The sequence below is a fragment of the Kitasatospora sp. NPDC004723 genome (assembly GCF_040609255.1).
GTDB lineage: Bacteria > Actinomycetota > Actinomycetes > Streptomycetales > Streptomycetaceae > Kitasatospora.
Map to the genome: position 1 here is coordinate 227,028 of NZ_JBEXJT010000005.1, position 112,614 is coordinate 339,641.

The 112,614-nt window shown below is 73.7% G+C and carries 96 protein-coding genes, 1 other RNA gene, 1 pseudogene and 1 riboswitch; of the genes and pseudogenes, 45 read left to right on the top strand and 53 right to left on the bottom strand.

Annotated elements, in window-relative coordinates:
* Positions 1 to 19: 19 nt before the first annotated feature.
* On the bottom strand, positions 20 to 490 hold the full coding sequence (locus ABZW10_RS08985; RefSeq protein ID WP_355361901.1) for a pyridoxamine 5'-phosphate oxidase family protein: 471 nt from the start codon (positions 488 to 490) through the stop codon (positions 20 to 22).
* Between the two features lie 68 nt (positions 491 to 558).
* Here ABZW10_RS08985 and ABZW10_RS08990 point away from each other — a divergent pair, with 68 nt between their 5' ends.
* The 3 genes from ABZW10_RS08990 (at position 559) to ABZW10_RS09000 (ending at position 3,267) form a co-directional block, all read left to right on the top strand.
* Entirely contained in the window at positions 559 to 1,119 is a 561-nt protein-coding gene (locus ABZW10_RS08990; protein WP_355361903.1) for a DUF1697 domain-containing protein, read from the top strand.
* An 83-nt stretch (positions 1,120 to 1,202) separates the two neighbouring features.
* Positions 1,203 to 2,735 (top strand): hypothetical protein, encoded by a 1,533-nt coding sequence (locus tag ABZW10_RS08995; RefSeq protein WP_355361905.1) that lies wholly within the window; start codon positions 1,203 to 1,205, stop codon positions 2,733 to 2,735.
* Complete coding sequence (locus ABZW10_RS09000; RefSeq protein WP_355361907.1) at positions 2,722 to 3,267, top strand: DUF1707 and FHA domain-containing protein; 546 nt, start codon at positions 2,722 to 2,724, stop codon at positions 3,265 to 3,267. The genes ABZW10_RS08995 and ABZW10_RS09000 overlap by 14 nt, the downstream gene beginning before the upstream one ends.
* Before the next feature lie 7 nt (positions 3,268 to 3,274).
* On the opposite strand, the gene ABZW10_RS09005 is transcribed toward ABZW10_RS09000, so the two are convergent.
* Positions 3,275 to 4,237: a DUF1152 domain-containing protein gene (locus tag ABZW10_RS09005; RefSeq protein ID WP_355361909.1), complete on the bottom strand. Its 963-nt coding sequence runs from the start codon at positions 4,235 to 4,237 to the stop codon at positions 3,275 to 3,277.
* An 81-nt stretch (positions 4,238 to 4,318) separates the two neighbouring features.
* On the opposite strand from ABZW10_RS09005, the gene ABZW10_RS09010 reads away from it, so the two are divergent.
* Complete coding sequence (locus ABZW10_RS09010) at positions 4,319 to 4,921, top strand: hypothetical protein (protein WP_355361911.1); 603 nt, start codon at positions 4,319 to 4,321, stop codon at positions 4,919 to 4,921.
* A 72-nt stretch (positions 4,922 to 4,993) separates the two neighbouring features.
* On the opposite strand, the gene ABZW10_RS09015 is transcribed toward ABZW10_RS09010, so the two are convergent.
* Both ABZW10_RS09015 and ABZW10_RS09020 read right to left on the bottom strand, forming a co-directional pair.
* A complete protein-coding gene (locus tag ABZW10_RS09015; protein WP_355361913.1) occupies positions 4,994 to 5,407 on the bottom strand; it encodes a hypothetical protein in 414 nt (137 codons plus the stop codon).
* 116 nt (positions 5,408 to 5,523) lie between these two features.
* A complete protein-coding gene (locus ABZW10_RS09020) occupies positions 5,524 to 6,180 on the bottom strand; it encodes a TetR/AcrR family transcriptional regulator C-terminal domain-containing protein (protein ID WP_355361915.1) in 657 nt (218 codons plus the stop codon).
* A 121-nt stretch (positions 6,181 to 6,301) separates the two neighbouring features.
* Between ABZW10_RS09020 and ABZW10_RS09025 the strand changes: the two genes are divergently transcribed.
* Entirely contained in the window at positions 6,302 to 7,873 is a 1,572-nt protein-coding gene (locus ABZW10_RS09025) for an FAD-dependent monooxygenase (protein ID WP_355361917.1), read from the top strand.
* Positions 7,874 to 7,947: 74 nt separating this feature from the next.
* Here the strand turns inward: ABZW10_RS09025 and ABZW10_RS09030 are convergent, their stop codons facing one another.
* Positions 7,948 to 8,712 carry a hemerythrin domain-containing protein gene (locus tag ABZW10_RS09030; RefSeq protein ID WP_355361919.1) on the bottom strand — a complete coding sequence of 255 codons (765 nt, stop codon included), beginning with the start codon at positions 8,710 to 8,712 and terminating at the stop codon, positions 7,948 to 7,950.
* Between the two features lie 261 nt (positions 8,713 to 8,973).
* Positions 8,974 to 10,068, bottom strand: coding sequence for an alpha/beta hydrolase-fold protein (locus tag ABZW10_RS09035; protein ID WP_355361921.1), 1,095 nt, complete (start codon positions 10,066 to 10,068; stop codon positions 8,974 to 8,976).
* 450 nt (positions 10,069 to 10,518) lie between these two features.
* On the opposite strand from ABZW10_RS09035, the gene ABZW10_RS09040 reads away from it, so the two are divergent.
* Positions 10,519 to 11,265: an SDR family oxidoreductase gene (locus ABZW10_RS09040; protein ID WP_355361923.1), complete on the top strand. Its 747-nt coding sequence runs from the start codon at positions 10,519 to 10,521 to the stop codon at positions 11,263 to 11,265.
* A gap of 61 nt (positions 11,266 to 11,326) precedes the next feature.
* Here ABZW10_RS09040 and ABZW10_RS09045 read toward each other — a convergent pair whose 3' ends face one another.
* On the bottom strand, positions 11,327 to 13,051 hold the full coding sequence (locus tag ABZW10_RS09045) for a carbohydrate-binding module family 20 domain-containing protein (RefSeq protein WP_355361925.1): 1,725 nt from the start codon (positions 13,049 to 13,051) through the stop codon (positions 11,327 to 11,329).
* A gap of 208 nt (positions 13,052 to 13,259) precedes the next feature.
* Positions 13,260 to 15,596: a M4 family metallopeptidase gene (locus tag ABZW10_RS09050; RefSeq protein WP_355361927.1), complete on the bottom strand. Its 2,337-nt coding sequence runs from the start codon at positions 15,594 to 15,596 to the stop codon at positions 13,260 to 13,262.
* Positions 15,597 to 16,409: 813 nt separating this feature from the next.
* Between ABZW10_RS09050 and ABZW10_RS09055 the strand changes: the two genes are divergently transcribed.
* Positions 16,410 to 17,321 (top strand): phosphatase PAP2 family protein, encoded by a 912-nt coding sequence (locus tag ABZW10_RS09055; protein ID WP_355361929.1) that lies wholly within the window; start codon positions 16,410 to 16,412, stop codon positions 17,319 to 17,321.
* A 98-nt stretch (positions 17,322 to 17,419) separates the two neighbouring features.
* Here the strand turns inward: ABZW10_RS09055 and ABZW10_RS09060 are convergent, their stop codons facing one another.
* Positions 17,420 to 20,452: a bifunctional [glutamine synthetase] adenylyltransferase/[glutamine synthetase]-adenylyl-L-tyrosine phosphorylase gene (locus ABZW10_RS09060; RefSeq protein ID WP_355361931.1), complete on the bottom strand. Its 3,033-nt coding sequence runs from the start codon at positions 20,450 to 20,452 to the stop codon at positions 17,420 to 17,422.
* A gap of 163 nt (positions 20,453 to 20,615) precedes the next feature.
* On the opposite strand from ABZW10_RS09060, the gene ABZW10_RS09065 reads away from it, so the two are divergent.
* On the top strand, positions 20,616 to 21,365 hold the full coding sequence (locus tag ABZW10_RS09065) for a class E sortase (RefSeq protein WP_355361933.1): 750 nt from the start codon (positions 20,616 to 20,618) through the stop codon (positions 21,363 to 21,365).
* Between the two features lie 122 nt (positions 21,366 to 21,487).
* On the opposite strand, the gene ABZW10_RS09070 is transcribed toward ABZW10_RS09065, so the two are convergent.
* A complete protein-coding gene (locus ABZW10_RS09070) occupies positions 21,488 to 22,684 on the bottom strand; it encodes a hypothetical protein (RefSeq protein WP_355361935.1) in 1,197 nt (398 codons plus the stop codon).
* Between the two features lie 162 nt (positions 22,685 to 22,846).
* A complete protein-coding gene (locus tag ABZW10_RS09075; RefSeq protein ID WP_355361937.1) occupies positions 22,847 to 24,208 on the bottom strand; it encodes a glutamine synthetase family protein in 1,362 nt (453 codons plus the stop codon).
* A gap of 225 nt (positions 24,209 to 24,433) precedes the next feature.
* Here ABZW10_RS09075 and ABZW10_RS09080 point away from each other — a divergent pair, with 225 nt between their 5' ends.
* Entirely contained in the window at positions 24,434 to 26,188 is a 1,755-nt protein-coding gene (locus ABZW10_RS09080; RefSeq protein ID WP_355361939.1) for an NAD+ synthase, read from the top strand.
* Positions 26,189 to 26,203: 15 nt separating this feature from the next.
* On the opposite strand, the gene ABZW10_RS09085 is transcribed toward ABZW10_RS09080, so the two are convergent.
* From ABZW10_RS09085 to ABZW10_RS09095, 3 genes are all read right to left on the bottom strand, one after another.
* Positions 26,204 to 27,334, bottom strand: a complete 1,131-nt coding sequence (locus tag ABZW10_RS09085) for an endonuclease/exonuclease/phosphatase family protein (protein WP_355361941.1) — start codon at positions 27,332 to 27,334, stop codon at positions 26,204 to 26,206.
* A 172-nt stretch (positions 27,335 to 27,506) separates the two neighbouring features.
* Positions 27,507 to 28,145 (bottom strand): TetR/AcrR family transcriptional regulator, encoded by a 639-nt coding sequence (locus ABZW10_RS09090; protein WP_355361943.1) that lies wholly within the window; start codon positions 28,143 to 28,145, stop codon positions 27,507 to 27,509.
* Between the two features lie 121 nt (positions 28,146 to 28,266).
* Positions 28,267 to 29,892, bottom strand: coding sequence for an MFS transporter (locus tag ABZW10_RS09095; RefSeq protein ID WP_355361945.1), 1,626 nt, complete (start codon positions 29,890 to 29,892; stop codon positions 28,267 to 28,269).
* A 273-nt stretch (positions 29,893 to 30,165) separates the two neighbouring features.
* Between ABZW10_RS09095 and panB the strand changes: the two genes are divergently transcribed.
* The 3 genes from panB (at position 30,166) to ABZW10_RS09110 (ending at position 33,044) form a co-directional block, all read left to right on the top strand.
* Positions 30,166 to 31,038, top strand: a complete 873-nt coding sequence (gene panB, locus ABZW10_RS09100; RefSeq protein WP_355361947.1) for a 3-methyl-2-oxobutanoate hydroxymethyltransferase — start codon at positions 30,166 to 30,168, stop codon at positions 31,036 to 31,038.
* A 168-nt stretch (positions 31,039 to 31,206) separates the two neighbouring features.
* A complete protein-coding gene (locus ABZW10_RS09105) occupies positions 31,207 to 32,235 on the top strand; it encodes an ATP-binding cassette domain-containing protein (protein WP_355361948.1) in 1,029 nt (342 codons plus the stop codon).
* Positions 32,232 to 33,044, top strand: a complete 813-nt coding sequence (locus ABZW10_RS09110) for an ABC transporter permease (protein ID WP_355361950.1) — start codon at positions 32,232 to 32,234, stop codon at positions 33,042 to 33,044. Before ABZW10_RS09105 ends, ABZW10_RS09110 begins: the two co-directional genes overlap by 4 nt.
* 78 nt (positions 33,045 to 33,122) lie before the next feature.
* On the opposite strand, the gene ABZW10_RS09115 is transcribed toward ABZW10_RS09110, so the two are convergent.
* Entirely contained in the window at positions 33,123 to 36,515 is a 3,393-nt protein-coding gene (locus tag ABZW10_RS09115; RefSeq protein ID WP_355361952.1) for a BTAD domain-containing putative transcriptional regulator, read from the bottom strand.
* A gap of 205 nt (positions 36,516 to 36,720) precedes the next feature.
* On the opposite strand from ABZW10_RS09115, the gene ABZW10_RS09120 reads away from it, so the two are divergent.
* A complete protein-coding gene (locus tag ABZW10_RS09120; RefSeq protein ID WP_355361954.1) occupies positions 36,721 to 37,536 on the top strand; it encodes a site-2 protease family protein in 816 nt (271 codons plus the stop codon).
* A 45-nt stretch (positions 37,537 to 37,581) separates the two neighbouring features.
* On the opposite strand, the gene ABZW10_RS09125 is transcribed toward ABZW10_RS09120, so the two are convergent.
* Both ABZW10_RS09125 and npdG read right to left on the bottom strand, forming a co-directional pair.
* Positions 37,582 to 37,767, bottom strand: coding sequence for a hypothetical protein (locus ABZW10_RS09125; RefSeq protein WP_355361956.1), 186 nt, complete (start codon positions 37,765 to 37,767; stop codon positions 37,582 to 37,584).
* 133 nt (positions 37,768 to 37,900) lie between these two features.
* On the bottom strand, positions 37,901 to 38,593 hold the full coding sequence (gene npdG / locus ABZW10_RS09130; RefSeq protein ID WP_355361958.1) for an NADPH-dependent F420 reductase: 693 nt from the start codon (positions 38,591 to 38,593) through the stop codon (positions 37,901 to 37,903).
* A 47-nt stretch (positions 38,594 to 38,640) separates the two neighbouring features.
* Between npdG and ABZW10_RS09135 the strand changes: the two genes are divergently transcribed.
* Together ABZW10_RS09135 and ABZW10_RS09140 are read left to right on the top strand one after the other, a co-directional pair.
* Positions 38,641 to 39,312 (top strand): hypothetical protein, encoded by a 672-nt coding sequence (locus ABZW10_RS09135; protein ID WP_355361960.1) that lies wholly within the window; start codon positions 38,641 to 38,643, stop codon positions 39,310 to 39,312.
* Positions 39,313 to 39,395: 83 nt separating this feature from the next.
* Complete coding sequence (locus ABZW10_RS09140; RefSeq protein WP_355361962.1) at positions 39,396 to 40,757, top strand: MFS transporter; 1,362 nt, start codon at positions 39,396 to 39,398, stop codon at positions 40,755 to 40,757.
* A gap of 36 nt (positions 40,758 to 40,793) precedes the next feature.
* On the opposite strand, the gene ABZW10_RS09145 is transcribed toward ABZW10_RS09140, so the two are convergent.
* Entirely contained in the window at positions 40,794 to 41,027 is a 234-nt protein-coding gene (locus ABZW10_RS09145) for a hypothetical protein (RefSeq protein WP_355361964.1), read from the bottom strand.
* A 186-nt stretch (positions 41,028 to 41,213) separates the two neighbouring features.
* On the opposite strand from ABZW10_RS09145, the gene map reads away from it, so the two are divergent.
* Positions 41,214 to 42,059, top strand: a complete 846-nt coding sequence (gene map / locus ABZW10_RS09150; protein WP_355361966.1) for a type I methionyl aminopeptidase — start codon at positions 41,214 to 41,216, stop codon at positions 42,057 to 42,059.
* A gap of 25 nt (positions 42,060 to 42,084) precedes the next feature.
* Here the strand turns inward: map and ABZW10_RS09155 are convergent, their stop codons facing one another.
* Positions 42,085 to 42,786: a bifunctional DNA primase/polymerase gene (locus tag ABZW10_RS09155; RefSeq protein WP_355361968.1), complete on the bottom strand. Its 702-nt coding sequence runs from the start codon at positions 42,784 to 42,786 to the stop codon at positions 42,085 to 42,087.
* Positions 42,787 to 43,190: 404 nt separating this feature from the next.
* Here ABZW10_RS09155 and ABZW10_RS09160 point away from each other — a divergent pair, with 404 nt between their 5' ends.
* Positions 43,191 to 43,421: a hypothetical protein gene (locus ABZW10_RS09160; protein ID WP_355361970.1), complete on the top strand. Its 231-nt coding sequence runs from the start codon at positions 43,191 to 43,193 to the stop codon at positions 43,419 to 43,421.
* 29 nt (positions 43,422 to 43,450) lie between these two features.
* On the top strand, positions 43,451 to 43,648 hold the full coding sequence (locus ABZW10_RS09165; protein ID WP_355361972.1) for a hypothetical protein: 198 nt from the start codon (positions 43,451 to 43,453) through the stop codon (positions 43,646 to 43,648).
* A gap of 56 nt (positions 43,649 to 43,704) precedes the next feature.
* Here ABZW10_RS09165 and ABZW10_RS09170 read toward each other — a convergent pair whose 3' ends face one another.
* A complete protein-coding gene (locus ABZW10_RS09170; protein WP_355361974.1) occupies positions 43,705 to 44,295 on the bottom strand; it encodes a PadR family transcriptional regulator in 591 nt (196 codons plus the stop codon).
* Between the two features lie 245 nt (positions 44,296 to 44,540).
* Here ABZW10_RS09170 and ABZW10_RS09175 point away from each other — a divergent pair, with 245 nt between their 5' ends.
* Together ABZW10_RS09175 and ABZW10_RS09180 are read left to right on the top strand one after the other, a co-directional pair.
* The gene (locus tag ABZW10_RS09175; RefSeq protein WP_355361976.1) at positions 44,541 to 44,927 is read left to right on the top strand and encodes an ACT domain-containing protein; all 387 of its coding nucleotides are present in this window, start codon (positions 44,541 to 44,543) and stop codon (positions 44,925 to 44,927) included.
* A 97-nt stretch (positions 44,928 to 45,024) separates the two neighbouring features.
* Positions 45,025 to 45,282: a Prokaryotic metallothionein gene (locus tag ABZW10_RS09180; RefSeq protein WP_355361978.1), complete on the top strand. Its 258-nt coding sequence runs from the start codon at positions 45,025 to 45,027 to the stop codon at positions 45,280 to 45,282.
* A 74-nt stretch (positions 45,283 to 45,356) separates the two neighbouring features.
* Here ABZW10_RS09180 and rnpB read toward each other — a convergent pair.
* Positions 45,357 to 45,755, bottom strand: an RNA gene (gene rnpB / locus ABZW10_RS09185) — RNase P RNA component class A.
* Between the two features lie 13 nt (positions 45,756 to 45,768).
* The gene (locus ABZW10_RS09190; RefSeq protein WP_355362119.1) at positions 45,769 to 47,250 is read right to left on the bottom strand and encodes an MFS transporter; all 1,482 of its coding nucleotides are present in this window, start codon (positions 47,248 to 47,250) and stop codon (positions 45,769 to 45,771) included.
* A 273-nt stretch (positions 47,251 to 47,523) separates the two neighbouring features.
* Here ABZW10_RS09190 and yaaA point away from each other — a divergent pair, with 273 nt between their 5' ends.
* Positions 47,524 to 48,309, top strand: coding sequence for a peroxide stress protein YaaA (yaaA, locus tag ABZW10_RS09195; protein ID WP_355361980.1), 786 nt, complete (start codon positions 47,524 to 47,526; stop codon positions 48,307 to 48,309).
* A gap of 70 nt (positions 48,310 to 48,379) precedes the next feature.
* Here the strand turns inward: yaaA and ABZW10_RS09200 are convergent, their stop codons facing one another.
* From ABZW10_RS09200 to ABZW10_RS09210, 3 genes are read right to left on the bottom strand one after another with little or no spacing between them, the layout of a single operon-like run.
* Positions 48,380 to 49,582: a bifunctional RNase H/acid phosphatase gene (locus tag ABZW10_RS09200; protein ID WP_355361982.1), complete on the bottom strand. Its 1,203-nt coding sequence runs from the start codon at positions 49,580 to 49,582 to the stop codon at positions 48,380 to 48,382.
* Positions 49,583 to 49,586: 4 nt separating this feature from the next.
* The gene (locus tag ABZW10_RS09205; RefSeq protein ID WP_355361984.1) at positions 49,587 to 50,330 is read right to left on the bottom strand and encodes a C4-type zinc ribbon domain-containing protein; all 744 of its coding nucleotides are present in this window, start codon (positions 50,328 to 50,330) and stop codon (positions 49,587 to 49,589) included.
* Between the two features lie 23 nt (positions 50,331 to 50,353).
* A complete protein-coding gene (locus tag ABZW10_RS09210; RefSeq protein ID WP_355361986.1) occupies positions 50,354 to 51,190 on the bottom strand; it encodes a Nif3-like dinuclear metal center hexameric protein in 837 nt (278 codons plus the stop codon).
* Positions 51,191 to 52,091: 901 nt separating this feature from the next.
* On the opposite strand from ABZW10_RS09210, the gene ABZW10_RS09215 reads away from it, so the two are divergent.
* A complete protein-coding gene (locus ABZW10_RS09215) occupies positions 52,092 to 54,107 on the top strand; it encodes an alpha/beta fold hydrolase (RefSeq protein WP_355361988.1) in 2,016 nt (671 codons plus the stop codon).
* A gap of 300 nt (positions 54,108 to 54,407) precedes the next feature.
* Positions 54,408 to 54,581 carry a hypothetical protein gene (locus tag ABZW10_RS09220; protein ID WP_355361990.1) on the top strand — a complete coding sequence of 58 codons (174 nt, stop codon included), beginning with the start codon at positions 54,408 to 54,410 and terminating at the stop codon, positions 54,579 to 54,581.
* A gap of 68 nt (positions 54,582 to 54,649) precedes the next feature.
* Here the strand turns inward: ABZW10_RS09220 and ABZW10_RS09225 are convergent, their stop codons facing one another.
* Positions 54,650 to 55,750 carry an alcohol dehydrogenase catalytic domain-containing protein gene (locus tag ABZW10_RS09225; protein WP_355361992.1) on the bottom strand — a complete coding sequence of 367 codons (1,101 nt, stop codon included), beginning with the start codon at positions 55,748 to 55,750 and terminating at the stop codon, positions 54,650 to 54,652.
* 159 nt (positions 55,751 to 55,909) lie between these two features.
* Between ABZW10_RS09225 and ABZW10_RS09230 the strand changes: the two genes are divergently transcribed.
* The 5 genes from ABZW10_RS09230 to ABZW10_RS09250 all read left to right on the top strand — a co-directional run bounded on the left by ABZW10_RS09230 (position 55,910) and on the right by ABZW10_RS09250 (position 62,016).
* Complete coding sequence (locus ABZW10_RS09230) at positions 55,910 to 57,283, top strand: M48 family metalloprotease (protein WP_355361994.1); 1,374 nt, start codon at positions 55,910 to 55,912, stop codon at positions 57,281 to 57,283.
* 227 nt (positions 57,284 to 57,510) lie between these two features.
* Positions 57,511 to 58,170, top strand: coding sequence for a class I SAM-dependent methyltransferase (locus tag ABZW10_RS09235; protein ID WP_355361996.1), 660 nt, complete (start codon positions 57,511 to 57,513; stop codon positions 58,168 to 58,170).
* A 238-nt stretch (positions 58,171 to 58,408) separates the two neighbouring features.
* A complete protein-coding gene (locus tag ABZW10_RS09240) occupies positions 58,409 to 59,698 on the top strand; it encodes a hypothetical protein (RefSeq protein ID WP_355361998.1) in 1,290 nt (429 codons plus the stop codon).
* 7 nt (positions 59,699 to 59,705) lie between these two features.
* The gene (locus tag ABZW10_RS09245) at positions 59,706 to 60,833 is read left to right on the top strand and encodes an N-acetylmuramoyl-L-alanine amidase (RefSeq protein WP_355362000.1); all 1,128 of its coding nucleotides are present in this window, start codon (positions 59,706 to 59,708) and stop codon (positions 60,831 to 60,833) included.
* 223 nt (positions 60,834 to 61,056) lie between these two features.
* A complete protein-coding gene (locus tag ABZW10_RS09250; RefSeq protein ID WP_355362002.1) occupies positions 61,057 to 62,016 on the top strand; it encodes a hypothetical protein in 960 nt (319 codons plus the stop codon).
* A gap of 120 nt (positions 62,017 to 62,136) precedes the next feature.
* Here ABZW10_RS09250 and ABZW10_RS09255 read toward each other — a convergent pair whose 3' ends face one another.
* The 3 genes from ABZW10_RS09255 to ABZW10_RS09265 form a co-directional block, all read right to left on the bottom strand.
* On the bottom strand, positions 62,137 to 63,219 hold the full coding sequence (locus tag ABZW10_RS09255; protein ID WP_355362003.1) for a prenyltransferase: 1,083 nt from the start codon (positions 63,217 to 63,219) through the stop codon (positions 62,137 to 62,139).
* The gene (locus ABZW10_RS09260; protein WP_355362005.1) at positions 63,216 to 63,989 is read right to left on the bottom strand and encodes a methyltransferase domain-containing protein; all 774 of its coding nucleotides are present in this window, start codon (positions 63,987 to 63,989) and stop codon (positions 63,216 to 63,218) included. The genes ABZW10_RS09255 and ABZW10_RS09260 overlap by 4 nt, the downstream gene beginning before the upstream one ends.
* A 155-nt stretch (positions 63,990 to 64,144) precedes the next feature.
* Positions 64,145 to 65,455 (bottom strand): glycosyltransferase family 4 protein, encoded by a 1,311-nt coding sequence (locus tag ABZW10_RS09265; protein WP_355362007.1) that lies wholly within the window; start codon positions 65,453 to 65,455, stop codon positions 64,145 to 64,147.
* 175 nt (positions 65,456 to 65,630) lie between these two features.
* On the opposite strand from ABZW10_RS09265, the gene ABZW10_RS09270 reads away from it, so the two are divergent.
* The 7 genes from ABZW10_RS09270 to ABZW10_RS09300 all read left to right on the top strand — a co-directional run bounded on the left by ABZW10_RS09270 (position 65,631) and on the right by ABZW10_RS09300 (position 74,987).
* A complete protein-coding gene (locus tag ABZW10_RS09270) occupies positions 65,631 to 66,266 on the top strand; it encodes a TetR family transcriptional regulator (RefSeq protein WP_355362009.1) in 636 nt (211 codons plus the stop codon).
* Between the two features lie 130 nt (positions 66,267 to 66,396).
* Positions 66,397 to 66,462: riboswitch (cobalamin riboswitch) on the top strand.
* A gap of 116 nt (positions 66,463 to 66,578) precedes the next feature.
* Complete coding sequence (locus ABZW10_RS09275) at positions 66,579 to 67,856, top strand: prenyltransferase/squalene oxidase repeat-containing protein (protein WP_355362011.1); 1,278 nt, start codon at positions 66,579 to 66,581, stop codon at positions 67,854 to 67,856.
* A gap of 101 nt (positions 67,857 to 67,957) precedes the next feature.
* On the top strand, positions 67,958 to 68,611 hold the full coding sequence (locus tag ABZW10_RS09280) for an SCO2322 family protein (RefSeq protein ID WP_355362013.1): 654 nt from the start codon (positions 67,958 to 67,960) through the stop codon (positions 68,609 to 68,611).
* Between the two features lie 113 nt (positions 68,612 to 68,724).
* Positions 68,725 to 69,903 carry a CbiQ family ECF transporter T component gene (locus ABZW10_RS09285; protein ID WP_355362015.1) on the top strand — a complete coding sequence of 393 codons (1,179 nt, stop codon included), beginning with the start codon at positions 68,725 to 68,727 and terminating at the stop codon, positions 69,901 to 69,903.
* Positions 69,900 to 71,513: an ATP-binding cassette domain-containing protein gene (locus ABZW10_RS09290; RefSeq protein ID WP_355362017.1), complete on the top strand. Its 1,614-nt coding sequence runs from the start codon at positions 69,900 to 69,902 to the stop codon at positions 71,511 to 71,513. Before ABZW10_RS09285 ends, ABZW10_RS09290 begins: the two co-directional genes overlap by 4 nt.
* Positions 71,510 to 72,415 carry an ECF transporter S component gene (locus ABZW10_RS09295; protein WP_355362019.1) on the top strand — a complete coding sequence of 302 codons (906 nt, stop codon included), beginning with the start codon at positions 71,510 to 71,512 and terminating at the stop codon, positions 72,413 to 72,415. Before ABZW10_RS09290 ends, ABZW10_RS09295 begins: the two co-directional genes overlap by 4 nt.
* A 121-nt stretch (positions 72,416 to 72,536) precedes the next feature.
* Positions 72,537 to 74,987 (top strand): LPXTG cell wall anchor domain-containing protein, encoded by a 2,451-nt coding sequence (locus tag ABZW10_RS09300; protein WP_355362021.1) that lies wholly within the window; start codon positions 72,537 to 72,539, stop codon positions 74,985 to 74,987.
* An 85-nt stretch (positions 74,988 to 75,072) separates the two neighbouring features.
* Here the strand turns inward: ABZW10_RS09300 and ABZW10_RS09305 are convergent, their stop codons facing one another.
* The 3 genes from ABZW10_RS09305 to ABZW10_RS09315 are packed head-to-tail and all read right to left on the bottom strand — an operon-like array spanning position 75,073 to position 77,674.
* Positions 75,073 to 75,399, bottom strand: a complete 327-nt coding sequence (locus tag ABZW10_RS09305) for an antibiotic biosynthesis monooxygenase (protein ID WP_355362023.1) — start codon at positions 75,397 to 75,399, stop codon at positions 75,073 to 75,075.
* Positions 75,400 to 75,444: 45 nt separating this feature from the next.
* A complete protein-coding gene (locus tag ABZW10_RS09310) occupies positions 75,445 to 75,576 on the bottom strand; it encodes a hypothetical protein (protein WP_355362025.1) in 132 nt (43 codons plus the stop codon).
* 25 nt (positions 75,577 to 75,601) lie between these two features.
* Positions 75,602 to 77,674, bottom strand: coding sequence for an MDR family MFS transporter (locus ABZW10_RS09315; RefSeq protein WP_355362027.1), 2,073 nt, complete (start codon positions 77,672 to 77,674; stop codon positions 75,602 to 75,604).
* 341 nt (positions 77,675 to 78,015) lie between these two features.
* On the opposite strand from ABZW10_RS09315, the gene ABZW10_RS09320 reads away from it, so the two are divergent.
* Entirely contained in the window at positions 78,016 to 79,197 is a 1,182-nt protein-coding gene (locus ABZW10_RS09320) for a peptidoglycan-binding protein (RefSeq protein WP_355362029.1), read from the top strand.
* Positions 79,198 to 79,230: 33 nt separating this feature from the next.
* On the opposite strand, the gene ABZW10_RS09325 is transcribed toward ABZW10_RS09320, so the two are convergent.
* The 4 genes from ABZW10_RS09325 to ABZW10_RS09340 all read right to left on the bottom strand — a co-directional run bounded on the left by ABZW10_RS09325 (position 79,231) and on the right by ABZW10_RS09340 (position 84,002).
* Positions 79,231 to 79,818, bottom strand: coding sequence for a TMEM165/GDT1 family protein (locus ABZW10_RS09325; protein ID WP_355362031.1), 588 nt, complete (start codon positions 79,816 to 79,818; stop codon positions 79,231 to 79,233).
* A gap of 243 nt (positions 79,819 to 80,061) precedes the next feature.
* The gene (locus ABZW10_RS09330) at positions 80,062 to 80,865 is read right to left on the bottom strand and encodes an ABC transporter permease (RefSeq protein WP_355362033.1); all 804 of its coding nucleotides are present in this window, start codon (positions 80,863 to 80,865) and stop codon (positions 80,062 to 80,064) included.
* A 3-nt stretch (positions 80,866 to 80,868) separates the two neighbouring features.
* Positions 80,869 to 82,476: a phospholipid carrier-dependent glycosyltransferase gene (locus ABZW10_RS09335; protein ID WP_355362035.1), complete on the bottom strand. Its 1,608-nt coding sequence runs from the start codon at positions 82,474 to 82,476 to the stop codon at positions 80,869 to 80,871.
* Positions 82,477 to 82,661: 185 nt separating this feature from the next.
* Positions 82,662 to 84,002 (bottom strand): MFS transporter, encoded by a 1,341-nt coding sequence (locus ABZW10_RS09340; protein ID WP_355362037.1) that lies wholly within the window; start codon positions 84,000 to 84,002, stop codon positions 82,662 to 82,664.
* A gap of 170 nt (positions 84,003 to 84,172) precedes the next feature.
* Between ABZW10_RS09340 and ABZW10_RS09345 the strand changes: the two genes are divergently transcribed.
* Positions 84,173 to 84,733: a MarR family transcriptional regulator gene (locus ABZW10_RS09345; protein WP_355362039.1), complete on the top strand. Its 561-nt coding sequence runs from the start codon at positions 84,173 to 84,175 to the stop codon at positions 84,731 to 84,733.
* Positions 84,734 to 84,840: 107 nt separating this feature from the next.
* Here the strand turns inward: ABZW10_RS09345 and ABZW10_RS09350 are convergent, their stop codons facing one another.
* From ABZW10_RS09350 to ABZW10_RS09360, 3 genes are all read right to left on the bottom strand, one after another.
* A complete protein-coding gene (locus tag ABZW10_RS09350; protein ID WP_355362041.1) occupies positions 84,841 to 86,640 on the bottom strand; it encodes a glycosyl hydrolase family 18 protein in 1,800 nt (599 codons plus the stop codon).
* A 340-nt stretch (positions 86,641 to 86,980) separates the two neighbouring features.
* On the bottom strand, positions 86,981 to 87,607 hold the full coding sequence (locus ABZW10_RS09355) for an FxLYD domain-containing protein (RefSeq protein ID WP_355362043.1): 627 nt from the start codon (positions 87,605 to 87,607) through the stop codon (positions 86,981 to 86,983).
* A 156-nt stretch (positions 87,608 to 87,763) separates the two neighbouring features.
* Positions 87,764 to 88,324: a DoxX family protein gene (locus tag ABZW10_RS09360; protein ID WP_355362045.1), complete on the bottom strand. Its 561-nt coding sequence runs from the start codon at positions 88,322 to 88,324 to the stop codon at positions 87,764 to 87,766.
* A gap of 179 nt (positions 88,325 to 88,503) precedes the next feature.
* Between ABZW10_RS09360 and ABZW10_RS09365 the strand changes: the two genes are divergently transcribed.
* Entirely contained in the window at positions 88,504 to 89,139 is a 636-nt protein-coding gene (locus ABZW10_RS09365) for a MarC family protein (RefSeq protein WP_355362047.1), read from the top strand.
* Between the two features lie 118 nt (positions 89,140 to 89,257).
* Here ABZW10_RS09365 and ABZW10_RS09370 read toward each other — a convergent pair whose 3' ends face one another.
* Both ABZW10_RS09370 and ABZW10_RS09375 read right to left on the bottom strand, forming a co-directional pair.
* Positions 89,258 to 89,800, bottom strand: a complete 543-nt coding sequence (locus tag ABZW10_RS09370; RefSeq protein WP_355362049.1) for an NADPH-dependent FMN reductase — start codon at positions 89,798 to 89,800, stop codon at positions 89,258 to 89,260.
* Positions 89,801 to 89,822: 22 nt separating this feature from the next.
* Positions 89,823 to 90,257 carry an Lrp/AsnC family transcriptional regulator gene (locus ABZW10_RS09375; RefSeq protein ID WP_355362051.1) on the bottom strand — a complete coding sequence of 145 codons (435 nt, stop codon included), beginning with the start codon at positions 90,255 to 90,257 and terminating at the stop codon, positions 89,823 to 89,825.
* Between the two features lie 236 nt (positions 90,258 to 90,493).
* Here ABZW10_RS09375 and ABZW10_RS09380 point away from each other — a divergent pair, with 236 nt between their 5' ends.
* Positions 90,494 to 91,324 (top strand): tryptophan 2,3-dioxygenase family protein, encoded by an 831-nt coding sequence (locus ABZW10_RS09380; protein WP_355362053.1) that lies wholly within the window; start codon positions 90,494 to 90,496, stop codon positions 91,322 to 91,324.
* A 65-nt stretch (positions 91,325 to 91,389) separates the two neighbouring features.
* Positions 91,390 to 92,616: a kynureninase gene (kynU, locus tag ABZW10_RS09385; protein WP_355362055.1), complete on the top strand. Its 1,227-nt coding sequence runs from the start codon at positions 91,390 to 91,392 to the stop codon at positions 92,614 to 92,616.
* Between the two features lie 62 nt (positions 92,617 to 92,678).
* Here the strand turns inward: kynU and ABZW10_RS09390 are convergent, their stop codons facing one another.
* The gene (locus ABZW10_RS09390) at positions 92,679 to 94,148 is read right to left on the bottom strand and encodes a choice-of-anchor A family protein (RefSeq protein ID WP_355362057.1); all 1,470 of its coding nucleotides are present in this window, start codon (positions 94,146 to 94,148) and stop codon (positions 92,679 to 92,681) included.
* 336 nt (positions 94,149 to 94,484) lie between these two features.
* Between ABZW10_RS09390 and ABZW10_RS09395 the strand changes: the two genes are divergently transcribed.
* From ABZW10_RS09395 to ABZW10_RS09405, 3 genes are all read left to right on the top strand, one after another.
* On the top strand, positions 94,485 to 95,171 hold the full coding sequence (locus ABZW10_RS09395) for a 4'-phosphopantetheinyl transferase superfamily protein (protein ID WP_355362059.1): 687 nt from the start codon (positions 94,485 to 94,487) through the stop codon (positions 95,169 to 95,171).
* 141 nt (positions 95,172 to 95,312) lie between these two features.
* Entirely contained in the window at positions 95,313 to 95,795 is a 483-nt protein-coding gene (locus ABZW10_RS09400; RefSeq protein WP_355362061.1) for a hypothetical protein, read from the top strand.
* A 39-nt stretch (positions 95,796 to 95,834) separates the two neighbouring features.
* Complete coding sequence (locus ABZW10_RS09405; protein WP_355362063.1) at positions 95,835 to 96,674, top strand: helix-turn-helix domain-containing protein; 840 nt, start codon at positions 95,835 to 95,837, stop codon at positions 96,672 to 96,674.
* 64 nt (positions 96,675 to 96,738) lie between these two features.
* On the opposite strand, the gene ABZW10_RS09410 is transcribed toward ABZW10_RS09405, so the two are convergent.
* The 6 genes from ABZW10_RS09410 to ABZW10_RS09435 all read right to left on the bottom strand — a co-directional run bounded on the left by ABZW10_RS09410 (position 96,739) and on the right by ABZW10_RS09435 (position 103,051).
* Entirely contained in the window at positions 96,739 to 97,158 is a 420-nt protein-coding gene (locus ABZW10_RS09410) for a hypothetical protein (protein ID WP_355362065.1), read from the bottom strand.
* A 102-nt stretch (positions 97,159 to 97,260) separates the two neighbouring features.
* Complete coding sequence (locus tag ABZW10_RS09415) at positions 97,261 to 98,151, bottom strand: amidohydrolase family protein (protein ID WP_355362067.1); 891 nt, start codon at positions 98,149 to 98,151, stop codon at positions 97,261 to 97,263.
* Entirely contained in the window at positions 98,148 to 99,785 is a 1,638-nt protein-coding gene (locus ABZW10_RS09420; RefSeq protein WP_355362069.1) for an acyl-CoA dehydrogenase family protein, read from the bottom strand. Before ABZW10_RS09420 ends, ABZW10_RS09415 begins: the two co-directional genes overlap by 4 nt.
* Entirely contained in the window at positions 99,769 to 100,398 is a 630-nt protein-coding gene (locus ABZW10_RS09425) for a helix-turn-helix domain-containing protein (RefSeq protein ID WP_355362071.1), read from the bottom strand. The genes ABZW10_RS09420 and ABZW10_RS09425 overlap by 17 nt, the downstream gene beginning before the upstream one ends.
* Before the next feature lie 152 nt (positions 100,399 to 100,550).
* Complete coding sequence (locus tag ABZW10_RS09430; RefSeq protein WP_355362073.1) at positions 100,551 to 102,008, bottom strand: S28 family serine protease; 1,458 nt, start codon at positions 102,006 to 102,008, stop codon at positions 100,551 to 100,553.
* A gap of 173 nt (positions 102,009 to 102,181) precedes the next feature.
* Positions 102,182 to 103,051, bottom strand: coding sequence for a serine protease (locus ABZW10_RS09435; protein ID WP_355362075.1), 870 nt, complete (start codon positions 103,049 to 103,051; stop codon positions 102,182 to 102,184).
* A gap of 156 nt (positions 103,052 to 103,207) precedes the next feature.
* Here ABZW10_RS09435 and ABZW10_RS09440 point away from each other — a divergent pair, with 156 nt between their 5' ends.
* On the top strand, positions 103,208 to 104,080 hold the full coding sequence (locus ABZW10_RS09440; protein WP_355362121.1) for a metallophosphoesterase: 873 nt from the start codon (positions 103,208 to 103,210) through the stop codon (positions 104,078 to 104,080).
* Positions 104,081 to 104,093: 13 nt separating this feature from the next.
* Here the strand turns inward: ABZW10_RS09440 and ABZW10_RS09445 are convergent, their stop codons facing one another.
* Positions 104,094 to 106,628, bottom strand: coding sequence for an ATP-dependent Clp protease ATP-binding subunit (locus ABZW10_RS09445; RefSeq protein ID WP_355362077.1), 2,535 nt, complete (start codon positions 106,626 to 106,628; stop codon positions 104,094 to 104,096).
* 1,012 nt (positions 106,629 to 107,640) lie between these two features.
* On the opposite strand from ABZW10_RS09445, the gene ABZW10_RS09450 reads away from it, so the two are divergent.
* Positions 107,641 to 108,960 (top strand): hypothetical protein, encoded by a 1,320-nt coding sequence (locus tag ABZW10_RS09450; RefSeq protein ID WP_355362079.1) that lies wholly within the window; start codon positions 107,641 to 107,643, stop codon positions 108,958 to 108,960.
* A gap of 420 nt (positions 108,961 to 109,380) precedes the next feature.
* Here the strand turns inward: ABZW10_RS09450 and ABZW10_RS09455 are convergent.
* The 4 genes and pseudogenes from ABZW10_RS09455 to ABZW10_RS09470 all read right to left on the bottom strand — a co-directional run bounded on the left by ABZW10_RS09455 (position 109,381) and on the right by ABZW10_RS09470 (position 112,204).
* Positions 109,381 to 109,813: pseudogene (locus ABZW10_RS09455) on the bottom strand (NUDIX domain-containing protein).
* Positions 109,814 to 109,833: 20 nt separating this feature from the next.
* Positions 109,834 to 110,319, bottom strand: a complete 486-nt coding sequence (locus tag ABZW10_RS09460; protein WP_355362081.1) for an NUDIX hydrolase — start codon at positions 110,317 to 110,319, stop codon at positions 109,834 to 109,836.
* A 270-nt stretch (positions 110,320 to 110,589) separates the two neighbouring features.
* Positions 110,590 to 111,357: a protein phosphatase 2C domain-containing protein gene (locus ABZW10_RS09465; RefSeq protein WP_355362083.1), complete on the bottom strand. Its 768-nt coding sequence runs from the start codon at positions 111,355 to 111,357 to the stop codon at positions 110,590 to 110,592.
* 4 nt (positions 111,358 to 111,361) lie between these two features.
* Complete coding sequence (locus ABZW10_RS09470; protein ID WP_355362085.1) at positions 111,362 to 112,204, bottom strand: sigma factor-like helix-turn-helix DNA-binding protein; 843 nt, start codon at positions 112,202 to 112,204, stop codon at positions 111,362 to 111,364.
* Positions 112,205 to 112,614 lie beyond the last annotated feature (410 nt).

Consider the following 112,614-nt stretch of genomic DNA (forward strand, 5'->3'; position numbering starts at 1 on the left):
CCGGGCGGCGGGACGGCCGTCAGCGGCGTTCGAACCGCCGCACCGGCTCGCCCGGGCGCCAGGAGCTGATCCGCACCGCATCGTCCTCGACGGTGGTGTGCACGACCTGCTCCAGCTCCAGCCGGAAGGCGTGGTACGGGCCGGGCGGCGGCTCGGGCAGCTCGGCCTCGTAGGCGGCGATGTCCGTCGCGTCGGTGAGTTCGACGGCCCGGCCGGACAGCTTGGAATCGCCCTCAGCCAGCGTCGGGTCGCTCGGGTTGCTGTGCAGCGCGAAGCGGGCGTCGCGGCGCAGGTCCAGCGCCTTGACCGCGCCGAGCATCGACCCGAGCATGACGTCGGCCCCGATGAAGTCCACCTCGGTGCCGCTCACCCGGGGCGAGCCGTCCTCGCGGAGCGTCGCCAGGACGTGGTGCTTGTTGGCCTCGAAGCGGGCCCGTACGGCGGGGGCCAGGTCCGGTGCCTCGTGCTCGAAATCCTGCCAGGTAGCCATGGCGCCAGTGTGGCACCGGGCACCGACAACCGCCGTCCGGTGTCGGTGCCCGGTGCCACACTGGCCGGGTGACCACTACCACCACCTACATCGCCTTCCTGCGGGCCGTGAACGTCGGCGGCCGGACCGTCAGGATGGAACGGCTGCGTGCGCTGTTCGGCGAGCTCGGCCTGGAGCGGGTCGGCTCCTACATCCAGAGCGGCAACGTCTTCTTCACCGCCGACGCCACCGACGCGGCGGACCGGGCCGCGCTGACTGGGCGGATCGAGCGCCACCTGGAGGAGCAGCTGGGCTACCCGGTGCCGGTGCTGCTGCGCACGGTGGACGAGGTCCAGGCGGTACTGGACGCGGAGCCGTTCGCGGACGTCGAGGTGACGCCGGACGTGCGGCTCACGGTGAACTTCCTCTCCGAGCCGCTGCCGGCCGATTTCCCGATCCCGTACACCTCGCCGAAGGGTGACTACGAGGTGATCGGCGCCGACCCCGACACCGCGTACGTCGTGGTGCACCTGAAGGACGGCAAGTGGGTCACCAGCGGTGCGCTCTTCGGGAAGTCCTACCGGGGCTCGGCGACCTCGCGGTTCCTGCACACCACGGTCAAGATCCTCGCCGCCGCGCGGAAGGCCTGAACCTCTCGGAAGGCCCGAGCCACGCGGAAGGCCCGAGCCACGCGGAAGGCCCGTCCCCCGCCCACGACCACTCGGAGGCCCCGTTGGCCCGTTCCGCGCTGGACGCCTACGTCGCGCTGCTCGACCGTTCGTTCGTCCGGATCGCGGAGGCGGCGGCCGACGGCCGGACCTTCGACCGCGCGACGGTCGCGCGCTGCGCGGACGTCTGGGACAACAACACCTTCCCGCTGTCCACGACCGTGATCCGCCGGACCTCGCTGCGCCGGGAGCGGGCCGCGCGGGCCGGGCTGCGGTGGATGGCCGGGCTGGGCGAGGCGCGGTACGCGTGGATGGTGGAGCAGTCGGCGGCGGCCGGGCACCCGGTCGAGGGCCTGGTACCCCCGCCGCCCCCGGACGGCCACAGCCCCTACCGGGGGTACGACGGGACGCTCTTCCCGGTGACCGGGCCGCTGACGGAGACGGCCGTGGACGGATACGACCTCTCCCGCGCCCGCCTGCTGGGGCTGGAGGCGGAACTGTCCGGCACGCGGCTGCGCGCGGCTCTGGAGGTGGAGGTGCCGCGCGTCTGCGGACTGCCCGAGGGGGACGGGGCAACCGGACATCCTGCGCCGCGGCTGTACCTGCGGCTGGACGACGTGTCGACCGCGGAGTTCGACGCCGGACCGGCCGTGACGGGTCCGCTGGAGTGGCGGGCGGACGCGGGCGGGGTGGACCTGCGGGTGGCCGGGGTCGGGCTGCTGCGGGCGGCCCGGGCCGCGCTGACCGTCGAGGACCACTACTGGCACCTGACCGCGGCCGGGCGGGCGGCGGATGCCGCGACACCGGTGGAGCGGCGGCCCGGGCGGCCGGGGCTGCTCGGGCGGCTGGGGCTGCTCGGGCGGCTGGGGCGGAACCGGCGCGGTCGGCCGCCCGGCCCGCCGTTCACCGTCCGCGAGGGCGGGGCGCACCGACTGGCGGCGGCGCTCGTGCACTGTGCGATGCTGGAGATCCGGATGGCCCGTTTCCCGGGATCGGCCTCCCGCCGCACGATCCTGGAGCTCTGCCGGATCTTCGAGGGCGCCGGGACGGACCTGCTCGCGGCGGCCCGGCAGGGCGAGGAGGGCGGGCGCGCCCTGATCGAACGGTGGGTGGCGCGCGGCGGCGACGCGTGGGCGGGCTGGTTCGCGGAGCAGCTCGCCCTGGGGCGCCGGGACGGCCGGACCGGGGAGTGGGCAGAGCGTCTGGCCGACCGGCTGCGGGCGGCGCCGAAGCCCGTCGCCGGGCCGCGGCCTCGGCCCGAACGGGCGGCGGTGCGACTGCTGCTGGTCCGCTTCGCCGGTCACGGCTACGACCCGGCCGAGCCCGCGTCGGCGGTCGTCCACCTCGCGGTGCCGCCCGAGGAGGCCGGGCCGTGGGAGCTGGTCGTGGCGAAGACCGAGCGGCTGGAGCACTTCCGGCTCGGCACGGCGGGGTTCGGCACGACGGGCTTCGGCACGACGGGGTTCGGTACGGCGGCGGCGGTGCGGAAGGACCGCGGGCGGCTGACGGTGGGCGCCGGCCTCGCGCTGGAGTGGCGGTCCGGGGAATCTGGACAGGTGGGCGGGGGCGCCCGAGAATCGGTCCATGACGTCGCGTGAGAACCGGACCCGAGTGGTCCGGCCGTCGGAGGCCGAGCGGGAACGGGCCCTCGGGGTCCTGCGGGAGGGCGCGGGGAACGGCCGGCTGTCGCACGACACCTTTCTCGGGCGGCTGGACCTCGTCCTCCACGCGGGCAGCCGCGCCGAGTTGAACGCGGTGATGGCCGACCTGCCGGCCGGCAACCCGGTGGGGCGCTTCGTGCTGCGGGCGGTCGGCCGGGTCTCCGCGTTCGGGGTCCGGGTGGGCGAGGCCTGGCGGGCCGAGCGGCTGCCCGGGCTGAGCCTCCCGGAGGCCGGTTCCGGGCAGTTGACGATAGGCCGGATCCCCGGGTCGGGGCTGCGGCTGAACGACGCGTCCGTCTCCCGGCACCACGCCGAGCTGCGCCGGGAGGGCGACGGCTGGGTGCTGTACGACCTCGGCTCGACCAACGGCACGCACGTCAACGGGTTCCGGATCGTCGGCGGGGTGCGGGTGCGGCCGGGCGACCAGGTGCGGTTCGGCAACCTGGAGTTCCGGCTCGCCGCCGCCTGACCGACCGTCAGTGCGGGAACTGGCGGGGCGGCCGCTGGGACGGCAGCGAGTCCTGGAACTCACCGATGGCGCTGCTGATCTGCCGCATCAGGACGGTGTGTTCGATCCGGTCGAGGTAGCGGTGCTCGGCGGCCAGGGCCTCCACCGTGACGCCGAAGTAGAGCGTCATCAGCGGATTGACGAAGAGGGTGCTGCCGCTGGTCCGGGAGGTGAACCGGACGTCGCCGAACTCGCCGCGCAGCGCGGCCGCCACCGAGCCCTGGACGATGCTCGGGTGCAGCGGGAACGCCTCCCGGGCGTGCTCGACGGCGTCCAGGTAGAGGGCTCCCTCCCGGCTGTCGCGCGGTACGGAGAAGGCGCCGAGGTAACCGCCGGCCCGGTCGATGGCGGCGAGGTTCTCCAGCACCAGGGCGTGGTTGACCCCGTGGTAGGCGTCGATGCCGAAGCCGAGGCAGGCGACCAGGCGCTCCGGGACCTCGGTGAGGCCGGCGACGGCGGCGAGGCTGGCCATGTCCTCCTCGGGCGTGCCGAGGCCCGCCTCGTCGCCGCGCATCAGGATGTCGGTCCCGCCGTCGACCAGCAGGACGGCGTCGATGCCGAGCCGGCCGGTGAGGGCCCGGTAGGCGGCGCGCAGCGGCCGGACGCCCGTTTTGGGGAACGCCCAGACGGCGTCGGGCATGCCGTGCAGCCGGAGCCAGCGGGCCAGCGTCCGCTCCGGGAAGTAGCCCTCGGTGGCGGGGGTGTCGGGGCCGATGAGGGCCAGGTCGGGTTCCTGCCAGAGGTCGGCGGGCAGGGCGTCGAGCGCGCTGAAGGAGAGGTTGGCGAGGTGCACCTCCTTGCCGGCCGCGCGCAGGGCGAGGGCGAGCGGCAGGCCCGCGTAGACGTCGAAGCCGCCGCCCGCACCGGCGATCAGGATGCGCTCGGCGGCGAGCAGGCGGGTGATCAGCGGGGGCTGGAGGAGGGAGGTCACCACGGGACGCTAGCACCGTGGGCGCGGCCGTGGCCGTGGGCGGCGGGGCGAATTGTCAGTGGTGGGTGCTTGGATGCGGGCATGGACCAGGACACCGTGGAGAGCACCCTTGCCGCCGAGGTACTGCGGGACGCCGAGGAGCAGGCCCGTGAGCTGATCCGGTGCGGCTTCCAGGAACCGGACGAGATAGCCGAGTCCCTGGTCGAGTACCTCGACGACCAGGGGCTGACGGTGGAGGAGGCGGAGCGCATCGTCGCTCCGCTGTGGCAGGAGCGTCTGCGGGAGCAGGCCGGCTGGCCGGAGACGACCGACGTCGACCGGCTGGAGGCCGCCTTCGACGCCCTGGAGGAGCTGGGCATCGTCGCCGCGATGGACTTCACCTGTTGCGCGAACTGCGGTTACGCCGAGATCGGGGGCGAGGCCGAGGAGGGCTCGCGCGGCTTCGTGTTCTTCCACCAGCAGGACACCGAACGGGCCGCCGGGGGTGGTTCGCTGATGCTGCGGTACGGCGGGTTCCAGGTGGACGGCGAGCCGACCGAGGCGGCTGTGCGGCGGACGGCCGAGGTCGGGCGCGAGGTCGCCGCCGCGCTGGCGGCGGCCGGGCTGCCGGTGGAGTGGGACGGCTCGCCGGAGACGGCGATCGCGGTCACGCCGATCAGCTGGCTCAACCGCCTGCCGGAGTAGCCACCGCACGGCCTCCGCCGCACGCCTTCCACGGCGCACCTTCCCGCGCCGGACCGGCCGGCGCGGGAAGGGTCAGCGGACGACGTGGAGTTCGGCGGTGTGCTCACGCGCGTTCGCGTGGCGCAGGCTGACCGTCGCGGAGCCGAAGACGGTATCGGTGCCCTCGGTGAGGGTCTTGGTCTCGTCGCCGAGCTTGACCTCGGCCGTGGTGTCGGTGATCCGGCCGACGGTCAGATTGAGCGTCTTGGCGCCGCCGAACACCTCGGCGCTGTACGTGGAGTCGGCGTTCTCGGTGCGGACGGCGACGTCGCAGCTGTTGTCGTCGAGGCAGAGCGCGACGCCGCCCTTGCAGGCGGTGAGTCCGGCGCCGAGGAGGACGACGGCGCCGAGCGCGAGGGCGGCCGAGCGGACGGCCGGCACCCGGCGGCGGCCGGGGCGGCGGGTCGGACGGTGGTCCTGGTGCGGAGAGGTGGGCGCGCTGGTCATGGCACCGACGGTAGGCGTGTGCCGGCCGCCGGACATCGCCCGGCGGCGGTACTCCGCCCCTGGCCCGCCCCGGACGCCCGAGGCCGTCGCCACCACCGAACCCGAGGGGGAAACCCCTAGGGGTTGGCCGGAGTTGACGACACGACCAGCGATGCCTCGATCCCGGCGAGGACGATCGCCAGGCCGCGCTCGAAGCGCCGCTCGAAGTCGCCGAAGAGCTCCCGGCTCGCGGCGGCGGCGAGGGCGTGCTCGGGATCGATGCCCGCCGCCCGCCGGTCCGGGTCGTAACCGGGTGCCCGCTCCCCCGGCATCGGATGGACGGCCTGCTCCTCGATCACGAAGCCGACGGTGAACGCGTACGCGGTGGTGAAGGCCAGCACGGCGTCCGCGAGTTCGAAGCCCGCCCGGCCCAGCACGGCGAGCAGGGCCTGCTGCCCTCCGGCGTGCCCGGAGTCGGTGAGCCGGGTGCCGCTGAAGACCTTGGCCCCGTCCCGGTAGCCGAGCAGCGCGGCGCGCAGGCCGCGGCAGGTACCGGCGACGGCGTCCTGCCAGGTGTCCGGGACGGCGGGCGGCCCGGCGGACATCCGGCGGAGCATCTCGGTGGCCATCTCGTCGAGCAGCGCCTGCTTGTTGGCGAAGTGCCAGTACAGCGCGGGCGCCTTGACGTCCAGCTCGGTCGCGATCCGACGCAGGGTGAGCCCGTCCAGCCCGGTCTCGTCGAGCAGGCGCAGGGCGGTGTCGACCACCTGGGCGCGGTCCAGCTTCGGCGGCATGTCGCACTTCCCTCCAGGTGGCGCCGTCGTCCCGACGCAGACGTCCGGCATTGACAATTTAACACCGTTAAGCCGATGCTTCTGGACATCCGTCGCTTAACAACGTTAAGGAGAGTGTGCGATGGCGCACGCCCAGAACCGGAGCCGGACCGAGGTCCTGATCGTCGGCGCCGGGCCGACCGGACTGACCCTCGCCTGCGACCTGGCCCGGCGCGGGGTGTCCGCGCTGCTGGTCGAGCAGGCCCCGGCGCTCTTCCCCGGCTCACGCGGCAAGGGCCTCCAGCCCCGCACCCAGGAGGTCTTCGAGGACCTCGGCCTGCTCGCCGCCGTCCACGCCGCCGGCGGCCCGTACCCGCGCATGGTGAGCTGGGAGGACGGCGAACGGCAGGACGAGTGGGACCTCGTCGGGCGCGCCGAGCCGGACCCGACCGTGCCGTTCCCGGACGTCTGGATGCTCCCGCAGTGGCGCACCCAGGAGCTGCTGTACGAGCGGCTGCGCGAACTGGGCGGCGAGGTCGCCTTCGGCACCGCGCTGGACGGCCTCGACCAGCGCCCCGACCGGGTCGAGGCCCGGCTGACCGGCCCCGACGGCACGGGCCGCACGGTCACCGCCCGCTACCTGGTCGCCGCCGACGGCGGCCGGTCGACCGTCCGCCGGGCGGTCGGCATCCCGATGACGGGCGAGCAGGTCGACCCGCGGCCCGCCCTGGTCGCCGATGTCGAGATCGACGGTCTGGACCGCGAGAACTGGCACTGCTGGCCGAAGGCGCCCGGCGGCGCGCTGCTGCTCTGCCCGCTGCCGGGCACCACCGCCTTCCAGCTGTTCGCCCAGTTCGGCCGAGCGGACGGCAGCCCGGCGGACGTCGACCCGCCGAACAGCAGCCCCGCGAACAGCAGCCCGGCGAACAGCGACCCAACGGAGCCCGACATCTCGGCGGACGGCGTACGGCGGACCATCGCCGCCCGCACCCACCTGCCGGAGTCCGCGGTCGGCGCCGTGCACTGGGCGTCCGGCTTCCGGCCGCGCGCGGCGCTCGCCGAGCGGTTCCGCGAGGGCCGGGTCTTCCTCGCCGGCGACGCGGCGCACATCCACTCCCCGGCCGGCGGCCAGGGCCTCAACACCAGCGTCCAGGACGCGTACAACCTGGGCTGGAAGCTCGGCCAGGTGCTGCGGCACGGCGCCGACGAGGCGCTGCTCGACAGCTACGAGCAGGAGCGCCTGCCGATCGCCGCCGACGTGCTGGAGATCTCCACCCGGCTGCACCGCGCGGGCGGGGTCCGGGCCGGCGGGTTGCGGCGCGGCCCGCGCACCGAGCAACTCGGGCTCGGCTACGAGGACGGCCCGCTGACCGTCGAGGCGCGCCCCGGCCTGCCCGAGGAGGCGCTGCGGGCCGGCGAGCGGGCACCCGACGCCCCGCTGGACGGCGCCCGGCTGGACGGCGCACCGGTGAACGCCCTGGCCGGGCGCCGGTTGTTCGAGCTGCTGCGCGGCCCCCAGGTCACCGTGCTCGCGATCGGCCACGCCCTGCCGCGACTGCCCACCGGGGTGCGCGGACACCGCGTCGACGGCGGCGTCGCGCAGCGGGCGTACGGGCGGGGCCTGTTCGTCGTCCGGCCGGACGGCTACCTGGGCCTGGCCACCCACGACCCGGCCGATCTTCCGGGCTACCTGGCCCGGTTCGGCCTGCGCTGACCCCTACACTCCAGGCATACGCCATCGACATATGCCACGCGCGTAGATCAGCGGCCCGCGAAAACCTCCCGCGCTCAGTCGTTCGCCGCGTCCCACGCCCCGGGCGCCCCCCACAGCGGCGCCGTGCACCGCTGGTAGGTGGACTGCCAGTGCGGCCAGTTCCGGGCCACCAGGTCGTCGCAGTCGGAGAGCAGCCGCTCGACCATCGCCGGCTCGACGCCGTCCAGCAGCCAGGCGAGCGCGTCCGGGCTGCCCGGGCCCTGCGCCGAGTGCAGCACGTCCAGCAGCTCGGGCAGGCTGCCGACCCGCGAGTTCTCCGCGAAGACCCGCTCCATCTGCGGCAGCAGCTGGCGCTCCTCGGTCCGCAGGTGGGTCTCCAGCCGGGCCTCCAGGTCCTCGATGGCGTACGCCACCGGCCAGACCGAGCCGGTGTCCCGGCTGGCAATCCGGACCAGGGTGGTGACCCGGGTGAACGAGTGGTCGAGGTTGTGGTGGTCCGCCTCCAGCCAGTTCAGCAGCAGCCGCAGCTCGGGCGCGAACCGGCGCACGATCGGCCAGATCCGGGTGTCCTGCTGCTCGTGGTGACAGGTCAGCATGGCGGTGACGAAGGTCCAGTGCCGCAGCAGCGCGGCACCCTTCTCGTCCTCGCCGGGCTGCAGCAGCCGAAGCGCGTTGGGCAGCCTGGCGAGGTCCCGGCGGAGCGCGGCGTGCACCAGGCGCAGTCCGGCGAAGCGGACGGCCTGCGGTTCCTCGTCGACGACGTGCTCGTGTGCTGGGCCGCCCTTGGCGGGCACTGCCGGCGAGACCGGGGACGCTACGGACAGCAGGTGGCTGGGCATGGCACTCTTTTCACGCTCGGACAGGGGCCTGGCTCGGCCTGGCACAACTGGCGGGACGACGCTCCCACCACAGTGGTGAGAGGACATCAGAGGCGAATCAATGTCCGATTGACGTGCAGCTCAGCGGCCGTTCGGCCGGTTCCGGCAGACGCGCCGGCGAACGCGGCGCAACATTCCGCCGCGCGATCGACGAAGGGGCCGGTCGGGCTCGGCGATCCGCCCGGCCCGACCGGCCCCGTTCCCGTCACAGCCGCGCAGGGCTCAGTCGCTCTGCGGCCCCTCGAGGTTCTTGCTGAGCCACTGCAGGGTGTCCGGGATCATCTTCTTGAAGTCGCTGGTCAGGTGCTTGCCGCCGGGCTGCTCGTAGTACTCGACGGTGAGCGGCGGCGCGGCCTTGGCGACCCAGGCCTTGACCAGCTTGTTCTCGTACGCGTTGGCGCCGCCGGCGGTGGCCAGCATCCGCACGTCGGCCTTGCCCTGGGTGACCAGCAGGTCGGGGCTGTTGGCCTGGCGGTCGTTCTCGTAGCCCTTCCAGAGCGGGGAGTCGGGGGTGAAGTAGCCGTCGATCGGGACGGCGGCCTTGAACTTGTCCGGGTGCTGCAGGGCCAGCTTGGCGCTGCAGAACGCGCCGGTGGAGGCGCCCATCAGGCCCCAGCCGTCGCGGCCCTTCACGGTGCGGAAGTTGGCGCGGACGAAGTCGGGGACGTCCTCGGCCATCCAGGTGCCCATCTTGGGCTGGCCGGGGATGTCGGCGCACTCCAGGGCCTTGGCCTCGTTGGAGTCCAGGTTCTGCACCGGCATGATCATGATGAACGGGTGCGCCTTGCCCTGCTTGGCGAGGTCGGCGTCGACCTCCTGGATCGGCAGCTGGTTGTCGGTCCAGGTGTTGTAGCCGGCGCTCTGGCCGCCCGCGTACAGGGTGAGCACCGGGAAGCCGGTCTTCGCGTACTTGGGGTCGTTGTACTCGGGCGGGAGCCAGACCCAGACCTTTCCGGTGACCCCGGACTTGGCGCCGGTCAGCGTGGTCATCGTGATCTGGCCGGCCGCGGTGTCCCTGGCTTTGCTGAACGCGGCCTGCGGGCCGGTGGGCATCAGCACCTTGCCGGACGACGCGGGGGTCGCGGGCGGCGCGGTCGTGGTCGGAGCGGCCGCCGACGAGCTCGACCCCGCCGTCGGGGACCCGGGCGCGGAGGAGGAACCGGTGGCCGCCGCCGAGGAGCTGCCGCCCTTCGCCGCGTCCCCCGCCTTCCCGGCGCTCCCGCCGTCCGAGCTGCCGCAGGCCGCCAGCGCGGCGGCCAGGGTGAACACGGTGGCGCCGGTCAGCACGGCGCGGAAACGGAAGGACTGCGGCTGCACGGTGAGAACTCTCCGACCGGTGTCGCGCCCGCTCCCACGGAGCCGGGCGGTGGCCCCCGGGTGGGGCCGGACAGGACCGGGGCCGCGACGCTGTGCGGGACCCCCGGGAGGCCGCCCTCACGGGAGCGCGCCGTCCTGCGATCTTATGACGTGGGCCGCCATGCCCCGGTTGCGCGTTGGCCAGCACCGATCCAATGTTTGTTCCCGATCCGGTAAAGCCCCCCGCCACCCCTCCCAACCGGCGGGGCCCCCACCCCCGCCGACCGGCGGGCCCCAACCGCCACCCGCCCACCGGAACCCGTCAGTCGTCGCCTACGAGGAGGGGAGCCGGTCCGGTGCTCCTTTCGAAGATGCGGACGAGGTATCCCACCGCCGGGCGCTCTACGATCTGCTGAGGGCTCAAGCCCTGTCGCCCGTCCGAGCCCACAGCAACCCGACCGGGAGCCCGCCATGCTGGAACGCGTCGCCGTCGTCACCGGAGCCGGGAGCGGGATCGGGCGGGCCGTCGCGGTGGAACTCGCCGTCGGGGGGTGGCGGGTGGTGCTGGCCGGGCGGCGGGAGGAGGCGTTGCGGGAGAGCGGTCGGTCGAGTGGCGGGGAGAACGCGCTCGTGGTGCCGACCGACGTCACCGACCCGCAGGCGGTGGACGCGCTGTTCGGGGCGGCGGTCGAGCGGTTCGGGCGGGTGGATCTGCTGTTCAACAACGCCGGGGCGTTCGGCCCGGCCGGCACCGTGGACGAGTTGGACGTCGACGCGTGGCGGGCCGTGGTCGACGTCAACCTCACCGGTGCCTTCCTCTGTGCCCGCGCCGCGTTCCGGCAGATGCGGGCGCAGCAGCCGCAGGGCGGCCGGATCATCAACAACGGGTCGATCTCCGCCCACGCCCCGCGACCGCGCTCGGCCGCGTACACGGCGACCAAGCACGCCGTCACCGGGCTGACCAAGTCCCTCTCCCTGGACGGCCGTCCGTACCGGATCGCCTGCGGGCAGATCGACATCGGCAACGCCGCCACCGAGATGACGGCCGCGATGAGCAGCGGCGTGCCGCAGGCGGACGGGCGGGTCGCGGTGGAGCCGACGATGGACGTCGCCGACGTGGCGCGCACGGTGCGGCACATGGCGGAGCTTCCGCTGGAGGCCAATGTGCAGTTCGCGACGGTGATGGCGAGCGCCATGCCGTACATCGGGCGCGGCTGACCCCCGGCAGAAACCGGGGCCCTCGTCCCGGCGGAGACGAGGGTCCCGGCCCGACGGGCAGCTACGGGCGCCAGGTGTCGTTCAGCGTCACCCTGCCCGAGGCCGGCACGGCGGCCGTCCGGTTGGCACCGGACTCCCAGGTGACGGCGCCCGAGGCGTCCTTGCGGATGTACTTGTAGGAGAAGGCGGTACCAGCGGGCATCGCCACATCGAGCTTCCAGACCGGGTACCCGGCCGAGGAGAGCGGCAGCGCCCGGGTGGTGTCCCAGGAACCCAGCGCGGCGTTGTCGCCGACCACGTAGATGTTCTGCCCGTAGACCGTGGTCGCGTTGACGCCGAAGGACGCGCCGCCGGTCACCGCCGTGCCGCTGCCGGGCGCGCCGATGTGGAGCGCGACGGCGTCGCCCGCGCCGACCGTCGCGGTGAAGCGGCCGTCCGTACCGACCGTGTAGGACGGGCCGGTGCAGCCGCCGGACGCCGGGTCGCCGTGCTGGACGTCGCAGTAGGAGCCGGCGGGCAGCGAGGTCTGGTAGGTCTGGGTGACCGGGCCGCTCTCCCGGTTGATCGCCACGAAGCCCTTGTTCCCGCGGCCGAAGGCGATCGCGTTGGCGCCGTTGGTCCACCAGTTGGTGAGCGCGGTCCCGGCCACCGCGTTGCGGAAGCCGACCATGTTGGCCACCTGCCGCCAGGCGTGGGTGCAGTTCCAGCCGTCCTGGTAGCAGGCGTTGACGGTGCCGCCGTTCGGCGGGCCGTCGTCGTGGCCGGTGAAGGCGTAGCCGGAGTACACGTTCGGCGAGCCGTACGGGTGGGCCAGCAGGAAGACGTTGGCCAGGGTGTAGGTCGAGCCGTCCCGGTAGGTGAGCGTGGAGCCGTTGCGCTCGGTGTCCCAGTTGTCGACGAAGGTGCGGGCCTTGGCGGTGGGCAGCAGGCCGCTCCCCCAGCCGGACAGATCGGCGAGCCTGCCGCCCTGGAAGGCGCTCTTCAGCCAGGTGCCGGAGCGGAACTCGTCGACGTCGCCGGTGCCGGTGTACTCGGAGGGCTGGATCGGCTCGCCGGCGCCGTAGATGACCTCCTGCACCCAGTAGGCCTGGGGGTTGGCCGTCGTGGCCTTGATGGCGGCGAGGTCGGTGGCGGCGATGTGCTTGGCGGCGTCGATCCGGTAGCCGTCGACGCCGAGCGAGGCCAGGTCGTCGAGGTAGCGGGCGATGCTCTGCCGGACGTAGGTGCTGCCGGTGTCCAGGTCGGCGAGGTCGACCAGTTCGCAGTTCTGCACGTTCGAGCGGTCGCCGTAGTTGTTGCCGATCGCCGTCCGGCAGGTGTGGAAGTCCTGGTCCTGGTAGTAGCCGGGGTAGGTGTACTTGCTGTGGACGGTGCCGCCGGTGCCGGTGCCGGAGCCCGCGGACATGTGGTTGATCACCGAGTCGGCGAGCACCTTGACGCCGGCCGCGTGGCAGGTGTCGATCATGCGCTGGAAGGACGTCCGGTCGCCGAGGCGCCCGGCGATCCGGTAGCTGACGGGCTGGTAGGAGGTCCACCACTGGCTGCCCTGGATGTGCTCCTGGGGCGGCGAGACCTCGACGAAGCCGTAGCCCTTGGGGCCGAGGGTGTCGGTGCAGGCCTTGGCGACCGAGTCGAAGCGCCACTCGAAGAGCGTCGCCGTGACGTCCTTGCCGCTGCCGGGCGGGGCGGCCTGGGCGGCGGGGGCCGCGCCGAAGGCGGTGGTGAGGGAGAGCGCGAGAGCCGCCGAGGCGGTGAGCGCCCCGACTGCGCGGGCGGTGGTGACCACGTTGTCTCCTGTGGGGGGTGGCCGGGTGGGGGAAGTCCGGGGACCACGCGCGAAAGCTTGCTGAAATGTTTCAGAAACTTGCAGCGCTGAACCTAGGGGCCCGGCCGGAGGCCGTCAATACCCCGCGCACGACACAGGGCCCGGCGGTCGCACCCGCCGGGCCCTGCCCCTGTCTCACCTGGTTTCCGCCGGCTTCACCGGCGCGGGGTCAGCTCGTGGTGATCGAGGTGTCGTCGATCACGAAGCTGGTCTGCAGCGAGACGTCCTCGGTGCCGGTGAACTTGAGGGTCACCGTCTGGCCCGCGTAGGCCGACAGGTCGAAGGTCCGCAGCTGGTAGCCGGCGGCCGCGTCGACGTTCGAGTAGGTCTTCAGCGTGGTGCCGTTCACCTGGACGGCCAGCTTGTCGTACGCCGTCGTACCGGACTCACCGGTGTCGATGTGCAGGTAGAAGCTCAGCGTCGCCGAGCAGCCCGCCGGGATGGTCACCGTCTGGGACAGCGTGTCGGTGTGCGTCGAGCCGTAGCCGTTCAGCCACGCCTTCCACGAACCGCCGTGCGGCGCCTGCGAGGACGAGTTGTCGACCACGCCGCTGGAGGCGGTCCACGGCGCGGCCGTGCCCGTCTCGAAGCCCGCGTTGCCGAGCAGCTGCGCCGGGGTGCAGCTGCTGTTGGGGTCGGTGACCGCCCAGGTGAAGCTGGTGGTCCCGGTCTTGCCCGCCGAGTCCTTGGCCGTCACGGTGACGCTGGAGTTGCCGACGGTGGTCGGGGTGCCGCTGATCACGCCGGTGGAGGCGTTGATCGACAGGCCGGCCGGCAGACCGGTGGCCGAGTAGGTCAGCGCGCCGGTGCCGCCGTTCGCCTTGACGGACAGGCTGACCGCGGTGCCGGCCTTGGTGCTCTGGTTGCCCGGGTTGGTGACGGTGACGCCGCCCGGGTCCGGCGGCAGGGTGCCGACGTTGACGGCGGCCCACGCGGTGCCGACCGCGATCACCTCGGGGCTGCCCGCCCCGTAGAGGTCCTTGGCGGCGTTCTCGGTCGCGGTGCGGGCCGCGGCGAAGTTGGTGGTGGAGGTCATGTACGTGGTCAGCGCCTTGTACCAGACCTGCAGCGCCTTGTCCCGGCCGATGCCGGAGAGGCTGATGCTGTTGACGGTCGGGCTGTTGTAGCTGACGCCGTTGATCACCTTGGCGCCGCTGCCCTCGGCCAGCAGGTAGAAGAAGTGGTTGGCGACGCCGGACGAGTAGTGCACGTCCAGGTTGCCGACGCCCGAGTACCAGGAGTCGGCCGAGGAGCCGTCCTTGGAGGGCTTGTCCATGTAGCGCAGCGGCGTGCCGTTGCCGTTGATGTTGATGAGCTCGCCGACCAGGTAGTCCGGGTTGTCGGCGGGCAGGTTCGCGTAGAACTCGACCGCGTTGCCGAAGATGTCCGAGGTGGCCTCGTTGAGGCCGCCGGACTCGCCGGAGTAGTTGAGGTTGGCGGTCGCCGAGGTGACGCCGTGGCTCATCTCGTGGCCGGCCACGTCCAGCTCGGTCAGCGGGTGGGTGTCGCCCGAACCGTCGCCGTAGGTCATGCAGAAGCAGCTGTCGTCCCAGAACGCGTTGACGTAGCCGGTCGAGTAGTGGACCCGGCTGAAGGCGCCGACGCCGTCGTTGCGGATGCCGTTGCGGCCGAAGGTGTTCTTGTAGAAGTCCCAGGTGGCGGCGGCGCCGTACTGGGCGTCGACGGCGGCGGACTCGCTGTTGCTGGCCTGGCCGTTGCCCCAGGTGTCGCTGGTCTTGCTGTACAGCGTGCCGTTGCCGGACGTGCCGTGGTTCATGTTGGTGGTGTACTGGCCGCCGCGGGTGCCGTCCTTGAGCTGGTAGCTGGACCCGCTCTGGGTGGTGGTCAGCGGCACGTTGCCGACGAAGACGCCGGTGCCGGTGCCGGTCTTGATGCCGTCGGCCTTGTTCAGGACCGCGCCGGTGGTCGCGTCGGTGACGACGTGCAGCCGGCTCGGGGTGCCGTCCGACTCCCGGCCGGAGACGACGGTCTCCCAGGCGAGCTTCGGGGTGCCATCGGCGGCCCAGACGACCAGGCGCGGGGCGGTGTCGAGCGCGGAGCCGGCCTCGGCGGCCAGCGCGGTCTCCTGCGCCTTGGGCGCGGCGAGCTTCGGCGTGGTGTCGACGCCGCTCAGCACGGCCTCGCTGGCCTTGGTCACGCCCGTGGTGGCACCGGTGGCGTCCTGGTGGACGATCAGGTCGCCGCCGAGCACCGGCAGACCGGCGTAGGTGCGCTCGTAGCGCAGGTGGCGGGCGCCGTTGGTGTCCTGGACGACGTCCTTGGTGACCAGCTTCTCGTTGCCGGTCAGGCCCAGCGTCTGGGCGATGCCGACGGTCTGCTGGTTCGCGGAGGCGATCAGCTCCGCCCGGCTCGCCTGCTGCGCGGCGACGGCCGCCGGCGCGTCAGGGGTGGCCGCCTGCGCGATGACCGGGATGCCGGTCACCAGCAGCGCGGTGGATGCGGCCATGACAACCGCGGCCTTCCGGGCGTGGGCGTAACGGGACATGCGGACTCCTTTTCCGACCGCCGCGGGGTTCGCGGACGGTGGAGAGAACCTGGCCGCGGTTGCGACTCAGTGGGGGCCCCCGCCGCCGATACGCGGCGCGGGTGCGGTTGCGGAGCAAGGTGGTCGAGCGTTTTCCGGCAGGGGACGCGCCGTTCCTCACCTCGGACCGCTGCGCCGGGGGGTGGGGTCCCCTCGGCTGCAGCAGGAGGAATCGTGGCAGCAAACGAGCCGTTAATGACAGATGCATGCCATGGATTGGCCGATTAGCTACCGGCCCGTAGATCCGGCGGACACCCGGCAGTGTTACGGCGGCGAGAACTTCCGGAGATCGTTTTCATTCCCGCCGAAAAGGTTTGCTCACCCCCGGCAGGCACTGACCAGCGCTCAGGGCCCACCCCCGGCCCGGGCGGCGGCGGACAGCGCCGGACAGGTGCGGCACGTCACCTTTCCGGCCGTGCCACGGGCGGTTTTCGGTCAACCCCGTTCATTGAACGGAACCGGAAGGCACCCGAAACGGTCGAAGCCTGCACCGCACAGGGCTCGCAGGGTTGCAACAATTTTCAGCAAGATGCGGAAATCCTTGCGGGCGGGCACAATGCCTCACCCCGCCCGCCGCCCACCCCCGATTGCGCCTCCCCGCCCTCCCGGCATGACAATGGGACGTATGCCCGTCCCACCGGTCCGCACCAGACCCGCCCGCACCCCCTCCCCCGGTGGGAGCCACCCCCTACCACTCAAGGGGGACAGCCGGTGAAGAATCCACTTCCGGAGGATGAGCGGACGGCTACGGGACGTCTGGCAGACTTCTCGTCCATGGGGGAACCGACCGAGATCCAGCAGAACGGCGGCCGCATGCCCGACGGAGCCACCAGCGCGGCCCAGACCCGGACGGCCGCGCTGCGCGCCCGCGTCCGCGCGCAACGCCGTTCGCCGGCCCGCCCGCGGATCTGGTTCGAGCTGGCGCTGATCGGTCTCAGCTACTGGATCTACTCGCTGGTGCGCAACGCCGTCCCCGAGCAGGAGTCGGTGGCGCAGAAGCACGCGGGCTGGATCTGGGACCTCGAGCACTCCCTGGGCATCGCCGTCGAGCGCTCGATCAACCACGCGGTCGACAGCGTCGGCTGGCTGATCACCGGGATGAACTACTACTACGCGACGCTGCACTTCATCGTGACCATCGGCGTCCTGGTCTGGCTCTACCGCTGGCACCCGGGCCGCTACGTCGCGGTGCGCACGGTGCTGTTCGTCACCACCGCGATCGCGCTGGTCGGCTTCTACTTCTTCCCGCTGGCGCCGCCCCGGCTGATGACCGACGGCGGCTTCATCGACACCGTGAAGTCGCACGGCACCTGGGGCTCGATGGCCTCCGGCCCGGCCACCCACGTCTCCAACCAGTTCGCCGCGATGCCCTCGATGCACATCGGCTGGTCGATGTGGTGCGGGCTGACCATCTTCTTCCTGGCCCGGCGCACCTGGGTCCGGGTGCTCGGCCTGCTCTACCCCGCGGCCACCCTGGTGGTGATCGTCGCGACCGCCAACCACTTCTGGATGGACGCCGTCGGCGGCGAGATCTGCCTGCTGGTGGGCTTCCTCGCCGCCCGCTGGTTCTACCACTCCTGGGTCTACAAGCTCCCGCAGGTGCCCGCCCGGGAGGAGGAGCCGGCCCGGCCGGTCACCGTCCCGGAGCAGTGGAGCGAACCCGCGGTGAGCAGCGCCCGGCGCTAGCAGCCGCCAAGACGCCGAGAGCGCCAAGACGCCGAGAGGGGCCCCGGAGAAATCGGGGCCCCTCTCGGCTGCCCGCTCACCCATGGAGCTCTGCGCGCTCACCCGTAGAACAGCCGCTCCACCACCGACCGGGCGCGTCGGGTGGTGCGCCGGTAGTCGTCCACCAGCTCGCCGCTGTGCCCGGCCCCGTAGCCCAGGTAGCGGGCCACCCCCGCCAGCTCCCGGGCGTCCGTCGGGAAGGAGTCGCCCGCCCGGCCGCGCACCAGCATCACCGCCGAGCGCACCCGGGAGGCCAGCACCCAGGCCGCGTCCAGCACCTCCGCGTCCTCGGCCCCGACCAGACCGGCCCCGGCCGCCGCCGCCAGCGCCTGCCTGGTCCGGGTGGTGCGCAGTCCCGGCAGTCCGTGCCCGTGCTGGAGCTGGAGCAGCTGGACGGTCCACTCGACGTCCGCCAGCCCGCCCCGGCCGATCTTCGTGTGGGTGGTCGGGTCGGCGCCGCGCGGCAGCCGCTCCGCCTCGATCCGGGCCTTGATCCGGCGGATCTCCAGCAGGTCCCGCTCCGGCACTCCGGCGCCCGGGTAGCGCAGCGGGTCGATCAGCCACCGGAAGCGCTCCCCCAGCTCCGGGTCGCCCGCCACCGGCTCGGCCCGCAGCAGCGCCTGGCTCTCCCAGGCGTGCGACCAGCGCCGGTAGTACGCCTCGTACGAGGCGAGCGAGCGCACCAGCGGGCCGTTGCGCCCCTCCGGCCGCAGGTCGGCGTCCACCTCCAGCGGCGGCTCGGTGGACGGCGCGGCGAGCAGCGCGCGCAGTTCGAGGCAGACCGCCTGCGCGGCCCGGGCGGCCTCGTCCTCCAGCGAGCCGAGCAGCGGCTCGTGGACGAAGAGCACGTCCGCGTCCGAGCCGTAGCCCAGCTCGTGCCCGCCGAACCGGCCCATCGCGATCACCGCGAGCCGGGTCGGCAGCGCGCCGTTGCGGGCCTCCCAGCCGGCCACGCAGGCCCGCAGCGCGCCCTGCAGGGTGGCGGCGTTCAGCGCGGTGAGCGCCTCGCCGGCGGTGTCCAGCGCCTGCGCCGGGTCCTCGCCGAGCCGGCCGAGCACATCGGCGGCGGCGGTGCGGAACAGCTCCCGGCGGCGCACCGACCGGATGGCCGCCACCGCGGCCGCGGTGGAGTCGGCCCGGCCGACGGCGGCCAGCACCTCCCGTTCCAGGGCGTCCCGCCCGCGCGGCACCAGGCCCTGCGGGTCGCCGAGCATCGCCACCGCCTCGGGCGCGCGCAGCAGCAGGTCCGGGGCGAGCCGGCCGGCCGACAGCACCCGCGCCAGCTGCTCGGCCGCGGCGCTCTCGTCCCGCAGCAGCCGCAGGTACCAGGGGGTGCGGCCGAGGGCGTCGGAGACCTGGCGGAAGTTGAGCAGCCCGGCGTCCGGGTCGGCGGAGTCGGCGAACCAGCCGAGCAGCACCGGCAGCAGGGTGCGCTGGATGGCGGCCTTGCGGCTGACCCCGGAGGCGAGCGCGGTGAGGTGGCGCAGCGCGGCGGCCGGGTCGGCGTAGCCGAGCGCCTCCAGCCGGGCCCGGGCGGCCTCCGGGCGCAGGCCGGCCGCGCCGGTCGGCAGTTCGGCGACGGCGTCCAGCAGCGGCCGGTAGAACAGCTTCTCGTGCAGCCGGCGCACCTCGACCGCGTGCCGCTTCCACTCCCGCTGGAGCGCGGCGACCGGGTCGGAGCGGGTGTCGTCGTTGATCAGCGGGGCGAGCGAGCGGGCGAGGCGGCGCTGGTCCTCCTCGCCGGTGGGCATCAGATGGGTGCGGCGCAGCCGGTGCAGCTGGATCCGGTGCTCCAGCGAGCGCAGGAACCGGTAGGCGGTGTCCAGCGAGGCGGCGTCGGCGCGGCCCACGTAGCCGCCGCGGGAGAGCGCGGCCAGCGCCTCCAGGGTGTTGCCGCTGCGCAGCGCCTCGTCGCTGCGGCCGTGCACCAGCTGGAGCAGCTGGACGGAGAACTCGACGTCGCGCAGCCCGCCGGGGCCGAGCTTGAGCTGGCGGTCCAGCTCGGTGGCCGGGATCGAGTCGATCACCCGGCGGCGCATCTGCTGCACGTCGGCGACGAAGTTCTCCCGGGCGGCGGCCTGCCAGACCATCGGCGCCAGCGCGGCGGTGTACGCCTCGCCGAGCTCCGGGTCGCCGGCCACCGGGCGGGCCTTGAGCAGCGCCTGGAACTCCCAGGTCTTGGCCCAGCGCTGGTAGTACGCGAGGTGGCTGGCCAGGGTGCGGACCAGCGGGCCGTTGCGGCCCTCGGGGCGCAGGTTGGCGTCGACCGGCCAGATGGTGCCCTCGCCGGTGGTGTCGGCGCACAGCCGGGTGAGGGCGGCGGCCAGCCGGGTGGCGGCCTGGAGCGCCTCCTGCTCGCCGACGCCCTCGCGCGGCTCGGCGACGTAGACGACGTCGACGTCGGAGACGTAGTTGAGTTCGCGCCCGCCGCACTTGCCCATGCCGATGACGGCGAGCCGGCAGGCCTCGGCGGCCTGCGGGTCCTGGGCGGCGGCGAGGTCGAGGGCGGTCTGCAGGGTGGCGCCGGCCAGGTCGGCGAGTTCGGCGGCGGTCTGGGCGAGGTCGGTGGTGCCGGTGAGGTCGCGGGCGGCGATGGCCAGCAGGCAGCGGCGGTAGGCGACGCGCAGCGCGTCCGCCGGGCGGCCGGCGGGGTCGGCCGCGTCGGCGGCGACGCCCTCGGCGAGCGCGCGGCGGAAGTCCTCCGGGCCGGGGTGCATGTCGCGCAGCTCGAAGGTGACCAGGACGTGCCAGTCGTGCGGGTGCCGGGCCAGGTGGTCGGCGAGCGCGGTGGAGGCGCCGAGCACGCCGAGCAGCCGGTCGCGCAGCGGTTTGGAGGTGGTGAGGGTGTCCCGCAGGGTCTGCTGGTCGGCCGGGTCGGCGGCCTCCAGCAGCCGGGACAGGCCGAGCAGCGCGAGGTCCGGGTCGGCGGTGGCGGCGAGCGCGTCGAGCAGCAGCGGATCGGCGGCCAGACCGGTCAGCGCCGGTTCGGCGAGCAGCCGCAGCGCCCGCTCCGGATCGGTGAACCCCCGCCGCACCAGCCGGATCTCCGGCCGGCTGACCCGGCTTCCGGCCCGCTGTTCCTCCACCGCCATCGTCCCTCCGTCGGTCCGCCCCAGCAGGCTACGCGCCCCGGGCCCGCAGGGCGTGTCGCCTTGCCCGTCGGCTCGGCGGCGCGGTGGAGTACGCATGGCCGGCCGGGACGCCGGACCGGCCGACCCGTGGCTCTCCCCCCACTCCCACCCGAAGGGACGACCCATGGCGAGCGAGTACCCGGCCGGGCGGAGCGTCCGGCGCCGACACCCCCTGCGGGTCGCGATCGGCGTGTCCGGCGATCTGCTGTTCACCGTCGGCGTGCTGTTCGCCCTGCTGCTCGTCCACTCGCTGTGGTGGACGAACCTCACGGCCGCCCGGCACGCGGACCTCTCCGGCGAACGGCTGCGCCGGTCCTGGTCGGCCCCGGCCGCCGCCCCGCCGACCGCCGCCGCACCGCCGGACTCCCCCGCACCGCCCCCGTTCGACCCGGGCGACGCCATCGGCTTCCTCCACGTCCCGGCCCTCGGCTCCGGCTACCAGGTGCTGATCGAGGTCGGCGCCGACCCGGACACCCTCGCGGACGGGGTCGCCGGGGCCTACACGGCGCCGTACCGCGCGGCCATGCCCTGGGAGCCGCAGGGCAACTTCGCCCTGGCCGCCCACCGCGACGGGCACGGCGCGAAGTTCCACGACCTGGACCGGCTGAAGCCGGGCGACCCGCTGGTCGTGGAGACCCGGGACCGCTGGTACGTCTACCGCGTCGACGCCACGCTGCCCGAGACCTCCAAGGACGACACCGGCGTCATCGCCCCGGTGCCCGACGGCTCCCCGTACGGGGGACCCGGCCGCTACATCACCCTGACGACCTGCACGCCGGTCTACACCTCGCGCTACCGGATGGCCGTCTGGGGCAGCCTGCTGCGGGAGGAGCCGATGGACCCGGTCCGCACCCCGCCCGCCGAACTGCGCTGAGCCGGGCGGGCGGGCGGGCACACGACGGACGGGCGGTGCGCCGTATCGCGCACCGCCCGTCCGTCACTGCCTGCTCCGGCCACCGCGGCCGGCTCACCCGGCGCCCTGCGGGCCGGACCGGGTCACGCGGAGCGCGTGGACCGCGTGGACCGTCGGCCGATCCGCATGGCCGCCGCGCCCGCGACGAGGAACGCCGCCGAGAGTCCGGCCAGGGCCGGCGAGCTCCCGCTGCCCGTCTCGGCCAGCTCCCCGTGGTGCCAGTTGTGCTCCTGGCCGTGGTGGGGCGGCTTGGGGGTCGGGTGCTCCACCTCGACGAACTTGGACTTGTTCACGTTGCTGACGGTGTTGCTCTGCGAGGCCGTCTGGTTCTGGCTCTGGCTGTTGCTGTTGCTGTTGTTCGCCGTGTTCTGGGCGGAGTTGTTCAGGGAGTTGTTGGCGGAGCTGTTCGAGGAGTTGTTCACGTGGCTGGCGACGCTGGTGTTCGCGCTGTTGTTGACGTCGTTGTGGATGTGGTTCTGCACGACGACCGTCACGTTGATCTGCGAGTCCTGGCTCTGCTGGCCGTTCTGGGACTGACCCTGGGCCTGGTTCTGGCTCTCGGACTGGTTCTGGCCCTGGCTCTCGGACTGCCCCTGTCCCTGGGTCTCGGACTGCCCCTGGTGGTCCCCGTGCTCCTCGTGCCCACCGTGCTCGCCGTGCTCCTCGTGCCCGCCGTGCTCGTGGTGGCAGGGGCAGACGGGCTTCTCGTGGTGGCAGTGCTTGCCGGTGGGGGCCGACGAGTGCCCCTTCAGCCCGTCGAGGAACCCGGGCTTCGACGGCCGGACACCGGGCAGCCCGCGCTCGTCCTCGCCCGGCTGCTCCTCCGCGCCCTGATCGGTTCCCTCCTCGGCCGGCTGGGCCGCGACCCCCTGCTCGTCCCCCTCGTCGCCCTCCCGGGCCACCACGCCCTGCTCGGCGGCGACGGCCGGCGCCTGACCGCCGGCCGGGGCCACCTCGGCCGGGACGACGTCGGCCGGGGCCGCCTCGGCCGGGTCGACCGCGACCGTCTCGGTGACGCCGTCCGTCCGGTCGAACTGCCGGACCACCAGCTTCGCCGGCCGCGAGTCGCGGTTGCCGAAGGTCCGGGCGTGAATGGTGTCGCCGCTGTCCTCCGCGGCCTGACGGAGGAGACCGTCGACCCATTCACCCTGGGCCTCGGCCGATTCAGCGGCTGCACGGTGGTCGGCGGAGGGCGAGGCGTAGGCCGCCGAGGCGGCCCCACACACGAGGGCGGCCGAGGTCAGTCCGGACAGGGCCAGGGTGGTGATTCGAGTACGCATGACACTCCAGGGTGATCCGCAAAACGGATCTTCTGCATACGCCTGTTCGTCACCCCGCAACGGCTCGCACCGCTGCGGATTAGCCGCTTTGGCCCAACGGATTACCATGCCCGGGGGACATCGGCCGCACCATCCACTACGGTTGACTGATCGTCAGAATCTTCAGAGCACCTGGAGGTTCTTCCGCAGCTCGAACGGCGTCACCTCGGAGCGGTACTCCTCCCACTCCTGCTTCTTGTTGCGCAGGAAGAAGTCGAAGACGTGCTCGCCGAGGGTCTCGGCGACGAGCTCGCTGCGCTGCATGAGGTCGATGGCCTCGCCGAGGTTCTGCGGCATCGGCTGGATGCCGAGGGCGCGGCGCTCGGGGTCGGTGAGGGCCCAGACGTCGTCGTCGGCGCCGGGCGGGAGCTCGTAGCCCTCCTCGATGCCCTTGAGGCCGGCGGCGAGGGTGACGGCGTAGGCGAGGTAGGGGTTGCAGCCGGTGTCGAGGGAGCGGACCTCGATCCGGGTGGAGCCCTGCTTGCCCGGCTTGTACATCGGGACGCGGATCAGCGCGGAGCGGTTGTTGTGGCCCCAGCAGATGTAGGACGGGGCCTCGCCGCCGGCGCCGGCGGTGCGCTGCGAGCCGCCCCAGATCCGCTTGTAGGAGTTCACCCACTGGTTGGTGACGGCCGCGGTCTCGGCGGCGTGGCGCAGCAGGCCGGCGATGAAGGAACGGCCGACCTTGGAGAGCTGGAACTCGGCGCCGGACTCGTGGAAGGCGTTGCGGTCGCCCTCGAACAGCGACAGGTGGGTGTGCATGCCCGAGCCGGGGTGGTCGGAGAACGGCTTGGGCATGAAGCTGGCGTGGACGCCCTGCTCCAGCGCGACCTCCTTCATGACCAGCCGGAAGGTCATGATGTTGTCGGCGGTGGACAGCGCGTCGGCGTACCGCAGGTCGATCTCCTGCTGGCCCGGGGCGCCCTCGTGGTGGGAGAACTCCACCGAGATGCCCATCGACTCCAGCATGGTGATCGCCTGGCGGCGGAAGTCGTGGCCCACCCCGCGCGGGGTGTGGTCGAAGTAGCCGGACTGGTCGGCGGGGATCGGCGGGGTGCCGTCGCCGGGCAGGTTCTTCAGCAGGAAGAACTCGATCTCGGGGTGGGTGTAGAAGGTGAAGCCCTGGGCGGAGGCCTTCTCCAGGGTGCGCTTCAGCACGAACCGCGGGTCGGCGTAGGAGGGCGAGCCGTCCGGCATCAGGATGTCGCAGAACATCCGGGCGGTGCCCGGGGTCTCCGAGCGCCACGGCAGGATCTGGAAGGTGGTCGGGTCCGGCTTGGCGATCATGTCGGACTCGTAGACCCGGGCGAACCCCTCGATCGCCGAGCCGTCGAAGCCGATGCCCTCCTCGAACGCCTGCTCCAGCTCGGCCGGCGCCACCGCGACCGACTTCAGGAACCCCAGGACATCGCTGAACCAGAGCCGGACGAACCGGATGTCACGCTCTTCGAGCGTCCGAAGCACGAACTCCTGCTGCTTGCCCATGGGGACAGTCTCACCTCTGCTCTTTACGCCCGTGTTACGCCCATCATGGCGGATCGAGCCGGGGATGCCCCCCGGGGGACGGCCTCGTCCCTCCGGCCCGGAGGGGTTCACCGCCGGCCCCGGTGGATCCCTCCGGCCGCCGGGAGCCGGGGAGGGGAGCACCGGCCGGCGCACGGCACCCCCCGGCCGAGACATTGCGTCAGATCGACGATTAGACTCGGTGGCATGCCCAATCTCCGTCTCGCCCTCTGCCAGACCGACCCGTGGGTCGGTGACATCGCACGCAACAGCGATGAGGTGGTGCACTGGACCAAGCAGGCCGTCGAGGCCGGTGCCCAGCTGGTCGCGTTCCCCGAGATGGCCCTGACCGGGTACCCGGTCGAGGACCTCGCGCTGCGTCGCTCCTTCGTCGAGGCGTCGCGGGCCGGGCTGGTCGAGCTGGCCGCGCGGCTCGCCGCGGAGGGGCTCGGCGGGGTGCCCGTCGTGGTCGGGTACCTCGGCCGTTCGGAGCAGGCGTCGCCGCGGTTCGGCCGGCCGGCCGGCTCCCCGCAGAACTGCGCCGCGGTGCTGTTCGGCGGCGAGGTGGCCACCCGGTTCGCCAAGCACCACCTGCCGAACTACGGCGTGTTCGACGAGTACCGCTGGTTCGTCCCCGGCGACCAGCTGCCGGTGCTGCGGCTGAACGGGGTGGACGTCGCGCTGGCGATCTGCGAGGACATCTGGCAGGACGGCGGCCGAGTGACCGCCGCCCGCGAGGCCGGGGCCGGCCTGCTGCTGGTGATCAACGGGTCGCCGTACGAGCGGAACAAGGACGACGCCCGGCTGGAGCTGGTCCGCCGCCGGGCCGCCGAGGCGGGCTGCGCGCTCGCGTACGTGAACATGGTCGGCGGCCAGGACGAGCTGGTCTTCGACGGCGACTCGATCGTGGTCGCCCCGGACGGCGAGGTGCTGGCCCGCTCGCCGCAGTTCGAGGAGCACCTGCTGGTGCTGGACCTCGACCTGCCGGCCGCCAGCAGCGACCACACCGACGGGCTGCTGCTCGCCGACGGCCTGCACCTGGTCCGCGCCGAGCTGGGCGGCGAGCCGGGCCCGGCGCCCGCCGCGCCGCTGTCCGCCGGGGTGGCGCCGCGGCTGAGCGACGAGGCGGAGATCTGGTCGGCGCTGGTCTCCGGCACCCGGGCCTACGTCCGCAAGAACGGCTTCCGCTCGGTGCTGATCGGCCTGTCCGGCGGCATCGACTCGGCCGTGGTGGCCGCCCTCGCGGTGGACGCGCTCGGCGCCGGGAACGTGTACTGCGTCTCGATGCCGAGCCGCTACTCCTCGCAGCACTCCCGGGACGACGCGGCCGAGCTGGCCCACCGCACCGGGCTGGACTTCCGCACCGTGCCGATCGCCCCGATGTTCGACGCCTACATGGCGGCCACCGAGCTGACCGGCCTGGCCGAGGAGAACCTGCAGTCCCGGCTGCGCGGCACCCTGCTGATGGCGATCTCCAACCAGGAGGGGCACATCGTGCTCGCGCCCGGCAACAAGAGCGAGCTGGCGGTCGGCTACTCGACCCTGTACGGCGACTCGGTCGGCGCGTTCGGCCCGATCAAGGACGTCTACAAGTCGCTGATCTTCCGGCTGGCCCGCTGGCGCAACGAGGAGGCCGAGCGGCTCGGCGAGGTGCCGCCGATCCCGGAGAACACCATCTCCAAGCCGCCGTCCGCCGAGCTGCGGCCGGACCAGAAGGACACCGACTCGCTGCCCGACTACGACCTGCTGGACACCGTGCTCGACCTGTACGTCGAGGGCGACCAGGGCCGGGACGCGATCGTGGCGGCGGGCTTCGACCCGGCCGTGGTGGACCGGGTGGTGCGGCTCGTGGACACCGCCGAGTACAAGCGGCGGCAGTACCCGCCGGGCCCGAAGATCTCGGTCAAGGGCTTCGGCCGGGACCGCCGGCTGCCGATCACCAACCGGTGGCGCCGCGGCTGACCGGAGCGCGCGCCGTCACTGGTAGCGGTAGGTGGCGGCCACCGCGAGGTGGTCGCTGCCGTCCCGCTCCAGGGTCCGGGAGTCGGTGGGCCGCAGTCCGCCCTTGCTCATGATGTGGTCGATCCGGGCCATCGGGAAGGTCGCCGGCCAGCTGAAGCCGAAGCCGTCGCCGGCCGCGCCCTGGGCCGAGCGCATCTGCGAGGTGACCGGCGCCAGGCTGCGGTCGTTCATGGTGCCGTTGAGGTCGCCGAGCAGCAGCACCTTCTTCACCGGCTCGGCCTCGATCGCGTCGCCGAGCGCCTGGGCGCTGACGCCCCGCTGGTCGACGGTGAAGCCGCCCTCGGCCCTGAGCCGGACCGACGGCAGGTGCGCGACGTACACCGCGACCGGCCCCTGCGGGGTGCCGACCTCGGCCCGGAACGCCCTGGTCCAGCCCATCTTGATGTCCACCACCCGGACGTCGCCGATCGGGTACTTGGACCAGAGCCCCACGGTGCCCTCCACCGCGTGGTACGGGTAGCTGTCGGCCAGCCCGGACTCGTAGGCGCGCAGCGGCCGGCCGGCCAGCTCCTGGAGCGCGACGATCTGCGCGCCGGACTTCTCCAGCATCCGGACGGTGCCCTGCGGGTCCTCGTTGGCGGCGGCCACGTTGTGGCTGACCACCGTGAAGTCGCCGGCGCCGCCGCTCTTGTCGGTGAGCGCGCCGCCGAACATGTCGGTCCAGATCACCAACGGCACCAGCAGCGCGAGCAGCGCGGTGGCGGAGCGGCGCAGCAGGGCGGGCACCAGCAGCACCGGCACGGCCAGGCCCACCCACGGCAGGAAGGTCTCCAGCAGGCTGCCGAGGTTGCCGGTGCTGTTGGGCACCTCGGCGTGGAAGGCCATCACGGCGCCGACGAGCAGGGCCGCCGCGGCGATCAGCAGACCGCGCCGCCAGGCGGTGGCGCCCCGGGCGTCCCGGCCCCAGCCCCGCACGCCGAGGAACCCGGCCGCGGGACGCCGGCCGGATCCCGGGTCGCCGGCCTCCGCCGTGGACACCCGGTCCGCCCTGTCCGCCTGCGCCATGCCGTGGCTCCCGTCGTTCGCGCCGTCCGCCCGTGCCGCCGCCGGTCCGGCGCGGGCCGCCGCCGGGCGGGCGGAGGGCATGCCGGACTGGTGCGGGTTTGGTCGGATTCCCGGCTCAGCCTATGCCGGGACAGACGTCCGGCCGGTGGACCGGGGTTCCGGCGTGGCCCGGTTGGTGAGCCAGGCCACTGCACGGGGCGGCCCGGGGAAGGGGAGTTCGGGCTGCCGGAGAAGGGGCCGGGCCGACGGGGGGTCAGGCGGGAACGGGGCGCAGGGCCGGGCCGGCCAGGCCGGCCAGCAGCGCGTCGACCATCCGCTCGGCCAGCTCCGGGTCGTCCAGGTCGGAGTCGTCCCACAGGATGCTGCGGGCCAGGATCGGGCCGATCAGCAGGTCGCCGAGCAGTTCCTCGTCGAGGTCGGCGCGCAGCTCGCCCTCGGCGACGCCCCGGCGGATGACGTCCCGGGCGGCCTCCCGGCGCGGCAGGATCACCCGTTCGCGGTAGGCGGCGTTCAGCTCGGGCCAGCTCTGCATCTGGCCGAGCGCCGCCTTGAGCACCCAGCGGGAGCGCTTGGCGAGCCCGCGCAGCCGCATGTACTCGATCATCGCGACCAGGTCGCCGCGGATCGAGCCGGTGGCGGCGGGCAGCGGCTCCTCCAGCCTGCTGACCATGTCGACCAGCAGCGCCTCCTTGTTGGGCCAGCGCCGGTAGATGGTGGCCTTGCCCACGCCGGCGGCGGTGGCGATGCCCTCGATGGTCAGCTCGGACAGGCTGGTGCCGTCCGTCATCAGCTCCTCGACGGCGGCGAAGATCGCCTGCTCGGCGGCCTCGCTGCGGGGCCTGCCCCGGCGCGGGCCCGTGCAGGACGGCACGGCCGTCGGCTCGGTCTTCATCTCACATCTCCCGGTTGTGGGCCCCCGCCCGAGGGAGGGCGGGGGTCGCACGCGCTCGTGGGCCCCGTCACCGGCGGGTTCCCGGTGCCAGGGCCCCATTCTCGCTCAGCGCGGTCGCGGGTCAGGCTTCCGCGGCCGCCGTCTTGCGCGCCGCCGTGTCCGCCCGCCCGCCCGGCGCCGCGGCGGAGTCGCCGGCGGAACCGTCGGCCGGGGCCTTGCCGGGCAGCAGGAACCAGGCGATCAGCGCGCCGCCGACGGTGATCGCGGCGGAGAGCCCGGCCACCACGTGCATGGCGTTGAGGAAGGAGTCGTTGGCCGGGCCGATCAGCTCCTTGCCGCGGTCGCCGAGCCGGGCGGCGACGGCCAGGGTCGCCTCCAGCGACTCGCCGGCCTTCTCCCGCAGCTCCGGAGCGGGCAGCTGGGCGAGCTTGTCGGACATCCCGTCGCGGTAGACGGTGGAGAGCACCGCGCCGAGCACCGCGACGCCGAGCGAGCCGCCGACCTGGCGGAAGGTGTTGTTGACCGCCGAGCCGGCGCCCGCCTTCTCGCGGGGCAGCGAGCCCATGATCGCGACGGTGATCGGCGGCATGACGTGTGCCATGCCGGTGCCCATCAGCAGGCCGAGCACGACCAGCACCCAGATCGGGGTGGCGGCGTCCAGCAGCAGGTAGCCGAGGAAGCCGGCCGCGATGGACAGCATGCCGACGGCGCAGGTGGCGCGGATGCCGAAGCGGTCGACCACCAGCCGGGCGCGCGGGGCGAACACCAGCTGGGCGGCGGCCAGCGGCAGCATCAGCACACCGGCCTGCAGCGCGCTGTAGCCGCGCACGCTCTGGGTGTAGAAGACGCCGAAGAACGAGACGCCCATCAGCGCGAAGAAGACCACGCCGACCACGACCACCGAGGCGCTGAACACCTTGTTGCGGAACCAGCCGATGTCCAGCGCGGGGTGGGCGGTGCGGCGCTCGAAGAGCACGAAGGCGGTCAGTGCCGCCAGACCGACCAGCACCGGGCCCCAGGCCTGGACGGCGGTGAAGTCGGCCAGCTCGCCGCCCTTGATGATGCCGAAGATCAGCGCGACCAGGCCGATGATGGACAGCAGCACGCCGACCGGGTCCATCCGGCCCGGGTTGGGGTCCTTGGACTCGGGGACCAGCACCGCCATCGCGATCAGCGCCACGACCACGATCGGCACGTTGACCAGGAAGATCGAGCCCCACCAGAAGTGCTCGATCAGCAGTCCCCCGGTGATCGGGCCGATCGCGATGGCCAGGCCGACGGCGCCGGCCCAGACGCCGATCGCCTTGGGCTGCTCGGAGCGCTCGAAGACGTTCATGATGATGGCGAGCGTGGCCGGCATGGCCAGCGCGCCGCCGACGCCCATCAGCGCGCGGTAGCCGATCAGCTCGCCCGGCGTGCCGGCGAGCGCGGAGAGCAGCGAGGCGAGGCCGAAGACGGCCATGCCGGCCAGCAGCGCCCGCTTGCGGCCGAACCGGTCGCCGAGCAGGCCGGAGGTGAAGAGCAGTCCGGCGAAGACCAGGGTGTAGGAGTTGATCGACCATTCCAGGTCGCTCTGGCTGGCGCCGATGCCGGTGGGCGCCGGGGACGCAATGGTCTTCATCGCGACGTTGAGGATCGAGTTGTCGAGCACGACGACGAGCAGGGCGAGCACCAGGGTGCACAGGATCGCCCAGCGGCGGCGGTGGATGGCTTCCGGCACACGGGGTGGCGCGGCGGCGGTGGTCATGGGTTCTTCCCGTCGTGGTACGGCGTGGCACTGGCGGGAATTTCGAGCCGCGATCGTCTCGTAACCCCCCTGCGGTCAGGGTAGCGGCATTTTCGATACGAGACGAATCCGTATCGTAAAGCCGCGGCAAAGACCACCCGGCCCACCGGGGCCGCCCGGGCAAGCGGAACGGCCCCCGCCCCTTTTGCACCCGCGCCGGGCCGTGCAAGCATGGAGGTGATCCGGGGACGCCGCACGGCGCCACGAGACGACAACCCTTCAGGAGCCCGTTCGATGAACGCTTCTTCGCCTTCGCCTGCCCAGAACCGGGCGGCGACGACCACCACCCTCTACGGTGGGGTCACCAACCGCCGCGTCACCGTCCGCGACCTCGCCGCCGCCAAGCAGCGCGGGGAGAAGTGGTCGATGCTGACCGCCTACGACGCCCTCACCGCCGGCGTCTTCGACGAGGCCGGCACCCCCGTCCTGCTGGTCGGCGACTCCGCCGGCAACTGCCACCTCGGCTACGAGACCACCGTGCCGGTGACCATGGATCAGATGGTGATGCTCGCCGCCGCCGTCGTCCGCGGCACCGAGCGGGCCATGATCGTCGCCGACCTGCCGTTCGGCTCGTACCAGGAGTCCCCGGCCCAGGCGATGCACAACGCGGCCCGGCTGATGAAGGAGGCCGGGGTCGGCGCGGTCAAGCTGGAGGGCGGCGAGCGCAGCGCCCGCTCGATCGAGCTGCTGGTCGAGGCCGGCGTCCCGGTGATGGCCCACGTCGGGCTCACCCCGCAGTCCGTGCACGCGCTCGGCGGCTACCCCGTCCAGGGCCGCGGCGACGAGGCCGCCCACCAGCTGCTGCGCGACGCCAAGGCGGTGCAGCAGGCCGGCGCCTTCGCCGTCGTCCTGGAGGCGGTGCCCGCCGAGCTGGCCCAGCAGGTCACCGAGCAGCTCGCCATCCCCACCGTCGGCATCGGCGCCGGTGCGGACTGCGACGCCCAGGTGCTGGTCTGGACCGACTTCGCCGGGATGACCGCCGGCCGGGTGCCCAAGTTCGTCAAGCAGTACGCCGACCTGCGGGCCGTCCTCGGCGGCGCCGCCCGCGCGTTCGCCGAGGACGTGCGCGGCGGGGCCTTCCCCGCGCCGGAGCACACCTTCCACTGACGCGCACCGTCGTCGGGGTCCGGACCGCGGCCGGGCCCCGACGACAGCCCGCGTGACGGCCCGCGCGACAGCGGACCGACAGCCGCGTGACAGCGGACCGCCGGTCGGCCCCCTACCGGCACACCCGCTGACAGCGGGCTGACAGCCGGGTCGGACAGTCTGTGGGGCATGACACGAATCTCCACCGCCCCGAACGACCGGGGGCCCGCCGCGGGGAACGCCGTCGAGGTCCACGGCATCGTCAAGCACTTCGGCACCACCAAGGCGCTCGACGGGGTCGACCTGACCGTGCGCGAAGGCACCGTCCTCGGAGTGCTCGGCCCCAACGGCGCGGGCAAGACCACCCTGGTCCGCGTCCTGTCCACGCTGATCAAGCCCGACGCCGGCACCGCCTTCGTCGGCGGCTACGACGTGCTGCGCCAGCCCAAGCAGCTGCGCCGCACCATCGGCCTCACCGGCCAGTACGCCTCGGTCGACGAACTGCTCTCCGGCTACGAGAACCTCTACCTCATCGGCCGGCTGCTCGACCTCTCCCGCCGGGACGCCAAGGCCCGCGCCACCGAGCTGCTGGAGCGCTTCTCGCTCACCGAGGCCGCCAAGCGGCCCGCCAAGACCTACTCCGGCGGCATGCGCCGACGCCTCGACCTGGCCGCCTCGATGATCGGCCGCCCCCGGGTGCTCTACCTGGACGAGCCCACCACCGGCCTCGACCCGCGCACCCGCAACGAGGTCTGGGACGAAGTGCAGCGGATGGTCGCCGAGGGCTCCACCGTGCTGCTCACCACCCAGTACATGGAGGAGGCCGAGCAGCTCGCGGGCGAGCTGACCGTCATCGACCGCGGCCGGGTCATCGCGGCCGGCGGCATATCCGAGCTCAAGGCCCAGGTCGGCGGCCGGACCCTGCAGGTCCGCCCGGCGCACCCGGCCGAGCTGCCCGAGATGGCCCGCTGCCTGCAGGACACCGGCGTCGGCGCGACCTTCTCCGCCGACACCGGCCTGCTCTCGGTGCCGATCACCGCCGACGAGCAGCTGACCACCGTGATCGGGGTGCTCGGCACCCGCGGCTTCGCGGTCGCCGGCATCGACACCAAGCTGCCCAGCCTCGACGAGGTCTTCCTCGCCATCACCGGCAAGCCCGCGGACCGTCCCGCGAGCGCGGACACCGCCCCCAGCCTCGCCAAGGAGCCCGTCGCATGACCACCGCCACGCTCGCCCCCGTCCGGGCCGAGGACACCGGGATCGGCCTGGCCGGCCATCTGCGGCACGTCGGCGCGCTGACCCGCCGCAACCTGATGCGGATCAAGGCCGACCCGGAGTCGATGTTCGACGCCGTCCTGATGCCGATCATCTTCACGGTGCTGTTCGTCTACGTCTTCGGCGGCGCCATCTCCGGCGGCCAGGACGCCTACAAGCAGTACATGATCCCCGGCCTGCTCGGGCAGACCGGGCTCACCCTGGCGATGGCCGTCGGCACCGGCCTCAACAGCGACTTCCAGACCGGCGTGATGGACCGCTTCCGCACCCTGCCGATCGGCCGCTCCTCGGTGCTGCTGTCCAAGATCGCGGCGGAGACCTGCCGCGCCATGCTGTCCTTCAGCATCCTGATCGTGTTCTCGCTGATCCTCGGCTTCGAGCTGAAGGGCGGCGTGCTGGAGCTGCTGGCGGCGATCGGCCTGTCCCTGGTGTTCGGCATGTCGATCGTCTGGATCTCGATGCTGCTCGGCATGGCCCTGCGCAGTGCCCAGGCCGTCCAGGGAGTCGCCATGTTGGTGCTGATGCCGATGCAGTTCGGCAGCTCGATCTTCGCCCCGACCGACACCATGCCCGGCTGGCTGCAGGCCTTCACCAAGGTGAACCCGCTGTCCGCGCTGGCCGACGCCTGCCGGGCGCTGATGAACGGCCAGGGCGCCGTCGCGCACCCGACGCTCGTCGTGCTGGCCTGGTCGGTCGGCGTCACCGCGGTCTTCGCACCGCTCGCCGTCGCCCGCTTCCGCAAGCGGACCTGAGCCGTGGCCGCACGGCGGATCCCGGGGCGCGCGGGGGGCGTCCCGGGATCCGCCGTGGCCGGGCGGCCGGCGCCCCGGTCAGTCGAGCAGCCGGTCAAGCAGCGCGCTGGCCTCCAGCACGGACAGCCCGCGCCCCTCGACGAGGGCCGCCTCGAACACCGCGTCACCGAGCAGACCGCGCAGGCTCTCCTCGGCCCGCTCGCGTTCCACCCGGTCGAGGTAGCCGCCGCGCGGCCCGTTCATCCCGGCGTGCGCACCGAACAGCACGGCGGCCCGGCGGGCCGCGTCCAGGTCCCCGTCGCGCAGGGCGAAGGCCTCCAGCACCCCGATCACCGGCGGCAGCAGCATCACCGACATCTGCTCGATGAACCCGCCCGCGCTGTGCGGCATCGCGCGCAGCAGCTCCCGCCCCTCGTCGACCAGGTCGAGCCCGCGCTCCGGGTCGCCGGCGCGTGCGGTGACCCAGCCCCGGGTGACGGTCAGCATCCCGCCCACCACGTCCGGGGCGAACCCGCCGACCCGCGTCCAGCGCAGCTCGTCCAGCTCGGCCAGCGCCGCCGCGTGCTCGCCGCGCTGGGCCCGGATGCCGCAGAGCATCAGGTGCCCGAAGAGCAGCGCGCCGTTGGTCGCCTGGTTCTCGCCCGGCCGGATCTCCGCCAGTGCCTCGCGGATCCGGCGCTCCCCCTCGTCCAGGTCCTCGTCCAGCATCGCCAGGCCCAGGTGCACCCGGAGCATCGGCACCTCCTGCGGCGCCCCCAGCTCCTCGGCCAGCTCGATCGCCCGCCGGTACGCCTCGACGGCCTCCGCCGAACGCCCCTGGTTGGCCAGCGACTCGCCGCGCGCGGCCAGCGCCTGGGACATCCCCCACAGGTCGCCGGAGCGCCGGTACAGCTCCAGCGACTCCTCGCCGTCCACGGTGCTCTGCTCCGCGCCGTCCGGCCAGTCGTTCATCATCTTGGCCCGGATCTGGAGGATGAACGCCAGGTCGCTGGGGCTGCCGTGCCGCCGGCAGCCCTCCACCGCCTCGTCCATCAGGTCCTTCACGGCGTCCAGCTCCCCGACCAGGAAGGTGCCGAAGACCCTCATCAGCCCGGGGAAGCGGTAGGCCTGCGGCAGGTCCGGCCGGTAGGCCGCGATGACCTTCCGGGCGGTGCCGACCGCGTCCGGATCGGCCAGCACGTCCAGGTTGCCCTCGAACAGGCTGACCAGCCGGAAGATGACCACCGCCCGGCGGGCCTCGGCGGCCACCTCCGGCGGCATCGGCGACGGGTACTCCAGCACCCGCCGGTCCAGCGGCAGCGTGAGGGCGTCCGGGCCGAACGGGTCCGGGCCTATCTCCAGCACCGCCTCGTACCAGCCGCGGGCCTCCCGGCTGTAGCCGCGCAGCGACCAGTACCAGCTCATGCCCAGCGCCAGTACCAGGGCCCCGTCCTCGTCCCGGCGGTCGACGGCGCGGCGCAGCGCGGTCCGGATGTTGTCGTGCTCCCGCTCCAGCACCGCCAGCCAGTGCAGCTGCGCCGGGCCGTGCACGTTCAGCTCGGCGGTGCGGACCAGCTCGCGGAAGTGCCGGACGTGCCGCCCCTCGGTCTCCCCGGTCTCCCCCTCCTCGGCCAGCCGCTCGACCGCGTACTCGTGGATGGTCTCCAGCATCCGGTAGCGCGGCGGGCCGTCCCCGTCCAGGTCGGCGACCAGCAGGGACTTGTCGACCAGCGAGAGCAGCAGGTCCGCGACGTCCTCGCCGGGCACCTCGGTGCCGTCCGCGCAGACCGCCTCGGCCGACTCCAGCGTCCAGCCGCCGGCGAACACCGCCAGCCGGCGCAGCACCGCGCGCTCCTGCTTGCCCAGCAGGTCCCAGCTCCAGTCGACCACCGCGCGCAGCGTCTGCTGACGCGGCAGCAGGGTGCGGCTGCCGGCGGTGAGCAGGGCGAACCGGCCGTCCAGCCGGTCGGCGATCTGCCGGGCCGTCATCACCCGCAGCCGGGCGGCGGCCAGTTCGATGGCGAGCGGCAGGCCGTCCAGCCGGCGGCAGATCTCGGCGCAGGCCTCCGGGTCGCTGCGCGGGTCGAAGCCGGGGCGGGCGGCGGCGGCCCGCTCGGCCAGCAGCCGCAGCGCCACCGGGTCGGGCAGCGGCTCCACCGGCAGCACGGTCTCCCCCGGCACGCCCAGCGGCTCCCGGCTGGTGGCCAGCACGGTCAGGCCGGGGCACTCGGTGAGCAGGGTCTCGGCCAGGTCGGCGGCGGACTGGATCAGGTGCTCGCAGTTGTCCAGGACGATCAGCATCCGGCGGTGCCCGCAGAACTCGACCAGCCGGCGCACCGGGTCGTCGGTGCGGGAGTCGATCACGTCGGCGACCATGCTGCCGCTGGTGTGCAGGACGGTCTCGCGCAGGCCGAGCGCCGAGACCACCGCGCCGGGCACCGCCTCCGGGCGCTCCAGCGGGGCCAGCTCGGCCAGCCAGACGCCGTCCGGCCAGTGCCCGGCGCCCTGCTCCAGGCGGCCGGCCTCGACCGAGAGCCGGGTCTTGCCGGAGCCACCGGGGCCGGTGAGGGTGACCAGCCGGCTGGCGGCCAGCGTCGAGCGCAGGGCGGCCAGGTCGCTCTCCCGGCCGACGAAACTGGTGAGCCGGCCGCGCAGGTTGCCCGCGGCGCGGGCCGGCGGCACCGGGGCGGAGGGCGCGGGCGCGGCGGCCACCGGGGCGGGGGCGGGCGGTGCGGGGGCCCGGGCGGGCGTCGGGGCGGGCGTCGGGGCGGGGGCGTCGACGGGGGCCAGCAGCTCGGCGTGGAGGGACTGCAGCGGACGGCCCGGGTCGACGCCGAGCTCCTCCGCCAACGCGCGCCGGGTGCGCTCGTAGTGGCGCAGCGCCTCCGCCGTCCGGTCGCTCTCGTGCAGCGCCCGCACCATCAGGTACTGCAGCGACTCGTCCAGCGGCTGTCGCTCGCACAGCTCGGCGAGCTCGGCCACCAGGTCGGCGGCCCGGCCGAGGCCGAGGTCGGCGGTGATCCGGTGCCGGCGGACCTCCTCGCGCTGCGCCTCCAGCCGGGTGGCCGGGCCGGTGCGGTCCGGCAGGTCGGCGAGCGCCGGGCCGCGCCACAGCGCGAGCGCCGCCCGCAGCCGCTCGGCGGCCTCGGCGTGGTCACCCCGCTCCAGCGCCCCGCGGCCCTCGGTGGCCAGCCGCTGGAACTCGGCGAGGTCGGTCACCGGGTCGGTCAGCCAGTAGCCGGCCGGGCCGGAGCCCACCCGGTCGCGGCCGATGGTGCGGCGCAGCCGGCCGACCAGGGTCTGCAGCGCCGCGGAGGAGTCCTGCGGCGGCTCGGCGTCCCACACCTCGTCGACCAGCAGGTCGGCCGGCACCGGCCGCCCCTGCCGCAGGGCCAGCGCGGCGAGCAGCGCGCGCAGCCGGGCGCCGCCGAGCGGGACCGGGGTGCCGTCGTCGTGGTGGGCGGTGGTGGTACCGAGGATGCCGTAGTGCACTGCACCATTCTGGTGGATCGGCGCCGCCGCCCACTCGGATTTGTCCTGTCCCTTACCCTGACCGGACCCTGATTCCGCGGCCGCGCAGGAACCGGTGCGCGGTTCCCTACGTTCACCCGGGGCGGCTTGTCCGCCGCGGGCGCGCCCGGCATGATCGGCCTCTGCCCAGTCCCCATGCGACCCCGACCACCGGAGCACCCACACCATGACCTTCGCCGCCACGCAGCGCTCCCGCAGCGAGGACCGCCGGATCAGTCCGGTGTTCTGGGCGCTGCTCGCGATCCTCGTCACCTCCGCCGTGGCCGTCTACCAGGGTTACGGCAACATGCGGTTCGGGATCTTCCTGTTCGTGGTGGCGGGCTGGATGGTCTCGCTCTGCCTGCACGAGTACGCGCACGCGCGCACCGCGCTGCACGGCGGCGACATCTCGGTCGGCGCCAAGGGGTACCTGACCCTCAACCCCTTCAAGTACGCCAACGCGCTGCTCAGCTTCGTGCTGCCGATCGTCTTCGTGCTGCTCGGCGGCATCGGCCTGCCCGGCGGCGCGGTCTGGATCGAGCGGCACCGGGTGCAGGGGCGGCTCAAGCACAGCCTGATCTCGGCCGCCGGACCGCTGGTGAACCTGCTGGCGGCCGTGCTGCTGCTGATCCCGGTCGGCGCGGGCTGGCTCGACAACCCCTCGGTGCGCGCGGACTGGAACGGCATCGAGCTGAACGTCTCACCGTTCGCGCTCGCGCTGGGCTTCCTCGGCATGCTGCAGCTGAGCGCGACCCTGCTCAACCTGCTGCCGGTGCCGGGCCTGGACGGCTACGGGATCGTCGAGCCCTGGCTGTCGCACAAGACCCGGCGGGCGATCGAGCCGTTCGCGCCGTACGGCATGCTGGCCGTCTTCGCGCTGCTCTGGCAGCCGGAGGTGAACCACTGGTTCTTCGAGGCCGTGTACGGCGTGATGGAGCTGCTGGGGGTCGACCGCGCCTACGCGCAGGTGGGCCACGAGCTGTTCACGTTCTGGAAGAACTGACCGGGTTCGGGGCCGGGACTCAGGGCCGGGGCTCAGGGCCGGGGCTCAGGACTGCTCGGCGGCGGCCCGGGTCAGCTTCTCCCGGCGCAGGTTCATCCAGAGCACATTGCTGGCGATGCCCGCCATCGGGAGCCAGATGAGGCCGATCCACCAGCCCTGGACCGCGGAGACCACGGCGGCGGCCAGCGCGAGAACGGCGACGATCGAGGCGAGGAGGGACGTGCGGGGCATGGCGGCAGACTCCTGGGGCCGGTGGACGGACGGCCTCCATTGTCGCCGACCTCACCTCCGGACCGGGTCCAGGGGTGAGGCCGGCGAGCCGGTGGTCGGACGGGAATCGGAGCCGGTGATCAGACGGCGGTGATCAGACGTCGGTGATCCGCAGACCCGCGTGGGCCTTGTAGCGGCGGTTGACCGAGATCAGGTTGGCCACCAGCGACTCCACCTGGTGCGCGTTGCGCAGCCGGCCGGCGAAGACGCCGCGCATGCCGGGGATCCGGCCGGCCAGCGCCTGCACGGTGTCGGTGGCGGCCCGCTCCTCGCCGAGCACCATGACGTCGGTGTCGATCCGCTCGATCGACTCGTCCTGGAGCAGCACCGCCGACAGGTGGTGGAAGGCGGCGGTCACCCGGGAGTCCGGCAGCAGGGCGGCGGCCTGCTGGGCGGCGCTGCCCTCCTCCGGGACGAGCGCGTAGGCACCCTGCTTGTCGAAGCCCAGCGGGTTGACGCAGTCCACCACGATCTTGCCGGCCAGCTCCTCGCGGAGCGCGGTGAGCGTGGCGGCGTGGCCGTCCCAGGGCACCGCGACGATCACGACGTCGCTCTCCCGGGCGGTGGCGGCGTTGTCCGCGCCGCGCACGCCGTGGCCGATCGCCTCCGCGGAGGCCTGCGCGCGGGCAGCGTCGCGCGATCCGATGATCACCTGCTGGCCGGCCTTGGCCAGCCGCAGGGCCAGCCCCCGCCCCTGGTCGCCGGTGCCGCCGAGCACGCCGACCACGAGCTGCGAGACGTCCGGCAGGTCATGGGCCGGGTTTGTCGCTGAATCGAGGGAAGTCATGGGCTGATCCTGTCAAACCCGGGGCCCCTCGCGTCATCCTGTCCGCCATGGACGCGGTGAGAGTTTCGGCACTACGGGAGCAACTGGCCGGGACGGGCTGGCTGGAGGCCGTCGGCGGCTTCGCCGGTGAGCTGCGGCGGGCGGTCTCCCGGCGGGGCGCGGACGGGCTGCTGCTGGTCGGCACCGAGGCGTACGAACCGTGGCACCTGGCCGCCCACTTGCAGGACGAGGCCGCCTGGTCGGCCGTGCCCCGGCTGGCCCCGACCCTGCTGCGGCACCGGGTCCCGGCGCAGGCTCCGGCCCATCTGGCGCACGGCCTGCGCCGGCTGACCGAGGCCGGGCGGGGGGCGACCGTCCTGGTGGTCGCCCCGGCGGCGGCCGGGGAGGTACTGCTGGAGCGGGTGCACGACGCCCGCCGGCACGGCGCGACGGTGCTGGCGCTGGACGGCACCGGGCCCGGCGGCCCGGCGGGGTTCGGCGAGTCGGGCGGGTTCGGCGAGTCGGGCGGGCCCGGTGAGCCGGCCGGACTCGGTGAGCTGGCCGGGCTCGCGCACCGGCGGCTGGCCGTCGGCACGGCCGAGGAGGAACCGTTCGACCTGGCCCAGCACCTGGTCAGCGCCGCCGCCGGGCAGCGGCCCGCACGGCGCTCGGCCGCGCTGGAACGGCTGGCGGCGCTGGCCGGTCGGCTCACGGCGGGGCCGACGATCAACCGCTGGTAGGGCACCGGTGACGGCACGGCCACAGGACCCGGCCGCGAAAATGCGTTGCGGCCCGGCCGAACGCCCCGTCAGGATGGTCGCTCGTGAACGACGCCGACCCACCCCCGAACGGTCGGGCGAGCTCCCTGCTGCGCGCGGTCATCCCCGACCTCTCCCCCTGGCGCTCCTCGCGGGACTTCCGCCTGCTCTGGCTCTCCGGCTGTGTCACCAGCTTCGGCAGCTTCCTCACCTACGTCGCCGTGCCGCTGCAGATCAAGGACCTGACCGGCTCCTCCTTCGCGGTCGGCCTGGTCGGTGCCTTCGAGCTGGTCCCGCTGATCGTCTTCGGCCTCTGGGGCGGCGCCCTCGCCGACGCCCTGGACCGCCGCCGGCTGGTGCTGTTCTCCGAGGCCGCCCTCGGCCTGCTGAGCGTGCTGCTGCTGGTCAACGCACTGCTGCCGACGCCGGTGCTGTGGCCGGTCTACCTGGTGGCCGCCCTGGTCGCCGCCGCCGACGGCCTGCAGCGCCCGTCGCTGGACGCGCTCACCCCGCGGGTCGTGCGGCACGATCAGCTGGCCGCCGCCTTCGCCCTCAACTCGCTCTACCGCAACGTCGGTTCGGTGGCCGGCCCGGCGCTGGCGGGCGTCGTGGTGACGTTCGCCGGGGTGCAGACCGCCTACGCGCTGGACATCGCCACCTTCGGCGCCTCGCTGCTGCTGCTCGCCCGGATCCGCGCCGTCCCGCCGCCGACCGGCGCCGAGAAGCCCTCGGTGCGGGCCGTGCTCACCGGGATCCGGTACGCCTGGAGCCGCAAGGACCTGCTGGGCACCTACGCGATCGACCTGTGCGCCATGCTGTTCGCCTTCCCGGTCGCGATCTTCCCGTTCCTGGCCTCCGAGTTGCACGCCGACTGGGCGCTCGGCCCGATGTACGCCGCCTCGGCGGTCGGCGCCATACTCGTCTCGGTGACCAGCGGCTGGACGTCCCGGGTGCACCGCCACGGCCGGCTGCTGCTGGCCGCCGCGCTCGGCTGGGGCGCCGCGATCGCGCTGGCGGGCCTGGCCGACTCGGTCTGGCCGGTGCTGCTCTGCCTGGCCCTGGCCGGCGGCGCCGACGAGGTCAGCGGCATCGCGCGCTCCACGCTGTGGAACCAGTCGATCCCGGACGAGCTGCGCGGCCGGATGGCCGGCGTCGAGCTGCTCAGCTACTCGGTCGGGCCGCAGCTCGGCCAGGTCCGGGCGGGCGGCATGGCCGGGGTGGTCGGCGTCCGGGCCTCGGTGTGGATCGGCGGCGTCGCCTGCGTGGTGGGCGTGCTGGCCCTGGCCACCGCGCTGCCGCGGCTGCTCTCCTACGACGACCGCACCGACCCGAACGCGGCCGCCGTCCGCGCCGAGCACGAGCGGGCGGCGGCGGAGCGGGAGGCCGCCGAGGGGGCCGCGGCGGAGCAGGCGGCGGGCGCGTCCTGACGCGCCGCTCCCCCGTCACCGCCCCCGCCCCCCGGCTCACTTCCCCCGCTCGTCCTCGGGCTTGTCGTTCCAGCGCGGGTCGTTCGTCCATTCCCGGTTGCGCAGCTCGGCGGTCTCCAGCGCGTGCGCCGCCTCCTCGCGGGTGGCGTACGGGCCGAGGCGGTCCTTCGCCGGGCACTCCGGGCCCTCCTCGACCTTGCCGTGCTTGATGCAGTAGAACCACTCGCCGGGCAGGCCGGTCGGCTTGTTGCGGCGGAATCCCAGGGGCATGGTGTGGTCACCTCCGTGTCTGCTGTCGCGGCTCGCGTTCCCGGTGCGGCGTCGCGTCGTCCCGATCATTCCCCGCCCCGGCGCCGTCCGCACACCCGGACCCCGCGTCGGCGCCCGCCGCGGTACCGGCCCCGGCGCCGCTGTACCGGCCACGGCGCCGCGGCCCCGCCAACTAGACTCGCCGCCATGGCACTCGTTCCCGGCATCCAGTCCCCCACCCGCAAGGTCCCGGCGCACATCGCGCGCCCCGAGTACGTCGGCAGGCCCGCCCCGGCGGCGTACACCGGGCCCGAGGTGCAGACCGCCGAGACCATCGAGAAGATGCGGATCGCCGGTGGGATCGCCGCCCGGGCGATGGCCGCTGCGGCCGAGCTGATCGCGCCCGGCGTCACCACGGACGCGCTGGACGCGGTCGCCCACGAGTACATGTGCGACCACGGCGCCTACCCGTCCGACCTCGGCTACCGGGGCTTCCCCAAGTCGGTCTGCACCTCGATCAACGAGGTCATCTGCCACGGCATCCCGGACTCGACCGTCCTCCAGGACGGCGACATCGTCAACATCGACGCCACCGCGTTCATCCACGGGGTGCACGGCGACCTCAACGCCACCTACCTGGTCGGCGACGTGGACGAGGAGTCCCGGCTGCTGGTCGAGCGGACCCGCGAGTCGCTCGACCGGGCGATCAAGGCGGTCAAGCCCGGCCGCCGGATCAACGTCATCGGGCGGGTCATCGAGTCCTACGCCAAGCGCTTCGACTACGGCGTGGTGCGGGACTTCACCGGGCACGGCATCAACACGTCGTTCCACTCCGGCCTGATCGTCCCGCACTACGACAGCGAGCGGGCCACCGAGGTGATCAAGCCGGGGATGACCTTCACCATCGAGCCGATGCTCACCCTGGGCACCTACGACTACGAGATCTGGCCGGACGGCTGGACCGTCGTCACCAAGGACCGCAAGCGCACCGCCCAGTTCGAGCACACCCTGGTCGTCACGGCGGACGGCGCGGAGATCCTCACCCTGCCGTAGCGGCGGCCCGGCCCCGGGGGCGCTGTCAGCCGATGAGCCACTGCTCCTCGGCGACGGCGCCCACCTCGGTGCAGGCGTCGGTCAGCACGTCCAGGACGCGCAGCGGGTCCGGCAGCGGCTGCTCGGGGCCGCGCAGCCACCGCACCTCGGAGCCGTCCGGCAGCGCGGCCGGCGGCAGCAGGGTGTACGAGCCGCGGCAGTGCCAGCGCAGGCCGGGGTGCTCGGACATGGTGTCCGGGGTGGAGTCCAGGGCGCTCGGCCACCACTCGTCCTCGTCCACCGGGGTGCCCCGGGTGGCGGTGAAGAACAGGTAGCGGTCCTCGCCGACGGCGGCCACCGGGCCCTCGACGCCGAGCGCGGTCAGCCGCTCCAGGGCGAGCCGCCCGGCCTCGGTCGGCACGTCCAGCACGTCGTGGACGCGGCCGGTGGCGGTGACGAAGTTGGCCAGCGGGTCGCGGGAGAGCCAGCGGGCGAGCTGCTCGGGATCGGTGGTGGCCTGGGTCTGCCAGGCGAAGGAGACCGGGTGCTGGGCGGGGGCCGGACAGGCCACCCGGTCACAGGAACAGCGGTAGCCGGCCGGATGGGCGGCGGGGGCGAGCGGGAACCCGGCGCGGACCGCGCCGAGCAGCTGGTCCAGTCTGGCCGCAGGGCTGTCGGTGGCCGCCGACCGGCCCCGCTCACGATCACGCTTCTGCCACCAGGCCGTCCACCTGCCGCCGGATTCCATCGGGCCCCTTCCGCGCATTGCCGTGCCTGGTGCGACACAGCGTTCGACGTACCACTCCGACGCAACGCACGGCGCCCCCCGCTGCTTCCCCGGGTGGTGCTCGGCCCTGCAGTCCCGCGCCCTGCCGGCCGGAGCCGGGGTAACCGGGCGGCCGACGCCGGGGTCACGGTACGGAGTCACTGCGGCACGACGGCTGCGGCTCGGCGGCCCGGCGGGCACGGTGAGGTGCGCCTAGCCCGGCCCGTACGGGCCCGCTGACCCGGGTGGACCCGAGGGCGTAACAGGAAGGATAAGGGTGCGCGGGCCCTGTGGATGACCGGGGGCGGTGCCTCTCCGGTCACACTCCCGGCACCCGGCCGCCACACCGTCTCCGCCGCGCCGCCGCGGGGTGAGACCCTGGTGGGGTGAAGAGCGCGGACACCGAATTCGTCGGCGGCCCCCTGGACGGCCGGATCCTCCCCGTCCCGCTGGGGCCGATGTACGGCGTGCCCAAGAAGTACACCGTGCCGGTCCCCTCGCACGGGGACACCCCGGCGCGCACACTGGTGTACGTCCGGGCCAAGCAGCAGCGGGGCGCCCGCTGGTACTGGCGCTACGAGTACGACGAGGCGGCCACCGTCCGCGCTTCCGGGTGACGGCCGCCTCCCCGCGCGGGAGGACGGCGATGGCGAGAACCGTACGGCACCCGAGGACCCGCGCCGAGGCGGTGGCGCACCACAACCGGCAGGTGGCCGGGGTCACGGTCGGCCTGCTGGTGGTGGTCAGCGTCTACAGCGCGGTGCTCGGCTCCAGCGGCTGGCTCTGGTTCGGCTGGGCGGTGCTGCTGCTCGCGTGCGTGGCACTGTTCGTCGTCCACCCCTGAGCAGCAGCACCCCTGCGCCCCGTCGCCGGCCGGGCCGGTGACGCCCGCGCCTGCGGTCAGGCGTCCTCGGCCAGGATCAGGTAGAGCTTCTTACGGGCCTCGTTGAGCACCTCCAGGCCCTTGGCCCGCTGCGCCTCGGTGCCCGTCGCCATGACCTGCCGGACGGCGTGCTCCACGGCGCCGAGCGCCTGGCCGACCTCCTGGACCGCGGCCCAGTCGATCTCCTGGCCGGCCTCGGCCCACGGCTCGTCCGGCCCGGCGTCGGCCTCGGCGCGGCCCGCCTCGGTGAGCGAGACCAGCCGCTTGCCGCCGGTCTCCTCCGCCGTGACCAGGCCCTCCTCCTCCAGCAGCTGGAGGGTCGGGTAGACCGAGCCGGGGCTCGGCCGCCACGCCCCGCCGGACCGCTCGGCGATCTCGGCGATCATCTCGTAGCCGTGCATCGGCCGCTCCTTGAGCAGCGCCAGCAGCGAGGCGCGCACGTCCCCGCGCCGGGCCCGGCCACCGCGCCGGCCGCGGACCCACGGCGGCGGCCCGCCGAAACCGCCCCGGGCCCACGGCGGACCCGGCCGCCCACCCGGCCCACCGCCGAACGGCGGCGGACCGAAGGGGCCGAACGCCCCCCGGCCCTCGGGGCGCTCACCGGGCATCCCGGCGAACTCCGGCCCGCGGCAACCGCCGGGGCCTCCCTCTCCACGGAATCGTCCTGGGCGCATCGCACCCACCTCCCGATCGGGCCGCTCCGGGGCGGCCCACTAGTCGATCACCAGACGATCGTTCGAGACAGTCGAGTCACTGTCCCGATATCTCGACGATATATCGGTGACTGTCGACCGTCAACGCCTTCCGATACACCGTCCACCACCGTCCGGTGCCCGGCCGATACGGTGCGGGCATGGCCGGAGAACGAGACCTCACGACACTGCTGCGCGACCTGCGCCCCCAGCTCAACCCGGGGCGGTACGTCTACTGCACACTGCCCACCAAGGTGCCCGCCGGACTGCGGCCGGTGGCCACCGTCGCCGAACCCGAGGGGGTGACGGTGGTGGTCGCCCAGGAGGAGGCCGACGCCCTCGGCCTGCCCTACGAGTACGTCGCCGCCTGGATCACCCTGCGGGTCCACTCGGCGCTGGAGGCCGTCGGCCTGACCGCCGCCGTCGCCACCCGGCTGGCCGAGGAGGGGATCAGCTGCAACGTGGTCGCCGGCTACCACCACGACCACCTGTTCGTCGCCGCCGACGACGCCGACCGGGCCGTCCGCGTCCTGGAGGACCTCGCCTGACGCGTCCGGGTGGCCGCCTCGCCGGGGGCCTCGGAGACTGGAGGGACCGGGCACCCGGCCCGGTCCCTCCCCCGCGCCCGGAAGGAAGTACGCCGCCATGGCCATCTGCATCACCTGCGGCAACGACTACTGGCTCGCCTTCGAGATCAAGACGGTCACCGGCGACGTCTACACCTTCGACAGCTTCGAGTGCGCGATGGAGAAGCTCGCGCCGCACTGCGAGCAGTGCAACGTCCGGATCGTCGGCCACGGCGTCGAAGTGGCCGGCATGTTCTTCTGCGGCGCCCACTGCGCCCGCGTCAACGGCGGGCTCGGCGCCCAGGTCCGCGACGCCGTCGGCACCCACCCGGGCTGACCCGGCCCGGAGGCTGTCGCGGTACGAAAAAACCCCCTGACCGGGCGGTTTGCCCGGTCGAAGGGGGAAGGGGGCGGAAGAGTCGGCCTGTACGCCGGGTTCTGTCACCCGGGCTGCTCGCGCGGCCCGGGGAGACGGCCATCCATCTAGGGCTGCCGTTGCCGACAGCCTCGTGCGGTCCACCCGCGGACTCGGGCGAGCAGCCCTCAAGCATCCGCGCACGGCGCCGTGAGGCACCGATCTTGACCTTGCTCCAGGTGGGGTTTACCGAGCCGGCCGGGTCACCCCGGTCGCTGGTGGTCTCTTACACCACCGTTTCACCCTTACCCGTCGCCGAAGCGGCGGGCGGTCTGTTTTCTGTGGCACTGTCCCGCGGGTCACCCCGGGTGGGCGTTACCCACCACCCTGCTCTGTGGAGCCCGGACGTTCCTCGGCGGGTCCTGAGGACCCGTCGCGACCGCCCGGCCGGCTCTTCCGCCGTAGTGGTCATGGTAGCCGCTCGGGCGGGGCCTCCCGAACCCCGGGGCGGGTCAGCGGCGGGTCGCCGCCGAGGCGGGCGGCGACCCGGGTGGCGGTGGCGGTGCCCCAGGCGGAGGTGGTGACCAGGCCGAGCAGCCCGATCGTGGCGCCCAGGCCCGCGACGATGTACCAGCCCGCGTGGCTGGCCGGGGCGAAACCGGAGGCGACCGTGCCGACCACCGCCGAGGTGACCACGGTGCCGATCACCGCGACGCCGAGCGACTGGCCGACCTGCCGGCTGGTGGAGGCGACGGCCGCCGCCACCCCCGCCTGGGCGCGCGGCATGCCGGAGACGGCGGCGTTGGTGATCGGCGCGTTCACGAAGCCGAAGCCGAAGCCGAACAGTCCGTACGCGGCCAGCAGCAGGCCCGGCGGGGAGTCCGCGGCCAGCCGGGTGAGCAGCAGACCGCTGGCGACCAGGCCGAGGCCGGCCAGCACCAGCGGCACCCGTGGGCCGCGGGCGCCGACGATCCGGCCCGAGAGCGGCGCGCAGACCAGCATCATCCCGGCCATCGGCAGCGTCCACAGGCCGGCCTCCACGGGGCTGTAGCCGCGGACGTCCTGCAGGTAGATGGTGTTCAGGAAGAGGAAGCCGCCGAGCGAGGCGAAGGCGCAGACGGCCGTCACGGTGGCGCCGGTGAACGGCGCGCTGCCGAAGAACCTCGGGTCGACCAGCGGCTCGGCCACCCGGCGCTCCCAGAGCGGGAAGGCCACCAGCGCGGCGAGCGCCGCCGCGGCCAGGCCGAGGATCAGCGGGGACGTCCAGCCGTGCGCGGGACCCTCGATGATCGCGCCGGTGCCGCAGCCGAGCAGCACCATCATCAGCAGCTGCCCGACCGGGTCCGGCCGGCGGGCCCGGGGCGCGCGCGACTCGGGGACGTAACGGGCGGTCAGCAGGCAGGCCAGCAGGCCGACCGGAACGTTGATCAGGAAGATCGCCGGCCAGCCCGCGGCGTGCACCAGGAAGCCGCCGAGCAGCGGTCCGAGCGCCATCGAGATGCCGACCACACCGCCCCAGATGCCGATCGCCCGGGCCCGTTCGCGAGGCTCGGTGAAGGTGTTGGTGATGATCGACATCGCCACCGGGTTGAGCATCGAGCCGCCGACCGCCTGCACCGCCCGGAACGCCACCAGCCACCCCAGGCCGGGCGCCAGGCTGCAGAGCAGCGAGCCGAGCACGAAGACCAGCAGGCCGGTCTGGAACACCCGGCGGCGCCCGATGCGGTCGGCCAGCGAGCCGAACAGCATCAGCAGCGAGGCCAGCACCAGGGTGTAGGCGTCGATGATCCACTGCAGCCCGGAGGCGGGGGCGTCCAGGTCCCGCTGGATCTGCGGGAGGGCGATGTTCACGACGGTGTTGTCGAGCCCGACGATGAACAGGCTCAGGCAGCAGATCGCCAGGATGAGCTGCCGGCGACGCCGCCCGGGATCGGCGGACGGCGGACTCATGGGGGTCGCTTCGCGCACGCGTCGATCCTCCCACCCGGGCGGGCGTCGACGGGTGTCGAAGCGGCCCGTCCGGGTGGCGGGGCCGGCCACCACGAGCCGAGCGCCGGGCCGCGGGCCACGCGGTGTGCCGGGCGGTGTGGCGCGCGCCGGGCGCTTCGGCGTCCGGGCAGCGCGCGGGGCTCGACGGGGTGGGGTGACCAGCCGTTTCCCGGGGCGGGGGCGGGTTGCGTAGGGTGGCGTGGTCGGTGGCCGTGGAGTGTGGAGGAGTCCGTCGTGCTGGTGCTGTTGCCGCCCTCGGAGGGGAAGGCCGCGTCCGGGGACGGCGTGCCGGTGGCGCTCGACGGGCTGTCGCTGCCCGGGCTGACGGCGGCGCGGGCGGAGGTGCTGGAGGCGCTGGTCTCGCTCTGCCGCGGGGACGAGGACGCCGCCGCCGGGGTGCTGGGGCTGAGCCCGGGGCTGCGCGGCGAGGTGGCGCGCAACGCGGGGCTGCCGACGGCGGGGGCGCTCCCGGCCGGGCAGGTGTACACCGGGGTGCTGTTCGACAACCTCGGGCTGGCGACGCTGGACGAGGCCGCGTACGGCCGGGCCGAGCGGAGCCTGCTGGTCTTCTCCGGCCTCTGGGGCGCGGTGCGGATCGGCGACCGGATCCCGCCCTACCGCTGCTCGATGGGTGTGAAACTTCCCGGGCCGGGGGCGCTCGGCGCGTACTGGCGGCGGGCGATGGCCGATGTGCTGCCGGAGGTCGCCGACGGCCTGGTGCTGGACCTGCGCTCCTCCGCCTACGCGGCGGCCTGGAAGCCGGCCGGCGAGGTGATCGCCCGGACGGCGACCGTACGGGTGCTCCAGGAGCGGGACGGCCGGCGGACCGTCGTCAGCCACTTCAACAAGGCCACCAAGGGGCGGCTGGTCCGCGATCTGCTGGCGGCGGGCGCCGAGCCGAAGACGCCGGGTGAGCTGCTGGACGCGCTGACCGGGCTGGGCCACCGGGTGGAGGTCGCCGCCGAGGGCACCGCGCGCAAGCCGTGGCAGCTGGACGTGGTGGTCACCGAGGTGCACTGAGCGGACAGGTGCACGGGCAGGCACGCGCGCCGGGGGCCGGTCGGATCAGCCGACCGGCGCCCGGCGTTTCTCAGCGCAGGTGCCCGGTGTCGTTGAGCAGCCGCAGCGAGGCGTTGCCGTCCGCGTAGTACTGGACGGCGCAGAGCGAGGCGGCGGACAGCTCCATCCGGTACAGCGCGTCCGGCGGGGCGCCGAGCGCCAGCCGGACCAGCGTCTTGATCGGGCTGACGTGCGAGACCACCAGCACGGTCCGGCCGGGGTGGCGGGCGAGGATCTTGTCCCGGGCCACTCCGACCCGGTGGGTGAGCGTGGCGAAGCTCTCGCCGCCGCCGGTCGGCCGCACCTTGGTGGAGCCGAGCCAGGCGGTGAGGTCGTCCGGGTACCGCTCGCGCGCCTCGGCGAAGGTCATCCCCTCCCAGGCACCGAAGTCGACCTCGCGCAGCCCCTCCTCGTACCGGACCTCCAGGCCCAGCCGGGCGGCGACGGTCTCCGCGGTCTGCCGGGCGCGCCGCATCGGCGAGGCCACCACGGCCTGGACCGAACCGCGCGCGGCGAGCGCCTCGGCGACCCGTTCGGCCTGCCAGCGGCCCTTCTCGGAGAGCTCCGGGTCGGTGCCGCCGCTGCCGGAGAACCGCTTCTCCGGGGTGAGGTGGGTCTCGCCGTGCCGGAGCAGGACGAAAGTGGTCGGGGTGCCGAGGTCCGCCGGGGCCGCCCAGCCCGTCTTGGGCACGGCGGTCTCCAGCGGCTCGGTCCCCAGCGGCTCGGTCCCCAGCGACTCGGTCCCCAGCGGCTCGGTCTCCGGCAGCTCCACGGGGGAGGGCGCGGAGGCGGCCACGGGCCGGGGCTCCCACTGGCGGCCGGCCTTGCCCGCGTCCATCGCCTCGTTGGCGAGCCGGTCGGCGTCCTTGTTCTGCTCGCGCGGGATCCAGGTGTACCGGACCCGCCCGCGCGGGAAGACCTCGCGGGCCTCGGCGGCGAGCGGCTGCATGTCCGGGTGCTTGATCTTCCAGCGGCCGGACATCTGCTCGACGACCAGCTTGGAGTCCATCCGGACGTCCACCGAGGCACCCGGGTCGATCTCCCGGGCCGCGCGCAGCCCGGCGATCAGCCCCTTGTACTCGGCCACGTTGTTGGTCGCGTGCCCGATGAACTCGGCCGCCTCGGCGAGGAGCTGCCCGGTGTCGCCGTCGCGGACCACCGCGCCGTAGCCGGCCGGCCCCGGGTTGCCCCGGGAGCCGCCGTCCGCCTCGACGACGAACCTGCGCGCCGCCACCGGCTCAGACGCCGGAGTCGGCGGTGCGGACCAGGATCCGCGAGCAGTTCTCGCAGCGGACCACCTTGTCGGCTGGCTCGGCCTTGATGGAGTTGAGCTCGGTGATCGAGAACTCGGTGCGGCAGCCCTCGCAGCGGCGCTGGTAGAGCCGGGCCGCGCCGACGCCGCCCTGGGTCTCGCGCAGCTTGCTGTAGAGCTTCATGAGGTCGGCCGGGATGACGGCGGCGACGGCCTCGCGGTCGCGCTTGACCTTCTCCGCCTCGGCGTCGATCTCGGCGTACGCGGCGTCCCGGCGGCCCTCGGCCTCGGTCAGCACGACGGTGGAGTGCTCCAGGCGGGCGGACAGCTCGGTGGTGCGGGTCTGGGCGGACTCCAGCCGCTCCATGATCTCCAGCACGACCTCCTCCAGGTCGCCCTGGCGCTTGGCCAGCGACCCGATCTCGTGCTGGAGGTTCTCCAGGTCCCTGGGCGAGGTGATCGCACCGGAGTCCAGGCGCTGCTGGTTGCGGGCGGCCCGGGTACGGACCTGCTCCACGTCCTGCTCGGCCTTGGTGAGCTCGCGGGTGGTGTCACCGTGCTGGGCCTGGGCGGCGACCACCAGGTCCTTGAGGGCGGTGTGGTCGGCGTTGACCTTGTCGATCTCCGCGTGCTCGGGCAGGCTGCGCCGCCGGTGGGCCAGCTGGTCGAGCTTGGAGTCGATGGCCTGGAGGTCGAGCAGGCGGATCTGGTCGGCGGGCGCGGCGTTCAAGCGGAGAGCTCCTGTGAATCGGGTCAGGCGGGGAAGGACATGGGGGCGTGCGCGGTCCACGGGTCGGTGACCGTGCGGGAGACCCGGGTCTCCACGGTCCAGCCGTGCTTCTCGGCGGCGCCGTGCAGCGCCCGCTCGGCCAGCGGCAGCCAGGGCCACTCGGTGGCCCAGTGCGCGGCGTCGACCAGGGCGACCGACGCCGCCTCGGCGGCCTCGGACGCCGGGTGGTGGCGCAGGTCGGCGGTCAGGTAGGCGTCCACGCCCGCCGCGCGCACCTCGGCGAACAGGCTGTCGCCCGAGCCGCCGCACACCGCGACCCGGCTGACCAGGCGGTTCGGGTCGCCGGAGACCCGCACGCCGGCGGCGGTGGCCGGCAGCCCCTTGGCGACGTTCGCGGCGAACGCCGCGAGGGTCAGCGGGGGCTCCAGCAGGCCGATCCGCCCGGTGCCGCGCCGGCCCAGCGGGTCGGTCGGGTCCGGCACCAGCGGTCCGGTGACGCTCAGGCCGACCGCCTCGGCGAGCGCGTCCGAGACGCCCGGGTCGGCGTGGTCGGCGTTGGTGTGCGCCACGTGCAGGGCGATCCCGTTGCGGATCAGGGTGTGCACGACGCGGCCCTTGAAGGTGGTCGCGGCGACGCTGGTGGTGCCGCGCAGATAGAGCGGGTGGTGGGTGACCACCAGGTCGGCCCCCCACTCGACGGCCTCGTCGACGACCGCCTGCACGGGGTCGACGGCGAAGAGCACGCGGCGGACCTCGGCCTGGGGGTCTCCGCAGACCAGGCCGACGGCGTCCCAGGACTCCGCCCACTGCGGCGGGTACAGCTCTTCGAGGGCGGTGATGACGTCGGACAGTTTCGGCACCTGTCGAGACTACCGTGCGCGGGGGTGGCGGCGGTCCGCCCGGTTCGCCGCCACGGCCCGCGCCGGGGCGGTGCCCCTCGGCGGGCGGGGCGTACGGATGCGCGTCAACCCGCGGTACGGCGTGCGCGGGCGGTCGGCGCGGCCCCGTTCGACCGGCGCGCGGGGGCGGTTCGCGCGGGACGGCGGGGCGTACGCCGGGCACACCCGGCCGTTCGCACGAATTCGAAACCGCATCGGGATCACCCTTACGAGTGAAGTGACCGGCTTCGGATTGAGCATCCCTCGCTACCGAAAGTAACTTCTCCTCTGCGAACGGGAGTTGCCCGACCAGGGGGGCCGGGGAGGCGCTCCGCCGGAGGTACGGGCCCGGGTGAGGCAGGACGGACCGGGCCCGCGGCGGACGCGGCCGGGGCGGTGCCGACGGTGTCGGCCGCCGCCGGGGCAGCACACCGGGCAGTTCCGAGGAACCGATGTCAGGCCGTGGCCGCGCGCCCCGGTGCCGGAGCAGTGGGCACCGACGGGGCGCGCCGGCACCAGACGAAGGGATGTGGTGGCGAATGGGGGCGGGCACATCGCTTCGTACGGCCGGGGGAACGGACTCGGCGGGCCACGGGCCGGATGCGGCCGACCGGTGGCCCGAGCTGACGCGGACGGCGCCGGCCGCCGCCGGAGGCCGGGGAGGCGGCGGGGGCGCGCGGGTCGACGGGCAGGTCGACCGGCGGGTCACCGTCGAGGGCTTCTGGTGCCCGGCCGGGCCGTCCGCGGGCGACCTCCCCGACGAGGGCTGGAAGCCGCACGTCAGCGCCGCCTCGCCGGCCCGTCGACGGGTCGGTGGCGCGCGAGGGGTACGGGCCGGGGCGGGGGCGCGCGGCGGGTACGGGCCGAGGTCGGGGGTGACGACATGACCGTGGCCACCCGAGCCGCCGCCCAGGCGCTGCGCCGACTCGGCTTCACCTTCGCCGCCGACGGCAACCACGCCGCCTGCCTCGCCTCCGCCGCCGACGGCGGTTGGTACGTGGAGAGTTGGCGCCTCCCACTGGACGGCCCCGCCGTCCCGACCGGCCTGCGACTGCCGGGCAACCGCTTCGAGAGCTTCCGCTCACAACTGGTCGCCCTGCCGGACGGTTCGGTGCTGGTCTGCCGGCACGACGGCGAACGGCAGCAGCTGGTAACACTCCGCCCCGGCACCGACCCGGGCGGTCGACCCGTCACCGTCGAAAGGCCGTTGACCACACTCAGGATGCCCGGCCTGCGCCTGCTGCCGCTCCCGGAGGGCGCGCCGTCCGGCCCCGGCGCACCGGTCGCGGTGGCCCTGGGCAGCGACACCCGGCCGGCCACCACCGTCTGGCTCGTACGGGCCGACGAATCCGCGCCGCAGCAGGTCGCCGAGATCCCGGGCCTGCACGGCGGCGGCGTCTGGCTGGACCGCACCGGCGCGCTGCTGGCGCTCGACCGGGTGCGCGACGGCCTGGTCCGCACCGTGGTGCTCGACCTGCGCGGCGGCACCGTCACCCCGCTGCTGGAGATCGGCGGGCACAGCAACGACCGGCTGGTGCTGTTCGACCCGGACAGCCGGTTCGCGATGGTGCGCAGCGACGCACCCGGCGCCGACCGGATCGGCTGGGGCGTGCTGGGCGGCGGCGAACCGCTGCGGTTCCCGGAAGCCCTGCACGTCGCGGGCATGTTCCTGCGGCCGGTGGCGCTGCGGCCGGACGCGGACGGGCCCCGGGTGGCCGTCCAGGTCGACCACGGCGCGGGCTGCTCGCTCGCCCTGTGGCGGCCGGCCGCCGGACGGCTGGACCCGCTGCCCGTCCCGCCGGGGCGGCTCGGCGCGGTGGGGAGCTGGTCGGCGGGCGGGCTGCGGGTGCCGTACTCGGCGCCCGACCACCCGGCCGCGCTCGCCACCCTGGACGTGGACGCGCTGCTGGCGCACGACCCGGCCACCACCGCGGCCGGCCCCGTGCCGGTGCCGCTCCCGCTGCAACTGGCGCCGCTCGGCTCCGGGCTGCCCGGACCGTGGCGGGACACCGTGCCACCCTGGCGGCCCGGCACCGTCGGACGCGCCAACACGTCGGTGCCGCCGACCGGTTGGCGACTGGACGGATCGGCCGAGCCGGGTGACGGCGGCCGGTGGCGCTCCGCCCAGAGCATCGAACTCGCGGGCCCGGCCGGCCCGCTGGAGGCCGTGGTGTACGGCGGGGACGCCTGGCTGAGCAGTCCGCACCTGGTACTGGCCCTGCACGGCGGCCCGGCGGACGCCTGGCGGCTGGAGTTCGACCCAGCCCTGCAACGGATGGCGGCCGAGGGCCTGGCCGTCCTCGCACCGAACCAACGCGGCTCCACGGGTTACGGGTTGGCGCACGCGATGGCCATCCGGGGCACCTGGGGCGGGCCCGACCTCGACGACGTGCTGCACCTGCTGGAGGCCGTCGCCGGTCAGCGCGCGGCGCTCGGCCTGGAGCCGCCGGCCCTGTTCGGGGTCAGCTACGGCGCGTTCCTCGCCCTGCTCACCGCGGCACACGCTCCGGCCGGCCAGGTGACGCGCTGCGCGGTCGTCGCACCGTTCCTCTCGGGCAGCCGGCTCCTGGCCGAAGCGTCCTCCTCCGTACGGGCGTTGACCACCCGGCTGGGCGGCGGCGAGCCGATCACGGACGCCCGGGGGCCGCGCGACGTGCTCCAGCTGGCGCACCGGATCGGCGCACCGCTGCTGATCGTGCACGGCGACCGCGACGAGGTCGTCCCGGTGAGCCAATCGCGTTCACTGCGCGATGAGTTGCTGCGCATCGGGCGCACGGAGGGAACCGACTTCCGCTACGTCGAGGCGGCGGGCGCCGGACACGAGGTCCTGGCCGAGGAGGGCGGAGCGGTCCTGCACGAGCTGCTCGCCGCCTTCCTGCGCACCGGCCGCCCGGGCTAGCCCCCCGCCCCTCCCATGCCCGGAGTGGAAAGTCGGCCCCGCCGACTTCGCACTCCGAGCCGCTGTCCACCGGGCCGGACCCGGCCGTGGTCGGGTCGCGCGGCACCGGCGTGTTCGGGACCGTTCGGGGCCGTGCCGTTCCCCGGATGGCCGTCATGATCTCGATAGGATCTCGCCCGGTCGGCGGTTAGGGTGGCGGCCGGGGTGCGGGCGCGATCACCGGCCATGCCCCGACCACGCCCGCGATGTGCCGGCCGGGCGCCGATACACCTGCACCCTCGCAAGGAAAAGACGATTCTGATGTCCGACACCCTCACCGACACCACCGGACCCGCCAGCGGGACCGACGCCGACGAGACCACGGCCGAGGACACCGCGTCGCACGGCCGCCACCGCGGCCGGTCCGCCGCCGACGACAGCCCCGAGGCCGATCCGCACGGCCGCCACCGTGCCGCCGGGAACGGCCGGGGCTGAGCCCCACCACCCGACGAGGCCCGCCGGAACCCTCCGGCGGGCCTCGTCGTGTACCCGGCGGCGGCCACTCAGCCCAGCGTCACGACCGTGCGCAGTGCCTCGCCGCTGCGCATCTGCGCGAGCGCGTCGTTGACGTCCGCCAGCGCGACCCGGTGGGTGATCATCCCCGCCAGGTCGATCCGCCCGGCCCGCCACAGCTCCACCACCAGCGCGACGGTGCGCGTCAGCGGCGCGCCGCCGTACAGCGAGGGCAGCAGCCGCTTCTCGTTGAAGAACAGCTCGCCCATGCTGAAGCTCGCGAGGTCGTCCTGCGCCCCGGCACCGATCACCACGACGGCGCCGCCGCGCCGGGCCGCTCCGTACCCGGCCCGGACGGTGGCCGAGCGGCCGACCGCCTCGAAGACGTAGTCGAAGCCCCCGCCCGGCAGGCCCTTCGCCACCGCCTTCAGCTCCTCGGGGGCGAGCGCCTCGGTCGCGCCGAAGGCCAGCGCCCGCTCCCGGCGGGAGACCACCGGGTCGACGACGGCGATCCGGCCCGCGCCGCAGACCCGGGCGCCCTGCACGGCCGCGACGCCGACACCGCCCGCGCCGATCACCGCGACCGACGCGCCCGGCTCGACCCGCGCGGTGTGGACGGCCGCGCCGATGCCGGTGGTGACGCCGCAGCCGATCAGCGCGGCCAGGTCGTAGGGGAGGTCGGCGGGCACCGGGAGAACCGCGTCGCGCTCGACCACGACCTCCTCGGCGAAGGTTCCGGTCCCGTAGAAGCCGGACGCCTCACCACCTCCGCCCGCGCCGTTCGGGCCCGCGCCGTAGCGGAAGCCGGGCGCGCCGAGCCGCCGCAGGCTGGCCACGCAGAGGTGCGAGCGACCGCGTTCGCAATGCGCGCACCGGCCGCAGGGCGCCATCCAGCAGAGCACGACGCGGTCGCCGACGGCGATGTCCGTCACGCCCTCGCCGACCTCGACGACGTCCCCGGCTCCCTCGTGCCCGGGCACGAACGGCGCGGGCTGGGGCAGGACGCCGCTCATCGCGGAAAGGTCGGAGTGGCAGAGACTGGCGGCGCGCAGCCGGACCCGCACCTTGCCGGGGCCGAAGCCCACGGCCTCGACGTCGTCGCGGACGTCGAGCGCCTCCTGGCCGGTCTCGTGCAGGATGGCTGCGCGCATGGGGCTGCTCCCGGGTCCGTCTCGGATCGCTGGTCGGCCGATTCTGACACGGCGCCCGAGGGGCGGGTGGAACGTGTTCCACCACGCCTCCCCGGCCGGTGGAACGCTCCGAACTCCGAGGGTTCCCCATGTCCGTGGCGCCTGGCATGATCATCCGCCGTGCCCAACCCCACTGCTCCCCCACCGTCGTCGGCCGCACTGACGACAGCGCCGGCGCCGGCGCCGTCCGCCTCCGCCGTCCGTCCCCTCTCCTGCCCGACGTGCTCCGGCCCGATCGACCCCGACCCCCGGTTCACCGCCTGGTGCCCGGCGTGCGAGTGGAACCTCGTCCCCGCCGAGGAGGCCGCCGAGGACTGCGCCAAGTCCGCGAAGGAGCTGGCCCGGGAACGGGCCGCGGCCGAGCGGACCGAGCGGCTGTTCGAGGAGGTCGCCGACGGCCGCACCGACACCACCCGACGGGACTGGCTCGCCGCCTCGGCGCTGGCCCTCCCGGTCCACGCGGTCACCGTCGTCGTGGCGGGGGCGGCCGGCTGGCTGCTCGTCACCGGCAACACGACGGTGCGCTGCCTGGGCGCCCTCCTCCTCGCCGTCGCCTTCCTGCTCCGTCCGCGGCTCGGCCGGGTGCCGACCGGCGCGGGCGTGCTGAGCCGGTCCGAGGCCCCCGCGCTGTACGGGCTGGCCGACCGGGTCGCCGCCGAACTCGGGGCGCCGCCGGTCGGGGTGATCCGGATCACCGAGGACTTCAACGCCGGCATGGCGGTGCTCGGGCTGCGCCGGACGTCGGTGCTCACGCTGGGCCTGCCGCTCTGGGAGGCGTTGGACGACGGGCAGCGGCTCGCGCTGCTCGGGCACGAACTCGCCCACCGGGTCAACGGCGACAACCGGCGCGGCCTGTGGCTCGGCTCGGCGATGCGGGCGCTGGCGCACTGGTACGAGCTCGCCCGGCCCGCCGACCGGTCCCGGGGAGGGTACGGCGTGATCGCGCTGCTGTCGCTGATCGGGGACTTCCTGGCCAACGCCCTTCTGTACCTTGTCAGCCAACTTCCCTACCGGGCCTACCTGTTGCTCGACCGGCTGACGGCGCGCGCCGGGCAGCAGGCCGAGTACCGGGCCGACGGACTCGGCGCCCGGGTCGCGTCCACCGCGGCGGCGCGCGGGATGCTGGGGGCGCTGCTGCTCGGCCCGGCGACCGCGACGGTGACCATGCGGCTGCGGGCCGAGATCCAGTCGCGGCCCCGCTCCGGCCGGCGGGACGCCGCTCCGGGGCCGGACGTCACCGAGCTCTGGCCGCAGCTGCGCGAGCACCTGGCGGCGATCCCGCCGCTGGAGCGTGAGCGGCTGCTCCGCCGCTCGCGGCGGGACGGCCACACCGTGGACGCCTCGCACCCGCCGACCCACCTGCGGCTGGCGCTCCTCTCCCGGCGTGCGACGCTCCCGGCGGCCGTCACCTGCGCGCCGCACGAGGCCGCCGCCATCGCCGCCGAGCTCGCCCCGCACCGCACCCGCATCGCCCGCACCCTCCTCGCCGGCTGACTGCCGCTGCCGCTGCCGCCCGGATCAGGAAGTCGGACCGGCCGACTTCCTGATCCGGGCTCCTCCGCAGCGGGCGGTCGGGAGGCTGGAAAACGTCGCCCGGTCCACCGATCACGGGGGCTCGGGCAGACAGAGGGGCCCGGGGCACGGGGTGGGGCGGGGGCGTACCGTCGAGTAGGGTCCGACGGCGAGCAGGAACACCAGACCACCCGCCGAGGAGCAGCACCATGTCCGACCTCCTGGAGACCACGCGCCCGCAGCCCGAGGTGCTGGCCGCGTTCGAGGGCGCGACCGGGTTCATGCCCGTCGACGAGGGCCTCGCGCTGTACGCCGCCGCCGTGACCGCCGCGCGCCGGACCGGGCTGCCCGTCCTGGAGATCGGCACCTACTGCGGCCGCTCCGCGATCCTGCTGGCCGCCGCCGCCCGGGAGGCCGGCACCGTGGCGCTGACCGTCGACCACCACCGCGGCTCCGAGGAGCAGCAGCCCGGCTGGGAGTACCACGACCCGACCCTGGTCGACCCGGAGGTCGGCCGGATGGACACCCTCCCCCGGTTCCGCCGCACCCTGCACGCGGCCGGTCTGGAGGAGCACGTGGTCGCCCTGGTCGGCCGCTCGCCGCAGATCGCGGCCCTGTGGGGCGGCCGGCTCGCCCTGGTCTTCATCGACGGGGGCCACACCGACGAGCACGCCACCGGCGACTACGAGGGCTGGGCGCCGCACCTGGCCCCGGAGGGCCTGCTGGTGGTGCACGACGTCTTCCCCGACCCGGCCGACGGCGGCCAGGCGCCGTACCGGGTGTACCTGCGGGCGCTGGCCGAGGGCTTCGAGGAGGTCTCGGTGACCGGGTCGCTGCGCGTCCTGCGCCGCCGCGCCACCACCGGCTGATCCCCGGCCCCGACCGCGCTCCGCCCGCCGCCCCCGCACGGGTGTCCGGAATCGGCCGACCGGCCCCACGGGCGATCACGGATGCTCTAACGTCGTGCCGGGGCTGCCGGGCGGGAGCGCGAACGGTACGGTGTCCGCGCGATCGCGATCGCGGACGCCCGCGTCGCGGCACGGCCGCATGACACCAGCAGAACATCCGGGCGGAGCGCACCCGGGCCGACCGTGGGGGCCAGCACAGATGACGGACCAGCAGAACACCGCACCGGCGGTCTGGGACCCGACCGCCCGGGGCGGTGCGGGCGGCTGGGTGCGCGGTCCCCAGCAGCCTCCCGCCCCGAGCGCCCCCACCCCTCCCGCCGCACCGCCGACCGCCCCCGCCGGGCCGCCCGCCGACGACGCCCCGACGGCCGTCATCCCGCAGCCGGTGCCGCCGCGGCCCGCCGCACCCGGCTCGCTGCCGCCCCCGACCGCCCCGGCGTTCCCGCAGGCCACCTCGGGCGCCGGCCCGTCCTACGGCGCGCCCCACCACCCACCGCAGCAGCCGCAGCCCCCGCAGCCGGCCCCGTTCCTGCCCCCGCCCCAGCGGGGCTACGGCGACCAGGCCCCGTACGGGCACCCCGGGCACCCCTCCCACAGCCAGCCCACCCACGGCCGGCCCGGCTACCCGCAGCCCGATTACGCCCAGCCCGACTACCCCCAGCACCCCTATCCCCAGCAGACCTACCCGCAGCAGACCTACCCGCAGCACGACTACCCGACCGGCTACGCGGAGCCCGACGACGAGGACGGCGGCGGCGGCAAGCGCGCACCGCTGCTGATCGCCTTCGCGCTGCTCTTCGTCCTGGCCCTGGGCGGCGGCATCCTCTGGGCGGTCCGCGACAAGGGTTCCAGCACCGACCAGGCCGGCCCCGCGGCCCCGTCCGCCTCCGTCACGGCCGGCGCCGACGCCTCCGGGAACCCGCCGCCCGCGCCGGCCCCCAACGGCTCCGCCGCTGCGCCGGCCCCGGCCGCCTCCGACACCGCGGCGGCGAGCGCGACGCCCAGCCCCACCGACTCCGCCGGCGGACCCAACGCGCAGTCCCAGGCGAAGGCACTGGACGAGCTGCTGAGCCAGGGCGAGAGCGCCAAGGCCCCGATCGGCAACGCGGTCGCCAAGGTGAACAGCTGCCCGGCCAAGCCCGAGATCGACACCGCCGCCCAGGTCTTCGACAGCGGCGCCAAGCAGCGCGACCAGCTGCTCACCAAGCTGGCCACCCTGAGTGTCACCGACCTGCCGGGCGGCGCGGACGCCGTACAGTCGCTGAAGTCCGCCTGGCAGCTGTCCGCCGACATCGACCGGGCGTACGCGAGCTGGGCCCGGACCGTCGCCACCCAGGGCTGCTCGGGCACCGCCCCGAACACCGCCGACAAGAAGCGCGCCGACGAGCTCAACCCGCAGGCCACCCAGGCGAAGAAGGACTTCGTGGCGAAGTGGAAGACGATCGCCGACCAGTTCGGACTCACCGCCCGTACCCAGGACCGGATCTGACCCACCCGTGACACGCACCACCCAGCACCCCACCGAGCCCCTCGAACCGACCGAAGCGGCCGGACCTTTCGAAGCGGCCGAACCGGTCGAGCCGGTCGAGCCGGTCGACGACGCCACGGCCCTCGGTGCCCCCGCGACGGACGACCCCGCGCCCGCCGCCCCGCCCCGCCGGGCGGAGCAGGACAGGCCCCGGCCCCGGCGCCGGTCCACGCTGCTGCGCACGGTGACCGTGGTCGGCGTGCTGGCCCCGCTCGGGGTGGCCGGCTGGCTGGGCTGGCAGGCCGTCGGCAACCCCGACCGGAGCACACCGGACGCCGCACCTCCGGCCGTCGGCCCGGCGAGCACCAGCCCGATCGGCCCCACCGGTACGACCGGCACGACCGGCACCCCGAGCGCGACGGCGTCCACCGCCCCCACCGACCCCGCGTTCCCCGCCCCGCTCCCCGCCGCCCCCGCGGCCACCACCCTGACCGGCCGCACCGTCGTGCTCGACCCGGGCCACAACACCGGGAACTCCTCCCACACCGCCGAGATCAACCGCCAGGTCGACATCGGCAACGCCCGCAAGGAGTGCGACACCACCGGTACCAGCACCAACGCCGGCTACACCGAGGCCGAGTACTCGCTGGACGTGGTCCGCCGGACCCGCGCGCTCCTCACCGCCCGCGGCGCCACCGTCGTGCTGGTCCACGACGGCGACCGCCCCTGGGGGCCGTGCATCGACGAGCGCGCCCGGATCGGCAACACCGCCCACGCCGACGCGGCGGTCTCCGTCCACGGCGACGGCGGGCCCGCGAACGGCAGCGGCTTCCACGTGATCATGCCCGCCAAGGTGGTCGCCGGAAAGGCGAACACCGCGGCGATCGTCGACCCCTCGCACCGGCTGGGCCTGCTGCTGCGCGAGAACTTCCACGCGGCGACCGGCGAGCCGTACGCCGACTACACCGCGAGCCAGGGCCTGGACACCCGCTCCGACCTGGGCGGGCTCAACCTCTCGACCGTGCCCAAGGTGTTCATCGAGTGCGGTAACATGCGCAACCCGACGGACGCCCGCCGGATGACGGATCCTCAGTGGCGCCAGCAGGCCGCCCAGGGGATCGCCGACGCGCTGACGACCTTCCTCACCACCCGGTAGGAGCCCGCCGGGGTGCGGCGCCCGAGGGCCGGAAGCGCGCAGTTTGCAACGACTTCGCCCCTTTCCCGAGCCCTGCCGTGCACCTGCGCGGCCGTTGGCCCTAGGCTTCTGGTCCGTTCGGGGTTTTCCGGCCGGTCAGCCGACCGGCGGGCGCCGACACCAGACCGGCCCAGCGCCGAAATCGAAAACCGCCGACCACGACACACCAACGAGGGGAACGTTAGTGAATCTGCGCGCTCTCACCAAGGGAGACGCCGCCGTCGCAGGTGCGGCCGTCCTGCTCTTCATCGCCTCCTTCCTGCCGTACTGGACCGTCGACTGCAAGGGCAAGTACTGCGGCGACACCTCGACGAACGCCTGGGACAGCGTCCTGTTCCCCGTCCTGCCCTCGGTCTTCCTGCTCGGCATCCTCGCCGCCGCCCTCATCCTGGTCCAGCGCTTCCAGGGCCAGGCGGCCGCGAACCGTCAGATCCTCGGCCTGCGCCTGGACCAGTGGGGCATCGCCTTCTCGGTGGCCGCGCTCTGGGCGGCGCTGTGGTCGCTCGGCGGCGGCCTGAAGGGCATCAACCACGGCATCGGCGCCTGGCTCGCCGTCATCGCGCTGATCGTGCTGGCCGGTGCGGCCGCGGGCGGCCAGCTGCTCCCCGTGCTCAAGACCCCGCTGGTCACCGACCGTCCGGCCGCCCCGGCCGCCTTCCCGGCCGGCGGCTACCCGGCCCCGGGCCAGCCCGGACAGCCCGGCCAGTACGGCTACCCCGGCCCGGGCCAGGACCCGAGCCAGGCGCCGGCCCCGGCGTTCGGCGGCCAGCCCGGCGGCTACGGCTACCCGACCCCGCAGGCCGGCCAGCCCGGTCAGCCGGTGCAGGGCCAGCCGCAGGACGTCGCCGCCCAGCAGGCCGCGGCCGCACAGGCCGCCGAGGCCGAGGCCGCCCGTCGGGCCGCCGCGCAGCAGGCCGCGCAGCCGCAGCCGGCCCCGGCGGCCGACTTCGCGCCGTTCTGGTTCGCCGTCCCGGCGCCGCGTCAGCTGGCCCCGAAGGACAGCCCGGCCGGCGCGCCGGTCGGCGAACTCGTCCCGGGCACCTGGTACCTGGCGGTCGAGCAGCGCGGCACCGCGCTGGTCGCCCAGCTGCAGGACGGCACCCAGGGCGTGCTGGCCGACACCTCGGGCATCCAGCGCGGCTGACCCGCGGAGCCGGCCGGCCCGGCCGGCCCGCGGAACGCGTGACGCCCGTGCCACCACACCGAAAGGGGCGGGACCGGATCTCTCCGGTCCCGCCCCATCGGCGTCGCTGCCGCCGGACGGTCAGCAGCAGTCCTGGACGACCAGCCCGGCCGGCAGCTCCTCGCCGCCGAAGACCGCGACCGTCGCCGGGTGGCCGCCGAGCGCCGCGACCGCCAGCAGCAGCGCCCCCGCCGTCCAGGTGGTGCGCTCCTCGGGCCAGATCGCGTCGTCCTCGAAGACGTACCCGGTCCAGTACGAGCCGTCGACGTGCCGCAGGTGCTTCTGTATCCAGCGCAGGATGTCCACCGCGCGGTCGGACTCGCCGACCGCCCAGAGCGCCATGGCCAGCTCGGCGCTCTCGCCGCCGGTGACCCAGGGGCGGTCGCTGACGCAGCGCACGCCCAGGCCGGGGACGACGAAGCGGTCCCAGTCCCGGGCGATCCGCTCCAGCGCGGCCGGGCCGCGCAGCGCGGTGCCGAGCACCGGGTAGTACCAGTCCATCGAGTAGCGGTCCTTGTCCAGGAAGCGCTCGGGGTGGTGGGCGACGGCGTGCCGCAGCCGGCCGGCCGCGAGCTCCCAGTCGGGCTGCGGCTCCTCCAGGTAGTCGGCGACGGCCAGTCCGCAGCGCAGCGCGTGCAGGATGCTGGAGGAGCCGGTGAGCAGCGCCTCGTCGGTGGCCGCGCCGTGCTCGTCGACCCGCCAGGCGATCGGCCCGCCGGGCAGCCGCTGGGCGACGATGAAGTCCAGCGCGCGCCGGACGGTCGGCCACATCCAGTCCAGGAAAGCGTCATCGCCGGTGGAGAGGTGGTGGTGCCAGACGCCGACGGCCACGTAGGCGCAGAAGTTGGTCTCCTTGGCCGCGTTGCACACCTCGCCGTCGGCGTGGTCCGGCCGGCCGTAGGCATAGGCGGCGTACCAGGATCCGTCCGGGTTCTGACGCCCGGCCAGCCAGCGGTAGGCGGCCTCGGCGGCGGCGTGCTCGCCGGCGGTGTCCAGCGCCATGGCCGCCTCGGTGTGGTCCCAGGGGTCGAGGTGGTGGCCGCGGAACCACGGTACGGCGCCGTCGGGCTGCTGCTCGGCGAGGATGCTGCGGACGGTGTCGGCGGCCTGTTCGGCGTCCAGCACCCCTTCCAGCAGCAGGACCTCCGGGACGGCGGCGGTCACTCCGCCCCGCCCGCTGCCCGGTCGGCCGTGCCGCGCGACGCCCCGGCCCGGTGGGGCTTGGCGGCGTAGGCGACGAAGCTCTTGCCGATGACCGGGTTGAGCGCCCGCTCGGCGGCCTTGGTGAGGGTGCTGATGACGGGCGTGCCGACGATGTCCCAGACCAGCAGCTGGTGGTAGGCCTTGACCGGCAGCGCCTTGTCGTTGTCGACGCCGACCGCGCACTTGATCCACCAGTACGGCGAGTGCAGCGCGTGCGCGTGGTGGGTGCCGTACGGCTCCAGGCCGGCGTCCTTGAGCTTGTCGAGCAGTTCGTCGCCCCGGTAGATCCGGATGTGGCCGCCCTCGACCTCGTGGTACTCGTCGGAGAGCGCCCAGCAGATCTTCTCGGGCAGCCAGCGCGGCACGGTGACGGCGAGCAGGCCGCCGGGCTTGAGGACCCGGAACATCTCGGCGAGCACGCCCTTGTCGTCCGGGATGTGCTCCATCACCTCGGAGATGATGATCTTGTCGAAGTGGTCGTCCTCGAACGGCAGGGCCAGCGCGTTGCCCTCCATCGCGACCGCGGACGCGCCCTCGGGCGCCTCGCCGGCCTGCTCCATGGCGGCGAACCACTTCCTGACCTCGGCGATCTCCTCGGCGTTCTGGTCGAGGGCGACCACGTTGGCCCCGCGCCGGTAGCACTCGAACGCGTGCCGCCCCCCGCCGCAGCCCAGGTCGAGCACCCGGTCGCCGGGGGCGAGCGGGAAGCGCGAGAAATCAACGGTCAGCACTGCGGACTCCCATTCCTTCGGTACCCAAGGTTCCTGACGCCGGGTCAGAGACATCGCGGGGGCGTTCGGCGCGCGTACGGGGCGGGGGCAGGGCGGCGCGCGCCGTCCGAGCGGGTGCGGCCGACCGCCGTCCGGCCGCACGCCGGCGCACGCCGTCAGGCCACGTAGCGCCAGCCCGGTCCGGAGCGGGCCGCGCTCCCGGCCCCGGTGGCGATCGCGGCCCGGTAGCCCTCGACGGTCAGCTCGGCGGCGCGCTCCCAGGTGAACCGCGCCAGCACCCGCTCCCGGCCCGCCGCGCCGAGCGTCGCGCGCAGCTCCGGGTCGTCCAGCAGCCGGCCGAGCGCCGACGCGAGCGCGTCCGGGTCGCCCGGGGGCACCGCCAGGCAGCTCTCGCCGTCCGGTCCGGCGACCTCCGGGATCGCCCCGCCGGTGGTGGCGACCAGCGGGGTGCCGGTGGCCATCGCCTCGGCGGCGGGCAGCGAGAAGCCCTCGTACAGCGAGGGCACGCAGGCCACCTCGGCCGAGCGGTAGAGGTCCACCAGCTCACGGTCGGTCAGGCCGTGCCGGAACTCGATGTGCCGCTCCAGCCCGAAGGCGCGCACGGCGCGGGCGATCGGCCCGTCCTCCTTCTGCGGCTTGCCGACCACGACCAGGTGCGCGTCCCGCTCGGTGCGGACCTTGGCCAGCGCCCCGACCAGGTGCACCAGGCCCTTCAGCGGGACGTCCGCACTGGAGGTGGTGACGATCCGTCCGGGCACCCGCGCCACCTCGTCCGACGGCGACCAGAGCCGGGTGTCGGCGCCGATCGGCACCACCGAGACGGTGTGCGGCGCGGCGCCCAGGTGCTCGGTGATCTCGCGCTTGGAGGTGCCGGAGACGGTGATGATGTGGTCCAGCCGGGCGGCGACCCGGCGCTGCATCCGGGTGAAGGCGTACCAGCGGCGCAGCGACAGCCGCTTGAGCCGGCCGGTGGCCGCGTCCAGTTCGACCTTGCGGTCCACGGTGATCGGGTGGTGGATCGTGGTGACCAGCGGGAAGCCGTGGCGCTCCAGGCCGAGCAGGCCGTAGCCGAGCGTCTGGTTGTCGTGCACGACGTCGTAGCGGCCGCGGTGGGCGGCCAGGTACTGACGGGCCCGCAGCGAGAAGGTCAGCGGCTCGGGGAAACCGCCGGTGCGCATCGTCAGGTACTCCAGGACGTCCACCGGCCCCCGGTACTCCTCGCGCGCCGGGGTGCGGAAGGGGTCGTCGGCCCGGTAGAGGTCCAGGCTGGGCAGTTCGACCAGCCGGACCGAGCCCGGCCCCTCGACCTCGTCCAGGACGGGGTACGGCTGGGCGCCGATCACGTCCACGTGGTGGCCGAGGCGGGCCAGCTCACGGGAGAGGTGCCGTACGTACACGCCCTGGCCGCCGCAGAACGGGTCGCCGCGGTACGAGAGCAGGGCAATCCGCAGCGGCTGCGCGGTCATCGTCGGCCCTCATCTCTGCTGCTGTCTGTGCTGCCGGTCGGTAAAGTAGATCAGGTTTCAGTGGGTGTGGAGTCCACCGGTGACCATGTGAACAATGAGAGACCTCGAAGATACCGGCCCGTAGCTTCCGCTCAGGATCCAGGGCTGGTGATTCGCGCCACGCCCGGGAGTGTCCTTGCCGTCACCGTCGTCACCACCCTCGCCCCCGCCCCCGCCGTCCCCGCCGGCCCGGCCGCCGGAGTCACCGCTCACCGCCCGGCAGGCGGAGCGGCGGCGGCGGATCCTGCGGACCGCGACCGCGCTGGCGGCGCGCGGCGGGTACGACGCCGTCCAGATGCGGGAGGTCGCGGAGGGCGCCCAGGTGGCCCTGGGCACGCTCTATCGCTACTTCCCCTCCAAGGTGCACCTGCTGGTGGCGGTGATGCTGGAACAGCTGCGCGGCCTCCAGGAGCAGGTCCGGCGGCACCCGCCGGTCGAGTCCGAGCCGGCGCCGCGGGTCGCCGAGACGCTCACCCGGGCGTTCCACGCGCTGCAGCGCGAACCGCTGCTGGCCGAGGCGATGGTCCGCGCGCTGTCCTTCGCCGACCGCTCGGTGGGCGCCGAGGTGGACCAGGTCTCCGCCGCCACCGGGCAGCTCATCCTGGACGCCATCGGGCAGTCCGGACCACCCACCGAGGCGCAGCGCGCCGCCGTCCGGGTGATCGAGCACACCTGGCACGCGGCGCTGGTCGCCTGGCTCTCCGGCCGCGCCTCGCTCGCCGAGGTACGGGCCGACCTGCACACGGCGGCCCGGCTGCTCACGCTGCCCTGAGACCGGCGCCTCCACCGCGCCGCGACCGGCCGAACTGGAACCTGTTCTCACCCGGCCCGCTCCGGTCCGCCCGGACCGGCGGCTAAAGTCGACGGGCAGGACAACTCCATCCGTTCCTCCTCCGGGGAAAGCCGGTGCGAATCCGGCGCTGACCCCGCAACCGTGAGCCCGGCGCCCGTCCGCCGGGCGAGCCGGAGTGCCCGGGGAGGGGCGAGCGGCCCCACGCCCGGCGGACCACCGCCGGGCACCGTCGAGGACTACGGGACGGCCCGCCCGGGCCGGCACCGCTCATCGAAAGGCACACCTCCGATCATGCTGACCGCCGCCCGTCTGGGCGCCGCCGCCCTGACCGCCGCGCTGCTCACCGGCACCGCCGCCGCCCCGGCCCTGGCCGACACCCCCGGCGCCGGAACGGCCCCCGCCGCCGCGGTCCCCGACGGCCTGTACGGCAAGGGCGACCCGACCTACGACGGCGTCTGGCGGCAGTCGCTCGCCCTGACCGCGCTGACCACCGCCAAGGTGACCCCGGCCGACTCCGCCGTCGCCTGGCTCACCGGCCAGCAGTGCGCGGACGGCGGCTGGCCCTCGTACCGGGCCGACGCCTCGGCCGCGTGCGACGCCAAGACGGAGGACAGCAACGCGACCGCCGTCGCGGTCCAGGCGCTCGTCGCGCTCGGCGGCCACCAGGAGGCGGTCGACAAGGGCGTCCAGTGGTTCAGGGCCAACCAGAACCCGGACGGCAGCTGGGCCTACAACCCCGGCAACCCGGGCGACGCCAACTCCACCGCCCTCGCCGTCAGCGCGCTGCTCGCCGCCGGGACCGACCCGGCGACCGTCGCCAAGGCCGGCCGGAGCGCCTTCGACGGGCTCGCCGCCTTCCAGCTCGGCTGCGCCGCTCCCGCCGAGCAGCGCGGCGGCTTCGTCTACCAGACCTCGCCGGACGGCACCCCCGCCGAGGCCAACGGCCTGGCCGGCGGCCAGGCCTCGCTCGCCGCGACCGGCGGCCGGCTGCCGGTCGTGAGCACCACCCGCTCCGACGCCGCCCCCAAGGCCCTGGCCTGCCCGGACGGCGGCGCCACCGCCACGGCCGTCCCGCGCGCCGACTCCGGCGAGGCGGCGAGCGCGTACCTCACCGCGCAGCTCGCGGCGGGCGGGCAGCACCTGACGCTGACCCTGCCCGGCGCCGCGCCCGCCCCCGACTACGCGGCCACCGCCTGGGGCGCGCTGGGCCTGGTCCAGGGCGGCCACCCGCAGCAGGCCGCGGGCGCAGTCGACTGGCTGGCCAAGGAGGGCGGCAGCTGGACCAAGGGCGGCACCGACGCCGCCGCCACCGCCACGCTGCTGCTGGTCGCCCAGGCGGCGCAGCGCGACCCGGCCGCCTTCGGCGGGACCGACCTGGTCCAGCAGCTGACCGCGCTCGGCCCGGCGCCGAAGGCCACCGCCGCCGCGTCCGCCCCGGCGAGCGCGCCGGCGAAGAAGGAGGACAAGGGCGGCCTCAACACGTACTGGCTGCTCGGCATCGGCCTGCTGATCGGCATCGGCGGCGGCCTTCTGCTGAGCCTCCAGCGCAAGCGCGGCGCGAAGCTGTGACCACCCCCGGCCGGGCCCCGCGGCCGGAGCCGCCGGCCCCGCCGGACCCCGCCGCGTCCGGACCCGGGTCCGAGGCGCGGCGGCGGGTGGTGCGGGCGGCCGTGCGGTTCGCGGCCGGGGTGATCACCGGGCTGCTGATCCTGCTGGTGCTCGCGGCTGCCCCGGCCCAGGCCGCCGGGTACCGGTACTGGTCGTTCTGGCAGTGGTCCGCAGGCGGCTGGGCGTACCAGCAGCAGGGGCCCGCCGTGCACGTCCCGGCGGACGGCGCGGTGGAGGGCTGGCGGTTCGCCGTCAGCCCGGACGGCGGGCGGGACGCCGCCCGGCCCGCCGCGGCCGGGGATTTCGCCGCCCTCTGCGCCGGCACCCCGGCCCAGGACGGGCGCAAGCGGGTGGCCGTGGTCCTGGACTTCGGCGGCGCCACCGACGCGCCGGGCGGCGAGAGCCCGCCCGCGCCGCGGACCGCGTGTGCCGTCGTCGCGCCCCGCGCCAGCTCCGCCGAGGTGCTGGCCACCGTCGCGCCACCGCTGCGGTACGACGGCAACGGCCTGCTCTGCGCCATCGCCGGGTTCCCGCGCGCCGGGTGTGCCGACCAGCTCGGCGCGGCCGGCGCGCCCGCCGGCGGCGAGCGCCCCACGGAGAGCGCGAGCGCCGCCCGGACCTCCCCGAGCGGGCCCGCCCTCGGGGTGGGCGCCGGCCTCGCGCTCGTCGTCGTGCTCGGCGCGGGCGCCGCCTGGCAGGTGCGCCACCGCCGATGAGCCCCACGCCGCGCGGCCCCGCCCCGGAAGGCCCGAGGCAGAACGCCCGGCATGGAAAGCCGGCCCGTCCGACTTCCCGCTCCCCACCGACCGTCCCACCCCTGGACCCCACCGTGCCCACATCCCGCGCCGCCCGTCGCCGGCCCCCCGCCGGCCCGCGCCACCTGCACCCCGGTGCCTGGTGGCTGTGGGCGCTCGGCCTGGGCGCGGCCGCCACCCGCACCACCAACCCGCTGGTCCTGCTGCTGCTCGCCGCCGTCGCCGGCTACGTCGTCGCCGCCCGCCGCGGCGACGCCCCCTGGTCGCGCTCCTACGGCGCGTTCCTGCGCCTGGGCCTCCTCGTGCTCGGCATCCGCCTGCTCTTCGCCGTCCTCCTCGGCTCGCCGGTCCCCGGCACCCACGTCCTGTTCACCCTCCCCGAAGTCCCGCTGCCCGCCTGGGCGCAGGGCGTGCGGATCGGCGGCCGGGTCACCGCCGAGGGCCTGCTCGCCGCGCTGTACGACGGGCTGCGGCTGGCCACCCTGCTGGTCTGCGTCGGCGCGGCGAACGCCCTCGCCAGCCCGGCCCGTCTGCTGCGCACGCTCCCCGGCGCGCTCTACGAGGCGGGCGTCGCCGTCGTGGTCGCGATGACCTTCGCCCCGAACCTGGTCGCCGACGTGCAGCGGCTGCGCGCCGCCCGCCGGCTGCGCGGACGCACCGACCGCGGGATCGCCGCCGTGCTCAGCGTCGGCCTGCCCGTCCTGGAGGGCGCGCTGGAGCGCTCGGTGGCGCTGGCGGCCGCGATGGACACCCGCGGCTTCGGCCGTACCGCCGCGGTCCCGCGCCGGATGGCCGTGCTCACCGCGGTGCTCACGCTGTCCGGACTGCTCGGCGTCTGCCTGGCCGCGTACGGACTGCTGACGGCGGGCGGCGCCGGATGGGCGCTGCCGGTGCTCGTGATCGGCCTGGCCGCCGCCTTCGCCGGGCTCCTGCTCGGCGGCCGGCGCTCCGTCCGCACCCGCTACCGGCCGGATCCGTGGGCGCTGCCCGAGTGGCTCACCGCCGGGTCCGGGATCGCGGTCGCCGCGTCGACGGCCTGGCTCGCCGCGCTCGACCCGCTCGCCTTCGCCCCCACCGTCGTCCCGCCGACCGCGCCCGTCCTGCCGGTCGCCGCCGCGGCGGCCGTCCTGCTCGGACTCGTCCCCGCATGCGCGGCCCCGCCCCCGCCGGCCGCCACGGCCGCCGCCGACACCGCTACCGACACCGCCGCCACCACCGACACCGACCCGGCCCAGCCCCGGAGGACCTCGTGATCACCTTCGAACAGGTCGGCGTCCAGTACGCCGACGCCGCGGCCCCCGCGCTCAGCGGCGTCGACCTGACGATCCCCGAGGGCGAACTCTGCCTGCTCGTCGGCCCGTCGGGCTCCGGCAAGTCCACCCTGCTGGGCACGGTGAGCGGCCTCGTCCCGCACTTCACCGGCGGCGTCCTGCACGGCCGGGTCACCGTCGGCGGGCGCGACACCCGTGAGCACCGCCCGCGCGACCTCGCCGACCTGGTCGGCACGGTGGGCCAGGACCCCCGCGCACACTTCGTCACCGACACCGTCGAGGACGAACTCGCCTACGGCATGGAGTCCCTGGGCCTGCCCCCGGACGTGATGCGGCGCCGCGTCGAGGAGACCCTCGACCTGCTCGGCCTGGCCGACCTGCGCCGCCGCGCCCTCACCTCGCTCTCCGGCGGTCAGCAGCAGCGGGTCGCGATCGGCTCGGTGCTCACCGTCCACCCGCGCGTGCTGGTGCTGGACGAGCCCACCTCCGCGCTGGACCCGGGCGCCGCCGAGGAGGTGCTGGCCGTGCTCCAGCGGCTGGTCCACGACCTCGGCACCACCGTGCTGATGGCGGAGCACCGGCTGGAGCGCGTGGTCCAGTACGCCGACCGGGTCCTGCTGCTGACCCCCGGCGCGCCGCCGGTGCTCGGCGAGCCGGCCGAGGTGATGGCGAACGCGCCGGTCCACCCCCCGGTGGTCGGACTCGGACGGCTGGCCGGCTGGCGCCCGCTGCCGCTCACCGTCCGCGACGCCCGCCGCCGGGCCGCCGGACTGCGCGACCGTCTGGCGGAGCACCGCCCGCCCGCCCCGCCCGCCGTCCGGCACGGCGAGCCGCTCGCCACCGCCTCCCGGCTGGTGGTCCGCCGCGGCCCCGTCCCCGCCCTGCGCGGGGTCGACCTGACCCTCCACCCGGGCGAGGTCACCGCCCTGATGGGCCGCAACGGCGCCGGCAAGTCCACCCTGCTCGGCACCCTGGTCGGCCTGCACCCGCCCACCGCCGGCTCGGTCACCGTCGGCGGCCGCACCCCGCACCGCACCCGGCCCGCCGAGCTGATCCGCCAGGTCGGCCTCGTCCCGCAGGACCCGCGCGACCTGCTGTACGGCGAGAGCGTCGGCGCCGAGTGCGCGTCCGCCGACCGCGACGCGGGCGCCGAGCCGGGCACCTGCCGGGCCCTGGTCGAACGGCTGCTGCCCGGCCTCGCCGACACCGCCCACCCGCGCGACCTCTCCGAGGGCCAGCGCCTCACCCTCGCCCTGGCGGTGGTGCTCACCGCCCGCCCGCCGCTGATCCTGCTCGACGAGCCCACCCGGGGACTCGACTACGCGGCCAAGGCCCGGCTGGTGGAGATCCTGCGCGACCTCGCCGCCGCAGGCCACGCGGTGCTGCTCGCCACCCACGACGTCGAACTCGCGGCCGAACTCTCCCACCGCACCGCCGTCCTGGCCGACGGCGAGATCGTCGCGGACGGGCCGACGCCGGAGGTGGTGCTCGGCTCGCCGGCCTTCGCCCCGCAGGTCGCCAAGATCCTGGCGCCGGGCCCGTGGCTGACCGTCCACCAGGTGGCCGACGCCCTCGCGGAGGCCGCCGAGTGAACCCGCCGCACGCCCCGCTGGCCCGCCCCGTCCCGCTCGGCCGCCGCTCGGTGCTCGCCCTCGCCCTGGTCTCCCTGGTCGGCGTGGCGGGCTTCGGCTGGCCGCTGCTCGCCGCCACGGACTCCGCGCTGGTCGGCCACTCGGCCGACGCCCCCTGGCTGTTCGCCCTCCTGCTCCCGCTGCTGCTCGCCGTGCTCGTCGCCCAGATCTCCGAGGGCCGCGCGGCGGGCGGCGGCGCGCCCGGCCTGGACGCCAAGTCGGTGGCCCTGCTCGGTGTGCTGGCCGCCGCCGGCGCCGCGCTGCGCCCGCTCGGCGCGGGCACCGCCGGGCTGGAGCCGATGTTCTTCCTGATGGTGCTGGCCGGCCGGGTGCTCGGGCCGGGCTTCGGCTTCGTGCTCGGCGCGCTGTCGATGTTCGCCTCCGCCCTGCTGACCGGCGGCGTCGGGCCCTGGCTGCCGTTCCAGATGCTCGCGATGGGCTGGGTGAGCCTCGGGGCCGGCCTCCTGCCCGGCCCGGCCCGGCTGCGCGGTCGCCGCGAACTCGTCGTCCTCGCCGGCTACGGAGCCGTGGCCTCGCTCCTCTACGGCGTGATCATGAACCTCCAGGGCTGGCCCTACATCGCGGGCCTGGCGAGCTCGATCTCCTTCGTCCCGGGCGATCCGCTCTCCGACAACCTGGTCCGCTTCGCCGCCTACTGCCTGACCACCTCCCTCGGCTGGGACCTCCCGCGCGCCGCGCTCACCGTCGTCCTCTGCCTCACCCTCGGCACCCCGCTGCTGCGCGCCCTGCGCCGGGCCACCCGCCGCGCCGCCTTCACCGCCCCGATCGCCTTCCGCCCGCCGCCCCGCCCAGCCGGCAGCACCCCGCCGGCCGAAGGGGTGAACCACACCGCCCGCCCCTGACGGCGGTCCGCCGCCTTCGACTGCCCCAGCCGTATGAAGGTCCCGCCGGTCGGGATTCGGCGCCGGTCGATACAGGTACGAGGTTCTGCTGTCAGCGTCGCCCCCCGACAGCGAGGTTCCCGTGTCCCCTGTCCGAAGACTGCGGCCGCGGCCGCCGTACGTCCTGTCCGCATTGCTGGCGGTGGTGCTCGGTGCGGGCGCCGCCGCACTGACCGATCCGGCCCCGGTGGCCCAGGCGGAGGCGGCGAGCGCCGACCACGTCCGGCCGGCCGCGCAACCGGCGGCCAGGGCCGCCGAACCGAGGCCGAGGGGGGCCGGGACACAACGTCCGATCGGCCCGGACCCGGTGGTCGACCTCCTGGCGCACGGCAATCTCACCATGGCCTCCAACTCGGTGCTGACCTGCGACGACAGCGACGGCACGGTCTGCTCGGACACCGAGGGGTCGAACAACGGCCGGACCAAGTTCGTCAAGGTCGACCCGAACGCGCCGGGGCCCAACGCCTCCTCCGCGCAGCTGCTGCTGCCGGCCGGCGCCAACGTCCTGTCGGCCCGGCTGTACTGGCAGTTCAACCCGACCAACACCAGCACCATGGGCGGCACCTCGGGCGACATCAACACCGGCAACCAGGTCTTCTGGAAGGTCCCGGGCGGCGCCTCCTACGAGCAGCTCACCGCCGACACCTACGACTGGTTCGACCAGATGGTCGGCGGCACCCCGCCGGAGCCGCTGCTGGCCGGCGGGGCGGTCAAGGACGTGACCGCGGAGGTGAAGGCGGCCGGCCCGGGCAGCTACACCGTCGCGGACATCCAGGCGTGCGCCGGACGGTCCTCCGCGCAGAACTTCGGCGGCAACAACGTCGGCTGCTGGGGCGGCTGGTCGCTGGTCGTCGCCTACGAGGACCAGGCGGAGCCCTTGCGCTACCTCCAGGTCTGGGACGGCTACCAGCTGCTGCGCGACCCGAACAACGCGACGACGATCACGCTCGGGGGCATCCGCACCCCCGCCACCACGGCCCCGAAGGCGATCATGGGGATCACCGTGGGCGACGGTGACGCCCCGATCGCCGGCGACACCCTGGCCGTCGGCTCCGCGACGGACAACCTGACCCTCCTGCCGATGCCCGGCCCCACCGGGATCGGCACGGACAACGCCTTCACCAGCCGGATCGACCACGTCGCGACGGACGGGACCGGCACCAACATCACCACCCGCGATCCGGACCCGGTCAACAACTACGGCTACGACGCCCGGATGATCGACGTCACCGGCAAGATCCCGGCCGGCAGCCACCAGGCCCTGGTCCGCATCAGCGGCGCCGGTGACGCGCTGGAGCCGCAGGCGCTCTGGCTGGCCCTGGACGCCCTCGAACCCGACCTCCAGGTCTCGAAGGCCAACACGCCGCCCGGCAGCCCCGACGACAACCCGCCCGGCCTGGTCGGCCCCGGTCAGACCATCACCTACTCGTTCACGGTGGCCAACCGCCACCAGGACGGCAGCTCCAGCGACCTCGACACCGCGACCGGCGTCACCGTGACCGACCGGATCCCGGTCGGCACCACCTTCGTCGCCGGGTCCAACCCCGCCTGCCAGGCCTCCGGACAGACCGTCACCTGCACGGTCGCCGACCTGGCACCCGGCGCCGAGGCCACGGTCGCCTTCCAGGTCACCGTCGACGACTCGACCGCCGTCGGCACCCACCTCGACGACACGGCCACACTCCACTTCCGGGGCAGCCAGACCCAGCGGGAGCAGGAGCGCACCAGCAACACCGTCCGCAACACCGTCGCCGAGGTCCCCGGCTACACCATCGTCAAGACCGCCACCCCGGCTACCGCCCGGCCCGGCGACACCGTCCGCTACCGGCTCCAGGTCACCAACACCAGCCAGGCCGACGCCCCGGGCGTCACCCTGACCGACGACCTGTCGGGTCTGCTGAACTCGGCCGCGTACAACAACGACGCCGTCGCGGACCGCGGGAGCGTCAACTTCGCCGGCACCACGCTGACCTGGACCGGTGACCTGCCCGCCGGGGCCAACGCGACGATCGACTACTCCGTCACCGTGCACTCCCCGCTGGCCGCCGACGCGGTGCTGCGCAACGCCGTCACCTCCGGCACCTTCCCGAACAACTGCCCGCCGGGATCGACCGACCCGCGCTGCCGTGCCGAGGTTCCGGTCACCGTGCCGAGCCCGAGCCCGAGCCCGACCCACAGCCACAGTCCGACCCACAGCCCGCGCCCGACCCACAGCCCCAGCCACAGTCACAGTCCGACTCACAGCCCGAGCCCCAGCCCGACCCACAGCCACGGTCCGAGCCCGAGCCCCAGCCCGACCCACAGCCACAGTTCGAGCCCCAGCCCCAGCCCGAGCCCGAGCCACAGCCACAGTTCGAACCCGAACCCCAGCCACAGCCCGGAGCCCGGCCCGACCGGTCCCCCGCACCACGGCGGCCACCTCCCCGAGACCGGTAGCGACACGGCCCGGCTGCTGCCCCTCGTCGGGCTCGCCGCGCTCGGCGCCGTCGCGGCCGGCGCGCTCCTGGTGATCCGGGCCCGCCGCACCCGCTGAGTCCCGTAGGGACGACGCCCGCACGGCGGACACCGACGGCCGCGCCCACGCTCCCCGCGTGGGCGCGGCCTCGTGCGTGTCGGGCTCAGGCCTTGGGGCCGGTGGCCTGGACGACGTCGAAGGACCAGAGGGTCGAGCCGGTGGCGGCGGGGCGCTGCGGGGCCTCGCCCTCGGGGGCGGCGGGGCGGTGGGCCGAGCGCATCGGGCCGGTGAGCCAGGCCTGGAAGGACTCCTCGTCGCGCCAGCGGGTGTAGACGAGGTACTGGTCGGTGCCCTCGACCGGGCGCAGCAGTTCGAAGTACTCGAAGCCGTCCGAGTTCTCCACCGCGCCGGCCCGGGCAGCGAAACGCTTCTCCAGCTCCTCCCGCTGCTCAGCGGGGACGGTCAGGACATTGATCTTGACGACGGACACGCCGTACCTCCTCGGGGTTGTTCTGAGAAGGCAGTCTGCTACACCTCACACGATCCACGGCGGGGCGACCCTGTTCCCGGTCTCCAGGTCGTGCGCGGTGGACGGCGCCGGGGAGGCGACCACGGCGGTGAAGCCCCCGTCGGAGCGCAGCCGGCGCGGGGCTCCGGCGGGCAGCACCAGGGTGTCGCCGGCGGCGGCGCGGTCAGAAGGAGCGGCCCTCCCCGTGGTACGGGGGCTCGTGGCCGGACGGGTCGGGGCGGTCGCGGGCGTCGGCGCAGAGGGTGGAGGCCATCCGGGTGAGCAGGTCGGCGAGATCGGTGTACTGCTTCTCGTCCCAGTCGCCGAGGAGTTCGGCCAGCTGCGTGCGCCGGGCGGCGACCAGCTGGAGGGCCGTCGCCTCGCCCGGTTCGGTGAGGCGCAGCGGCAGCCCGCCGGTGCGGGCGGCCAGACCGCGGCCCTCGACCTCGCGCACCGCCTCCTCCACCACCGGGAACGGGATGATCCGGCGCTCCGCCAGTTCGGCCGGCTCCACGGAGCCGTGGTGGTGCATCTGGAGCAGCAGCCAGCTGGAGGCGGGCTTGAGGTCGAGGCCGGCGGTGGCGGTGATCCGTTTGAACAGGTCGCGCCGCGCCTCACGGGTGCTCAGCACCGACAGGGCCCGGCTGATCTCGTCCAGCGAGGAGCGCTCCACCGGGTTGACGCCGATCGACTCGCTCAGGTCGGGGGCGGTCACGGTGCTGCGCAGCTTCTGCTCCCGCAGGAACAGCGAGAGGACGAAGGCGACCACGGCCACCGGCACCGCGTAGAGGAAGACCCGGGTGATCGACTCGGCGTAGGCGTGGTGGATCCCGGCCTGGGCGGCGGCGGGCAGCTGCCCGATGACGCGCGGGTCGGAGGCGATGGTCCCCGGCTCGAAGCCGGGCGGCAGCGGGATGCCGGCCAGCGCGTCGTGGAGGCGGCGGTTGAGGCCGGAGGCGAAGACCGTGCCGAAGACGGAGACCCCGACCGAGGCGCCGATGGAGCGGAAGAAGGTGGCGCCGGCGGTGGCGACGCCGAGGTCCTGGTAGCCGACCGAGTTCTGCACGATCAGCACCAGCACCTGCATCACCAGGCCGAGGCCCAGCCCGAAGACCAGGAACCAGCAGCTCATCACAAAGGTGCTGGTGTGCTCGTCGAGCGTGGAGAGCAGCAGCAGGCCGACGACGGTGATGGCCGTTCCGGCGATCGGAAAGACTCGGTAGCGACCGGTGCGGGCCACGATCTGCCCGGATCCGATCGATGTGATCAGCATGCCGATCACCATCGGCAGCATGTGGATGCCGGACATCGTCGGCGAGACGCCCATCACGATCTGGAGGAAGGTCGGCAGGTAGGTGAGCGCGCCGAACATCGCGAAGCCGACCACGAAGGAGATGACGGCCACCAGGCTGAACGTCCGGGAGCGGAACAGCCGCAGCGGCAGCACGGGTTCGGCGGCGGTCCGCTCCACCAGGACGAAGGCGCCCAGCAGGACCAGGCCGAGCACGGCCAGGCCGATGATCTGCCAGGAGCCCCACGCCCAGGTGGTGCCGCCGAGCGAGGTCACCAGCACCACGCAGGTGGCGACGGCGGCGATCAGCGTGGTGCCGAGGTAGTCGATCCGGTGCCGGCGCCGGGTCTGCGTGCCGTGCAGCACGGCCGCGATCACGGCGAGGGCGACCACGCCGATCGGCAGGTTGATGTAGAACACCCAGCGCCAGCTGAGGTTGTCGACGAACAGCCCGCCGAGCAGCGGGCCGAGCACGCTGGTGACGCCGAAGACGGCACCGAAGACGCCCTGGTACTTGCCGCGGTCCCGGGGGGCGACGAGGTCCCCGACGATGGCCTGGGAGAGCACGATCAGCCCGCCGCCGCCCAGGCCCTGCAGGGCGCGGAAGGCGATCAGCTCGCCCATGTTCTGGGCGATGCCGCACAGCACCGAGCCCAGCAGGAAGATCACGATGGACGCCTGGAAGAAGACCTTCCGGCCGTACATGTCGCCGAGCTTGCCCCAGAGCGGGGTGGCCGCGGTGGAGGCGAGCAGGTAGGCGGTGACCACCCAGGAGAGGTGTTCCAGGCCGCCGAGGTCGCTGACGATGGTGGGCAGGGCGGTGGAGACGATGGTCTGGTCGAGCGCCGCGAGCAGCATCGCCAGCAGCAGGGCCCCGATCGGCACCCACAGGTTGCCGGGCGCGGGCTGGGGCGGGCCCGGTTCGCCCGCCGGGACCCGGTCGGACGCGGCGGTCGGATCCGTCATGGCGTCTCCGTATCCGTAGCAGCAGCTCTGCGGTGATCACTCCCGGCTCACCATGCTGTCAGAAATGCGACGATTCGCACTTTTTCCGTTGAACCGAACGTCAGGGCGCGCGCGGTCGGGACGCTGTCGCGACCTCCACGTCGACACATCGACCGTCCACCGGCCGCAAACCCCCACCAACCGGCACAAGACCCCCACAACGCGCCGGACGCCCCTGTCCCCCCTCGGGGACGTCCTGCATAATCAGGCCCGTCCGACGTCCGCACACGAGTCCGACCGGAGCCCGATCAGAGCCCGGGTCCGAGACCGCCACCGACCGAGATACCCAGGAGGGCCGGCCGATGCCGGACCAGCACTGCCCGACGTGCGGCACCGCACGCTCCACCGGGTGCGGCTGCCTCGTCCCGGACGGCAGCCTCGACGAGACCACCGTCCTGCCGCACCTGGAAGGCCCGCCGCTGGTCCGCCCGTACGTGCCGCTGGCCGTCGGCCAGGTCGTCGACGGCCCGCCGCCCGGGGCGGCCTACGAAGCGGTGCCGCCGCCACCGGCCGGCGACCCGTTCGGCACCACCGTGCTGCCGCCCGCCGCTCCCCCGCTGGGCCCGGACGCCGACGCCTACGCGACCACCGTGCTGCCGCCGGTCGCCGCCGCCCCGCAGTTCCCGCCGCCGGCCCGGCCGCCGCACCCGCACGACGCACCGGCCGCGCCCGCCGAGGACGAGCTCGGTGTGTTCCCGTTCGCCCACGCCGCCGCCGCACCCGAGACCCCGGCCGCCGGCGGCCGGGCCGCCCGGCGCGCGGCCGAGCAGAAGAGCGCCCGCGGCCCGCTCGCCCGCCGCAAGGGCCTGCTGATCGCGGCCGGCGCCGGCCTGCTGGCCGTCACCGTGGGACTCGCCTACGCCATCACCCCCTCCTCCGCACCGCCCGACGGGGCCGCCCCCGTGCCGACCGCCACGCTCGGCCTGGCGCCGGTGGACCCGACCACGCCGGCCCAGCCGAGCCCGAGCGCACCGTCACCCACCGAGGACACCCCGGCGCCGACACCGACCCCGTCCCGGACGACCGCCAAGGCGTCGCCGAGCAAGTCCCCGACCGGCACCCCGCCCGCGGACGCCCCCGCCACCACGGTGGCCGCCGCCCCGCCTGTGAAGGCGCCGGATCCGGATCCGGCCTCCACCGCCCCACCCGCACCGCCGGCGCCGCTCCCCACCGCCCCGCCGCCCGCGCCCACCACCGCGGCGCCCACCCCGGCCGCCCCCTCCCCGACCGCCCCCCAGACACCGACGCCGACCCCGACGATCCGGGTCCTGGAGTACGGGATGGAGGGGCCCGACGTCCAGGAGCTCCAGCGGAAACTCTCCGTCGTGATCTGCTGGGAGAAGGTGCCCCCGACCGGAAAGTACGACGACCGCACCAAGCTCATCGTCATGTACTTCCAGGACATCAACGGCATCCGGGGCGACGCCCGTGGTGTCTACGGCCCGAGCACCCGCGCCGCCCTGGAGGCCCGAACCGGCTGCTGAACGGCCGGGGGCGCACCGGACCGCCCGGCCGCGTCAGCCCTTGATCGCCTGGAAGATGCTGAACGCGGCCATCAGCACCATCACACCCGCCGCGAACCGGATGATCATCTTCATCGGCACGTGCTTCAGCAGCTTCTGCCCGCCCAGGATCGCGATCCCCGCCACCGCGCACAGCGCCAGCCAGGCACCCAGGCCCACCGCGAGCGGGTCGGCGTACTTGGCGGCCAGGTTGGCGGTCATGATCTGGGTCAGGTCGCCGAACTCGGCGATCGCCACGACCACGAAGCTGGCCCCGGCGACCTTCCAGAAGCTGTTGGCGGACGGCTCCTTGGCGGCGTGCCCGTCCTCCTCGTCACCCCCGCCGTGGAACAGCAGCATCGCCGCGCCGGCCAGGAACAGCACACCGGTGACGCCCTCCACCCAGCGGTGCGGCAGCAGCGAGAGCAGGTGCCCGGCGACCAGCGCGATGCCCACCTGCAGGGCGAAGGCCGCGGCGATGCCGGCGAAGACGTAGCTCGCCCGGTACTTGGCGCCGAGCATCAGGCTGGCCAGGGCGGTCTTGTCCGGCAGTTCGGACAGGAAAATGATGCCGAAGGTGATCACGGCAACGGTCAGGCTCATCGGGGGTGGTGTCCCTCGGGTTCGGGCTGCCGGCCCGCAGCAGCTCCGTCAGGGGTCGCTCCGGCCCGACAGCACTGGTTGGCAATCCACGGCACGCGCACGACGCGCGTCCGTCCACACAGCACTGCGGCCGAAGGTCTCGCCGGCACCGGCCGCGAACCGCGGGTGCCCCGGGCGCCGGGCCCGAGGGGCCAGTATGTCGACGGTCCGGTGGAGGGCTACTCCCCTTCAACGCTGCTCAGCCTACCCGATCACGTCCCCCGGCCGACCGGCGCTCACCAGCCCCCGGCCGACCAGCTCCAGCACCACCACGACCGCCACCGACTCCACCGCCAGCAGCCCGACCAGCACGAACAGCTGCACCGCGCCCGCCTGGACCGGCGAGGCCCCGCCGAGCAGCATGCCGACGAAGGCGCCCGGCAGGGTGACCAGGCCCACCGTGCGGGTCTGGTCGAGCGCCGGGACGAGCGAGGTGGCGGCGGCCGTGCGGCAGATCTCCATCCGGGCGTCCCGGTCCTCGAAGCCGAGCGCCAGCGCCGCCTCGACCTCGCCGTGCCGCTGGCGCAGCTCGTCCAGGGCGCGCCGCCCGGACAGCGAGGTGGCGCTGAGCGCGCCGCCGATCAGGATGCCGGCGACCGGGATGACCGACAGGCCCTCGAACGGCAGCAGCCCGCTGCCGAGCAGCAGCAGGAGCACCGGCAGCACCCCGGCCCCGATCGGCGCGGCCGCCCACAGCCAGCCGCGCCCGGGGGCCGGCACCATCCGCCGCCCGGCGGTGCGCACCGCGACCGTGAACATCAGCAGCACGAAGAGCGCCGACCACCAGCGCGAGCCGACCACCCAGGTGATCACCAGCGCGACCGCGGCGAGCTGCACCACCGCGCGCAGCCCGGCCCGCAGGACGGCGTGCCCCTGGCCGAGCCGCCCCCACCCGGCGACGGCCACGCCGGCCAGCAGCAGCAGGGCGGTGACCACGCCCAGCCCCGGGGTGACCGGCAGCAGCTGCCCCGCGTCGGCGAGCGACGACGCGCCCGACCGGCCGGGCACCGGTCAGATCCAGCTGGTGAACCACATCCGGTCCTGCCAGGACGACATCGGGATCACCTCCGCCGTGTACAGCGGGTAGAAGAAGGCGAAGCAGGCCATGATCGCCAGCACGATCAGCCCGGCGCCGATCGCACCGATCCGGCGCCGTTCGGGCGGGCACCCCGGCGGCCCCAGCATCGCTCCCAGCATCTGCGCCACGGCCAGGCAGAGGAAGGGGACGAGCACCACCATGTAGAAGGAGAAGACCGTCCGCTCCTGGTACTGGAACCACGGCAGGTAGACGCCGGCCACACCGCACAGCACCGCGCCGGAGCGCCAGTCCCGGCGGAAGACCCAGCGCCAGAGCAGGTAGACCAGCGCGATGCAGGCCGTCCACCAGAGCAGCGGGGTGCCGAGGCCGAGGATCTGCGCCGCGCAGCCGCCGGAGTCGGTGCAGCCGCGCTGTCCGGCCGGCACCTGCTCCCAGTACATGGAGACCGGCCGGCCCTGGACCAGCCAGCTGAACGGGTTGGACTGGTAGGTGTGCGGGCTGCTCAGGCCGGTATTGAAGTCGTACATCTGGGCGTGGTAGTGCCAGAGGCTGCGCAGCGGCGCGGGCACCCAGCTCATCGACACCTGCGGCAGCCCGATGCCGAGGACGCTGTCCGGGGAGAGCCCGGCCCGGCCGTCGGCCCACTGGCGGTCGAAGCCGCCGCGGGTGAACAGCCAGCCGGACCAGCCGCCGAGGTAGACGAGAAACGCGGAGCCGACCATGGCGAGGAAGGCGGGCAGCGCGTCGAGGCGGAGCATCGCGCGCCAGGGGCGGCGGGCGCCGGCCCAGCGGCGGCCCGACTGGTCCCACAGCACGGTGAGCAGGCCGAAGGCGGCGAGCACCATGGCGCCGTTCCACTTGACCCCGGCGGCGGCGCCCAGGCAGAGCCCGGCGGTGATCCGCCAGGGCCGCAGGCCGAGCCGCACGGTGTCGCCGCCGCGCTCGGGCAGGACGGCGGCGAGCCGGGCGCGGGTGCGGTCGCGGTCGATCAGCAGCGCCCCGAAGGCGGCCAGGACGAAGAACATCTGGATGCCGTCGAGCAGGCCCACCCGGCTCATCACCAGCTGGAGGCCGTCGACGGCCATCAGCAGGGCGGCGGTGCAGCCGATCAGGGTGGAGCCGAAGAGCCGGCGGCCGATCCGGGCGAGCATCAGCACGGTGACGGTGCCGAGCAGCGCGGTCATGAACCGCCAGCCGAAGGGGTGCAGGCCGAAGGCCCACTCACCGAGGGACATCACCCATTTGCCGAGCGGCGGGTGGGCGATGAACTCGGGCGCCGAGGTCAGCGGGACCTGCTGCGGGACGGCCAGGATCTGCTCGTTGGCGTGCTCCGGCCAGGTGCCCTCGTAACCCTGCTGGAGCAGGGACCAGGCGTCCTTGGGGTAGTAGGTCTCGTCGAAGACGAAGGCGTTGGGGTAGCCGAGGTTCCAGAACCGCAGCAGCCCGGCGAAGACCGCCACGGCGATCGGTCCGAGCCAGTCGGAGCGGTCCGCCGCCCGGCGCAGCAGCCCCCGCCGCTCCGGTGCCGGGTCGGCGGGTGCCGCTTCCGCCGGGGGGTGGGTGAGCGCCGCTTGGGTCATGGTGTGGATAGCCTCGCCGATTTCGCCTGTCTCGCCTGTGCCGGTCGTGGCCGGCCGGTGCCCCCCGGGGCCGGCCGGACGGTCGACAGCCACTGACACTATGTGCCGCCGAGCGTGAAACCAAGCGCGACGGGCGCCGGACAGGTGACCTGTCCGGCGCCCGTCGGGGCGGTGCGGCCCGGGGATCAGGCGGCGGCCTGGAGCTCCCGGACCGGTCGGGCCGGGGCGCGGACCGGGGCCGCGGGGGCCTGCTCCTCGCCGGCCGGGCCGTCGACCGCGTTGTCCTGGGCGGCGGTGAGGTACGGCCGCAGGCGCAGCGCCAGGACGACGATCAGCACGGTGCTGCCGGCCATCGCCGCCAGGTAGAGCGGCCAGGTGCCGGAGCCGACCAGCAGCACGCCCACCGCCGGGCCGACCGCGATCGCGATCTGCTTCACCAGGGCGTACCCGGCGTTGTAGGTGCCGAGCAGCCGGGCCGGGGCGAGGTCGGCGACCATCGGGCCCATGGTGGGGGCGAGCAGCGACTCGCCGACACCGAACAGGGCGTAGATCGAGACGATCGCGACCGTGGCGGCCATCGCCTCGGTCCGGATCAGCCCGGCCACCAGGGCCATCGCCCAGGCACCCAGCCAGACCACGGCGGCGGCGGCCATCGCGGTGGTGCGCCGGCGACGGGCGGTGATCCGCACCACGAACATCTGCAGCACCACGATGGTCAGCGCGTTGGCGCCGATGGCGATGCCCAGGGTGGACGGGGCGGTGCCGACGGTGTCGGTGGCGAAGGCGGCGACGCCGGACTCGAACTGGCCGTAGCAGGTGAAGAAGATCAGCCCGGCGAGGATGCTGAGCCGGAGCATGGCCTTGTCGGCGAGCAGGGCGCGCAGACCCTGCGGGCCGTCGTTCTGCTCCTGGACGAGCAGCGGGGCGGCCTTGGGGATCCGGGCGGTACCGGTCACCAGGGCGAGGCCGAGGAAGGTCGCGGCCTCGATGGTGAACAGCCGGGTCAGGCTGGCCGGGTCGGTGACGTTCACGATCTGCCCGCCGACCAGCGCGCCGATGCCCATGCCCAGGTTGACCAGGGTGAACTGCAGCGCGAAGGCGTGCGAGCGGGTCGCCGCGGTGGAGCAGCGGACGATCATCGTGGCGAGCGCCGGCTGGCAGGTGGTGACACCCGCGCCGAACAGGAACGAGGAGACCAGCAGCGCCGGAGTGCCGGTGGCGTGCCCGAAGGCGAACGCTCCGGTGGCGGCCAGCGCGGTGCCGGCCAGCAGCACCGGGCGCGGCCCGTACCGGTCGATGCCGCGGCCGGTGAACGGCAGGACGGCCAGCGCGGCCAGCGCGAAGACGGTGAACACCATCCCGGCGGCGAGCGAACCGAGCCCGCGGACCTGGTCCACGTACACGAACATGTACGGCATCGTGAATCCGCTGCCGAACGCGCTGAGCGCGTTTCCGATCTGGACGCGGCGCAGCGGGCCGCCCGCCCCGCGTCGCTGCTGCCTCTGCTGCTTCACCGTGCCGGTCACCGTGCACACCCCTTCATTGCGGACGGGCCCCGTCAGGGCTCCGTCAGTTTCGCTGCGTACTCTTAAGGGAAGAAGACTTAAGAGCTAAAGTTTGACTCTAAAGTCTTAGCACCCGAAGAGTGCTGAGTCAAAGGCTTAAGGAGTGCACTTCGCATGGGAGACTGGTCCGCATGACTGCAGAGAAGCCCGCGCCGGCCACCCCCCGCGAGCTGGGCATCGCCGAGCAGGTGGCCCTCTACCAGCGGGAATTCCCCACCGTCGACCCGCAGGTGGAGACCATCGTGCAGACGCTCTCCCGGGTCGCCCGGCGGATGAGCGTCGCCTACGACCGCCAGCTGACTGTGCTCGGAATCACCTCCGCCGAGTGGGAGGTGCTCAAGGCGCTGGTCGTCGCCGGCGACCCCTACCGGCTCGGGCCCGGCGAGCTGGCCAAGCGGCTCGGACTCACCCCCGCCGCGATGACCCACCGGATCGACCGGATGGTCACCGAGGGACTGGTCACCCGGGAGCGGGACGAGTCCAACCGGGTCCGGGTGATCATCGAGCTCACCGAGCTCGGCCGGGACAAGTGGCTGGAGTCGATGCGGATGGCCGCGGTCTTCGAGGAGGAGCTGCTCCAGGACCTCGTCGGCGAGGACCGCACCGTGCTCTCCGGGATGCTCGCCCGGATGCTGCGCCGGATCGAGGAGAGCCAGCCGGACGCCCTCGGGCGCACCGCCGACCTGAACTGAGGGCGCACGGACAGCAGTCCGGCCCGCCGGGGGACTCCCCCGGCGGGCCGGACCGTTTCGTGCGGTGGTGCGAGGGTCCGTCAGGCCCTCATCCGATCAGTGGTGGATCAGCAGGGGCCGTTGTCGGTCCAGACACCCCAGGCGCCGCTGGCGCTCGGGTCGTCGCCCTTGGTCCACCACTTGTTGGTGTAGTAGTGGCCCTTCCAGGAGACCTTGGTCGAGGTCGCGTAGGTGGCGGCCGCGTCCCAGCTCGGGGCGCCCGCGCAGCCGGCCGGGGTGGTCGGCGGCGTGGTCGGCGGGGTCGTGGGCGGGGTGGTCGGCGGCGTGGTGGGCGGCGTGGTCGGCGGGGTGGTCGGCGGGGTGGTCACCGGCGGGGCCGGGCAGCCGGCGGCCGAACCGTTGGTGGCCTCGACCATCTTGTCGAACAGGGCGGTCTTGTTGCCCAGGTCGTACAGCGAGAAGGCGAAGGAGCCACCGAGGCCGTTGCAGTGCGCGTAGTCCAGCTTGGCCTGGATCGAGCGGGCGTCCTCACCGGACCAGAAGACGTTGCCGTCGTAGAAGTAGGTCGCCTTGGCGTCCTCGTCCCAGTAGGTCTTCGCCGGGTTGTCGACGAAGCCGGCCAGCTCCTTGTACATCTGGATGCCGGCGACGCCACCCGAGAGCGGGGCACCCGGGGCCGGGGCGGTGGCGGCCTGGAACAGACCGTTCTTGCCGTTGTTCTGGACGCCGGTCCAGCCGCGGTAGTAGAACGGCACGCCGACGTTGATCTTCTTGGCCGGGAAGCCGCCGGGGATGCCGTACTGCGGGTCGCCCACGGTGTAGGCCTTGACGGCGTTGTCGACCGAGTACTTGCCGGTGCCACCGGGGACCGGGTTCATCGGGTCGTTCGGGCCGCTGTAGATCGGGGCCTGGTGGTTGGTCGGGCCCTTGGCCTCCCAGCCGCCGTGCATGTCGTACGTCATGATGTCGAGGAACGACAGGTACTGACCGATCTTGTCGGTCTCGACGTTCTTGATCTTGTCCTGACCGGCGCCCACCGCGGCCGCGGTGTGGTAGGTCTTGCCGTCGGCCTTGCCCTGCGCGTCGAGCTGCTCGCGCAGCTCCTTCAGCAGCAGGGTGAAGTTCTGCTTGTCGTTCGGGCTCTCCTGGTTGCCGAGGTGGCCGCCGCCGCCCGGGTACTCCCAGTCGATGTCGATGCCGTCGAAGATGCCGGCCGCCGAGCCCGGGCCGCCGTAGCCGGCGTCGACCGGCAGGTTGCCCTTGATGAACATGTCGATGCAGGACGAGACCAGCTTCTTGCGCGAGGCGTCCGTGGCAGCCGCCGACGAGAAGTACTTGGAGTACGTCCACCCGCCGAGCGAGATCAGGATCTTGAGGTTCGGGTTCTTCGCCTTCAGCTTCTTCAGCTGGTTGAAGTTGCCCGCGATCGGCTGGCCCCAGACGTCGCCGACGCCGTCGACCGAGATGTCCGGGCCGAAGCTCTTCTGGTAGTCGGCGAACGCGTCCGCCGCACCGTCACCCGCGCTCGGGTTGTTCTCGTCCTGGCTCGCGGCCTTGGTGGCCTGGAAACAGGTGCCGTTGGTGGGGTGGATGTTGGCGAACGAGTAGATCAGGTAGTCCAGCTTCCCGGCGACGCCGGTGTCCTGGATCGTCTTGGGGTAGTACGCGTTCGAGTAGATCGACCACTGGTCGAAGTAGGCGACCTTGATGCCACCGCTGGTGGCGGGCGCGCCGGTGCTGTTGCCGACGGCGGCGTTGGCGGTGGCGCCGCCGCTGAGCGCGAGGCCCGCGCCGAGCAGCAGGGAGGCCGTGGTACCGGCGGCGATCGCGGTCAGGGACTTGGACCGCTTGCGGCGGCCGCCCTCCTGAACCGGGGCCCCGGCCCTTTCGATGCGTGAACGGAGCATGGGTGCGTGACTCCTGGGTGTGGGGGATTCCGACGCGCCCCGGGGCGCAGGTACGGGGTGGGGCCGTACGACCGGGACATGACAGAACAGGATGGGGGAATCGAGCGGAACATGCCTTGACGGACGCCGGGATAAGCCGAACCGGCGTCAGCGGCGAACCGCTGACGCCGGCTCAGGGGCTCCCTGCACCTGGGCACTAAAATGGACTAGACCAACTACCCCGTCAAGGGGTGATGTTGACGCTTGAGCCGCCCTTAAGGTTCGCCGGGAACCGAAGCACCCCCGCTGACCTGCGGATCAGCGGGGGTGGCCGGGACGCGGCGGGGAAGGCCGTACGCGGTCAGTACCGAACGGCATTGGCGACTGCGACCTTCACCGAACCCGAGAGGTCCCGGTTGCTGGTCGCCTTCGCCTCGGTCTTCTGACCAGCCGCCAGGTCCGGCACGGTCACCGCCGTCACGTCCAGCACATTGCCGCTGTCGTCGGTGAAGTTCACCTGGATCACGTACCGACTGGTGTCCTGCCCGTGGTTGGTGACGGTCAGCGTCGTCTCGGCCTTGCCGTTCGCGAACGAGACCGCTCCGAGCGCGACGTCGCCCTTCGCGTCCAGCCCGCCCTTGATGCCGGCGATCGCGGAGGAGGCCTTCGCCTGCGCCGAGGAGACCGCGGAGGCCGCCGCCGAGGGCAGCCCGCCGGCCGCCGAGGCCAGTACCGAACTCGCGGCCGAGGCCGCGGCGGAGGCGGCGCCGGCGATCGCCGAACCCGCCTGCGCGGCGGCCGTGCTGGCCGCGGCGCCGGTCTTGCCCTCGCTGGACGAGGAGCAGCCCGCCAGCGCCGCCCCGCCGACCAGGGCGGCGACCACCGCCGCGGTCAGCACGCGGTGCGGGCGGCGGACGACGGGGGCGCAGGGGTCGGCGGCGGTCGGCCGGGACGGGGCCGCGGGGCGGCGGATCGATTGGCGGTCCATCGGGGTCCTCGATTCTGGCCGTCGGGGTTCCGGCCGTCGGGTCCGGCCGGCGCCGGGCTGCCCGGCGGGCCTCCCCGCCCACGTTCCGGGGAGCGCGCGGCGTTCGCCACCAGGGCCGGGGCGTTCGGGTGACCCCGCCCCGGCAGGTGCGCCGGGTCAGGAGAGCCCGGCGCCCTCCTGGGTCTCCGCCTCCACCGCCGCGCGCTCCTCCGCCAGCCGCAGGGCGTGCCGGCGGCGGGCCACCACCCCGTACGCCGAGGCCGCGCTCGCCGCGAAGGCCAGCAGGCCGGCCCACGGCTGGTTGAAGGCGTGCCCGGTCAGGTGGTCCAGCGAGTACCGGCCCGGGCCGGCCAGGCCCAGCGCCAGACCGGTCGCGCCGAGGAACGCCGGGTACTCGTAGCCGCCGCCCATCGCGAAGAAGCCCGACGGGGCGTGCACCGCGACCGCGCCCGCCATCGTCCCGGCCACCACCGCGCCGGCCGCGGGTGTGGCCAGCCCGGCCACCAGCATCGCGCCGCCGCCGGCCTCGCCGAGGCCCGCGGCCAGGGCGCTCTGTCGCGGCGGGTGGAAGCCCATCGCCTCCATCGCCTTGGCGGTGCCGTCCAGGCCGCCACCGCCGAACCAGCCGAACAGCTTCTGGGTGCCGTGGGCGATCAGCACCCCGCCGACGGCACCACGCAGGGCCAGCAGGCCCAGGTCGCTACGGTTCAGAGCCATGTCGAAGTCCCCTCGGGAGCCCTCCGCCGCGCGGAGGGGTGGTCCGGCTTCCATGGCAGCGGAAAGCGCCGGTCGGCTCGACCCGGGGCGGCCGTTCGGGCGAATCAGGGTGCGAACGGGAATAATTCGGACAGGCGTGGCAGCCGGGCGGGGCCGATCGCCGCGGCCATGCTTGGCGCATGTTCGTCTTCGATCTGAGCAGCGCCTTCATCGCCTTCTTCGCCGTGGTCGGCCCGCCGAAGGTCCTGCTGTCCTTCGCCCGGCTGGCCGGCACCCGGAGCACCGGGGAGCTGCGGCGGCTGGCGGCCTGGAGCTCGGTCATCTCGGCCGTGATCGGGACGGGCCTCGCCTTCAGCGCCGACTTCGTCACCTCGCTGTTCCACATCAGCGACCAGTCGTTGCAGCTCGCCGGCGGACTGATCTTCTTCGTCTACGCGGTCGCGCTGGTCTTCGGCGTGCACCTCGGCGCCGGCGCCGACGAGGCGGACGAGCACCTCGCCGGCCCGCTGGTGGACGGCATCCGCGAGCTGATGCTGCCGTACCTGGCCAGCCCGCTCGCCGTCACCGCGGTCCTGGTCGGTTCGCTCGCCAAGGACGACTGGGGCTGGCACGCCACCGTGGCCGGCGCGTACGTCGCCGTGGTGGTGATCAACTTCATCAGCGTCGCCGTGCTCGCCCCGCTGATGCAGCGCACCCACCGGACCTCGCTGGAGGTGATCGCCCGGCTGCTCGGCCTGCTGCTCGCGGCGGTCGGCGCCGAGCTGTTCCTCGAAGGGCTGGCCGGGCTCGGCGTGCACCTGCCCGCGGGGCACTGAGGGGCGCCGAGGGGTACTGAGCCGCGCTGCGACTCGGGGCGCAGCGCGGCGGAGCGGTTCGGGCGGCGCGGCAGCGCGGCGGAGCGGTTCGGGCGGCGCGGCAGCGCGGCGGAGCGGCTCAGGCGGCCGCGGCCAGCCGGACCAGCGCCTCCCCGATCCGGTCGCGCACCAGCGGATCGGCGACCAGCCCGTCCGCCCCGACGTCCCCGCGCACCAGTGGCAACCGGACGCAGGCGCCCTCCACCACGGCCGCCCCCGTGTAGCGCAGCACCGTGCCCAGCGTCGCCTCGGCCCCCAGGCCCCGGCCGGTCCCGGCGGCGTTGATCCAGGCGGCCGGCTTGTCCGCGATCTCGATGCCGCCGACCGTCCAGTCCAGCAGGTTCTTGAAGGCACCCGGCAGGGTCCCGGCGTACTCGGGCGTACAGATCAGCAGGGCGTCGGCGGCCTCGATCGCCGCCCGCAGCGCGGTGACCGGCTCCGGCAGCGGATCGGTGTCGAGGTCCGGGTTGAAGTGCGGCAGTCCCGCCAGCCCGGTGTAGTAGGTGGTCGCGATCCCCTCGGTGGCCAGCGCCACGGCGGCGGCGGTGCGCAGCACGGTCTCGTTGACGGACCCGGCGCGCAGGCTGCCCGGGAGCAGCAGGATGTGACGGTCGATCGGCATGGGCAGGAACCTATCGGCCGGCTCAGGGCACGACCACCGGCCGCCAGGGAACGGGGCTGGAGAGGATCATCGAGCTGGCCGGCTGGCCGTAGCCGCCGAGGCGGTCGATCAGGGCCTCGAAATCGGCCATCGCCGGAACGGCGACCAGCAGCACGCAGCAGGCGCCGCCGGTGACCCGGTGCAACTGGAGCACCTCCGGCCAGCCGGCCACCTCCGGGTCGCGCAGCACGCAGCGCGGGCCGTAGCACTGGAGCTGCACCAGCGCGGTGATCGGCAGGCCGGAGCGGGTGAGGTCGACATGGGCGTGGTAGCCGGAGATCACCCCGTCGGCCTCCAGCCGGCGGACCCGTTCGGCCACGGCGGGTGCGGACAGGCTCACCCGGCGCGAGAGTTCGTTGTAGGAGAGCCGGGCGTCGGCCTGCAGCTCGGCCAGCAGGCGGCGGTCGACGGCGTCCACGGCGGCTCCTGAGGGTGTGGTCCGGTTGGCTGGAAACCGCTGCTTTGCGATCGTGAAGAGGATCGGGAAAACACCTCTCGTACGACAGGCGCGGCCGCGGTTGCCGTGCCCGCCGCCCATTCAAATGCGGGACGGGCCGCCGCACAATGGGGCTCCGGCGACGACCGGGGCGACCGGCGCGGATCCCGGGCCCGTCCGGCGGTTCGGTTCGCCGACGACTTCAGGAGGGATCGGGCATGGGGCACGACACGGTGGAGAGGCCCAACCTGTCGTTCGGCCGGGCCGGGGAGCCGGAGCGGGGCACCCCGTACGCGCGCTACGTGCGGCTGGACGAACTGCACGGCCTGCAGCACCCGCTCAGCGAGGAGCCCGCGGAGCTGTCGTTCATCGTCACCACCCAGGTGATGGAACTGCTGTTCGGCCTGCTGCGGCACGAGTGGACGCTCGCCCAGCGGGCCCTGCGCGCGGACGACCTGCCGGGCGCCCTGGCCGCGCTGCGCCGCGGCACCCACGTCCAGGACGTGCTGGTGGAGTCCTGGGACCTGCTGGCCACGCTCACCCCGCAGGAGTTCAACGCCTTCCGCCCGCTGTTCGGCGAGGCCTCCGGCTTCCAGTCCTCGGCCTTCCTGCAGCTGGAGTTCCTGCTCGGCAACAAGAACGCCGCGCTGCTGAACATGTACCGCGACAGCCCGCGCACGCACGCCGAGCTGACCGCCGCCCTGCGCTCCCCCACCCTCTACGACGACGCGCTCGCGCTGCTGGCCCACCACGGCCTGGCCGTGCCGCCGACCGTCTCCGAGCAGCGCCACCAGGCCGACGAGGCGGTCGCGGACGCCTGGAGGCGGGTCTACACCGAGCCGGAGCACGCGGCCCTGCTGCCGCTGGCCGAGGCGCTGCTGGACGTCGCCGAGCGGGTGACCCGCTGGCGCCAGCGCCACCTGGCGGCGGTCAAGCGGGCGATGGGCGGCAAGCCCGGCTCCGGCGGCTCCAGCGGTCTGACCTGGCTGCGCCGCTCCGCCGAGCAGGACGTCTTCCCCGAGCTGTGGGCGATCCGGGACGGGCTGTGACGGCCCCGCGGACCGGCGGGCACGAACGGGCAGTGGAAGAGGACAGGGCGAGGGAAGGGCTGGGCATGATCACGCGCGAGGAGTGTGCGGCGCTGGACGCCGCCGACCCGCTGGCGGCGTTCCGAGGGGAGTTCGCCCTGCCGCCGGGGGTGATCTACCTGGACGGCAACTCGCTCGGCGCGCTGCCGGTCCGCACCCCCGAGCGGGTGCGGGCGGTGGTCGAGCAGGAGTGGGGCCGGGAGCTGATCCGCAGCTGGAACGACGCGGGCTGGTTCGAGCAGCCGTACCGGCTGGGCCGGCGGATCGCCCCGCTGGTCGGGGCCGCCCCGCAGGAGCTGGTGGTCTGCGACACCACCTCGGTCAACCTGTTCAAGGTGCTGGCGGCGGCGCTGCGGCTGCGTCCGGGCCGCTCCGCCGTCCTGGGCGACCGCGCGGCCTTCCCGACCGATCTCTACATCGCCGAGGGCGTGACCGGGCTGGTCCCGGGCGCCCGCAGCGTGCTGATCGACCCGGCCGAGCTGGACGCGCACCTGGACGGGGACGTCGCCGCGGTCGTCCTCTCGCACGTCGACTACCGGACCGGCGAACTGCTGGACATGCCCGGGATCACCGCCCGGGTGCGGGCCGCCGGGGCGCTGATGATCTGGGACGTCTGCCACTCGGTGGGCGCGCTGCCGGTCGAACTCTCCGCCGGCGGCGCCGACTTCGCGGTCGGCTGCACCTACAAGTACCTCAACGGCGGCCCCGGCTCACCGGCCTTCCTGTACGTCGCCGAACGGCATCTGGCGGCCGGGGCGCCGCAGCCGCTGAGCGGCTGGTTCGGGCACGCCCGCCCGTTCGCCTTCGAGCCCGGCTACGACCCGAAGGACGGCATCGGCCGCTTCCTCACCAGCTCGCCCTCGCTGCTCGGCCAGGCCGCGCTGGAGGCCTCGCTGGACGTCTGGGAGCGGGCCGACCGGGCCGCCGTACGGGCCAAGAGCCTGGCGCTGACCGATCTGTTCATCGGTCTGGTGGAGGGCCTGGACGGCATCGAGGTGGTGACCCCCCGCGAGCACGCCCGGCGCGGCAGCCAGGTGGCGCTGCGGCACGCCGACGGCTACCCGGTGGTGCAGGCGCTGATCGCCCGCGGTGTGATCGGGGACTTCCGGGCCCCGGACCTCATGCGCTTCGGCTTCACCCCGCTCTACCTCTCGCACACCGAGGTGTGGGACGCGGCGCGGCACCTGGCCCAGGTGCTGGAGAGCGGCGAGTGGAAGGACGAGCGCTTCTCCCGGCGCGGCGAGGTGACCTGAGGCCGGCGAACGCAAAGGGGCCGCCCGGTCGGAGGACCGGGCGGCCTTTGACGTGCCGTCGGCTAGCTGTGGCGACCGCGGCGACGGGCGGCCACGACGGCGAGGGCGCCGCCGAGGGCGAGCAGCACCACACCGACGATGCCGAAGGTCACGGCGTTGCCGGAACCGGTCGAGGCCAGCAGGCCACCGCCTCCGCCGCCGCTGGGCGCGGGCTGCTGCCCGGCCGGGCCCTGGCTCGTGGGGCCGTCGCCGGTGGGTGCGGCGGCGGACGAGCTGGACGTGGCGGTCGGGCCGGTCACCGCCGGCTCGGTGGTGGTCCCGGTCGGGGCCGGGGTCTCGCTCGGGGTCTCGCTCGGGGTCCCGGTCGGGGTCCCGGTCGGAGCCGGGGTCTCGCTCGGGGCCGGCGAGGTGGCGGTCCCGGTCGGCGCCGGGGAGGTCGGCGCCGGCGTGGTCGCCGTCCCGGTCGGCGTGGGCGTCGGGGTCGGGGTCGGGGTCACGGTCGGCGTCGGCGTCGGCGTCGGCGTCGGCTCGACCGCGCAGTCCGGCAGGTCCCCGTCGAACGGGTAGCTGTGGATCTCGTAGCCGCCGTTGCCGGTCTGGACCAGGTTGCCCGCCAGGTAGACCCGGCCGTTCATGCCCGGCATGTCGATGGTCGTGGTGCCGGCCGGGTTGCCCGCCATCACCGCGCCCTGGAACTGCGCGCTGCCGTTGATCTGCGCCGCCGTGGCCGTGGGGAAGTTCCACAGCAGCTTGGAGCGCATCTCGGTGGTCTGGTCGCCCGGCAGGCCGGTACCGGTGTAGGTGTTGATGACCGGGTCGGCCGACTGCATGTTGACCACGACGGTCGCACCGGCCGGGATGTTCGCGAACACCAGGCCGATCTGCCCGCCGGTCGGCGAGGTGAGGTTCCCGGGGACGTTGAAGACCTGCTTCATGCTGGTCCCGTCACCGGTGAAGGTCGCCTCGCTGCCGGTGAGCGCGACGGTGCCGGTGGCGGCGGTGCGGCCGACACAGGAGGAGACGTTCTCGATCTGGCTGAGCACCGAGCGGTACGGCGCGGCGGCGTCGGCGTCCTGTATCGCCTCGCCGGTCGGGTCGATGGAGACCGAGCCGGTGAGCGTGCCCGCGTGCCGCAGGTTGCCGAAGGCCTGGCCCTTGGAGTCGATGCCGCCGATCAGCAGGCTGTTGCCGGGCTGGACGGTGACCTTGCCGCCGACCGTGAGGAAGTCGCTGCCGTTCGGCGGGACGACCCGCGAACCGACGCCGACCACGCCCGCGTTGAAGTTGCCGCCGCCGTTCTTGTCGACGGTGAAGTCGCCGAGGGTGACGATCTTGCCCTCGGCCTCGGCCGCCCGGCCGGCGACCGTGTAGCTGCCGCCGGTGAAGACGTTGACGGCGGCGTCCCGGCCCGGGAAGTCGCCGTTGTTGACGCCCGGCCAGGTGGCCGGGCAGTCCGATCCGCTGCAGGCGCCCAGCGGCGGCGCCAGCGGGGCGGCCGAACCGACCGTCAGCACCGCCGCGAGCGGCAGCACGGCCGTGGCCGTCGCCGCCGCGACCCTGACGTTCCGGCGTCCGCGGGGTCTGGGGACCCGTCCCGCGCTGGCTCTTCTGTGACCGGGCGTACCGGCTCCCTGACTCATCTGCACATTCCTCCGCGAAGAGAGAGGCAGGTGGAAGGGCACCCGCCTCGTTCCGTTTGATCCTGCATCATCCCGGCCGATACCTAGAGAATCCAGAGATTTTGGATATCAGGTATCAAATCGGGCAATCGGCACCCTACAGACCATCAGTGTCGATCCGGAAATCTTCCGAACGGAAGGATCGACCGTCTCCTCCCTGGCCGCCCGCGGCCCCGCTAGGTTGGAGGCATGACTTCCGACGCCATCGCCACCGTCGCCACCAGCGCCGACGTGCTGCGCCACCCCGGGGCCGGCGAGCACCTGCTCACCCCCGTGGAGAAGGAGCGCGCCGCCCGGTTCCGGCACGAGTCGGGACGGGTCGACTTCATCGCCGCGCACGCCCTGGTCCGGCTCTGCGCCGCCGGCCTGCTCGGCGTCCCGGCCACCGCGCTGACCCTCGCCCAGCACTGCCCCGACTGCGGCAAGGGCGACCACGGCAAGCCCTACCTGCCCGACCACCCCGGGATCGAGGTCAGCCTCTCGCACACCAAGGGCGTGGTCGCGGCCGCCGCCGGGCACCGGCCGATCGGCATCGACGTCGAGCTGACCGACCGCGGCGGCAGCCTGCTGGACGTCGCGCCCCGGGTGCTCACCGAGGCGGAGCTGCGGCTGGTGCGGGAGCACCCCGACCCGGCGCGGGCCTTCCTGCGGCTCTGGGTCCGCAAGGAGGCCCTGATCAAGATCGGCCGCACCACCCTGGACGGCCTCGCCGCCGTCGACCTCTCCGGGCTCCCGCTCGACCTGCCCGACGGCCGGCCGCTGCTCAGCCCCTTCGAGGGGCTCCGGCTGCTCGACTGGGTGGACGAGGCGCACGGCGCGGCCGTCGCGGCGGTCTGCGAGCTGCCGCCGCGGGCGGTCGAGCTGGGCGCTCTCTAGAGCTGCCCAGGTGGGGGCCGGTCGGACGGTCGGATAAGCGGTGTTAGCGTCCTGGGCGGGGCCGGGAGATCCGTCCGCCCCGGCTGCCCGCGCCGCGACCGCCGACGGGCCGCCCCCGTTGAGTCACAAGGGTGCCCCGCCATGGCCAAGTTCCTGCTGAGCCTGCACGTCCTCGCCTCGGTGCTGTTCATCGGCCCGGTGGCCGTGGCCGTCAGCATGTTCCCGCGCCGGGCGAAGGCCGCGCTGGCGGGCGGGCCCGAGCAGGCCGCCGACGCCGGCATGCTGCGGCTGCTGCACCGGATCACCCAGGTCTACGCGCTGCTCGGGATCGCCGTTCCGGTCCTCGGCATCGGACTCGCCCAGGTGATGGACGTGCTCGGCCAGTCCTGGATGATCGCCTCCATGGTGCTGACCGCCGTCGCGGCCCTGTCGCTGCTGCTGTTCGTCCTGCCCGCGCAGCAGGCCGCGGTGGACGCGCTCGCCCTGGACGGCGGCTCGGCGGAGCACGGCAAGGCGGTCAACGGGCTCAAGCTGCTGCCGATGACGGCGGGCGTCTTCAACCTGCTCTGGGCGGTCGTCGTGGTGCTGATGATCGTCCGGCCGGGTTCCACCACCGGCGCCTGACGCCCCCGCGTCCGCGTCCGCGGTAGTACTGTCCCGGCCATGACGATCACGGTGGGGATGGGACCGGAAGCCGCCGGCCGGGGCGTGGGCGCGCTGCTGCGCGGCTGGCGGGAGCGGCGCCGGCTCAGCCAACTGCAGCTGGCCCTGCTGGCCGACTCCTCGGCCCGGCACATCAGCTTCATCGAGAACGGCCGCGCCCGGCCCAGCCAGGAGATGGTGCTCAGGCTCGCCGAGCACCTGGACGTCCCGGTCCGCGAGCGCAACGCGCTGCTGCTGGCCGCCGGGTACGCGCCGCACTACCCGGAGAAGCGGCTGGACGACCCGGCGATGGCGGCCCTGCGCTCCGGGATGGAGCGGCTGCTCGCCTCGCACGACCCGTACCCGGCGCTGGTCGTCGACGGGACCTTCCAGGTCCTCGCGGCCAACCGCGCCCTCGGGCTGCTGCTCTCCGGGGTCGCGCCGCATCTGCTGGAGCCGCCGCTCAACGCGATGCGGATCACCCTGCACCCGGAGGGCCTCGCACCGCGGATCCGCAACCTGCGGCAGTGGCGGCGGCACCTGCTGGAGCGGATGGAGCAGCAGCTCGGGCTGGTCCGCTCGGAGCCGCTGCGGGCCCTGTTGGAGGAGGTCCGGGCCTACCCCGAGCCGCCCGGCACGGCGGCGGACGGTGACGAGGAGGAGGACGTCACCGAGCTGTTCCCGTTCGCCCTGCCGCTGCGGGTCGCCCACGAGGGACGGGTGCTGTCCTTCCTGTCGACGATCGCGACCTTCAACACGCCGATGGACGTGACCGTCTCCGAGCTGGCCATGGAGACCTTCCTCCCGGCCGACCCGGAGACCGTCGCGTTCCTGCAGGAGGCCGTGGGGACGGCCCGGTAGCCACCCGGGCGGGCGGCCACGCGGTCAGCCGGTCACACGCTCACCCGGTCACGCGCTCACCCGGTCACGCGGGCAGCCGGCGCAGGGCGGTGAACTGGAGCGCGGCGAAGAGGGCCACCGTCGCGGCCTGGAGCGGGATCCAGACGTAGCCGGCGGTGGTCGGCTCCAGCCACAGCTCCATCGCCACCACGCTGAGCACCGTCCAGACCAGGTTGACGTCGATCACCGCCCGCACCGCGAGCCCCGGCGGCTGCGGGCGGGCCGCCAGCAGCCCGACCGCGAGGCCGAACACCGCCAGCACGGCGCCGAGTTCGAGCAGGGTCGAGCGGCCGACGCCCAGCAGCTCGCCGAGCGGACCGGGGAAAGCCAGGTAGGCGAGGCCGTTGCCGCCGCTGACGACGGCGTCGAGGGCGAGGAAGCCCCGCAGCGCCTTGACGGAGCCGGGGGCGGTGCGGCGGGCGGTGGTCAGGGTGTGCGCGGACATGGCGGATCGACCTCCGGACGGGGGGTGGGATCCCGGTCGGCGCCGCCGCCGGGTGCACACCACTGTGCCGGGGCGCGGCGGAGGCGTCGATGACCTCCGAGGTCATATCCCGAACAGGGCGGCCGCGTTGTCGTGGCAGACGGCGCGCAGCCACTCCTCCCCCAGCCCGAGCCGGTCCAGCGCCTCCAGCTGGTGCCCGTACGGGTAGGGGATGTTGGGGAAGTCGCTGCCGAGAAGGACGCGCTCGCCCAGCGCCCGCAGCCGGGGCAGTTCGGTGCGCGGGAAGGGCGCGTCCCGCTCGGCGAAGTCGGTGAACGCCATGGTGGTGTCCAGCCGCACCCCGGGGTACCGCTCGGCGAGGCCGAGGAAGTCGGCGTACTCGTCCATCCCGAGGTGGGCGACGACCAGGACCAGCCGGGGGTGCCGGGCGAGCACCTCCCCGATCGGCCCCGGGCCGGTGTGCTTGCCGGGAACGGGGCCGGAGCCGCAGTGGGTGACCACCGGTGTGCCGGTGTCGGCGAGCAGGCCCCACACCTCGTCGAGCCGCCCGTCCCGCGGGTCCCAGCCGCCGACCTGCAGGTGCGCCTTGAACACCCGGGCGCCGCCCGCCAGCGCCCGGGCCACGTACCCGGCGGCGCCGGGCTCGGGGTGGAAGGTCGCGGTGTGCAGGCAGTCGGGGGTGCGGGCGGCGAAGTCCGCGCCCCAGGCGTTGAGCCACTCGGCCATCCCGGGCCTGTGCGGGTAGAGCATCGCGGTGAACGCCCGGACGCCGAACTCCCGCAGCCGCGCGACGCGGCGCTCCTCCGCCTCGCGGTAGGTGATCGGCCAGGGGCGGCCGGTCAGCGGGCCGGCCGCGTCGAAGTACGCCCACACCTTGTCGAGCACGTTCTGCGGCATGAAGTGAACGTGGACGTCGATCAGGCCGGGCAGGCCGAGGTGCTGCCAGAAGGCCCGCACCCCGGCCGCCTCGGCCACCGGCTCGGGCAGGCTCATGCCGCGGGCACCGGGCGGGCGCGGTCGATGATCGCCCCGGCGTCCGGGCCGGGCGGCAGGGTGCCGAAAGCCGCGCCGTGGTCGCCGCCGAGCCGGGAGGCGCAGAACGCGTCGGCCACCGCCGGGTCGCCGTACCGGACGAGCAGCGAGCCCTGGAAGGCCAGCGCCATCGCCTCCACCAGCCGGCGGGTGCGGTACTCCAGTTGGTCGAGGTCGGTGAGCTGCTTGCGCAGGCCGGCGACGGCCGCGTCGAGCCGGCGGTCGGCGCCCGCGGCGGCGTCCAGCTCGCCGAGGAAGGCCTCGACGGTCTCCGGGCGTTTGGCCATGGCGCGCAGCGCGTCCAGGGCGGCGACGTTGCCGGAGCCCTCCCAGATGGAGACCAGCGGCGCCTCGCGGTAGAGCCGGGGCATCCCGGACTCCTCGACGTAGCCGTTGCCGCCCAGGCACTCCAGGGCCTCGGCGGCGTGCGCCGGGCCGCGCTTGCAGACCCAGTACTTGGCGACGGCCAGTCCGAGCCGGCGCACCAGCGCCTCCTGTTCGTCCCCGGCGATCGCGGCGTCGGTGGCCTCGGCGAGCCGCATCGCCACCGCGGTGGCCGCCTCGGACTCGACGACCAGGTCGGCGAGCACGTTCCGCATCAGCGGCTGGTCCACCAGCGCCTTGCCGAAGGCGCGCCGGTGCAGGGCGTGCTGGACGGCCCGGGTGGCGCCGAGCCGCATGCCGGAGGCGGCGCCGATGGTGCAGTCCAGGCGGGTCATGTTGACCATCTCGATGATAGTCCGCACGCCCCGGCCCTCCTCGCCGACCAGCAGGCCGTACGCCTCCTCGTACTCGATCTCGGCGGAGGCGTTGGACTTGTTGCCCAGCTTGTCCTTGAGCCGCTGCAGCCGGAGCCGGTTGCGGGTGCCGTCCGGCAGGACGCGCGGCAGCAGGAAGCAGCTGAGCCCGCCGGGCGCCTGGGCGAGGGTGAGGAAGAGGTCGGACATCGGCGCCGAGGTGAACCACTTGTGGCCGGTCAGCCGGTAGCTCCCGTCCGGCCGCGGGACGGCGGTGGTGGTGTTGGTGCGGACGTCGGAGCCGCCCTGCTTCTCGGTCATCGACATGCCGGCGATCAGTCCGCGCTTGCCGTGCGGCTCGCGCAGGCCGAAGTCGTACGCGGTGGCGGCGAGCAGCGGCTCGAACTCGGCGGCCAGCCCCGGGGTGGCGCGCAGGGCCGGGACGGCGGCGTAGGTCATCGAGACCGGGCAGGTGTGGCCGGCCTCGGCCTGGCCCCAGACGTAGAACTTGGCGGCGCGGGCGGTGTGCGCGCCGGGGCGGTCGTCCCGCCAGGGGGCGGCGTGCAGGCCGTGGCCGACGGCGGTGCGCATCAGCTCGTGCCAGGCCGGGTGGAACTCGACCTCGTCGATCCGGTGGCCGAAGCGGTCGTGGGTGCGCAGCAGCGGCGGGTTCTCGTTGGCCAGCCGGCCCCACTCGGCGGCCTGCTCGGAGCCGGCCAGCCGGCCGAGTTCGTGCAGCTCGGGCTCGGCCCAGCCGGCGCCGGCCCGGTGCAGGGCGGCGAGCAGCCCGGGGTCGGCCGCGGTGTCGTGCCCGTACGGGAGCGGGACCTGGTTGGTGACCTCATGCGTCGCTGTCATCGGGTGCTCCCAGAGAACGGAGGGTGAAGGAGACCAGGGCGGGGACCACCGCGTCGGGGGCGGTCCTGGGATCGGGCGGGGGTGCGGCGGCGAGCGGGCCGGTGAGCGCCTCGGCGGTGGCGCCGACGATCGCGGCGGCGGTCAGCTGCGGGTCCTGGGGCGGCAGCTCGCCGGCGGCGAGGGCGGCGGCGATCTCGGCGGCGAGCACGTCGCGGAAGGTGCGGCGGAAGACCAGGCGCTCGGCGTCCACCACGGTGTCGGCCGGTTCGACCAGCAGGGCGTGGGCGAGCCGGGGGGCGCGCAGGGCTCGGGCGGCGAAGGTCTCGACGACGGCCGCGATCCGCTCCCGGGGGGTGTCGTGGCGGGCGACGGCCTCGTGCACGGCGGCGACCTCCCGGGTGACCACCCGGCGGAAGAGTTCGACGGACAGCTCGGCCTTGCTCGCGAAGTGCCGGTACACGGAGCCGGTGGCGATCCCGGCGTGCTCGGCGACGGCGGCCATGCTGCAGCCGCCGTAGCCGCGCTCGGCGAGCAGGCCGACCGCGGCCTGGAGCACCGCCTCGCGCTGGGCGTCCAGGCGGGCTTGCACGGCGGGGGTGCGTCGGTAGGCCATGCAAGCATTGAAGCACTGATTCACTGCTTCGGGGAGGGGGTGCGCGGGCCCGCCGCAGGGGCCGCGCCGCCCCCGGGAGCGCCGGAGGGCCGCCCGGTCGCCGGGCGGCCCTCGCCGCGTCGCGCGGGAAGCGGCTGTCGTGCGGGAAGCGGCTACAGCCGGACGCGGTCCTGCTTCAGCCCCTCCTCGTCCAGCGGCCCGACCGGCGGCACCTGGTACCCGCCGCTCAGCCCGCGGGCGGAGGCGGAGCCGAGACCGGCCCACTCCAGCACCTTGGCGGTGGCCGCCGCGGACTCGGCGGCCGGCAGCCTGGTGATGTTCGAGCCGTGGTTGCCGCCGGGCACGGTGTAGACGTAGCTGTCCTCGCTGCCCCGGCCGAGGCGGAACGGCTCGGCGCCCCACGGGTCGTTCTGGCCGTAGACGAAGATGATCCGCTCGGCGTCGTTGCGCACCCAGCGGTCGATGTCACGCATCGCGGACGGGTCGAACCGCATCGGGATGCTGCGCGGCACGTAGGTGCGCGGCGCGTACAGCTCCTTGTAGTCGTAGTGCAGCAGGCCCTTGAGCCGGGAGACGTCGAAGGAGGGCGAGCCCAGCTCGGTGCCGGCCTGGTAGTAGTACGCGGTGTACCCGGCGAGCGCCTGGTCGCTGTTGCCGGTGATGCCGGACTGCGAGTCGAGCCAGGCGTACAGCGCGTCGTCGGTGCCGGCGGCGCCCGGGACGTTCACGCAGTCGGCCTCCAGGCTGTACTGCCAGAACGTCCAGACCGAGTCCAGCACGGCCAGCTCGTAGGCGCGGTCGGCGCTGCCGACGGTGGTGAAGGTGGAGCCGGCGGCGGCGTTGTCGGCGGCGTAGCGGGGCTCCAAGCGGTCGCGGCGGGCCAGCAGTTCACGCTGGGTGCCGTTCAGCGCGGCCCGGCACTCGGGGGTGCCGACGTTCTCGAAGAACCGGCTGTACGCGGAGTCCTCGCGGTCGTTGACGTCGTTCGGCGCGACGTAGGCGATGGTGCCGGCCACGTCGTCCGGGAAGAAGCGGCGGTGGTAGGTGGAGGACATGCCGCCCTTGGAGCCGCCGGTGGACAGCCACTCCTGGTGGTAGATCCGCTTCAGCGCGGTGATCAGCCGGTGCGCGTCGGTGGCCGCCTGCTCGATGCCGGCCTTGGACCAGTCGGCCGGCTCGGGCCGGGAGGGCGTGAAGTAGCGGTACTCGATGGAGACCTGGTTGCCGTCGACCAGCCGGGCCGGCTCGGTGCGGCTGGGCGTGGTGCGCAGCGTGTAGCCGTTGGTGAAGAAGACGGTCGGCCGGTCGTAGCCACGGTGCAGCACGCTGAGCCGCTGCTGGAAGGTGCCCAGCCAGGGGCGGTCGTGGTCGATCGGCTGGGTGTAGGTGAGCAGGAAGTAGCGGTGGCCGGTGGTGGTGGACTGCTCCTCGGTGACCGTCATGCCGCGGATCGCCGCCAGGCGGTCCTTGACGTCGGCCGACGGGTCGTCGGCGACGGAGGCCGCCGCGGGCGCGTCCGTCCCGCGGGCGAACGCCGTCGGGGCGAGGCCGAGGCCGAGCAGGGGTATCAGCAGGGCGGCGACCAGCAGCCTTCTCATCGTCGCGGTCATCAACTCTCCATCGGGTCAACGGAACTGGGTGTTGCCATGGTCCGTACCACGCTCCGGCCGCCGGTATGCGGCCTTCGGTGCGCGGCCGCCGGGCGGACCGTCCGTCCGGCGGACGGACGGCCGAATGGGCCACCCGCCGGTCGCGGATGGCCCATCGGGGACGAACGTGCTGGTCAGGGGCGGGGCAGGGTGCAGCCGACCCGGGTCAGGTCGAGCTTGTTCCCGGGGCCGAAGCAGGCGGGGATGATGTACGTCTCCTGCGCGTAGCCGATGCCCGGGCGGACCGTCACCACGCCGTTCTGGTCCACCTCGCAGGGGTTGTCCAGGGTGCAGCGCTGGCCGCTCTCGTTGATGGTGTTGTTCACCGCGACCACCTGGCCGCTGGCGGCGTCGACGACCGGCGAGCCGGAGGTGCCGCCGATGACGTTGCAGGTGGAGGTGTAGCGGAGGGAGTCCTTGAAGGTCCAGTCCGCTTCCTTGAGCCGGTAGGCGAAGCCGTCGGCCGAGCAGGAGTAGATCTTCTTCCAGTACCCGGAGACGACCTTGATCGCGGTGCCCTGGACGGGGTGGGTGGCCGCCACGGTCAGCGGGGCGATGCCGTAGGAGGACTGGATCGCGGCATAGGTGGTGTTCAGCTGGTAGATCGACACATCGGTGTCGGTCATGGTGCCGTAGACCATCTTGGTGGCGCGCAGGGTGCCGGCCGAGCCGCCGCTCGCGTTCAGCAGCGTGAAGGTGCGGCTGGAGGCCTGATTGACGACCACCTGGCCGGGGCCGGGCATACCGGTCTCCAGGCAGTGGCCGTTGGAGAGCACCAGCGCCGGGTCGCTCGCCGTCGAGGCGGGGAACCGGATGAGCGAGCCGGAACAGTTGCTGAGGGCCACGGTGCCGGCGAAGTTGACGGCGGCGACCTTTCCGGCCTGCACCGATTCCGCGGCACCGGGCGTCGCGGTGGTGGTGGCGGTCGCGGCGGGGGCTCCGGCGAGGGCGGTCGCCCCGGCGGTCAGGAGCGCGGCCAGCGTGCCTATGAGCGGCTTCTTCATGAGAGACCTCTCGGTGTGGGGGTGCCCCAAAGCTGGCGCGGACATGACGACATGTCAAGGGATTCGGCCGTGGCTACGACTCCCGACACCCTGTTCCGGCCGCCGGACCCCGGTACTGTGGCCGGGACGGCAGCGACGACCATCTGGGGGGCCGACATGGCCGGTGACAACCACGCGGACGGCACGCGACGGGGCACGGCCGGGGGCCGGCTGCTCGCGGTGAGCGATCTGCACGTCTCCTACCAGCAGAACCGCGACCTGGTCGAACAGTTGCGGCCCGGCTCGCCGGAGGACTGGCTGATCGTCGCCGGTGACGTGGCCGAGTCCACCGTCACCATCCGCTGGGCCCTGGGCCTGCTCGCCGAACGGTTCGCCAAGGTGATCTGGGCCCCCGGCAACCACGAGCTGTGGACCCACCCCAACGACCCGGTCCAGCTGCGCGGCGTCGAGCGCTACGAGCACCTGCTGGACATCTGCCGCGAGCTCGGTGTGGTGACCCCCGAGGACCCCTACCCGGTGTGGACCGGCGCGGGCGGCCCGGTCGCCGTCGCCCCGCTGTTCCTGCTGTACGACTACTCCTTCCGGGCCCCCGGCACCACCACCAAGGAGGAGTCACTGGCCGCCGCCTACGCGTCCGGTGTGGTCTGCGCGGACGAGCGCTTCCTGCACCCGGACCCGTTCCCGGACCGCGACTCCTGGTGCCGCGAGCGCGTCCGGCTGACCGAGAAGCGGCTCACCGAGCACGACCCGCAGCTGCCGCTCGTGCTGGTGAACCACTACCCGCTGGTCCGGCAGCCCACCGAGGTCCTCTGGTACCCCGAGTTCGCCCAGTGGTGCGGCACCGAGCTGACCGCGGACTGGCACCGCCGGTTCAACACCGCCACGATGATCTACGGGCACCTGCACATCCCCCGGCGCACGGCCTACGACGGGGTGCCGTTCGAGGAGGTGTCACTCGGCTACCCGCGCGAGTGGGGCAAGCGCGGACTGCCCGACCCGCTGCTGCGCGAGGTGTTCCCGGGCGCCTGACCGGAACGGGCGGCTACTCCCCCGCCCGCTCCTCCGCCTCCTCGAAGGTCGCCGAGCGCTCCGGCCGCGCCAGCACCACCGTCAGCTCACCGTCCGACACCTCGGCGAGCAGGGTGTCCCCCTCCCGCACGGTGCCGTCCAGCAGCAGGTTGGAGATCCGGTTGTCCAGCTCCTGCTGGATCGTCCGGCGCAGCGGCCTGGCCCCGAACTCCGGCTGGTAGCCGCGGTTCACCAGCCACTCCTTCGCGCCCCCGGTCACCTCCAGCTCGACGTCCTGGGCCTTGAGCCGGCGTCGGGAGCGGTCCAGCAGCAGGTCCACCACCTGGAGCAGGTCCCGGCGGGTGAGCGCGTGGAAGACGATCACCTCGTCGATCCGGTTGAGGAACTCCGGGCGGAACTGCCCGCGCAGGTCCCGCATCAGCTCGTCGCGGATCTCGTCGACGTCGCCCGCGTGGTCGAGGATCCGCTGCGAGCCGATGTTGCTCGTCATGATCACCACGGTGTTGCGGAAGTCGACCGTACGGCCCTGGGCGTCCGTCAGCCGGCCGTCGTCCAGCACCTGCAGCAGCAGGTTGAAGACGTCCGGGTGGGCCTTCTCCACCTCGTCGAAGAGCAGCACGCTGTACGGCTTGCGGCGCACCGCCTCGGTGAGCTGGCCCGCCTCGTCGTAGCCGACGTACCCGGGCGGGGAGCCGACCAGCCGGGAGACGGTGTGCTTCTCCTGGAACTCGCTCATGTCGAAGCGGATCATCCGGTCCGGGTCGCCGAACAGCAGCGCGGCCAGCGCCTTCGCCAGCTCGGTCTTGCCGACCCCGGTCGGGCCGAGGAACAGGAACGAGCCGGTCGGCCGGTCCGGGTCGCCCATCCCGGCCCGGCCGCGGCGCACCGCCTGGGCGACCGCGGTGACCGCCTGGTCCTGGCCGATCACCTTCTCGTGCAGGTGCTCCTCCAGCCTCAGCAGCCGCTCGCGCTCGGTCGCGTTCAACTCGGCGACCGGGATGCCGGTGCGGCTGGAGAGCACCTGGGCGATGTCGTCCGCGGTGACCGCCACGACCTCCTCGCGGGACTCGGCGATCGCGGCCAGCTCGTCCTCGGTCTGCCGCAGCTCGCTCTTCAGGTTGGCGGCCCGCACGAACTCCTCGTCCGCCACCGCCTCCTCCAGCTCGCGGCGCAGCTTGGTGATCCGGTCCTGCACCGGCATCGCGACCGTGGAGCCGCTCAGGCTGCGCAGCCGCACCCGGGCGCCGGCCTGGTCCAGCAGGTCGATCGCCTTGTCCGGCAGGAAGCGGTCGCTGACGTAGCGGTCGGAGAGGGTGGCGGCGGCGTCCAGCGCCTCGTCGGCGAACCGCACCTGGTGGTGCGCCTCGTAGGCGTCGCGCAGGCCCTGGAGGATCTCGATCGTCTCCTCGACGCTCGGCTCCGGCACCAGCACCGGCTGGAAGCGGCGCTCCAGCGCGGCGTCCTTCTCCACGTGCTTGCGGTACTCGTCCAGGGTGGTCGCGCCGACCACGCTCAGCTCGCCGCGGGCCAGCGCCGGCTTGAGGATGTTGCCCGCGTCCATCGAACCCTCGCCACCGCTGCCCGCGCCGACCACGGTGTGCAGCTCGTCGAGGAACAGGATCACGCTCTGCTCGGCCTCGGTGACCTCGTCGATCACGCTCTTCAGCCGTTCCTCGAACTCGCCCCGGTACTTGGAGCCCGCCACCAGCGCGGTGAGGTCCAGGGTGACCACCCGCTTCTCCTTGAGGCTCTGCGGCACGTCCCCGGAGACGATCCGCTGCGCCAGCCCCTCCACGATCGCCGTCTTGCCGACCCCGGGCTCGCCGATCAGCACCGGGTTGTTCTTGGTCCGGCGGGAGAGGATCTCGACGGTCTGCTCGATCTCCTCGGCACGGCCGACCACCGGGTCCAGCCGGCCGGCCCGGGCCTCCTCGGTGAGGTCCCGCCCGTACTCGTCGAGCGTCGGCGTCCGGCTCGGGTTCGCTCCGCCCTGGCTGCGCTCGCCGCCCACGCCGCGACCGTCCAGCACCGTGCGCAGCGCCTCCTGCGACGGCGCGACGTTGCGCAGCGCGGCGCCGGCGCCCGAGCGCTCCTCCTCCAGCAGCGCGCCCAGGATGTGCTCCGGCCCGATGTACGAGGCCCCGGCCCCCTGCGACCGGGCGTGCGCGGCCAGCAGCGCGCGCTTGGCGGCCGGCGTCAGCGCGGGCCGCCCGTCGGCCTCCGGCGCCCCGCTCCCGTCCCCGGCCGGCAGGACCTTGTCCAGATCACCCGCCAGCCGGTCCGGATCGATCCCGGCCCGCTCCAGCATCCGGCGCGCCGGCTCCACCCGGGTGGCCGCCCACACCAGGTGCGCGGTGTCGAGATCACTGCTCCCGTCCTCGGCCGCCCGCTGGGCCGCCGAGGCCAGTAACTCCTGGGCCGACTCGCTGAGCAGCCGCCCGATCGGCACCCGCTGCACGGCGGGCGGGGAGGCCAGCGGGCTCATCCCGAAGAACCGGCTGAGCAGGTCGGAGAAAGGGTCGTTCGAACCGAACGGCGGCATGGTCACGGAGGGTCACCTCTCCCAAGCGGTTGGTGCCCACACAAACACACCCCACCACCGCCCGCACCCGGGTGCGGACCGGCGGCGACCATCGAGGTGGCCGCTGGCCCGGCGGTCACTGCTGGCTGGTCCCGGTCGGCCGGACCACGTCCACCACCCGGTGCCCCGCGTCCGCCGGCGGCCCGTCGAGGGCCAGCCGGTGGCGCTCCGCGAGCTCCAGGAGCGCCCCACCGGTGAAGCGAGGATCCTCCCGCCCACCCCCGGCCCACCAGGCCCGACCCCACCCCCACGCACAACGACTGCGGCCCGGACCGGGAACATCCGTCCCGGCCCGGGCCACGGCCTCGGTCCATCTCTCAACAGGGTGGGCGCGGACGGTTTCGAACCGCCGACATCTGCTTTGTAAGGCTTGGCGTGCGCCACCTGTCCTGACCTGCGCCCCGGCTGACCTGCCAGTTCCCCGGTCACCACGCCACCGGCACTCGTGACTGGCCGCCACGTACCGCCCGATCTGGCACAGTTGTGGCATGGAATGAAGATCACCGGCCACGCTCCCCGGTGTCCAACCAACCGGACGCTACCTCGAAGCGGTGACGGGAGCCTCTTGTACCCGACATACTGACACCATGCGTGCCACCAAGCGTCAGCGCCCACTCACCCGGGCCATCAAGCGCCCAGTCTCCGAAGAGGAGTTGGAGGGGCTAGCCCAGCTTGCTGAGCGGACACGCTATGTCGGCAGCGCCGAGCACAAGTCCTACCCATCGTTCGCAGGGCAGCCGCGTCTGCGGGCCGACGCGTCGAGGTGTGACCCATCCCTAACCGACCCGGACGAGATTACCCAATGGCTCCGCGAAGGAATCTGTTGTGGGAATATCGGCACACTCTTCGAAGGGGACTTCCCAAGATATGTCTGGATTAAGCGTGGTACCATAGTATACGAGGGTAGACTTGTCAATAGGGAGCAGGGTCAATACAAGGGGTACCCGCTAGCGCCTAATGAATTTCCGGAAGGGCTTTAATGGACGCGCCAGAAATGTTCAAGGTCTCCTGGGAGTGGGAATCCGCCCCCGGCGTGCGGCTACCGGAACACAAGGCCACATGGGCTCGCATTGAGATGCGCGCAGGTGATGATCTCATCACTCTCGTCGAGGATCTCGATTCCGGAAGTTCGCGGCGCTCAATCTATGCCCCTCTCTACCCTCTAGCCGAGTGGCTCGCCTTCAACTGGTGGAAGCTTCTCTATAATTCACGACTCTCCCGCCCCGAGCTTTCAAATCGCTTGGATCAGTACCGCCTAACAAATCCAGAGCTACGCCAGAACAATTTTCGCCGCATCGGTGACGGTTTCGCGTGGCCAGATGTGGCCCTAATCCCGGCAGGCAAACAGACAACTCTCTCGTGGCGCCCCTACTCGTCTCCCGTAGCAAACTGGAGAATTCGCTACATCAGCCGCGGCGACATCATCGCTGACTCTGCAGAGCTGCGGGGGGAACTGGCCCGCATCATTAACTCTGTCATTTCCAGGCTCGATGAGCAAGGCCTCACATCCACCGCTCTCCACAAGGAGTGGGCGGCCGTTGCGAGCGCGGACCCAGAGGAAGCCGATTACTGCCGCACGGCCGCACGCTTGGGGCTGGACCCCTATTCCGAGGCGCACGAGTTCGAAGAAGAGATCATCCGATCGTTCGAGAGTCTACCTGCCGAGCTATTTAGCGATTTCGTGGACGCCGCCTCTCCGGCGATGCTCCGAGAATCCCAAAAATGGATCTCAAAAGCATCCGGCAGAGTCGATGGCATTTCCACTCCCAAGAGTCCACATATGGCTGACATTCGCACCGCACTGCAAAGCCAGTCGACATACAAGTCGTCTCGACCATGGGAAACTGGCTGGGAGCAAGCAAGGATTGCTCGCGAAGCTGCCGGCGTAGGATCGACAAAGAAGTTTTCGGTTCGTGACTATGTTTCGACTCAGGAGATCTCTTCCCCCGAGCCGCGCATTCACGCCCTCGGTCGACGATACGGCACAGGCGCCGCTCTAGTAGTGGGATCGACACAGACACCTGCGAGGGCAAAGAACTTCCTTCTCGGCAGGGCTCTTTGGCACTCAGCCGTCGACAATGATTCGCGATTCCTTATCACGAGCGCCTACACGGAGAAGCAGAAGGTCGAACGCGCCTTTTCTGCCGAGCTACTTGCGCCTGCAGCGGGAATTATGCAACTTCTCAACGGCGATCCATGGTCAGTTTCTCTTGAAGCCGTTGAGATGATCGCTGATCATTTCGAAGTTTCTGCGGTGCTGGTGCAGCACCAAATCGAAAACCAACTCGCGGCAGCTTAGATCACACCAGCTCCTGGGTTGCCCCTCTCGGCGGGAAACCAAAAACCGAGAGGGCGGCGGAGCAGTTTTAGCCGGTGTCCTGTCCGTTCTGGGGTCGAGCATGATCGGGGGGCCGTAAGCTGTTGCGGCTCGGTCAGGGCTTTTGGCCCTGACCGCAGTTTGGCCGAGTGGCCCCCGGTCTTGCTCGACGCGGGTCCCGGTCCGGAGAGGTGGGTAAAACTGCGGAGCCGCCCACATCAGCCACCGCAGGTTCTGACCTCGGCCTCCTCAGCTTGTGGCCGCTCTGCACGGCAGGCCGCCACCGGAGCGAAGACCGCAGCAACAGCGAGGGGCCAGGGGCCTCCGCACCTCCGTCTGCTCCGCAGGACCTGGTGGTTGGCAGCGTGCAAGGGGCAGAGCAGACATTCGCCCGCCCATTCCTCACAGCAAGCGCTGGCCATGGTGCGTTCGGATGCTCGGTGGCCGCGTCGCCCTGGAGGGCATTCAGCACGCGTACCGCGAAGACCTCGCCCAGGCGATCCTCAACGTCGGCCGGCGTGAGCCATTCGACCGCGGTCGACTCGTCAGACAGCTGCTCGGTGCCACCTTCGGGGCGGCAACGGAAGACCAGGGCGACGACTCCGCGCGCCACGTTCTTGTAGACGCCGGTGAGCCGTTCGACGCTCACCTTGATGCCGGTCTCCTCGAAGACCTCGCGGCGCACACCGTCCTCGACGCTCTCGGTCAGGTCCAAGACCCCGCCGGGCGGTTCCCAGGTGCCGTTGTCGGCTCGCCGGATGGCCAACACGCGGCCGTCGTCACGAATGACCACTCCTGCGACCGAGACAGAATGCAGTGGTGTGGGTTGAGACATGTCGACTTCCAATGCCCGGATCAGACAGCACTGGAACCAACGGGCTGCCCATGCTCCAAATACACCGGGCAACCGCTCTCCCGGGCACGCACCGCCGCTACGATCCGGCGGGCCAGGCGCGGAATCGTGCGGTTCGGGACGACGTCAACGGAGCAGAACTCAAAGCGGAGGAGCTCCTGGGCTTGGAGGGAGATTGCCGCCAGGTCGCCGGCCGCGAGCTGTCCTCCGTCGAACAGGTACAAGACCTTGTCGCCTTCACGATCACTCGGGGCCCAGTCCACCGCAAGCAACGGCCCGATCGGCGGCGTGATGCCCAGCTCCTCACGGACTTCGCGCACGCACGCTTGGAGAGGCGATTCGCCGATCTCCACATACCCGCCGGGGACTTCCCAGTAGTCCTTGTAGCTGGCCTCCACCATCAGTACCCGGCCCTCGGCATCAAAGAAGAGCGCCCCCGCAGCCATCCGCGCCCGCGCCATCTTCGCTTCGTGCTCGTGAGACGTCACGTCGACCACAGTAACGACACCAGTCAGCCGATTCGGCCGCCAACTCCAGCCATCACGCTGCCCCGTTCGGGCGGTCGCGCCGGGACCGGGCGCCAGCCCGCACGCCCGGCGTCGGGCGCCCGGGGTGGGGCAGCGGCGCGCGCAGGGCGCGCGCCCTTGACCTTGTAGAGCGGAATTCGGCAGTGACTTGGGTTGGGCTTCGGGGCTCGCGGACTACAGCGTGACGGTGGCGACGGCGGTGTCGTCGTGGGCCTTGCCGCGGGGCCAGCGTTAGCCGTCGGCGTCGGCGAGTTCGGCGGTGCGGACTGCGCGGATGAGGGCGGCCGGGCCCTGGTCGTGGATGAGCTTGAGGGCCTCGGGCCAGTCGGCGAGGTGGAAGCGGTCGACTAGGCGGGAGGCGCCGTCGCTGACCATAGTGAAGCCGGTGACCTCGGTGCGCGGGACGGTGCCGGTGAGGGCTGCGTGGGCTGCGGTGGGGTCGGCGGCGGCGACCCAGAAGCCGTCGGGCTGGTTGCGGTGGGCGCGCATGGCCTCGACGTAGCGGCGGAGGGCGTCGCCGTGTTCGGCAGTGCCGGTGGGGACGGCGTCCATGGAGCTGCGGAGGGCGGCGCCGACCAGGGCCTCGCGGTCGTCGGCGATGGCGACGGGTCCGGTGACGGGGTCGGTGTGTTCGACGATCAGGGTGGAGTCGGCGAGGACCAGGTACTGGAGGTCCTGGTCGGTGAGACGGACCGCGATGACGGTGGCCGACGGGGTGCCGGGGTGGGCGAGGTCGCGCTCGGCGTGCAGTGCGGCGGTGGTGGTGATGGCGTCCGCGAGGCAGTCGGTCAGGGCGCGGTCGGGCTGGTTGGTCACGCTGGCCAGCAGGTTGACGCCGAGCCGGGTGACGAACCACGCCACGCCGTGGGAGCAGCCGCAGTCGGATCCGGGCGGGGTGCCGGCACCGTCGAGCAGGACGACGGCGCTCGGGCTGGCCGCGACGAAGTCCTCGTTGGGGCGGTCCTGGCGGGCGGGTTCGGTGGCGATCTCCAGATGCACCCGGTCAGTCTGCCTCGTGCCGGTAGAACGGCGACAGTAGGCGGACGCGCACGGGCTCGTTGTCCTGGGGGTTGTAGTCGACGTTCAGCAGGACGGAGAACCGGCCGGTGCCGGCCTGCTGGTAGAGGTCGGCGAGGTCGTTGACGATCAGGTGGACGACACCGAGCGTGCCCTGCGGGTGGATCCCGGTGAGGACCATGACCAGGCCCTGGCCGTCGGGGCGCGGGAGTCGGCCGAGGTAGGCCACGTCGGAGTTGAGGGCGGGTTCGGAGTCCATGCCGGAGCGGTAGGCGACGCCGGCCTCGCGGTCGCGCAGGGTCCACGGTCCGTCGGGGGCGCGTTCGAAGCAGATCGACGGGTCCTGGGCGAGCACCCCAGCGACGTGGCTGGAGAGCCTGGGGCCGCAGATGACGATCATGTCCTCGCGGTTGAGGTCGATCTCGCCACCGATCGGCACGTGCTCGAAGCTCGGTTCGAGCTTGTAGGAGCGGGCGAGGTCGCCGAGCCGCTGGGCGGCTGCGAAGTCCTCGGCGGCCAGGACCGGCCTGGCGTTGCCGGCCTCCTGCTTGAGCGGCGTCGCGATGATCAGCCGCGCGTTGCCCAGGAACGCCCCCTCGGGCGCGGGTGCCGACTGCTTGAGCTGGTGGATCCGCCCCCGGGTGAGTCCGGCCTCAGCCGCGATCTGGGCATAGGACATGCCCTGCTCGTGCAGCTCGGAGATCACCCGCTGACGCAGCCGCGACAGCTCGGTGACCTCCTGCTGCGCCTCGGCCAGCCACACGGTGGCTGCTCGTAGCAGCTCGAACGGGTTCTTGATGGCGGCGATCCGCTGCGTTTCTCCCGCCATGTCCCCTCCGGTGTCTGCCCCAGTCAACACAGAGTCTAGGGGGATAGACAGAATCAGCAAACGCAGGTGTCGGCAGGTTCGCTGTGTGTCGTGGGGCATCGCGGGGTCTCCTGGCGGCAGCTTCAGCCGTCGTTGTATAGGGGGCTATACACCCTGTGGAACGGGCGAATCGTTGGTGGTACTGGCTTGTTCTTCTGCGGTGGATGCTACTGAACTTGAACTCGTGAAGTCGGTGTAGTTCGTTGCCGTTCCTCCGGAGTCGCTGCTCTACGACCCGGTGCCTGGTAGCTGTGCGGCGACAGTTGCCACGAAGTACTGCAGGATGGTGAACGGCAGCGTCTGCATCCCGTCAAAGAAGACCTCTGCGGGCTTCTCCTCTTCGGGGGCGTAGACGACCACCGTCACGGCTG

What these genes read in the sequence shown, in the direction of transcription:
- ABZW10_RS09410 (WP_355362065.1), bottom strand. Translation starts at nt 97,158, where the DNA reads ATGTCCGCGCACACCCTGACCACCGCCCGCCGCACCGCCCCCGGCTCC.
- ABZW10_RS09240 (WP_355361998.1), top strand. Translation starts at nt 58,409, where the DNA reads ATGACGGACCAGCAGAACACCGCACCGGCGGTCTGGGACCCGACCGCC.
- ABZW10_RS09350 (WP_355362041.1), bottom strand. Translation starts at nt 86,640, where the DNA reads ATGCTCCGTTCACGCATCGAAAGGGCCGGGGCCCCGGTTCAGGAGGGC.
- ABZW10_RS09370 (WP_355362049.1), bottom strand. Translation starts at nt 89,800, where the DNA reads ATGCCGATCGACCGTCACATCCTGCTGCTCCCGGGCAGCCTGCGCGCC.
- ABZW10_RS09010 (WP_355361911.1), top strand. Translation starts at nt 4,319, where the DNA reads ATGGACCAGGACACCGTGGAGAGCACCCTTGCCGCCGAGGTACTGCGG.
- ABZW10_RS09180 (WP_355361978.1), top strand. Translation starts at nt 45,025, where the DNA reads ATGGCCATCTGCATCACCTGCGGCAACGACTACTGGCTCGCCTTCGAG.
- ABZW10_RS09405 (WP_355362063.1), top strand. Translation starts at nt 95,835, where the DNA reads ATGACGATCACGGTGGGGATGGGACCGGAAGCCGCCGGCCGGGGCGTG.
- ABZW10_RS09415 (WP_355362067.1), bottom strand. Translation starts at nt 98,151, where the DNA reads ATGAGCCTGCCCGAGCCGGTGGCCGAGGCGGCCGGGGTGCGGGCCTTC.
- ABZW10_RS09025 (WP_355361917.1), top strand. Translation starts at nt 6,302, where the DNA reads ATGGCGCACGCCCAGAACCGGAGCCGGACCGAGGTCCTGATCGTCGGC.
- ABZW10_RS09450 (WP_355362079.1), top strand. Translation starts at nt 107,641, where the DNA reads ATGGACGCGCCAGAAATGTTCAAGGTCTCCTGGGAGTGGGAATCCGCC.
- ABZW10_RS09190 (WP_355362119.1), bottom strand. Translation starts at nt 47,250, where the DNA reads ATGAGTCCGCCGTCCGCCGATCCCGGGCGGCGTCGCCGGCAGCTCATC.
- ABZW10_RS09265 (WP_355362007.1), bottom strand. Translation starts at nt 65,455, where the DNA reads ATGACCGCGCAGCCGCTGCGGATTGCCCTGCTCTCGTACCGCGGCGAC.
- ABZW10_RS09125 (WP_355361956.1), bottom strand. Translation starts at nt 37,767, where the DNA reads ATGCCCCGCACGTCCCTCCTCGCCTCGATCGTCGCCGTTCTCGCGCTG.
- ABZW10_RS09050 (WP_355361927.1), bottom strand. Translation starts at nt 15,596, where the DNA reads ATGTCCCGTTACGCCCACGCCCGGAAGGCCGCGGTTGTCATGGCCGCA.
- ABZW10_RS09420 (WP_355362069.1), bottom strand. Translation starts at nt 99,785, where the DNA reads ATGACAGCGACGCATGAGGTCACCAACCAGGTCCCGCTCCCGTACGGG.
- ABZW10_RS09320 (WP_355362029.1), top strand. Translation starts at nt 78,016, where the DNA reads ATGCCGGACCAGCACTGCCCGACGTGCGGCACCGCACGCTCCACCGGG.
- ABZW10_RS09080 (WP_355361939.1), top strand. Translation starts at nt 24,434, where the DNA reads ATGCCCAATCTCCGTCTCGCCCTCTGCCAGACCGACCCGTGGGTCGGT.
- ABZW10_RS08985 (WP_355361901.1), bottom strand. Translation starts at nt 490, where the DNA reads ATGGCTACCTGGCAGGATTTCGAGCACGAGGCACCGGACCTGGCCCCC.
- ABZW10_RS09435 (WP_355362075.1), bottom strand. Translation starts at nt 103,051, where the DNA reads ATGAAGAAGCCGCTCATAGGCACGCTGGCCGCGCTCCTGACCGCCGGG.
- ABZW10_RS09090 (WP_355361943.1), bottom strand. Translation starts at nt 28,145, where the DNA reads ATGAAGACCGAGCCGACGGCCGTGCCGTCCTGCACGGGCCCGCGCCGG.
- ABZW10_RS09360 (WP_355362045.1), bottom strand. Translation starts at nt 88,324, where the DNA reads ATGGCTCTGAACCGTAGCGACCTGGGCCTGCTGGCCCTGCGTGGTGCC.
- ABZW10_RS09020 (WP_355361915.1), bottom strand. Translation starts at nt 6,180, where the DNA reads ATGCCGCCGAAGCTGGACCGCGCCCAGGTGGTCGACACCGCCCTGCGC.
- kynU (WP_355362055.1), top strand. Translation starts at nt 91,390, where the DNA reads ATGATCACGCGCGAGGAGTGTGCGGCGCTGGACGCCGCCGACCCGCTG.
- ABZW10_RS09225 (WP_355361992.1), bottom strand. Translation starts at nt 55,750, where the DNA reads ATGCGCGCAGCCATCCTGCACGAGACCGGCCAGGAGGCGCTCGACGTC.
- ABZW10_RS09000 (WP_355361907.1), top strand. Translation starts at nt 2,722, where the DNA reads ATGACGTCGCGTGAGAACCGGACCCGAGTGGTCCGGCCGTCGGAGGCC.
- ABZW10_RS09120 (WP_355361954.1), top strand. Translation starts at nt 36,721, where the DNA reads ATGACCTTCGCCGCCACGCAGCGCTCCCGCAGCGAGGACCGCCGGATC.
- ABZW10_RS09060 (WP_355361931.1), bottom strand. Translation starts at nt 20,452, where the DNA reads ATGGCGGTGGAGGAACAGCGGGCCGGAAGCCGGGTCAGCCGGCCGGAG.
- ABZW10_RS09355 (WP_355362043.1), bottom strand. Translation starts at nt 87,607, where the DNA reads ATGGACCGCCAATCGATCCGCCGCCCCGCGGCCCCGTCCCGGCCGACC.
- ABZW10_RS09275 (WP_355362011.1), top strand. Translation starts at nt 66,579, where the DNA reads ATGCTGACCGCCGCCCGTCTGGGCGCCGCCGCCCTGACCGCCGCGCTG.
- ABZW10_RS09335 (WP_355362035.1), bottom strand. Translation starts at nt 82,476, where the DNA reads ATGACCCAAGCGGCGCTCACCCACCCCCCGGCGGAAGCGGCACCCGCC.
- ABZW10_RS09395 (WP_355362059.1), top strand. Translation starts at nt 94,485, where the DNA reads ATGACTTCCGACGCCATCGCCACCGTCGCCACCAGCGCCGACGTGCTG.
- ABZW10_RS09235 (WP_355361996.1), top strand. Translation starts at nt 57,511, where the DNA reads ATGTCCGACCTCCTGGAGACCACGCGCCCGCAGCCCGAGGTGCTGGCC.
- ABZW10_RS09400 (WP_355362061.1), top strand. Translation starts at nt 95,313, where the DNA reads ATGGCCAAGTTCCTGCTGAGCCTGCACGTCCTCGCCTCGGTGCTGTTC.
- ABZW10_RS09380 (WP_355362053.1), top strand. Translation starts at nt 90,494, where the DNA reads ATGGGGCACGACACGGTGGAGAGGCCCAACCTGTCGTTCGGCCGGGCC.
- ABZW10_RS09145 (WP_355361964.1), bottom strand. Translation starts at nt 41,027, where the DNA reads ATGCCCCTGGGATTCCGCCGCAACAAGCCGACCGGCCTGCCCGGCGAG.
- ABZW10_RS09345 (WP_355362039.1), top strand. Translation starts at nt 84,173, where the DNA reads ATGACTGCAGAGAAGCCCGCGCCGGCCACCCCCCGCGAGCTGGGCATC.
- ABZW10_RS09135 (WP_355361960.1), top strand. Translation starts at nt 38,641, where the DNA reads ATGGACGCGGTGAGAGTTTCGGCACTACGGGAGCAACTGGCCGGGACG.
- ABZW10_RS09315 (WP_355362027.1), bottom strand. Translation starts at nt 77,674, where the DNA reads ATGACGGATCCGACCGCCGCGTCCGACCGGGTCCCGGCGGGCGAACCG.
- ABZW10_RS09470 (WP_355362085.1), bottom strand. Translation starts at nt 112,204, where the DNA reads ATGGCGGGAGAAACGCAGCGGATCGCCGCCATCAAGAACCCGTTCGAG.
- ABZW10_RS09070 (WP_355361935.1), bottom strand. Translation starts at nt 22,684, where the DNA reads ATGCGTACTCGAATCACCACCCTGGCCCTGTCCGGACTGACCTCGGCC.
- ABZW10_RS09165 (WP_355361972.1), top strand. Translation starts at nt 43,451, where the DNA reads ATGGCGAGAACCGTACGGCACCCGAGGACCCGCGCCGAGGCGGTGGCG.
- ABZW10_RS09110 (WP_355361950.1), top strand. Translation starts at nt 32,232, where the DNA reads ATGACCACCGCCACGCTCGCCCCCGTCCGGGCCGAGGACACCGGGATC.
- ABZW10_RS09215 (WP_355361988.1), top strand. Translation starts at nt 52,092, where the DNA reads ATGACCGTGGCCACCCGAGCCGCCGCCCAGGCGCTGCGCCGACTCGGC.
- ABZW10_RS09105 (WP_355361948.1), top strand. Translation starts at nt 31,207, where the DNA reads ATGACACGAATCTCCACCGCCCCGAACGACCGGGGGCCCGCCGCGGGG.
- ABZW10_RS09085 (WP_355361941.1), bottom strand. Translation starts at nt 27,334, where the DNA reads ATGCCCTCCGCCCGCCCGGCGGCGGCCCGCGCCGGACCGGCGGCGGCA.
- map (WP_355361966.1), top strand. Translation starts at nt 41,214, where the DNA reads ATGGCACTCGTTCCCGGCATCCAGTCCCCCACCCGCAAGGTCCCGGCG.
- ABZW10_RS09075 (WP_355361937.1), bottom strand. Translation starts at nt 24,208, where the DNA reads ATGGGCAAGCAGCAGGAGTTCGTGCTTCGGACGCTCGAAGAGCGTGAC.
- panB (WP_355361947.1), top strand. Translation starts at nt 30,166, where the DNA reads ATGAACGCTTCTTCGCCTTCGCCTGCCCAGAACCGGGCGGCGACGACC.
- ABZW10_RS09170 (WP_355361974.1), bottom strand. Translation starts at nt 44,295, where the DNA reads ATGCCCGGTGAGCGCCCCGAGGGCCGGGGGGCGTTCGGCCCCTTCGGT.
- ABZW10_RS09425 (WP_355362071.1), bottom strand. Translation starts at nt 100,398, where the DNA reads ATGGCCTACCGACGCACCCCCGCCGTGCAAGCCCGCCTGGACGCCCAG.
- ABZW10_RS09015 (WP_355361913.1), bottom strand. Translation starts at nt 5,407, where the DNA reads ATGACCAGCGCGCCCACCTCTCCGCACCAGGACCACCGTCCGACCCGC.
- ABZW10_RS09040 (WP_355361923.1), top strand. Translation starts at nt 10,519, where the DNA reads ATGCTGGAACGCGTCGCCGTCGTCACCGGAGCCGGGAGCGGGATCGGG.
- ABZW10_RS09095 (WP_355361945.1), bottom strand. Translation starts at nt 29,892, where the DNA reads ATGACCACCGCCGCCGCGCCACCCCGTGTGCCGGAAGCCATCCACCGC.
- ABZW10_RS09430 (WP_355362073.1), bottom strand. Translation starts at nt 102,008, where the DNA reads ATGACCGCGACGATGAGAAGGCTGCTGGTCGCCGCCCTGCTGATACCC.
- ABZW10_RS09220 (WP_355361990.1), top strand. Translation starts at nt 54,408, where the DNA reads ATGTCCGACACCCTCACCGACACCACCGGACCCGCCAGCGGGACCGAC.
- ABZW10_RS09030 (WP_355361919.1), bottom strand. Translation starts at nt 8,712, where the DNA reads ATGCCCAGCCACCTGCTGTCCGTAGCGTCCCCGGTCTCGCCGGCAGTG.
- ABZW10_RS09175 (WP_355361976.1), top strand. Translation starts at nt 44,541, where the DNA reads ATGGCCGGAGAACGAGACCTCACGACACTGCTGCGCGACCTGCGCCCC.
- ABZW10_RS09055 (WP_355361929.1), top strand. Translation starts at nt 16,410, where the DNA reads ATGGGGGAACCGACCGAGATCCAGCAGAACGGCGGCCGCATGCCCGAC.
- ABZW10_RS09065 (WP_355361933.1), top strand. Translation starts at nt 20,616, where the DNA reads ATGGCGAGCGAGTACCCGGCCGGGCGGAGCGTCCGGCGCCGACACCCC.
- ABZW10_RS09325 (WP_355362031.1), bottom strand. Translation starts at nt 79,818, where the DNA reads ATGAGCCTGACCGTTGCCGTGATCACCTTCGGCATCATTTTCCTGTCC.
- npdG (WP_355361958.1), bottom strand. Translation starts at nt 38,593, where the DNA reads ATGACTTCCCTCGATTCAGCGACAAACCCGGCCCATGACCTGCCGGAC.
- ABZW10_RS09365 (WP_355362047.1), top strand. Translation starts at nt 88,504, where the DNA reads ATGTTCGTCTTCGATCTGAGCAGCGCCTTCATCGCCTTCTTCGCCGTG.
- ABZW10_RS09155 (WP_355361968.1), bottom strand. Translation starts at nt 42,786, where the DNA reads ATGGAATCCGGCGGCAGGTGGACGGCCTGGTGGCAGAAGCGTGATCGT.
- ABZW10_RS09440 (WP_355362121.1), top strand. Translation starts at nt 103,208, where the DNA reads ATGGCCGGTGACAACCACGCGGACGGCACGCGACGGGGCACGGCCGGG.